Consider the following 111545-nt stretch of genomic DNA (forward strand, 5'->3'; position numbering starts at 1 on the left):
GGCGGGGCTGGCGCTGGGCTTCGAGCACGAGTTCGACATCGGCGTCGGCAACCAGCGCAAAGGCCTGTTGCCGTCCACGGAATGGAAGGCGCGAACCTTCCCGCGCGATCCGGTCTGGCATCCGGGGGAGACGACCTCTGTGGCTATCGGGCAGGGAGCGATCACGGTGAACGCCCTGCAGCTGGCGGTCATGACCTCGCGGTTGGCGAACGGGAAAAAGCAGCTTCAGCCGCGCCTGATCAAGTCCATCGGCGGCGTCGAACAGCCCAGCGGCGCCGAGGCCCCGGACCTACCGTTCGATCCGGCCCACGTCGAATATGTGCGCCAGGGCATGATCGCCGTGGCCAATGACCGATCCGGCACCGCCTATCGCCAGAGCCAGTTGGGCCTGGGCGACATACAGATGGCCGGCAAGACCGGCACAGCGCAAGTCCGGAACTATGGCTCCGGCTCGCGCAAGAGCAATATCTGGGCGCTGAAGGACCACAACCTGTTCGTGGCCTTCGCGCCGGTGGATGCGCCGCGATATGCGGTCGCCATCATCGTCGAACACGGGGGCAAGGGCGGGGCGACCGCCGGCGCGCCGCGTGCGCGTGAAGTGATGCGTACCGTTCTGCTCAAGGACCCGGACATGCGGGCCCGCATCGAACGGCCGCTGCCGCCCGAACCGACCGGCGACGCCATCGTCGAGGACGGCGTCGTCGGCGCCGCGCCCGAGCCCGATGTCGTGGCCCCGCCGCAACCGAGTCGCCCTGCGCCGGCTGCGACCAGCGGTCCGCGACCCTATCTGTCCGAGCCCGGCCGTTGACCGCGTCGGCCCTTTCACGTCCTGGCGAGCGCGAACGCGTCTCGACCAAGCTGGGCCAGATCGACTGGCGGCTGACGGCCTTGCTGTGCGTGGTGTCCGGCACCGGCGCCCTGATGCTGTATTCGGTGGCCGGCGGATCCTGGTCGCCCTGGGCGATGAAACATCTGATCCGGTTCGGCCTGTGTCTGGCGCTGATGCTGATGCTTTCGCTGATCAGCATCCGATATTGGTTCGCCCTGGCCTATCCCATCTATGGGATGGCGCTGTTCATGCTGGCGCTGGTGGAGACGCCGCTGGGCTATACAGCCTTGGGCGCCACCCGATGGCTGGACCTCGGCTTCACCCGCATCCAGCCGTCCGAGATCATGAAGATCGGTGTCGTGCTGGCCTTGGCGCGCTGGTATCACGGCGCCTCAGCCAAGGAGGCGAGCTTCCATTGGAAGCTGATCTTCCCGGTCGGGATCATCGGCTTGCCGTTCCTGCTGGTCGCGCACCAGCCGGACCTGGGATCGGCCATGCTGATCGGTTTGACGGGGGCGGCGATCATGTTCGTCGCCGGGCTGAGCTGGCGGATCATCCTGCCGCTGATCATCGCCGCCGCCGTGGTGGTGCCGCCCTATGTGATGTTCGGCATGCACGACTATCAGCGTCACCGGGTGCTCACCTTCCTGAACCCAGAGGCCGACATGTCGGACAAGGGCTATCAGATCGTGCAGTCCAAGATCGCCATGGGGTCGGGCGGACCGCTGGGGCGCGGGTTCGGCCTGGGCAGCCAGAGCCAGCTGGAGTTCCTGCCAGAACGCCAGACCGACTTCATCTTCGCCGCCTTCGCCGAGGAGTTCGGCTTTGTGGGCACCTTCACGCTTCTGGCCTCCTATGCCGCAATCATTCTGATCTCGCTGAGGATCGCGTCGCTGTCGCACAGTCACTTCGGGCGATTGGCGGCCTCGGGCGTGACGGCGACATTCGCGCTCTATGTACTGATCAACGGGGCGATGGTGATGGGGCTGGCGCCGGTCGTGGGCGTGCCGATGCCGCTCTTGTCCTACGGCGGCACCGTCATGCTGACCGTCATGATCGGCTTCGGTCTGGTGATGGCGACGCGGGTTCACCGCTATGCCGAACTGCCCAAGGGTCACGGCCTGATCTGACGTTACGTCAGCTAAGTGATCGGCATTCAGGTTTCGCTTTCTAAGGCGGGGATTTCCTGGATAAGGTCAGTCCCAACGATGTCTCGCATCGGCTTCGGCCGGTCAGCGACGCACGCTATGGGAGACGAGGAATGATCGATCTGGAGCAATTCCGCGCCGAGACGCGCGCCTGGCTGGAGGCGAACTGCCCGGCCGAGTGTCGCGGTCCGATGGCCGACGACGAGATGATCTGGGGCGGGCGAAACCCCACCTTCAAGACCCCTGCGCACAAGCTGTGGCTGGAGCGGATGGGCGCGCGGGGCTGGACGGCGCCGGAATGGCCGGCGGAATACGGCGGCGGCGGGCTGAACCGCGAGCAGGCCAAGGTGCTGGCCTCCGAACTGCGACGCATCAAGGCCCAGCCGGCCCTGGCCAGTTTCGGCGTCTGGATGCTGGGTCCGGCGCTGCTGACCTTTGGGACCGAGGAGCAGAAGAAGCGCTTTCTGCCGGAGATCGTGCGCGGCGAGATCCGCTGGTGCCAGGGCTATTCCGAGCCGGGCGCAGGGTCGGATCTGGCGTCCATTCAGACGCGGGCGGAAGATCGGGGCGACCACTGGATCGTCAACGGTCAGAAGATCTGGACCTCCTACGCCGACAAGGCCGACTGGATCTTCTGCCTCGTGCGCACAGACCCCGAGGCGCCCAAACATCTGGGCATCAGCTTCGTGCTGTTCGACATGAAGACACCGGGCGTGACGACGCGGCCGATCACCCTGATTTCAGGCAAGTCGCCCTTCTGCGAGACCTTCTTCGACGATGTCCGGGTGGAGAAGGAAAATCTGGTCGGGACGCTGAATCGAGGCTGGGACGTGGCCAAATATTTGTTGGCGCACGAGCGGACCATGATCGGCGCGATGGGCGAGGTCGGCGGCGGGCGGCCGGTGGGGCAGGTGGCGCTGGACGCCATCGGCGCCGACGAAGCTGGGCGTCTGGACGAGCCGATGCTGCGCGCCCGGATCGCGGACCTGGAGATCGACGCCGCCGCCTTCCGTCTGGCGATGGAGCGGGCCGGCGATCAGGTGAAGGCCAAACAGGCGCATCCGGCCATCGCCTCCATGCTGAAATACTATGGCTCCGAGCTGAACAAGCGGCGCCATGAACTGCTGATGGCGGCGGGCGGGGCCGATGCGCTGGAATGGGAGGGCGAGCGGTCGAACGACGGCAAGACCGCGCGCGACTGGCTGCGGACCAAGGCCAATTCCATCGAGGGTGGCACCAGCGAGGTTCAGCTGAACATCATCGCCAAACACCTGCTGCAACTGCCGGGAGCGTGAGACGATGCCGCTGATCCTGACCGAAGAACAGACGATGTTGCAGGACGCCGCCGACGGCTTCCTGAACGAACAGGCGCCCATCGCCCATCTGAGAAAGCTGCGGGACGAGCATGACGACGACGGGGTGTCGCGCGACCTGTGGCGGGCCTTTGGCGAGATGGGCTTCGCCGGCGTCATCATTCCCGAAGCGCTGGGCGGCATGGGGTTGGGCGCGGTCGAGGCCGGGGTGATCGCCGAGAGCTTGGGCCGCACCCTGACGCCGTCGCCGTATCTGGGATCGTCGATTCTGGCGGCCAAGGTGCTGATCGACGGCGGATCGCAGGCGCAGCAGGCCTGGCTGCCCAGGATCGCGGCTGGCGAGGCGATCCTTTCGCTGGCGGTGGACGAGGGCGCCAAGCATGCGCCTTCCCGGATCACCACGCGGGCCGAGCGCGCGGGCAACGGCTTCAAGCTGAACGGCGCCAAGGCCTTTGTGCTGGACGGCCATGTGGCGGACGCCCTGATCGTCGCAGCGACGACTGAGGAGGGCACGACGCTGTTCCTGGTCGATCCGGCGACGGCGGGCGTCGATATCGAGCGCACGGTGATGGTGGATGCGCATAATGCCGCGCGGATCACGCTGACTGATGTGGCGGTCGACGCCGATGCGGTGATCGGCGCGGTCGGGGGCGGGGAGGCGCTGCTGGACGGCGCGCTGAACCTGGGGCGGGCCTGTGCGGCTTCCAGCCTGACGGGGGCCGGCGATCAGGCGTTCAAGACGACGATGGACTATCTGCGGACCCGCAAACAGTTCGGCAAGCTGATCGGCGAGTTCCAGGCGCTGCAACACAGGGCCGCGCATCTGTTCTCGGAGCTGGAGTTGGCGCGGGCGGCGACGATCGGCGCCCAGATCGCCATCGACGAGGGGCGCGAGGATGCGTCGCTGGCGGCGTCCATCGCTAAGGCCAAGGCAGGGCGGGTCGCCGAGCTGGCGGTGCAGGAGGCGGTTCAGATGCATGGCGGCGTCGGCATGACCGATGAATTCGACGTCGGCCTGTTCATGAAGCGAGTGCGGGTGCTGAACGAACTGCTGGGCGACGCCAGTTTCCACGCCGAACGGGTGGCGCGGGCGCAAGGGTTCTAGGGTCGGGATTCTAGACCGCCTTTTCGCTCCACAAATCCAGATCCGCTTCGCGCCCGATCAGGGCCAAGCCGGCGGCGATGGATTCGAACTCGCCGCCCGTCTCGATCCGCTCGGCGCCGAAGCGGTGTTGGAACAGCGCCCGCACGGCCGGCACGAAGGAGGTGCCGCCGGTCAGGAAGACGCGGTCGATGGCGTCGGGCGCCAGGCCGCTGCGGGCCATCGCCTGATCCACCGCCCCTTCGATGGCGGTAAGTTCCGGCGCGATCCAGCGTTCGAAATCGGCGCGGGCGACCGGCTTTTCGATATGGACGCCGCCGGCCTGGAACAGGAAGGTCGCCTGGTCGTCGGCCGACAGGGCCATCTTCAGCGTGGAGACGGCGCGGTACAAGTCATGGCCGTGATTGTCGTCCAGCACCTCGATCAGGCGCTCGATCTTCTCCGGCTCCAGCGCGGTGCGGGCCAGGGCGCGGATGTCGCGCATGTCGCGTGATGCGCGCAGCAGGGCCAGCTGATCCCAGCGGGCGAAGGCGGAATAATACCGCTGGGGAATAGGCAGTTGTTTGCCGACCGAACTGTACAGCCCGCCCTTGCCGAGTTCGGGCGAGACCAGCTGGTCGATGATCCGGTAGTCGAAGGCGTCGCCCGCCACGCCGACGCCCGAGCGCGCCAGCGGCGTCGAACGCAGGCCGTCGGGCGTATGTTCGAACCGGATGATGGAGAAGTCGCTGGTGCCGCCGCCGAAGTCGGCGACCAGGACCGTCGCGTCCGCCTTCAGCTGGCGTGCGAAATAGAAGGCGGCGCCGACCGGCTCGTGCGCATATCGGATGTCGGTGAAACCCAGCCGCTGGAACGCCGTCTGATAGCGCGACAGGGCCAGGGTCTCATCCGGATTGCCGCCCGCAAAGGTGACGGGACGGCCGACGATGACGGCGGGCGGGGCATCCGTCAGAACGTCGCCGGCATGGTGGCGCAGGCGCAAGAGGAAGGCGGCCAGCAGATCCTCGAAGGCGTAGCGCTTGTTGTCGATCCGGGTCTCGGTGAAGGCGGCGCTGGCGGCGAAGGTCTTGAACGACTGGATGAAGCGGGTCTCCAGCGGGTCCTCGACATAGGCGGCGATGGCCCAAGGCCCGGCCTCGACCACGCGCTCGGGCGGCTGGCCGTCCACGCCCGGATGGGTCTGGAAACTGAGCGCCGAGCGGAAGGTGGTCGTCTGGCCCTCGACCGCGTCAAAGGTCACGAGATGGGCGAGGCCATCCGCATCGGTCAGGGCCACGACCGTATTGGTCGTGCCGAAATCGATCCCGATCGTCATCGGTTTCGTCGCCGTCATGGCAGGGCTCCAGGCAGGGGAGCCGGGTTCCTAACGGCAGACGGGGCAATAGCAAGGGCTAATGCGAGGCTAGAGCAGCAGCTTGCATGCCGGATCAAGGACGCTTGGGGCGTCGTTGTCGACTCGCATTTCTCGCGTAGGTCGCGCATCTTCGCGTCAGGGGGGGCGCTTTATGAAACGGAAATGCATCATCGCCGGCGCCGTTGTGGTCGCCGTCGGCTTCTTGGCGCTTTACGCTGCTTCACCCGTCTTGGCATTCCAAGGCCTTCGCTCGGCCGCAGAAAAGGGTGATCGCGATAAGCTGGAGAGGCTGGTGGATTTCCCGTCTGTTCGGGACAGCCTCAAGAGCCAGCTTACCGTAGCCATGAACATGCGTATGTCGGCTGATCCGGAAATGCAGAGCAATCCTTTCGCCGGGATCGCCTTGATGATGATCCCCGCGATGGTGAATACCGCGATCGACGCCTACGTCACCCCAGATGGTATGGCGAACATCGTGAAGGGACAGAAGCCAAAGGCCGCTACTGACCCCGCACCGCCTCCGCCGCCCGCTGAAAAGCCAAAGATGAGCTATGGCTACACGGACCTCGATACGTTCAAGGTCACGATCGACTCCGCCGATAGTGACCCCATGGATCTGATCATGCGCCGGCAGGGTTTCTTCACCTGGCAGATCAAGCGCATCGATCTACCCGCTGATCTCCTGAAGGATGACTAGGCTAGACAGCAGCCTCTTTCTGAATCTGAAAGCCTCTTTTTCCCCGATGTTTGCTCAAGACGAAATCCCGGATGATGATCCGCGGGCGGCGACCATCAAGGCCATGACCGCTGACTTGGGGGTGTGTCTGAGCGCCTACGGCAGGATCGAGTACTTATTTGGAGACATCATTTGGAATGCTTGGCTGCTGGAGGAATATGCGCATCTTGCCAAGCAGCATCCATCCGGTTTGGACAATCGGATCCGAGAGATGGAGCGAATATTTGCAGCGCCTGGCCGGTTAGAAAACTATGGACCAGATATCGCGCCGCTTTGGGAGCGGTTGAAGGAGTTGTCGGAGGGGCGACACTATTTTGCCCACGGCCATACGACATTCTTTCACACCCCAGGCGGAGATGCCGCGATGTTGTTTCGACGCTTCGTTCCACCGCCTAAAGGTGGGGTGGTCACCAAGAACGAGATATGGGTCAGACCTGCTAACTTAGCGCTTGCAGCGAGCGTATGGAGCCTATTTGCCGCCTCAGCTCAAAGGATCATCGCTACGATGTATAAGGAGCAGGGGTTTGAAGGACCCTCTGAAAAGCCCAATTAGGTTTGATCTCCCAAATTCGGTAGTATGTGCCGATTGATGTTTAGCGCCTCGACGAGGGCGATTTCGCCAACACAATCAAGCGCTGGCGGAAGCGGTGGGATTCGAACCCACGGACGGCTCTCACCGTCGCTGGTTTTCAAGACCAGTGCCTTAAACCACTCGGCCACACTTCCTTTCCGCCGCAGCGGAGGCGGACGCCATAGCAGGCGAACGGGTCATTAACCAAAGCGGAAATGTCTTGGGTCATCCTGTTTTCGTATTTTTTGCGAGGCGGGTCGATGACGTTTGGACAGGGAGTGCGCGGCGCGCTGATCCTGGGGCTGTTTTCGCTGCTGGCCGCCTGTTCCACCGTCGGCGGAGCGGGCGTGCGCGGGACGGTCGCCGGGCGCGGCGAGGACCATCCGCCCGTCGTCAAGGACCCTGCGCCGATCGTGTCGGGGACGATGCGGCCCTATCAGGTGCGCGGGCGCTGGTACACGCCCAAGGAACAGCCGGATTATGAGGAGGTCGGGATGGCGTCCTGGTACGGCGACGCCTTCAACGGCCGGCCGACCTCCACCGGCGAACGGTTCGACATGCATGCCTTGACGGCGGCGCACAAGACCCTGCCTCTGCCTGGTCTGGTCGAGGTGACGAACCTGGAGAACGGGCGGCGACTGGTGGTGCGGATCAACGACCGCGGGCCGTTCGTGGACAGCCGGATCATCGACCTGTCGCGCGAGGCGGCGAGCGAACTGGGGATGTTGTCGCAGGGCGTCGGTCGGGTGCGCGTGCGCTACCTCGGTCGGGCGCCGCAGCAGGGCGGGGGCACGCTGTTGCGGGCGTCAGCGCCGACGCCGCGAGGCGCGGTCTCTGCCAGCGCACTCGTCAGCGCGCCCGCTATTGCCCCAGCGCCGGTCGCGGTTGCGGAGGTAACGACCTTCTGGGTCCAGGCGGGCAGTTTCTCGGATCGGGTCGAGGCCGGGCGAATCGCCGACAGCCTGAGCGGCTGGGTGCGAGCCGATCGGGGCGCGGGGCGGTTCAACGTCGTGGTGGGGCCGTGGGACAGCGCCAATGCGGCCGAGGCGGCGCGTCAGTCGGTCGTGGCGCGGGGTTATGCGGGCGCCCTGTTGATATCCGGCAGCTGATCGCGCGGGCGGGCTTGCGCCGGGCGGCGTCGGCGCGCCATGAAGGCGCGTGACCAGTGGACAATTCATAAGCTTCGAAGGCGGCGAGGGCGCCGGCAAATCGACCCAGGTCGGGCGGCTTGTCGCGCGGCTGCAGGCGGTGCTGGGCGAGCGCAAGGTCGTGCGCACGCGTGAACCGGGCGGCTCCAAGGGCGCTGAGGTGATCCGCAATCTGGTGGTGGCCACGGACGCCGAGCCGTGGTCGGCCATGACCGAAACCCTGCTGATGTACGCCTCGCGCTCGGACCATCTGGAGCGGACCATCCGCCCGGCGCTGGCGGCCGGCGACTGGGTGGTGTGCGATCGGTTCGCCGATTCCAGCCGGGCCTATCAGGGCGCTGGCGGCGGCGTGGCGCAAAGCTTCATCGAACAGATTGACGCGGGCGTGGTCGGGGACGACCAGCCGGACCTGACGCTGGTGTTCGACCTACCGGTCGAGGTCGGGCTGGAGCGGGCGTTCGGGCGCGGCCTGTTCGAGACGCGGTTCGAATCCAAGGGTCTGGAGTTCCATCAGCGGCTGCGCGAGGGCTTCCTGCGCATCGTCGAGGCCAATCCGCAGCGTTGCGTGCTGATCGACGCGGTTGGATCGCTTGACGAGGTCGAGGCGCGGGTCTGGCAGGCGGTTCAGGACCGGCTGCTGTGAGCGATCACCCCCGTGACCGGTTCGACCTGATCCCAGATGCGGCGGCGGAGACGGCGTTTCTGGACGCCTGGGAACGGGGGCGATTGCATCATGCCTGGCTGCTGTGCGGGGTCGAGGGGACGGGCAAGGCGACTTTCGCCTATCGCGCGGCGCGGCGGCTGCTGGGCGCGGCGGCCGATCCGGCGTCCGGGCCGCTGGGCGCGCGGCGCGATGATCCGGTCAGCCGGCTGATCTCGGCCCAGTCGCATCCGGACCTGCTGGTGTTGGAACGGCTGGTTGAGGGGGGTAAGACGAAGAAGTCGATCTCGGTCGATCAGTCGCGCGAACTGCCGGAGTTCTTTTCAAAGAGCCCGTCGCAAGCCCAGTTTCGGGTGGCGATCATCGATGCGGCAGACGACCTTAATCTCAACGCCGCCAACGCCTTGCTGAAGGTTCTTGAGGAGCCGCCCGAACGTGGCGTGCTGTTTTTGGTCACCCATGCGCCGGGGCGGTTGCTGGCGACGATCCGGTCGCGGTGCCGGCGGCTGAGCTTTCCGATCTGGGCGCCGGATCGGCTGGAGACCCTGGTGCGCAACCGGACGGGCGCAGAGCGTGAGGACGCCGAACATGCGGCGATCATGGCGGGCGGATCGCCCGGCGCGGCCCTGGCCTTGGCTTCAGGCGCGACGTTCGAGATGGACCAAGTGGCGCGGCGATGGGTCGAGGGCGAAGTGGACCGGGCTGAAGCCCTGGCCAACGCCGACCGGTTCCGTGGGGCCGAGGGGCAGGAGCGGTTCGAGACCCTGATGGACCGGCTGATCGCGGCGGTGCGGATGCGCGCCTTGCAGAGCGCGCCGGGGGCCGGCAATCGCTGGGCCGAACTGTGGGAGCGGCTGCAGCCCCTGCCGGAGCGGGCGGCGGGATTGAACCTGGACAAGGCCGATGTGCTGGCCGGGGCGCTGGCGGACCTGAAGCGGGTTCAAGCCCAGCAGGAGCGGATGGGCTGATGCTGATCGACAGTCACGTGAACCTGCACGCGCCGCAGTTCGACGAGGACCGGGACGCCGTGATCGCGCGCGCGAGAGAGGCGGGCGTCGGGCTGATGGTGGAGATTTCCGACAAGCTGACGACCTTCGAGGCGACCCACGGGATCGCTATGGCGAACCCCGACATCTGGTGCACGGTCGGGGTCCATCCGCACGAGGCCAAGGATGCTGCGGACCTGACGGCGGCAACCCTGATCGAACTGGCCCAGCGGCCCAAGGTGGTCGGGATCGGCGAATGCGGTCTGGATTTCCATTACGACTTCAGCCCGCGCGAGATGCAGGCGGCGGTGTTCCGGCAACATGTGGCGGCGGCGCGCGAGACGGGATTGCCGCTGGTGATTCACACGCGTGAGGCGGACGACGTGATGACCGGGCTCCTGCGCGAGGAGCATGCTGCGGGACCGTTCAAGATGTTGATGCACTGCTATACGAGTGGTGCGGAACTGGCGAAAATCGCTGCTGAAATGGGCGCCTGGTTTTCGGTTTCCGGTATCGCGACCTTCAAGGCGGCCGAGGACGTGCGGGCGGTGATCCGCGACATGCCGGGCGACCGGATCATCGTCGAGACCGACTGCCCCTATCTGGCGCCCATTCCGCATCGCGGACGGCGCAACGAGCCGGCCTACATTCGTCATGTGCTGGACAAGCTGGGCGAAATCCGAGGCTGGAGCGCCGAGGAGGCGGACCGCATCACGACCGAGGCCTTCTTCGGCCTCTTTGACCGGATACCCAGGCCCGCATGAGTTTCGAAGTCGTCATTCTGGGCAGCGGATCGTCGGGCGGGGTGCCGCGCGGGGACGGCGACTGGGGCGCCTGCGACCCGACCGAGCCCAAGAACCGGCGAACGCGCTGTTCGATGCTGGCCAGGAAGACCGGCGCGGAGGGTGTGACCAATGTCCTGATCGACACCTCGCCAGACCTGCGCGAACAGATGCTGGCCAGCGGCACGAAGCATGTGGACGCGGTCCTCTACACCCACGATCACGCGGACCAGACCCACGGCATCGACGATCTGCGCACCTTCGCCGCGCGGGCGAGAAACCGCATTCCGGCGTGGATGGATGCGGCGACGCACGGCTCGCTGACGCATCGGTTCGACTACATCTTCGAGAGCAAGTTCGGTTATCCGCCGCTGCTGGACGGACGGATCATTCCGCCGCATGGCATGGCCTGGTCGGTCGAGGGCGCGGGCGGCTCGATCCCGGTCACGACCTTTGATCAGGCGCACGGGCCGATCCGCTCTGTCGGCTATCGGTTGGGCGACGTGGCCTATTCCAGCGATGTGTCCGATCTGGACGAGGCGGCCCTGGCGGCGGTGGCCGGCTGCAAGCTCTGGATCGTCGATGCGCTGCGTTATGCGCCGCATCCGACCCATGCCCATCTTGACCAGGCCCTGGCGTGGATCGCCGCCGCAGACGTAGAGCGTGCGGTGCTGACGAACCTGCACATCGATATGGATTACAAGGCGTTGTCGGCGCTTGTTCCCGAAAACGTAGAGGTCGGATTCGATGGCTGGAGCCGAGTGATCGGTTAGCTTGCGCCGGCCTTCTGATTTTTCCAGTCGAATAGTTCTTCCAGCACCTGCACCGCCCGACCGCGTTCCGACGTTAGATCCGGGTCGCGGTTCATGATCAGCCGCGCATCATCGGCGGCGGCCAGCATCAGGCTGCGGTGGCGGATCGGGTCGGCGAAGCGGTAGGCGGGAAAACCGCTCTGCTTCAGGCCCAGGGGATCGCCGCCGCCGCGCAGGCGGAAGTCTTCCTCGGCGATCTCGAATCCGTCCTCGGTGCGACGCAGGGTTTCCAGCCGCTCCTTGGCCGTCTCGCCCAAGGCGCCGTCCTGACCGCCGTACAGCAGGATGCAGGAACTGGCCTTGGCGCCGCGCCCGACGCGGCCGCGCAACTGGTGCAACGGGGCCAAACCGAAGCGGTCGGCGTGTTCGATCACCATGATCGAGGCGTTGGGCACGTCCACGCCGACTTCGACCACCGTGGTGGCGACGAGTACCGGCAGTCGGCCGTCGGCGAAGGCGGCCATGACGGCCTCGCGCTCGGCGCCCGGCATCTGGCCGTGGGCCAGGCCGACCTCCACGCCCAACAGGCGTCGCAGATCGTCGGCGCGATCGACGGCGGCCGCCAGGTCGATCGCTTCGGATTCCTCAACGAGAGGGCAGATCCAATAGGCCTGGGCGCCGCTCTCGACAGCGGTCTTCAGACGAGCGGCGACCTCGCCGATGCGGGCCAAAGGAAGGACGGCGGTCGTGACGGGCGTGCGGCCGGGCGGCTTTTCCATCAGGCGACTGACCTCCAGCTCGCCGTACTGCGTCAGTTCGAGCGTGCGGGGAATGGGGGTGGCCGACATGGTCAGCAGATGCACGGCGCCCAGGCGCGGGTCGCCCTTGGCTTGCAGTCGCTGACGTTCGTTGACGCCGAACCGGTGCTGTTCGTCAATGACCGCCAGGGCAAGGCGGTCGAAGCGGACGGCGTCTTGGAACAAGGCATGGGTGCCGATGGCGACCTGGGCGTGACCCGAGGCCAGGGCAGCCAATTTCTCGCGTCGTTGCGCCGGGGTGTCGCGGCCCGTGAGCAGGACGGCGGCGACGCCGGCTGCGTCCAGCATGGGGCCGAGCTTCTCGTAATGCTGGCGCGCCAGGATTTCGGTCGGAGCCATGAGCGCGGACTGGAAGCCGCTCGAAGCGGCGTCGGCCAGAGCGAGGGCGGCGACGGCGGTCTTGCCTGAGCCGACATCGCCTTGCAGCAATCGGCCCATCTGCTGGCCCGACGCCAGATCACGACGGATTTCGGCGACGGCCTGGGCCTGGGCGTTGGTCAGCTGGAAAGGCAGAGCTTGGAGAAGGTGTTCGGACGCTGCGCCGGGGGCGATGACGGGGGCGGGCCTGATCTCGCGGGCGCGGCGACGACGGGCCAGAGCTAACTGATGGGCCAGGAATTCGTCATAGGCCAGGCGTTGGCGGGTGGGGGCGTCGGGCGACAGGTCCAGCTCGGCCGTAGGGGCATGCAGGGCGTCCAGAGCGGCGCGCCAACCCAGCCAGTTCTGCTTCTTGAGCCAGGCGGGATCCTGCCACTCCGGCAGGTCGGGCGCGGCGGGCAGGGCGCCCTGAACCAGTTTACGCAACTGGCGAGAACTGAGCCCCTGCGTCGCCGGATAGACGGGTTCAGACGCCGGAATGTCGGCGGCCTTTTCGAGCGTCACGATGTCCGGATGGACGATCTGAACCTCGCCATTGAACCTTTCGACCTTGCCCGCGACCAACCGCGTCTCGCCGCGCGGCAACAGTCGGTCGATGTGCTGGGGCGAACCGCCGAACCAGACGAGATGCACGAAGCCGGTCGGATCGCTGGCCCGGACCTTCAGCGGCGCGCCGGGGCGGCTGGGCGTGAAGAGGCGATCGATGGTCACGGTGAAGACGCCGACCTCGCCATCGATGGCGCTGGCGGCCTCAGCAGGGCGGCGCACGATGACGCCGGACGGGCTGAGGAACAGCAGATCGCGAGCCAGCGGGCCCGCCACCTTTTGCACCAGAGGCAGGACGCGAGGGCCCACTCCCTTAAGGGTCGAGACCTCGGCGAACAGGGGGAAGAGAATCTGCGGACGCATCGCCGTGAACATAGCGTGACCATGACGGGTGGCGAAGTGCGTTCAGGAACGCTATCTGCGCTTCTTCCATTTGAAGACGCTAACGCTCTCCACGCGGTGGCTCGCTGCTTGAGCGTCTTCCCACTTTGCCGGGCAAGGATTCTTGTGGCCGAAATCGACGCGCGTTCCGAAAGCGAAATGATCCCTGAGCAGATGACGCCTGAGCGCAGGCAGCGGCTGGGACGCATTCAGTTCCGCGCCTGGCGGCGGGGCTTTCGCGAGGCCGACATGGTGCTGGGTCCGTTTTCCGATCAGGTTGCGCCGACCTTCACAGATGCGGAACTGGACCAGTTCGAGCGGCTTATCGACGAGGAAGATCAGTGGCTTTACGGCTGGATCATCGAGCGTGATCCGACGCCGCCCGAGTTTGAGACGCCGGTGATGGCCAAGGTGCGCGCCTTCATGCGCGCCCACGTCGCGGCCGAAGTCGGCAAGGGAATCGGCTGATGGACGCCAAGGTCGAACACCGGACCGACGCCGATCTGGGCGGCGCGCCCGAGGGGCTGGACGCGCTGATCGTCGCCGAACGGATCAAGGCCGGCGGCGGCGTCGGCCTGTTTGTCGCACGCGATTTTCAAAGGTCGGGCAGCTTCGTTCAGGCGTTTCAGTTCTTCTCAAAAGATATTGAAGTGCTGGATTATCCGGCGTGGGACTGTCTGCCCTATGACCGACTGAGCCCCACGGCAGGGATTGCGGCGCAGCGGATGGCGACGCTGACGCGGCTGGCGATGCGCAAGCCCGGCGATGCGCCGGTTCTGGTCGTGACGACGGTGTCGGCGGCCATGCAACGCACCCCGCCCAAGTCGGTCACGACACAGGCCGGGTTCGAGACCAAGGTCGGACGCGATCTCGATATCCAGGCGCTGGAGCGCTATTTCGCCGCCAACGGCTATGTCCGGGCCTCGACCGTGTCGGAGCGCGGCGAGTTCGCGGTGCGCGGCGGGGTCGTCGACGTCTATCCGCCTGGCTTCGAGGAGCCGGTCCGGCTGGACATGTTCGGATCCGAGCTGGAATCGATCCGCACCTTCGATCCCGAAACGCAGCGGTCGACCGGCCAGATGACGTCCGTGTCCCTCGCGCCGGTGTCGGAAGCGCTGCTGGATGCGGCCGCCATCTCGCGCTTTCGCACGGGTTATCTGAACTTGTTCGGCGCGCCGGGCGACGACCCGCTGTATGCGACGATCAGCGAGGGCGCGCGGCGTCAGGGCATGGAACAGTGGCTGCCGCTGTTTTATGAGACCTTGGACAGCCTGTTCGACTATCTGCCGGACGACGCGGCGATCTTCCTCGACAACCAGGTCGAGACGGCCCGCGCCGAGCGATGGGATCTGGTGGCGGACGCCTATGATGCGCGCGCCGAGGCGGCCAAGGCCAAAGGACAAGCCAGCGCCAATCGCGCCTTGCCGCCAAAGCGGCTCTATCTGGACGCCGGAGACTGGAACCAGGCGCTGGCGGGTCGCGCCGTGCGTCGTTTCACGCCCTTCTCCACGGGAGGCGAGGATGCCGGCGGACGGTTGGGCAGAACCTTCGCCGCCGAGCGGGCGCAGGACAGCGTCAATCTGTTCGAGGCGGTGGCGGCCCATGCGGCGGCGCTGAAGGCCGACGGCAAGCGGGTGTTGTTCGCCTCCTGGACCGAAGGATCGTCGGAGCGGCTGGCGACCATGCTGGCCGACCATGGGCTGGATCACATCGTCGCCGTGCGCGACTGGGCCGACGTTCAGGCGGCGCCGAAGGACCTCTATCTGCGCGGCGTCCTGCCGGTTGAGCATGGCTTCGTCACCGACGCCGTGGCGGTCATTTCCGAGACCGACATCCTGGGCGACCGTCTAGCGCGGCCCCGCAAGAAACGCCGCGCCTCGAACTTCCTGGCGGAGGCGTCGGCCCTGACGACGGGCGATCTGGTGGTTCACCTGGATCACGGGATCGGTCGCTATGAGGGGCTCAAGACGCTGGAGATCCAGCAGGCCCCGCACGACTGTCTGGAGCTGTTCTATGCCGGTGAGAGCAAACTTTATCTGCCGGTTGAAAACATTGACCTTCTGACCCGATACGGCTCGGACTCCGAGGGCGTCCAACTGGACAAGCTGGGCGGCGCAGGCTGGCAGGCCAGAAAAGCCAAGGCCAAGGAACGTCTGCGCGCCATGGCCGAGGGGCTGATCGCCCTGGCCGCCAAACGGGCGCTTCGCGAGACCGATGCGGTCACGCCGCCGCCGGGTCTGTTCGCCGAGTTCTGCGCGCGCTTCCCCTATGAGGAAACCGACGATCAGCTGAACGCCATTGGCGATGTGCTGGAGGATTTGGGCAAGGGCACGCCGATGGATCGCCTGATCTGCGGCGATGTCGGCTTCGGTAAGACCGAGGTGGCGCTGAGGGCCGCCTTCGTCGTGGCCATGACGGGGCAGCAGGTGGCGATCGTTGCGCCGACGACCCTGCTGGCGCGCCAGCACTACAAGACCTTCACCGAGCGTTTCGCGGGCTGGCCTGTGAAAGTGCGTCAGTTGTCGCGGATGGTGGGAGCCAAGGAGGCGGCGGAGACGCGGGCCGGGCTGAAGGACGGCTCGATCGAGATCGTTGTCGGCACCCATGCGGTGCTGAGCGAACAGGTCGGCTTCCGCGACCTAGGCCTGGTCATCGTCGATGAGGAACAGCACTTCGGCGTCAAGCACAAGGAGAAGCTGAAGACGCTGCGCGCCGACGTGCATCTCTTGACCCTGACCGCCACGCCGATACCGCGCACGCTTCAGATGGCGCTGTCGGGCATCCGCGAGATGTCGATCATCGCCACCCCGCCGGTCGATCGCCTGGCGGTGAGGACCTACGTCACGCCGTGGGATCCGGTGCTGGTGCGCGAGGCCCTGCTGCGCGAGAAATATCGCGGGGGTCAGGCCTACTACGTCGCGCCGCGTCTGAAGGACCTGCCCGCCATCGAGAAGTTCCTGCGCGAACAGGTCCCCGAAGTGAAGTTCGTCGTCGGTCACGGCCAGATGAGTGCGACCCAGCTGGAAGAGGTGATGAGCGCCTTCTACGACGGGGAATATGACGTCCTGGTCTCCACCACGATCGTCGAGAGCGGGTTGGACATTCCGACGGCGAATACGCTGATCGTGCACCGCGCCGACATGTTCGGCCTGGCGCAACTGTATCAGATCCGGGGTCGGGTCGGGCGGTCCAAGGCCCGCGCCTTCGCCTATTTGACCACCGATGCGGTCAAGCCGATGACCTTGTCAGCCGAGCGGCGGTTGCAGGTTCTGCAGTCGCTGGACAATCTGGGCGCCGGCTTCCAGCTGGCCAGCCACGATCTGGACCAGCGCGGCGGCGGGAATCTGCTGGGCGACGAACAGTCGGGCCACATCCGCGAGGTCGGCGTCGAACTGTACCAGCAGATGCTGGAAGACGCCGTGGCGGAGTTGCGCGAGAAGGGCGAGGGACAGGCCGTGGATCGTGGTTGGTCGCCGTCGATCAATGTCGGTGCTTCTGTCCTTATTCCAGAAGATTACGTGCCAGACCTGAACGTGCGTCTCAGCCTCTATCGTCGTCTTTCCGACGCCGAACAGGCCGAGGATCGCGAAGCCCTGGCCGCCGAACTGATCGACCGTTTCGGACCCTTGCCGGATGAGGCGCAGCAACTGCTGAAGATCGTCGGCATCAAGTCGAACTGCCGCAAGGCCTGCATCGAGAAGATCGACATCGGGCCGCGCGGCGCGGTGCTGACGTTGCGCGACAACAGCTTCCCCAATCCGGCGGGACTGGTCGGGCTGATCCAGAAGAACCACGCCTTCTGGAAGATTCGGCCGGATCAGAAGATCGTCGTTTCAGGCGATTGGCCGACGGCGGAAGAGCGCCTGAAGGTGGCCGATAGGATCACCGCCGATCTGGCGCGGGTGGCGGGGGCGTAAAGCCCCTCAGCGCGTCTTTTCGAACAGGTCGGCCGAAGCGCGCTCAAGCAGGGCGGCGGCGCTTTCGTCGGGACGCATCTCGGCGGCGCCGACGTCGAACTCGGCGACGAACGGCGACCGGTCCGGGCCGGCGTCGAAGGCGGTGCAGCCGATCACGGCCGCGATTCGTTCTGCGGCCAGACGCGCCGGTTCAGCGTGGGTCGCGGGCAGGGCCAGGGCGAAGACCTCCTTGGCCAGGCGGGCAGGGGTGTCCTCGACACGGACAAGGCGCGAAACCATGGCCCCGATCTGCGGCATGGCGCTATCCAGCCAACCACCCTGACGCGCCCAGGTGACGGATTCGGTTTCGCGCACCCGCAGGACGCAGACGGAAAGCGGGCGCTTGCGCGCGCGCGAGGCCTCGGCGACACGGCCCAGGTGGCTGGCGAAGAGTTCGGGCGTGAACAGGCCTGTTTCCGGGTCCATCACGTCCAGGCTGCGCACCGAGTCCAGCGTCTTGCGAATGCCCAGATGGATGCGGTGCGCGCCGGCCAGGGCCAGGATCCGCTCGGCCGTTTCGCCCTCGGGCGTGTCGGCGGAGGCGACGTCTGCGAAGCCGCGATTGAACAGCTCAGCCAGGCTGATCTCGTTCCTGCCGCGCAGATAAAGCATCAGCGGGATGTGATAGAGGCGCGTGTTGCGCTTCATGCCCGCCGCGATGGACAGGGCCGGCGCATGGTCTTCGGCGCCCCACAGAACGGCGGCGTCAAACGGGCTTTCGTGCAGGTAGTCGAAGGCGGTGTAGGGCGTCGGCGCCGCCACCACCTCGACCCCGGCCGCGGTCAGGGCGTTCGACAAGGCGAGAAAGCGCCTGTCCGCGACGCCGGCCGCCAGAACGCGCAAAGGACCATCGTCGTCTGTCCGCTTGTCCAGACCCACCCCGCGCGTGGCGAAGGTGGTGACGCGCAGCCGATATTCTTCCTCGGCGATCGCGGCCCGGCCCATCTGCTCCAGACGCAAGGCCGCCTGGGCCGGATGCGGCGGCGTGGACATGGTCAGATCCGCACCCTTCACCGAATCAGGGCGGGCGCCGATGACCACGATGGGCAGGCGGCGCGGCTCGGCGGCGGCGCGAAGGCGGGACGCCACGTCGGCGTCGAAGGTATTGATGTCGATGACGGCGGCTTCGAGCGGAAAGTCCTGAAGCGTCATCTCGGCGGAGACGACGTCGCGGGCGGTCACTGTCGTCCAGCCCAGCGCATCAAGACCCGCAGCGAGCGGCCCGATCCGGCCATCGTCAGCCGCCAGGATCAATACGCGCGCGTCGAAAGCCAAGCCAATCGTCTCCAAAAGTCGCCGCGCCAATAGTCGGCCGGAAACCCGCGGACCATAGCGACGAGGGTGTTAAGGATGCAATGTCGTCCGGCCGAAGGGATGCGGCCGGATCGCGAATGATCGTCCTCACGCTGATGAGACTTTCGTCACAGACGAATTCCGCTAGGTTCCGCCGCTTGTGCAACGGTTGTGGGGACCGATTTGAGTGAGCAATTGACACGGTCGGTCCTGAAAGCGCCCGGGTTCTGGGGCGGGCTGGCCGTGCGAGCGTTTACCCGCAGCTGGGGCCGCGACGTCATGCTCTACACGGGCGGCGTGTCCTTCTTCGCCCTGTTGGCCGTGTTTCCGGCGATCGCCATCCTGATCGGCTTTTACAAGTTGGGTCTGTCGATCAGCGAAGTCAGCGCCCAGGCGACCGCCTTGTCGGACCTGTTGCCCAAGGCGGCGCAGACCATTTTTCAGGGCGAGATCACACGTTTGAGCAATGCGTCGGCGCGGACAGTTTCCGCTCAAAGCGCCTTCGCCCTGTTCGTCGGCGCCTATGCCGCGCACCGGGGTTTCAAGGCCTTGTTGGCGGGATTGAACCTGATCCATGACGAGACAGAGCCGCACGGCTTCTTCAAGTTCAACTTGCTGGCCTTCTTCGTGGCCATCTTCGCCTTTGCGCTGTTCACTGTCGTGTCGGGCGCGGTCGTGACCGTGCGGATCATGGCGCATGCGTCGTCGTCGGCCGCCGGCCTGACCGGGCGCAGCGGCATGGCGCCGCTGGACGCTTTCCTGCCCGCCATTGGTTTGGTGATCGGGCTGACGCTGCTTTACCGCTACGCCATGAGCCACAGGACGCCGGTCGCCTGGCTGCCGGCGACGGTGGGCGGTCTGGTGGCGACATTGATGTCGGTCGTCTCGTCGTGGCTGTGCGCCATCTATGTCGAGCAGATCGCGCCGCTGGGGGCCACCTATGGATCGGTCGGCGCCGTGGTGGTGCTGCTGATCTGGCTGTCGTGGAACGTCAACGCCATCTTCTACGGCGGCGCCTTCGCCACCGAGATGGAACTGGCGGCCAAGGCGCGCGCGATCGCCGACACGCCGCCGGCCGATGTCGTCAATCTGTCGGAGCGTCGGGCCGGGCGCCGGTCTCGATCGTAAAGCGAAGAAGGCCGTCGCCGTCCTCGACTTCGATCACGCGGCCGCCTTTCTGTGACATCAGAAACGGCACATCGATCCGGGCCATCGGATCGGTGGCCAGCAGCACGATCCGCGCGCCGGGCGGGGCGGTTTCCATCGCCTTCATCAGCTTCAGGCTGGGAACAGGGCAGCGGTGACCCCTGGCGTCGATGACGACGGGGTCGCTCACGCGAGCCGATCCGCCAGCATTTCCAACGCCACACGAACGCTGGCTTGGCGAATGTCGTCGCGGCCGAGGTCGCCGAACTGCTCGACACGGTGAACGACGCCTTGTGGGCCTGACGCCGCGAAGTGGACCAGACCCACGGGCTTGTCGACCGATCCGCCGCCTGGTCCGGCCACGCCGGTCACGGACACCGACACGGAGGCGCGCGAGTGCGCCACGGCGCCCTCAGCCATGGCCAGAGCGACCGCTTGCGACACGGCGCCGTGGGCGGACAGGCTTTCCAGCGACACGCCCAGCATCTCGGCCTTGGCCTCGTTGCTGTAGGTGACGAAGCCGCGATCCAGGACCGCTGACGAACCGGGGACGGCCGTGATCGCAGCGGACACCAGCCCGCCCGTGCAGCTTTCGGCCGTCGCCAGCATCAGGCCGCGTTCGCTGGCTGTTGCGACAATCTGTTGCGCCAGGTGCGCGATATCTTGGGAAAACATGGTCTTTTCATAGGCCGCGAACCCCGCTCTAACCAGAGCCATGACCGAGGCTGTCGATCCGTTACGCCCCGCCGCCCCGACATTGGATCGCATCGCGCCGATCCTGTTCGCCGTCGCCATCTTCACATCGGCCTGTCTGGTCTTCGTCGTTCAACCGATGGCGGCCAAGCTGCTGTTGCCGACGCTGGGCGGATCGCCTTCGGTGTGGAACGCGTCGATGGTGTTTTTCCAGACCGCGCTGCTCGCCGGATATGGCTATGCGCACCTGCTGCAACGTTTGGCGAGGATGCGGGCGCAGGTCGGGGTCCACCTGGGTCTGCTGATCGTGGCGGCGTTTTTCCTGCCCTTGCAGATCAGCGGCCTGTTGGGGGATCCCGATCCGTCCCAACCGGCGATATGGCTGCTGGCGACGCTGGCGGTGTCGATCGGCGCGCCGTTCGCGGTGCTGTCGGCGACTGCGCCGCTGCTTCAGGCCTGGTATGCGCGTGTGCGGGCCGGACATGCAGACGGCCAGAACCCCTATGTTCTTTACGCCGCCTCGAACCTGGGCAGCTTTCTGGCCCTGCTGGCCTATCCGGTCGTGATCGAGCCGCTGGCCAGCCTGTCGGGTCAGCGTCTGGGCTGGAGCGTCGGCTATGGGCTGTTCGTGGTGATGGTCGTGGGGCTGGGCGTTCAGGTCTGGCGACGACGCGAGATCGGTAAGTCGGAGCTTGCGCCGCTTCAGGCCAGCCCGCCGATCGCTTGGCGCGAAAAGGGGATGCTGGTTCTGCTGGCCGCCGCGCCGTCCAGTCTGATGCTGGGGGTGACGGCGCATCTGACGACGGATGTGGCTTCGGCGCCCTTTCTGTGGGTCATACCGCTCGCGCTCTATCTGCTGACGTTTGTCATCGCTTTCCAGACCCGGCCGGCTGTTTCGCCAGCCATCGGCCTTGGTTTGCAGGCGGCGGCGGCAGCGGCCTGCGCCGCCCTGATTGCGTTCCGGACAGGCGAATGGCTGCTGGTATTCACCGTCAATCTGGCGGCCTTCTTCTTTACCGCGCTGATGTGTCACCAGAGGCTGGCGGCGCGGCGGCCGGCGCCGGATCGGCTGACCGAATTCTATTTGTTGCTGTCGCTAGGCGGCGTGGTCGGCGGACTGTTCAATGGCCTGATCGCGCCGGCCGTTTTTGACATGGTGTGGGAGTACCCGCTGGTGCTGGTGGCGGTCGGATTGCTGCGACCGTGGAGCCGACGCGAGATCAGGCCGTGGGCGATCATCTGCTGCGTCGCCGGCGTGGTCATCGCCCTGCTGGGGCCGCTGTCGATGGAGGCGGTCCGGTATGCGCCGGGCATCCGCGCGGCCATCCCCGACGCCGAACTGGTGCGGATCGCGCAAGCCATCCTGGGGATCGCGACCCTGTTCGCCTTCCTGGTGCGCGATCGGGCGGTGATGTTCACGATCGTTTTGGCCGCCATCGTCTGGTCCGGCTATCATCTGGCGCGCGGCTATGACTGGGCTCTCTCGGAACGCAGCTTCTTTGGCGTGATGCGAGTGGCCAAGATCGACGATCTGCTGATGGGCGGGCCGGTTCATGTGCTGATGCACGGCACGACCCTGCATGGCGCCCAGGCCCAGGCGCCGTCGAACCGTTGCCAGCCGACGCTCTATTATGCGACCTCGACGCCGCTGGGGCAGGCGATGCTGCAGATGCAGGCGCGTCGGTTGGATGGCGCGCGCGTCGGCGTGGTGGGGCAGGGCTCGGGCGCCATGGCCGCCTACAAGCGCGCCCAAGACCAACTGACCTTCTTCGAGATTGATCCGATGGTGGATCGGCTGTCGCGCGATCCGCAATGGTTTAGCTTCATCAATGGCTGCGCCGATGGGCCGGTGCGGACGGTTCTGGGGGATGCGCGCCTGACGATGGATCGCGAGCCGGCGGGATCCTACGACCTGCTGGTCATCGACGCCTTCTCGTCCGACGCCGTGCCGACGCATCTGCTGACGGTCGAGGCGATCCGCGGCTATCTGCGGCTGCTGGCGCCCGACGGCGTCGTGGTGCTGCATCTGTCGAACCGAAATCTGGAGATCACCCTGCCGGCCGAGGCGGCGGCGCAGGTGCTCAAGGTCCCGCACCTGCACCAGGTCTATATCGAGCAGTCGGGCCAGGGCGACATGGCCGAGGCCTCGACCGAGGCCCTGCTGATCGGCAGGAGCCCGGCGGCGCTGGAAGGCTTCAGAGACGATGCGCGCTGGCGCAAGCTGTCGCCGACGACGGTGCGTCCTTGGACGGACGACTACGTCAATCTGTTCGGATCGCTGGTGCGACAGATGCAGATGGCGGCGCGCTAGAGCGCCGGCGTTTCCACGGTCGCCACGGCCTGGGCGGCCAGACCTTCGCCGCGTCCGGTGAAGCCAAGCCCTTCGGTCGTGGTCGCCTTGACGCTGACCGCGTCGAGCGGAAGGTTCAGAAGTCCGGCGATCCGGTCGCGCATGGCCTGGCGGTGCGGCTTCACCTTGGGGCGTTCGCAGATCAGGGTGACGTCGACATTGACGATGCGGCCGCCCCGCGCCGCGACCAGTTCGGCGGCATGAATCAGGAACTGGTCCGAGGAGGCGCCTTTCCATTTCGGATCCGTCGGCGGGAAATGGTCGCCGATGTCGCCCGCCGCGATGGCGCCCAGGATGGCGTCGGTCAGGGCGTGGAGACCGGCGTCCGCGTCGGAGTGGCCGATCAGCGTCTGATCGTGCGGCACTTCGATCCCGCACAGCCAGACGGAGCCGCCCGGTCCCCAGCGATGCACGTCATAGCCGGAGCCGATACGGGTCTGATAACGCTGCGCTTGAGGCAGCAGAGCTTCGGCCATGGCGAAATCCTCGGGATAGGTCAGTTTCATCAGACGTGCATCGCCCTGAACCAGGGCCATCGCGCCGCCGTTGCGCTGGACGACGACGGCTTCGTCGGTCGGAGCCTCGGCGTCCGACCAGGCGGCATAGGCGGTCTCAATCATGCCCCGGCGGAAGGCTTGAGGCGTCTGGGCGCGCCACAGACCGTCGCGATCAACCACGTCGGTCATGATTTCCGCCTCGCCACGCCGAAGGCTGTCGGCGACAGGCAGGGCGGGCAGGGCGCCGTCCGAAGTTTCAAGGGCCGAAAGCAGACGGTCGATGACGGCGCGATCCAGCAGGGGGCGGGCGGCGTCATGGATCAGCACCGGCTGATCCGCTGGACAGGTTAGGGCCGCGAGACCGGCGCGGACCGAATCGGCGCGGGCGGCTCCACCGACGACGGCTTTCCAACGGGGCAGACCGGATAGCACATCCGCTGCTTGCTCAACGGCGTCAGAGGCGACCACGACGATCAGTTCGTCGGCGCCGGCGTTCAATAAGGCCTCGGCTGACCAGCGCAGCACGGGCTTTCCACGCAGGTCCCGCCACTGTTTGTCGCCGCCGGCGCGCGAGCCGGAACCGGCCGCGACGATGATGCCCGAGAATGTCATGGCGGCCTTGATAGTGCGCGCGGCGACGGGGCGAAACCATCAAAGCGCCGCGGTCGTGCTTGACGAGGGCGGCTGCGATGCGGCGAAAGACGGAAATGCCCAAGACCTTGCAAATCGGCGATGTCACTGTCCCCGGCCAGGTGCTGATGGCGCCGATGACCGGCGTGACCGATCTGCCGTTCCGCGTGCTCGCCTCTAGATTAGGCGCCGCCTATGTCGCCACGGAAATGGTGGCCGCCAAGGAATTGGCGCGGGCGCGGCCGGACGTCGTGCGGCGCGCCGCCGTGGGAGCCGGCCTGCCGCTGACCGTCATCCAGCTGGTCGGGCGCGATCCCGAACAGATGGGCGAGGGCGCACGCATGGCGCAAAAGGCCGGGGCGGACATCGTCGACCTGAACTTCGGTTGTCCGGCCAAGGAGGTCACGGGCTCGGCTGCCGGCTCGGCCCTGATGCGGACGCCCGATCTGGCGTGTCGGATCATGGAGGCCGCGGTCAAGGCGACCGATCGGCCGGTGACGGTCAAGATGCGGCTGGGCTGGGACGACGAGAGCCGAAACGCCGCGGAACTGGCTCGCCGCGCGGAAGCGATCGGCGTCAAGGCCGTCACGGTGCATGGCCGCACGCGAAAGCAGTTCTACACCGGGCAAGCGGATTGGGATGCAGTCGGGACGGTGAAGGCGGCGGTCGGCATCCCCGTCATCGTCAATGGCGACATCATCACCGCCGATGAAGCGCGCCAGGCCTTGGCGCAGTCCGGCGCGGACGGATTGATGCTGGGACGTGGCGTCTACGGCCGGCCATGGCTGGCGGCGCACCTTGAGCGGGCGTTGATCGACGGCGTGGCGCTGGAGGAACCCGGGCCTGAAGAGCGTCTGGCGATCGTGATCGAACATCTATGGGCGTCGGCCGAGTTCTACGGCCTGCCGCTGGGTTTGAAAATGTTCCGCAAACATCTGGGCTGGTACATCGAACAGGCGCCTTGGCCGGCCGATCCGCAACACCGTCGCGAGGCGAAGGCAAGAATTTGCCGCCTGGACGATCCGATGGCCGTCGAAGACGCCATGCACGAACTGTGGCGGCCGGATTTGCCTCGGTTGGGTAAGTCTGCTGTTGAAAATGGGCCACAGGTGTTGGAGACTGCTGTGGCATGACGGATACGCCTTCAGCACGCACCGCTTCGCCCGACCTCGCGTCGGACGACGGGTCGTTCTGGGGGTGGGTCGATAGCGAACGGGCGCGGACCGGCTTCGGACTGGCGTTCTTTCTGGCTGTCGCGATCACGGCGGCGGCCATCTGGCTGGTGGCGGTCGCGCCGGGCGCTACATCGGGGTCGGCGCGCGGATCGAGCAGCCAGATCGCCCTGATCGTGCTGGCGGCCAATCTGCTTCTGATTTCCGGCCTGGCCATCATTGTCGGCCGGCGCGTGCTGACTTTGGTGCGCAGCACCGACGAAGCCGGATCGCGCCTTCACCTGAGGTTCGTCGCCCTGTTCTCGATGGTGGCCTTGGTCCCGTCGGTGCTGATCGCCCTGGTGTTCGGCGTCCTGGTCAATCGAGGCGTAGACCAATGGTTCAGCGAGAACGTGAAATCGTCGGTCGACAACGGCGCGATCATCGGTCGCGCCTATGTCCGCGACGTGGCCAGTTCGATGGATGCGGATTTGGTCACGATCTCGGATCAGTTGGACAGCGCGAGAGGACTGTTTGACGACCGCATCCAGTTCAACGCCGCCTTGGCGCAGGTTGGCGACATTTTCCGATACCCGGCCATCTATATTGTCAACGGCAACGGCGAAGTTCTGGCGCGAGCCGAGCAACCCGGCGCGCCGCCTTATCTGGCGCCGCCGCGCAGCTATATCGAGGCCGCCGGGCAGGACGGCAAACCGCCTACTGACGTTACCCAGAATCCCGATACCGTACGCTCCATCATCGCTCTGCCGGCGTATGGAGACGCCTACCTCTATCTCGTCCGTCCCCTCCAAGAGGGACTGATCGCGCGGATGAACGCGTCGGATCAGTCGATCCAGGCCTATCGCGAGGCGGAGGAGAGCCGCGCTCGGATCCAGTCCGCCTTCATCCTCAGCTATCTCGAGACGGCGCTGCTGGTGCTGGTGGGCGCGGTGTGGCTGGGAATGTCGGCGGCCAGCAGCATCTCCGCGCCGATCGGTCGGTTGGTGAAGGCGGCAGGACAGGTCGCGGGCGGCGACTTCACCGCACGGGTCGACAGCGACGGCGCCCCGGCCGAAATCGCCACCCTGTCGGACGCTTTCAACCGCATGACCGGCGATCTGCAAGCGCAGCAGGCGGCGCTGAAGGCCGCGAGCGATGAGGCGCACGACCGCAGTCGGTTCATCGAGACGGTGCTCTCGGGCGTCAGCGCCGGGGTGATCGGCCTGGACAAGCGTGGGCGGGTGTCGGCGATCAACGACAGCGCCCTGCAACTGCTTCACATCGACGACGCCGAGGTTCTGGGCCAAGAACTCGCGGCCCTGTCGCCGGAACTGAGCGATCTGGTACGTCGCGCCGAGGCTCATATCGAGGAAGACATCGACGTCAGCCGGGGCGGGGACACGCGGCGGCTACGCGTTCGGATCGAGGGTGGTCTGGGCGGTGAGATGGTCCTGACCTTCGACGACATCACTCGCCTTGTGACGGCCCAGCGAAACGCCGCCTGGCGAGACGTGGCGCGTCGCATCGCCCATGAGATCAAGAACCCGTTGACACCGATCCAGTTGTCGGCAGAGCGGCTGAAACGGAAATACCGCGCGCGGATCGGCGAGGATGTCGAAATCTTCGATCGCTGCACCGACACCATCATCCGCCAGGTCGGAGACATCGGCCGCATGGTCGATGAGTTCTCTTCCTTTGCTCGCATGCCGGCGCCGCGCTTCGCGCCCGAGAATCCGGCTGAAATGCTGCGCGAGGCGGTGTTCGCTCAGCGGGTCGCCGCGCCGGACATCGTGGTCGACATCACCGAGCCCCTGCCCAAGGTGACGATGCAGGCCGACGGCCGCATGGTGGGGCAGGCGCTGATAAACATCCTCAAGAACGCGGGCGAGTCGGTTGCGGCGCAACGGCTTGCGGCAGGCGAAGCCGCGGCGTCGGATCGTGCGGGCGTGATCGCGTCGCTGACGATCGACGACGGCGTCGCGACCTTCGTGATCGAAGACGATGGCGTGGGTCTGCCGGCGCGCGACCGCGATCGCCTGACCGAACCCTATGTGACCACGCGCGAGAAGGGCACGGGCCTGGGCCTGGCCATCGTCAAACGCATTTGCGAGGACCACGGCGGCGAGCTGAAGCTGGCCGACGCCCAAACCCTGCGCGGCGCACGCGTGTGCATGATCTTCCCCCTGAAACCCCACGGTAAAGGCGGCGAGGGCGCGGAGCGCAAGCTCCAGACCCTGGCCGCCGAATAGCGAGGCAAGATGCGACCAACCGGTTCCGACATTCTCGTTGTCGACGACGAGGCCGACATCCGCGACCTGGTGTCCGGCCTGCTTGAGGACGAGGGCCATGCCGTGCGCGTGGCCGCCAACTCCGACGAGGCCCTGGCCGCGATCCGCGCTCGAAAGCCGTCGCTGGCGATCCTGGACATTTGGATGCAGGGCGGCGGGCTGGACGGGCTAGAGCTGCTCGAAGTGGTCAAGGAACTGGACCCTGACCTGCCGGTGGTGATGATTTCCGGTCACGGCAACATCGAGACGGCGGTGACGGCGCTGAAGCGCGGCGCCTATGACTTCATCGAAAAGCCGTTCAAGTCGGATCGGCTGGTTGTCGTGGTCGAACGCGCCATTGAGGCTGCGACGCTGAGGCGCGAGAACCGCCGCCTGCGCGCGGCGACCATGACGCCGTCGGGTCTGATCGGTCGATCACAGGCTGCGCAGGCCTTGCGCAGCACCATCGCCAAGGTGGCCCAGGCCAACAGTCGGGTCTTGATCGCCGGACCGGCCGGCTCCGGCAAGGAACTGGTGGCGCGTCAGATCCACGAAGCCAGCCCGCGCGCACGCGCCGAGTTCGTCGCGATTTCGGCCGCCGGCATGACGCCGGAACGTCTGGATGTCGAACTGTTCGGCGAGGAGGGCCAGGACGGCCGTCCGCGCAAGATCGGCGTGTTCGAACGCGCCCACAACGGCACGCTGTACCTGGACGAAATCAGCGACATGCCGCGGGAGAGCCAGAGCCGCATCCTGCGCGTTCTGGTGGACCAGCGGTTCCGACGTGTCGGCGGAGAGCAGGACGTTCAGGTCGATGTCCGCGTGGTGACCTCGACCTCGCGCGATCTGAAGGCCGAGATCGCAGAGGGACGTTTCCGCGAAGACCTGTTCCACCGTCTGAACGTGGTGCCGATCCGTGTCCCGCCGCTGTCGGAACGGCGCGAGGACATCGCCGAACTGGTCGAATATTTCGTCGACACGATTAGCGCTTCGCAAGGTCTGCCCAAACGCATCGTCGGGGACGATGCGGTGGCGGTGCTGCAAGTCCATCCTTGGCCCGGCAACATCCGCCAGCTGCGCAACAATATCGAGCGGCTGCTGATCCTGGCGACCGGCGATCCGGCCGAAACGATCACCGCCGACATGCTGCCGCAGGAGGTGGCGACCTCGAACGGCGGGACGGCGAACCTGGGCGGCGAGCGCACCATCGCCCTGCCGCTGCGGGAGGCGCGCGAGGTCTTCGAGCGGGAGTATCTGGCGGCGCAGATCATGCGGTTCGGCGGCAATATCTCGCGCACCGCGGCTTTCATCGGCATGGAGCGATCGGCCCTGCACAGGAAGCTGAAGTCGCTGGGCGTCTCGCCTGCGCGCGGCGGCGAAGAGGACGAGCCGGCCTGATGTCACGCGTCGCCTATGTGAATGGCGCATATGCCGCGCATGGCCAGGCCGTGGTCCATATCGAGGATCGCGGTTTCCAGTTCGCGGACGGGGTCTATGAGGTCTGGTCGGTCTTCGACGGACGGCTTGCCGATTTCGAAGGTCATATGAGCCGCCTGCACCGCAGTCTGAGCGAACTGAAGATCGACATTCCGATGAGCGTCGGCGCCTTGGGCGTTGTTCTGCGCGAGACCGTGCGGCGCAATCGCGTACGTCACGGCATGGTCTATCTGCAGATCACGCGCGGCACGGCGCCGCGCGATCATGGCTTTCCGGTCGATATCGCGCCCAGCGTGGTCGTGACCGCCAAGTCGATCGATCCGGCGCGAAATCAGCGACTGGCGAAAAACGGCGCAGCCGGCGTCACCCAACCCGATGTTCGTTGGGGGCGTTGCGACATCAAGACTGTCGGTCTCTTGCCGAACGTGCTGGCCAAACAGGCGGCGCGCGAGCGCGGGGCCTATGAGTGCCTGATGTACGACGACATGGGTCTGATCACCGAAGGCGCATCGACCAATGCGTGGATCGTGGATGAGGACGGCAGGCTGAGAACGCGGGACGTTCAGGCCAATATCCTGCGGGGCGTCACGCGAGCGGTGGTCCTCGAGCTCGCCGCCGCCGAAGGTGTCGAACTGGAAGAACGCGCCTTCTCGGTCGATGAAGCGAAACGCGCGCGAGAGGTGTTCGTGACCGCCGCCAGCGCCTTCGTCATGCCGCTGGTTTCGCTGGACGGCGTGAAGATTGGCGACGGCCAGCCCGGCCCGGTCGCGACCCGCCTGCGAGAACTCTACCTTGAACAGGCGCGTCGAGGGGCCATTTAGGGCGTTGCCCGAGCGGCCGGGCGGCGGTTAAGGTCGCGGTCGGCTGCATCGGCCCCGCCGCTCCCACGGCGACAAACAACGAAGAACAGGAAAAACCTGCCATGTCGCAAGACAAACGTCAGAACCTTCAGGACACCTTCCTCAACTCGGTCCGCAAGACCAAGACGCCGCTGACCATCTTCCTGGTCAATGGGGTCAAGTTGCAGGGCATCGTGACCTGGTTCGACAACTTCTGTGTTTTGCTGCGCCGCGATGGCCAGTCCCAGCTGGTGTACAAACACGCCATCTCAACCATCATGCCGTCCGCGCCCGTGCAGCTGTACGAGCCCGACGCCGAAGAAGACTGATTGACCCAAAAACTGATCGACCACACCGTCCCGCTGATCCGGGCGGTCGTCATTCACCCCGACCGACGCTCGGACAGTCCCCGGCTGGCGAGCGAACGGCTTGAGGAGGCGGCGGGCCTTGCCCGCGCGCTGGACCTCGACGTGCGCGCCGAAGAGATCGTGCGGCTGCGCAGCACCACGCCAGCGACCCTGTTCGGCACGGGCAAGGTCGAGGAACTGGCCGCGCTCGTGCGCGCCGCAGACGCCGAGGCTGTTATCATCGACGACGCCCTGACGCCGGTGCAGCAGCGCAATCTGGAAAAGGCGTGGGAGGTGAAGGTCATCGACCGCACCGGCCTGATCCTGGAAATCTTCGGCCGTCGCGCGCGGACCAAGGAGGGGCGGCTTCAGGTCGAACTGGCGCGACTGGATTATGAGCGGTCGCGGCTGGTGCGGACCTGGACCCACCTTGAGCGGCAACGGGGCGGCACCGGTTCGACCGGTGGGCCCGGCGAAACCCAGATCGAGCTGGACCGGCGTCTGATCGCCGACCGCATCGTCAGGCTGAAGTCCGAGTTGGAAGAGGTGCGACGCACGCGCGGCCTGCACCGCAAGCAGCGTCAGAAGGCGCCGTTCCCGACGATCGCCCTGGTCGGCTACACCAATGCCGGCAAGTCGACGCTGTTCAACCGACTGACGGGGTCGGAGGTCTTCGCCAAGGACCTGTTGTTCGCCACTCTGGACACGACTCAGCGCACCATCCGGCTGCCGCAAGGGCGACCGGCCATCGTGGCGGATACGGTCGGCTTCATCTCCGACCTGCCCCACGAACTGGTCGAGAGCTTCCGCGCGACCCTGGAGGAGGTCGGCGAGGCCGATCTGATCCTGCACGTCCGCGACATCGCCTCGCCCGACAGCGCGGCCCAGGCCAAGGACGTCGAGGCCGTGCTGAAACAGATCGAGACGCCAGAGGGCAAGACGCGCCGGGTGCTGGAGGTCTGGAACAAGATCGACCTGCTGGACGACGAGGCGCGCGAGACTGTGCTGGGTCAGGCCGAACGGTTGGCGAAGGACGGTGAGGCGGTCGCCGTCTCAGCCTGGACGGGGGAGGGGATCGAGCCTCTGCGCCAGATCATTGCCGGCCTGATCGACGACGATCCCGAGACTCAGCTGACGCTCGAACCGCATCAGGGCGAGGCCCTGGCGTGGCTGTACGAACATGGGCGGGTCACGTCGCGCGATGCGGACGAGCTTGGCCGTACTCACGTCACGGTCCGGCTGCACCCTGCGGCGCTCGGGCGATTCGAGCGCCTGTATCCCGACCTGACCGACTGAGTTTTCATGCATCTGATCGAAACCGTCCTGCTTCTGCTGTTGGCCGTGGTGGTGTCGGGTTCGATCGCGCGGATCACGCGCATCGCCTTGCCTTTGGTTCAGATCGGGCTGGGCGCCGCCATCGTGCTGATCACGGGCAAGACGGTCGATCTTGAGCCGGACATCTTCTTTCTGCTGTTCCTGCCGCCGCTGCTGTTTCTGGACGGCTGGAGAATTCCCAAGGAGGATCTGTTTCGCGACCGGGCGGTCATCCTTGAGCTGGCGCTGGGACTGGTGCTGTTCACCGTCGTCGGTCTGGGTTTCCTGATCTGGTGGATGATCCCGGAGATGCCGCTGCCGGTGGCTTTCGCCCTGGCCGCCATCCTGTCGCCGACCGATCCCATCGCGGTTCAGGCGATCGCGGCGCGAGCGCCGATCCCTAAGCGCCTGATGCACATTCTGGAAGGCGAGTCGCTGTTGAACGATGCGACGGGCCTGACCTGCATGCGGATCGCGGTCGCCGCCGCGACGACGGGGGCGTTTTCGATCGGCCACGCGGTGGGGACGTTCGCTTGGCTGGCTCTGGTCGGGGTCGCCGTCGGCGTTCTGGTCACTATGGCCATCAGCTACGCCAAGAGCTTCGTCAGCCGACGCTGGGGCGAGGACGTGGGCGCGCAGATTCTGGTCAGCCTGCTGATCCCGTTCGCGGCCTATCTGGTGGCGGAAGAGCTGCATGCGTCGGGCATCCTGGCGGCGGTCGCGGCCGGGGTGACGATGAGCTTCACCGAACGCGGAGGCATCGCCGGCCAGTCGATGGCGATGACGCGGATCCGGCGCAGCGTCGTGTGGGACACGGTTCAGTTCGTCGCCAACGGCATCATCTTCGTGATCTTGGGCGAACAGATGCCCTCGATCATGTCGCGCGCGGCCGAGGTGGTGGCGGGCACCAGCCGGCCCGAGGTCTGGTGGCTGGCGGTCTATGTGTTCGGCATCGTCGCCACCCTGGCGGCGCTGCGGTTCGTCTGGGTTTGGACCTCGCTGAAGCTGACCCTGTTTCGCCGCCGCCATCGCGGTCCGCCGGCCAAGGTCGGTCTGCGGCTGACCATGGTGATGTCTCTGGCGGGCGTGCGGGGGGCGATCACTCTGGCGGGTATTCTGACCCTGCCGTTCGCCTTGGGCGACGGATCGCCGATGCCGTCGCGGAACCTCGCGATCTTCCTGGCGGCGGGGGTGATCGTGGTGTCGCTGGTGCTGGCGACCTTCGCCTTGCCTAGACTCCTGAAGAACGTCGAACTGCCGCCGGAGCCGTCGCATGAGCAGGAAGAGGATCGGGGCCGGGTCGCCGCCGCCTCGGCCGCCTTGCGCGCCATTGAAGACGTCTCGCACGCCATGGCGGAGGGCAAACCCGACCCCGACCTCTATTCCGACATCGCCGGTCGGATCATGGAGACCTATCGCCAGCGGATCGAGACCCACACCCGCACGGACGAGGAAGACGCCGCCCTCACGCGAAAGATGGACGATATCGAGCGTCGTCTCTGGCTGGCCGGCTTGGCCGCCGAGCGCGAGGAACTGCGTCGATTGATGAGGGCGCGTCAGTTGGATGAGGTGACGGCCAAGAAACTGTTCCGTGACGTCGATCTTCAGGAACTGCGCTACCTCTGACGATCCATGAAAGCGGAGACGGCCGCATAGCTGTCGGCGATGCAGTGGGCGCCGCGGGCCGTCAGGCGCTCGGCATGGCCGTCGCGAACATGCCCGCCCGCCGTCAGCCCCACGACCGTCATACCGGCTGCGACCCCTGCGGTGACGCCCGCCTCGCTGTCTTCGATCACCAGGACGCGGGCCGGATCGACGCCCATGGCGTCGGCGGCGTGCAGGAAGATGTCGGGGTGGGGCTTGCCGCGCTCGACCACCAGGCCGGTGAAGACCGCGCCGTCGAAATGATCCGTCAGACCGAATATGTCCAGACCGACGCCGATCCAGTCGGGGCCGCTGGACGAGGCGATGCAGCGGGGCTCGGGTCGGGCGGCGACGAAGTCCAGCAGACCGGGCACGGGTTCAAGCTGCTGCGGCGCGCGCTGGCGACAGGTCGCAAACCATGTGGTGTGGAAGTCGTCAGGGCAGGCACGACCCAAAGCCGCCTCGACGACCGGCCGATTGTCGCGCCAGCGCTTGCCCGTATAGGCGGCCAGGACGTCGTCGAGCGAGGTCGGTAGGCCGATGGCGGTCAGCTGTTCGGCCATGACGGTGCTGTTCAGCACCTCGCTGTCGGCGACCACGCCGTCGTAGTCGAAGATGATCAGGTCGTAGGTCACGCGGGGGTCGCTCAGGTTTCAGGCGCGGCCTTTTCGGCGACCTTTGCGGCGTCCCAGAGGCGGTCCATCTCGGCCAGGTCCGATTGGTCGGGCGTACGGCCGTCCTTCGCCAGTTCCGCCTCGATGAAGCCGAAGCGACGCACGAACTTCGCGTTGGCCGCGCGCAGGGCGTCTTCGGGTTCGAAGTCCAGCTTGCGCGCCAGGTTGGCGACGACGAACAGAAGATCGCCCAGCTCTTCGCGCGCCTTGGCCTGGTCGCCGGCGGCGATCTCGACGCGCAATTCCTCGACCTCTTCGGCCAGCTTGTCGAACACCTCGTCGGTGGAAGGCCAGTCGAAGCCCACGCGGCCGGCGCGCTTGGTCAGCTTGGCGGCGCGGGTCAGGGCGGGCAGGCCGACCGGCACATCGTCCAGAACACCCGGCTTCTTGCGGTCCTTTCGCTCGGCGGCCTTTATGGCTTCCCAGGCGACGATCTGTTCCTTCGAGGAGCGCTTCGCCTCGTCACCGAAGACATGGGGGTGGCGGCGCTCCAGCTTGTCGGCGATGGCCGTGACCACGTCGTCGAAAGCGAACAGCCCCTGTTCCTCGGCCATGCGGGCGTGGAAGACCACCTGAAACAGCAGGTCGCCAAGCTCGCCCTTCAGCTCAACGAGATCGTTGCGCTCGATGGCGTCGGCGACCTCATAGGCCTCCTCGATCGTATAGGGGGCGATGGTGGCGAAGGTCTGCTCCACGTCCCAGGGGCAGCCGCCGTCCGGGTCTCTCAGCCGCTCCATGACGCCGAGCAGGCGGTCGATGGGTCTCAACGGCGGGCTCCGTCGCGGGCTTCCAGGGCGAGGCGGATTTCATCGTGCCGCTTCGGCGTCAGGGGATAGCCCTTCAGCACCCAGGCGGCGGCGGCCAGCAGCAGGCCGGGGACCAGAATGAACAGAATCTGGAGCGTCAGCAGGGAAAAGTCGCTGTTGCCCATCGGCCCCGGCACGGCCTTGAAGCCCACGACTTGCAGGATCAGGTACGGAATCAGCGCGACCACATGACCGATCTTGGTCGTCGCGGACAGGATGGAGAACATCAGTCCGGTGCGATCCACACCGGTCTCCAGCCGCACCTCGTCACCGGCGTCCGCCATCATGGCGCGCAACAGGAACAGGCCGGCCGCATAGGGCAGGCCGGCGACGAACATGGCGCCTGCCGTCAACATGAAGTTGCCGCCGGGAACCAGGGTGGCGGCGATATAGAGGGCCGCGAAGATCAGGCTGGCGACAGCCAGGGCCTTATCCTTGCCGATCCGCGTGGCCAGCCAGGCCCAGATCGGTGCGCCGCACAGGCCCGCGACGAAATAGAACAGCATGAACAGCCCGGCCTGGCTGTGGTCGTAACCCTTGATCTGTCCAAAGAAGAAGAACAGCAGCGAACCCGTGATGCCTGGCGCGACCCCCAGCAGCAGGTCGGCGATCAAGAGCTTCCGGACCGTGGGCATCTTCACCAGGGCCAAATAGGCGCTGGCGCCCCCATGCGGCTGGTCACCCGCGTTGAAGGGCTCCGGCACGGCGACCATGGCCAGGCCGATGGTGACGGGCAGGGCGATCAGGATGGCCCAGCCCATGATCCGCACGCCGTCGGCATAGTTCCCGATGCCCGTCTGAACCACCACGGTCGGCAGCACCAGGATCAGGATCACGCCGATGATGTTGAACACCTGCCACCAGCCATAGACCCGACTGCGCTGATCATACTGAGGCGCGAGCACGGCGGCCCAGCCGAGTTGGCCCAGTGTGCCGATGGAAAAGCCGAGATAGAGGACCAACAGCCAGCCAAAAAGATAGGCCGGTCCGGCGCCGGGCTGGACCACAACGAACATCATGAAGGCCGACAGCATCAGGATCGGCGTCGAGATCGCCATCCACGGGCGATAGCGGCCGAACCGCGTCCTGGTCTTGTCCATGCCCCAGCCGATGAAGGGGTCGAAGACGATGTCGATCAGACGCACGGCCATAAAGACCGCCGCCACGACCCCCAATTCCAAGCCAACATAGGTGGCGTAGAACTCCGGCAGGGTGACGGGCAGGGCGACGCCAAAGGCCGCCAACGGTAGGCAAGGGCCGGAAAAGGCCGCGAGCACGGCGTTGGAACGGCGGGGCGCGGTCGGCGCGGCGGTGGACATGCGTCGGTCCGAGAGGCGCGGCGCGAGTCGGCCGCGCGCCACCATGCCAGCGATCGGTGACGCATGCACTTGTGAGATCGACCGGCTTAAGGCTTCCTGTGGTCCATGTGGCGAAGCCTTTTTGCGTTCCTGTCCGTTTGCTTCGTTCTGACGTTTGCCGGCGGCGCGCGTGCGGCCGGACCCTGCCACACCAACGCCGACGGTTGGCAGGCGCAGGGACTGGCGAACGCTGCGTCGGCCTACGGCATGGAATGGGCGCCGTTCGGGGCGGCGGAGTGGGGGTGGCAGGCCTATCTGCCGCTGATCCAGCGCGAACTGCATACGGCCTGCGGGCCCGGCACGCCGATCTTCGCGTCGCAACTGGCGGGGTTCCAGCAGACGCACGGCCTGGCGCCCACCGGCCTGTTCGACGCAGCGACATTTCAGGTGTTCAGAGGGCTGTGGCAGGAGCGGCGGCCGTTCGTGATGGCGCGGGTCGGCGGCGCTTGTCCCGAGCCGCCGCCGATCAACCAACTGGGTTATCTGGTCACCGAGGAGGAACACGCCGACCGACTGACGCGGTTGCTGCGCCGCGATGTGCTGGACGCCTATCGCCGGCTGGTCGCCGCCGCGCGAGCGGAGGTTCCGGAGGTGGGGGCCGATCCCGAACTGCTGCAGATTTTCTCCGGCTTCCGCGATCCCGAGGCGGACGCGGCGCGCTGTGCGCAGCAGGGCAACTGCGACGGCCTGCGTCGTGCCGTCTGTTCGCCGCATCGGACGGGCACGGCGGTCGATCTTTACGTCGGCCAAGCGCCGGGTCTGGGTGTCGATTCCACCACCCCGGCCAGTCGCGAATATATGGCGCGGTCGGCGACCTATCGCTGGCTGGCGACGAACGCTGGGCGTTTCGGCTTTGTGCCCTATGTCTATGAGCCGTGGCACTGGGAGTATGTGAAGCCTTGGGATCCTTCGTTCGCGCCCTGACCGAAGCTGAGAAAGCGCTGGCGCGAGAGGCGTTCGGCGCCGCGATCGACTTGGCGCCCGTCCGTTTGATCGGTTGGCCGTTCCGCCGTGCCTTTGTGGCTGGACGCTGGTTCGGGCGAGACTGGATAGTGTGGCCGCAAGCGCAGCTCGTCTCAGACTTCGCGGCGGCACCTGTGCGGATGCAGGGCATCCTGATCCATGAACTGACGCACGTCTGGCAGGCCCAGCAGGGCGTCAATCTGCTGTTTGCTAAGCTGAAAGCTGGGGACACCTCCGCCTCATACGCCTACCGCGTGGAACCGACCTGCCGGTGGGACGCGTTGAACATCGAGCAGCAGGCGATGGTGATGGAGCACCGTTTCCATTGTCGCCGCGGTCGCCCCACGCCAGGCGACAGGACTTTTTACGACACTGTCTGTCCATTCGAGACGTGATTTGATGTCGGGGACTTGCGGAAGGACCGGCAGCGCGCCAAGTTAGCAACGGTCGTTGTTGCGAATGGCGACCCTTGTCATTCAACGGAGCCTCCCCGATGCCGAAAGTCCTCGTCCTCTATCACTCGACCTATGGTCACCTGGAAACCATGGCCGAGGCGGTCGCCGAAGGCGCGCGCGAGGTCGAAGGCGCTGTCGTGGACATCAAGCGCGTGCCGGAAACCGTGCCAGAAGAGCTGGCCAAGGCCTCGCACTACAAGCTGGATCAGAAGGCGCCGATCGCCAAGATCGACGATCTGAAGGACTACGACGCCATCATCATCGGCGCCGGCACCCGCTTCGGTTCGGCCGCGTCGCAGATGCGTGCCTTCCTGGATCAGGCCGGCGGCCTGTGGTTCTCGGGCGCCCTTATCGGCAAGGTTGGCGGGGCGTTTACCGCGACGGCGACACAGCACGGCGGTCAGGAGACGACCTTCCAGGGCCTGCACAACTTCTTCATGCACCACGGCATGCCGGTCGTGGGTTTGCCCTATTCCTTCCAGGGACAGATGACGCTGGACGCCATCCACGGCGGCTCGCCCTATGGCGCATCGACGATCACTGGCGGCGACGGCTCGCGTCAGCCTAGCGACGTCGAGCTGGACGGCGCCCGGTTCCAGGGCAAGCATATCGCCGAGCTGGCCAAGAAGCTGCACGGCTGATCCGATGCGCCAGCCCGCCGTCTTCTTCGGTCACGGTTCGCCTATGAACGCGCTCGGCGGTCCCTACGGGGCGGCCTGGCGCGCGCTGGGCGAAGCGATCGGTAAGCCCAAGGGTGCGGTGATGATCTCCGCCCACTGGGAGACACGCGGGCTGGGCGTCACCGCGCAGGAGAGGCCCGAGACCATCCATGACTTCGGCAACTTTCCGCGCGAACTTCATCAGATGCAGTATCCGGCGCCCGGGTCGCCCGCCTTGGCGGCGCGGGTGTCGGCGCTGACCGGGGCCGTCCAGACGCAAGGGTGGGGCCTGGATCACGGGACTTGGTCGGTGCTGTGCCATGTGTGGCCCGAGGCCGACGTGCCGGTCGTGCAACTGTCGCTGAACCGCGAGCTGACGGCGCGTCAGCATTACGATCTGGCCAAGGCGCTGAAGCCTCTGCGCGATGAAGGGATCGTCATCGCTGGCTCGGGCGACTTCGTCCACAATCTGCGGACCTGGAAACGCGAGGACGGCGCCGAACCCTACGCCTGGGCGACCGGCTTCAACGAGGCGGTGAAGACGGCGTTCGAACGGAGCGACCATGAGGCCCTGATCGATTGGGTGGGTCTGGCCGAGGACGCGCAGCTAAGCGTGCCGACCGACGAGCATTTCCTGCCGGTGCTTTATATCGCCGCCCAGCAGGAGCCGGGCGAGGCGGTCAGCTTCTTCAACGACCGTATCGACGGCGGCTCGATCTCGATGACAGGCGTCCGGATCGGCTGATCAAGCCGCCTTCTCGGCCTCAACCATCTTCTGAATGGACACATAGTCGGTCTTGCCGGTGCCCAGGACCGGCACTTCGGCGACCTTGACGATCTTTTTCGGCACGATCAGTTCGGGCGCGCCATTGGTTCGCGCCCATTCAGTCAGGGGCGCGACCTCGGCGTCTGCGTGGTCAGTGACGAGCACCAGTTTCTCGCCCTTGCGGCTGTCGGGGATGGACACGACGGCGTGGCGCTGATCCGGCCAGACGGCGCCGGCGATCCCTTCGACGGCGGTCAGTGAAACCATCTCGCCACCGATCTTGGCGAAGCGCTTGGCGCGGCCGCGGATGGTGACATAGCCGTCTTCGGTCACATCGACGATATCGCCGGTGTCCAGCCAGTCGTCGCCGATCGGATCCCACTGCAAGGGCTCGGCCGAGGTGACATAGCCGCTCATGACGTTGGGGCCGCGCAGCATCAGCCGTCCGCCCGCGTCGATGCCCTCGACCGGCTCAAGCTTCCAGTCGATACCGGGCAGGACCTGACCGACCGTGCCGGGCGCGTTTCGGTCAGGATGGTTGACGGCGATCACAGGCGAGGCCTCGGTAGCGCCATAGCCTTCCAGCAGTTCGACGCCGCCGAACTTGGTGTTGAACAGGGTACGGGTTTCCTCGCGCACCTTCTCGGCGCCCGCGACCACGAACTTCAGCGTCGAGAAGTCGTTCGGCTCGGCGACACGGCCATACTGGTTCAGGAAGGTGTCGGTCGCGAACAGGATCGAGGCGTTCACCTGGGGCAGCAGGTCGGTGATCTGTTTGGCGTGCAGCGGCGACGGATACTGGAAGGCCTTCAGCCCTTGCAGCAGCGGCAGGATGACCCCGCCGGTCAGGCCGAAACAGTGGAAGGTCGGCAGGGGATTGAACATCACCCATTCCGGCCGCAGGTCGATGTGGGCCGCCACCTGACGCGCATTGGCGACGAGGTTCTTCTGGCTCAGCACCACGCCCTTGGGCGTGCCGAAGCTGCCGGAGGTGAACAGGACAACGCCCGGCGCATCCGGATCCGTCTTCACGCGGAACCGCTTGGGCGCCGCGCCGGCGGCGAGGCCGTAGAGCTTGTCGGCCAAGCCGATGGTCTTGCGAACGTCGTCCAGCCAGACGACTTCGGCGACGGTCTTCAACTCGACGATCAGGTCGTCCAGCTTGGCCTGGTCGATGAAGCGTTTGGCGGTCAGGACCTTCTTGACGCCCGAGGCCAGGATGGCGGCCTTCAGATTGGCCTCGCCGGCGGTGAAGTTCAGCATGACCGGCACGCGGCCGTGGGCGTGCAAACCAAAGAAGGTGACGACGACGCCCATGGACGACGGCAGCAGGATGGCGACCCGCTCGCCCAGATCGGTCATGTGGGCGATCTTGCGGCCCAGCACGAAGGCGGCGCGGATCAGGCCGGTGTAGGTGAGGGGATGGCGATCCTGATCCTCCAGAATTTCCTTGTCGCCGAACCGCGCCCGCGCATCGATCAGGGCGTCGATCAGGGTCGAGTCGTAAAGCGAGGGATCCAGGGCCTGGCGCAAGCGCGTCTCCTACGGAGGACGCGGGCGGCCCTCTCTGTTGTTCGGGCGACTGTCATTAATGACGCCGCGTCATCTTGAAAAGATGCGTAACGTCGCGTGAGTTCCGATGCGCGATCACGCCTGCGGCAAGTCTGTTACCCGGTGTGCCTTGCCTAAACGGCCTCAAAGTCCGAAATACCGGCCATGGTCACCCTGATCGACACCCTTCAGCGTAAGCCGTCCGAGCTGCGCCACCCCGAAAAGCAGAACCGGCCCGAGTCGGTCGTTCTAAAAAAGCCTGACTGGCTGCGGGTCAAGGCGCCGGGCTCTGGTCAATACAACGCCACCAAGGAGATCGTTCGCTCCAAGGGGCTGGTGACGGTGTGTGAAGAGGCGGCCTGCCCGAACATCGGCGAGTGCTGGAGCCAGAAGCATGCCACCCTGATGATCATGGGCGACACCTGCACGCGGGCCTGCGCCTTCTGCAACGTCAAGACGGGCTTGCCTCAGCCGCTGGATCCGGAAGAGCCGGGCAAGGTGGGCCTGGCCGTCCAGCAAATGGGGCTGAACCACGTCGTCATCACCTCGGTCGATCGCGACGATGTGGCCGACGGCGGTGCGGCCCACTTCGCCGAAGTGGTGCGCCAAATCCGCATCCAGGCGCCGGACACCACCATCGAGATCCTGACGCCCGACTTCCTGAGGAAGGACGGCGCGGCGGCGGTGATGATCGACGCCAAGCCTGACGTCTTCAATCACAACCTCGAAACCGTGCCGCGCCTGTATCTGAAGATCCGGCCCGGTGCCCGCTACTTCCACAGCCTGCGCCTGTTGCAGATGGTCAAGGAGCGCGACCCGGAGCAGTTCACCAAGTCCGGCATCATGGTCGGCCTGGGCGAGACCAAGGAAGAGGTCATGCAGGTGATGGACGACATGCGGTCCGCCGGCGTCGATTTCATCACCATCGGCCAATATCTCCAGCCCACGCGCAAGCACGCCGCCATCGATCGGTTCGTCACGCCGGAAGAGTTCAAGGCCTATGAAGCGATCGCCCGGGCCAAGGGCTTCCTGATGGTGTCGTCCAGCCCGCTGACGCGTTCGTCGCACCACGCCGGCGACGACTTCGCCCGGCTGAAGGCGGCGCGCGAGGCGCAGCTGCGCCGTTAAGTCCCGCATGGCTGTCCACCGCGTCACGCGCATTCTTCCCTATGCGCCCAAACAGCTTGCCGATCTGGTCGCCGACGTGCGCGCTTATCCCGCCTTCGTGCCGTGGGTGACGTCGATGCGCGTCTGGAACGCGCGCGAGGAAGGCGAGGGCGTCGCCGTGCAGGACGCCGAGGCCAGTGTCGGGTTTTCCTTCCTAAAGGAGCGGTTCTCCACCTGGGTCCGGCATGATCGTAATGCGCCCAAGGTCGAGGTCGGCCTGCTGCGCGGGCCCTTTAAGCACCTGAAGAACCGTTGGGAGTTCTTTCCCCATCCGGACGGCACGCGGCTGGAGTTTATGATCGACTTCGCCTTCAAGTCCCGGATGCTGGACATGATGCTGTCTGCGAACTTCGACCGTGCGGTGGAAAAGCTGATCGGCTGTTTCGAGGCCGAGGCGAAACGGAGATACGGCGTCCGATGAGTTTCGATTTCGACGCGACCGTCGTGGGTGCCGGGGCTGTGGGCCTGGCCTGCGGTCGGGCGCTGTCGAAACGGGGCCTGACGGTGCTGGTGTTGGAGAAGGAAGCCCACATTGGTCAGGGCGTCTCCTCGCGCAATTCCGAGGTCATTCACGGCGGGCTCTATTATCCGACCGGTTCACTGAAGGCCCGCTTCTGCGTCGAGGGACGCCGTGCGCTCTACGACTTCCTGGCCATCCGCAAGATCGATCACTGGAAATGCGGCAAGCTGGTGGTGGCGACGCAGGAATCAGAGCTCGAGCGGATCGAGGCCATCTTCGAACAGGCGACGGCGAATGGCGTCGAAGGGCTGGCGCATCTGACCGGCGCACAGGCGCGGGCGCTGGAGCCGGAGTTGAACGCCCACGCCGCCATCCTGTCGCCCGAGAGCGGCCTGTTCGACAGCCACGGCTATATGCTGGCCCTGCAGGGCGAGATCGAGGATGCGGGCGGGTCGGTCGTGGTCTCAGCGCCGTTCGAGGGCGCAGAGGCGCTGACGGGCGGCGGCTTCACGATCCGTGTCGGCGGGGAGGGGGCGATGCAGGTCACCAGCCGCCATTTGGTCACCGCGCCCGGACTGTCGGCCCAGACTGTGGCGGCGTCGATCGAAGGCTATCCGTCCGGCGACATTCCGGCTGGGCATTTTGGCAAGGGCGTCTATTTCCGGCTGACGGGCAAGGCGCCGTTCGACCGCCTGATCTATCCGCCGCCCATCCCCGGCGCGCTGGGCACCCACTATCGCAAGGATCTGGGTGGTCAGGCCGTGTTCGGCCCCGATCTGGCCTATGTCGAAACCGAGGACTACTCGGTCGATCCTGCCAAGGCCGAAGAGTTCGCCACCTACATTCGCCGTTTCTGGCCGGGATTGCCCGACGGCGCCCTGACACCGGACTACGCCGGCATTCGGCCCAAACTGCATGGGCCGGGCGAGCCGCAACCGGACTTCCAACTTCATGGGCGCGAGCATCACGGTATCGACGGCCTGATGGCCCTGTTCGGCATCGAGAGCCCCGGCCTGACCAGCTCCCTGGCTATAGGCGAGGCTGTGGCTGACGCTCTGACGGAGGCCGCATGACCGAGCGCGAGAAGATGCTGGCGGGCTTGCCTTACGATCCGGGCGATTCCGATCTGCGCGACGGTCGCGCCCGCGCCGTGGCCCTGACCGTCGCCATCAACGCCGAGCCGGATCGCGACCGGCGCGGCGCCCTGGTCAACGAACTGGTCAATGCGGCCGACGGCAAGGCGATCATCATGCCGGGCTTCTTCTGCGACTACGGCGTCAACATCCACCTGGGCGCGCGGGCGTTTGCGAACGCCAACTGCGTGTTCCTGGACTGCGCCGAGATCCGTATCGGCGACAACTTCCAGGCCGGGCCGGGCGTGCAGCTTCTGACGCCCGAACATCCGCTGGACGCGGTCGCCCGCCGGGGCGAGGAGACGGCGCGGCCGATCGTCGTCGGGGACGACGTCTGGATCGGCGGCGGCGCGATCGTTCTGGCGGGCGTCACCATCGGCGATCGTTCGGTGATCGGCGCGGGATCGGTCGTGACGAAGGACGTGCCGTCCGACGTGGTGGTGGTCGGCAATCCTGCGAAGATCGTCCGGCGTCTGACGCCTGCTTAAACGCCTTGAAATCGTCGCGCGGTTCATGCATAAGCCGCGCCTCGCGTGGCGGTCCTGAGGGCCGCCGCTATTGTTTTCGCGCTAGACGGAGCTCGGCTCTGGGCGGCGCCCGACTTAGAAGATTGAGACGGACATGGCCGTTCCGAAGCGCAAAGTATCTCCCTCGCGTCGCAACATGCGCCGCGCCCACGACGCCCTGACCTCGAACGTCTACGTTGAGGACAAGGACACCGGCGAGCTGAAGCGCCCGCACCACATCGACCTGAAGACCGGCACCTATCGCGGTCGTCAGGTCATCACGCCGAAGGAAGACTAGTCTTTCAGGCGACCCCGACTTCGGTCGGATGACGATTTCGACGGCGCGCGGTGACCCGCGCGCCGTTTTCGTGCGTTCAATGCGGTGAAGCTTCCATTGGAGACGCCGCATGATGATTCGTTTCACCGCCGTCAGCGCCTGTGCGCTGCTGACCCTCGCCGCCTGCAATCGCGCAGAGGAGCGCGTCTCGGAGCCCGCCGCACCGCCCGTCGCATCCGCGAACGAGACGCCCGCTACGCCCTCCGCCGATCCGAACGCTTTGACGGCCGAAGGTCTGGGGCCGGTGCGAATCGGCATGACGCGCGCCGAACTGGTGAAGGTCTGGGGCGAGGACTCCCAACCGAACGCCGTCGGCGGCGCCGAGCCCGAAGTCTGTGACCAGTTCCATCCGGCAAACGCGCCAGCAGATGTGCAGGTGATGGTCCAGAACGGCGTGCTGACGCGAATCACCCTGGCGCGCGGTGCGACGACGAAGACCGATCGTGGATTCGGGGTGGGCGATACGGCCATGGCGATCAAGCAAGCCTATGGCGGCGCGGTCTTCGCCCAGCCGCACAAATACCAGGAGGCGCCGGCCGAGGATCTGTTCGTCTGGTCGAAGGGCGGATCGACGACCTATGTCACCGATCCGTCGGCGCGCGGCGTTCGATATGAGATCGGCAGCGACGGCAAGGTGATGATGGTTCATGCGGGCGATCCTTCGATCCAGCTCGTCGAGGGCTGTTCCTGACGCCTGGCGACGATGTCGGCATTGGCGTTTGGCGGGGAGGCGGCTAAACCGTCGGACCTCCCTTGCCCCTTGAGCCAAAGAGCCGAGCCATGACCGACATCGCCGACATCGTCGCCCGCCAGATCCTCGACAGCCGGGGCAATCCGACGGTCGAGGTCGATGTCACGCTGGAAGACGGTTCGTTCGGCCGCGCCGCCGTTCCGTCCGGCGCGTCTACGGGCGCGCACGAAGCGGTTGAGCTGCGTGACGGCGACAAGGACATGTGGGGCGGCAAGGGCGTCCAGAAGGCGGTCGACGCCGTCAACGGCGAGATATTCGACGCCCTGTCCGGCATGGACGCCGAGCAACAGCGCCGGATCGACGAGGCGATGATCGAACTGGACGGCACGCCCAACAAGGGCCGTTTGGGCGCCAATGCGATCCTGGGCGTGTCTCTGGCGGTCGCCAAGGCCAGCGCCTTGTCGGCCAATCAGGAACTTTATCGCTATCTGGGCGGCGTCTCGGCCCGCGTCCTGCCGACCCCGATGATGAACATCATCAACGGCGGCGCCCACGCCGACAATCCGATCGACATCCAGGAGTTCATGATCCTGCCCACCGGCGCAGAGACCTTTTCGGACGCCGTGCGTATGGGCGCCGAAATCTTCCACGCCCTGAAAAAGCAACTGAAGGACGCCGGGCACAACACGAACGTCGGCGACGAGGGCGGCTTTGCGCCCAATCTGGCCTCGGCCGATGAGGCGCTGAGCTTCATCACCAAGGCGGGCCAGGCGGCGGGCTACCTCGCGGGCGAGGATTTCCACCTGGGCCTCGACGTCGCCTCGACCGAATTCTTCAAGGACGGCAAATACGTCATGGCCGGAGAGGGCAAGACCGTCGATTCCGAAGGCATGGCCGCCTATCTGGTCGACCTGTGCGAACGCTTCCCGATCGTGTCGATCGAGGACGGCATGGCCGAGGATGACTTCGACGGCTGGCGCCTGCTGACCGAGCGCCTGGGCGACCGGGTCCAACTGGTCGGCGACGATCTGTTTGTCACCAATCCTGCGCGTCTGGCCGCCGGTATCGGCGAAGGTCTGGCCAACTCGATCCTGATCAAGGTCAACCAGATCGGCACCCTGTCGGAAACCTTGGACGCCGTCGATATGGCCCACCGCGCGGGCTATACCGCCGTGATGAGCCACCGGTCGGGCGAGACCGAGGACTACACCATCGCCGACCTGGCCGTGGCGACAAACTGCGGTCAGATCAAGACGGGCTCGTTGGCCCGCTCTGACCGCGTGGCGAAGTACAACCAGTTGCTCCGCATCGAGGAAATGCTGGGCGATCAGGGCGTCTATTTCGGCGACGGTATGCTACTCAAATAGAAATCGGAATTGTCGGCGGAGAATCAGCGTTTTCCGCCGACATTCTTACGGTCAAGCTACATTTCGTTAGGCATTTTCGGGCACGGTTTCTGAACTGTGTTTTTGCGCTCAGAAGGAGCGTCTCAAGTGCCCGAACGGATGAAACCTTACCGCCTGTCCCTCGCCCTGTTGCTGCTTCTGGCCTATCTCGGGGTGCAGGCGCTGACGGGCGAGCGCGGACTGCTGAGCGGATCATCTCGCGACGCCTTGCTGGGGCAGCGCGAGGACCAGCTGGCGCATCTGACCGAGCAGCGCCGCGACCTTGAGACACGGGTTCGCTATCTGCGCACCGACAGTCTGTCTCGCGACCTTCTGGAAGAGCGCGCGCGCGCCGTCCTGGGTTTCTCCGACCCGCGCGACTATGTGATCCGCGTCTCGGCCCCGGCCGCCCAAGGCTAAGCGACCTTCACCAATTGAACTATTGTTACAGGGCGACCCGCACCCCTTTGCGTTACCGGAAGGAAGGCTGCTAAAGCCCCTTTCCGTAACGATAAGAAGGCGTCGGTTCTCGGCGCCTAGCCGGGAGATACCGGATGGCGAAAGCCCCAGCCAAATCCGCTCAGACGACCACGCCTGACAAACTGCCCAACACGCCGACGGCGTCCAAGGAAGACCTTCTGCGCTTCTATCGCGAGATGGTTCTGATCCGCCGCTTCGAAGAGCGTGCAGGCCAGCTGTACGGCATGGGTCTGATCGGCGGCTTCTGCCACCTGTACATCGGCCAGGAGGCCGTGGCGGTCGGCGTTCAGGAGAGCGTCAAACAGGGCCACGACAAGATCATCACCGGCTATCGCGACCACGGCCACATGCTGGCCGCCGGCATGGATCCCAAAGAAGTCATGGCCGAGCTGACCGGCCGCAGCGGCGGTTCGTCCAAGGGCAAGGGCGGATCGATGCACATGTTCGACGTGCCGACCGGCTTCTATGGCGGTCACGGCATCGTCGGCGCCCAGGTGGCGCTGGGCACCGGTTTGGCCTTCGCCGGCAAGTATCGCGGCGACGATTCGGTGGCCTTCGTCTATTTCGGCGACGGCGCCTCGAACCAGGGGCAGGTGTACGAAAGCTTCAACATGGCGCAGCTGTGGAAGCTGCCGGCCATCTACATCATCGAGAACAACCAGTACGCCATGGGCACGAGCATCGAGCGCTCGTCGTCGACGACCGAACTGTATCAGCGCGGCGCCAGCTTCGGCATTCCGGGCGAGCAGGTGGACGGCATGGACGTACTGGCCGTGCGTGACGCGACGGCGCGTGCGGTGAAGCGCGCCCGCGAAGGCGGCGGTCCCTTCATCCTGGAAGTGAAGACCTATCGCTATCGCGGTCACTCGATGTCTGACCCGGCCAAATACCGGACCAAGGAAGAGGTCGATGAGGTCAAGAAGACCCGCGACCCGATCGATCACCTGAAAATGCTGCTGTCGGCCGCCAAGGCGACCGAGGACGAGCTCAAGGCCATCGATACCGAAATCAAGGCGATCGTCGCCGAAGCTGTTCAATTCGCCCAAGAGAGCCCGGAACCCGATCCGTCCGAGCTCTATACCGACGTCTACGTGGAGGCCTGATCCGTGACCGACATTCTGATGCCGGCGCTGTCCCCCACGATGGAAGAGGGCACGCTGACCAAGTGGCACATCAAGGCGGGCGACACCGTGTCGGCCGGCCAGGTGATCGCCGAGATCGAAACCGACAAGGCGACGATGGAAGTCGAGGCCGTGGACGAAGGCGAAGTGCTGGAAATCCTGGTCGCCGAAGGCTCCGAGAACGTGAAGGTCAACACGCCGATCGCGCGTCTGGCCGGCGAAGACGGCGCAGCGGCGCCTGCGCCCAAGGCTGAATCCGCAAAGGGCGAAGCTGAGGCGCCCAAGGCTGCGGCCGAGGGTAAGACTGGCGATCCCGAAAAGGCCCCGGCCCAGACCGCGACACCCAAGGTCGAACTGCGCGACCCGGAAATTCCGGCCGACGCCAAACTGGTCAAGACGACCGTGCGCGACGCCCTGCGTGACGCCATGGCCGAAGAGATGCGCCGCGATGACCGCGTCTTCCTGATCGGCGAGGAAGTCGCCCAGTACCAGGGCGCCTACAAGGTCAGCCGTGACCTGCTGCAGGAGTTCGGCGACCAGCGCGTCGTGGACACCCCGATCACCGAGCACGGCTTCGCCGGCCTGGGCGTCGGCGCCGCCATGTCGGGCCTGAAGCCGATCGTCGAGTTCATGACGTTCAACTTCGCCATGCAGGCGATCGATCACATCATCAACTCGGCCGCCAAGACGCTCTATATGTCGGGCGGTCAGATCCGCGCGCCTATCGTCTTCCGCGGTCCGAACGGCGCTGCTTCGCGCGTCGGCGCCCAGCACAGCCAGGACTACTCGGCCTGGTACGCTCAGGTGCCGGGTCTGAAGGTCATCGCGCCCTACGACGCGGCCGACGCCAAGGGTCTGCTCAAGGCCGCCATCCGTGACCCGAACCCGGTCGTCTTCCTCGAACACGAGATGATGTACGGCCTGGAGTTCGACGTGCCGGAGGTCGAGGACTATGTCCTGCCGATCGGCAAGGCCAAGGTCCGTCGCGAAGGCAAGGACGTCACCATCACCGCCCACAGCCGCATGGTCGGCTTCGCCCTGCAGGCCGCCGAGAAGCTGGCCGAGGAGAGTATTGAGGCTGAGGTGATCGACCTGCGCACTCTGCGCCCCCTGGATCACGAGACCATCGTCGAGAGCGTCAAGAAGACCAACCGTTTGGTCTCGGCCGAAGAGGGCTGGGGTCCGATGGGCGTAGGCGCCGAGGTCGTGGCCCGCGTCATTGAGCACGCCTTCGATTATCTGGATGCCCCGCCGCTGCGCGTGCACCAGGAAGACGTGCCGCTGCCCTATGCCGCCAATCTGGAAGTGCTGTCGCTGCCGGGCGTGGACAAGATCATCGCCGCCGTGAAACAGGTGATGGCATGACCGAGGCATCGGAGTTCATGCTGACGACGCCAGACAGCGTCGCTGCTGACCCCAAGGCCATCGAAGTCCTTCGGATGTGGTGGTCGAAGGACGAGCCGGTGATGTCTGTCAAACCGGCCTTCAACGATCCCATACAGTTCGGTCGGCTGCTGGCCTATGCGGCGCGACACATGGCGCACGGTTATGCCGTGCGTCATCAACACGATGAAACTGCGGCCTACCACCGCATCCTCGAAGGTCTCAGCGAAGTGGTGAAGGCGAATGACGTCCGCACTGTCGCCGAACCGATCGCGCCAACCGGGGGGAACGCCTGATGACCGACATCCTGATGCCGGCCCTGTCTCCGACGATGGAGGAGGGCGTTCTGGCCAAGTGGCACGTCAAGGTCGGAGACGTCGTGTCCGCCGGAGACGTGATCGCCGAGATCGAAACCGACAAGGCCACGATGGAAGTCGAGGCCGTGGATGAAGGCGAGATCACCGACATCCTGGTCGCTGAAGGCACGGAAGGCGTGAAGGTCAATACGCCCATCGCCCGCCTGAAGGACGAGGGCGGCGCGGCCGCACCCAAGCCGGCCGAAAAACCCGCCGCCAAGACGGAAGAAGCGCCCAAGGCCGAGGCCGCTCCGGCTACTGCCGAGGCGCCTAAGGCCGAGGCCGCTCCGGCTACTGCCGAGGCGCCTAAGGCCGCCACGGCTGCCGCTCCGGCGCCCGCCGCGCCGAAGTCGGACAGCGGAGATCGCATCTTCTCGTCGCCGCTCGCTCGACGCATCGCCGCGCAGAACGGCGTCGATCTGAAGTCGATCAAGGGTACCGGTCCGCATGGTCGCATCGTCAAGCGCGACGTCGAGGCCGCCGGCAAGGCCTCGGCTCAACCTGCGGCCGCACTGGCGTCGCCCGCCGCGACCGCAGCCGAGCCGCGCAAGGCGCAGTCGCTGGCGCAGATGGGCATTCCGGACGGCAGCTACGACCTGATCCCGCTGGACGGCATGAAGAAGGCGGTTGCGCGTCGCATGGTCGACAGCGTCCAGAACGTTCCGCACTTCCCGCTGTTCATCGACTGCGAGATCGACCAGCTAATGGCCGTGCGCGCCAAGGTCAACAAGATGCTGGAGCCGCAAGGGATCAAGGTCTCGGTCAACGACTTCGTCATCAAGGCCGCCGCCCTGGCCCTGAAGATGGTGCCGGAGGCCAACGCCTCCTACACGCCCGAAGGCATCGCCATGCACCATAACGCCGATGTCTCCATGGCGGTGGCGATCGACGGCGGCCTGATCACCCCGATCATCAAGAAGGCCGAAACCAAGGGTCTGGCGCAGATCGCGACCGAGTCCAAGGACTTGGCCAAGCGCGCCCGCGACCGCAAGCTGAAGCCGGAAGAGTTCCAGGGCGGCACCTTCTCGGTGTCCAACCTGGGCATGTTCGGCATCAAGCAGTTCACCTCGATCATCAATGAGCCGCAGGGCTGCATCATGAGCGTGGGCGCGGGCGAGCAGCGCGCGGTCGTCAAGAACGGCCAGGTCGTGCCGGCCACGGTCATGACCGTGACCCTAACCTGCGATCACCGCGTGGTGGACGGCGCGACCGGCGCCCGCTTCCTGCAGGCGTTCAAGCCGCTGATCGAAGATCCCGTCGCGATGCTGGCCTAAGGGAGGGTGAGGTCATGACCTCGGTCTATGACTTCTCCGCCCGCGCCATCGACGGCACGGACGTTTCGCTCGATCGCTTTCGCGGTCAGGCGTTGCTGATCGTGAATACGGCGTCCAAGTGCGGCTTTACGGGGCAGTACGACGGCCTGGAAAAGCTGCACCGGACGTTCGCCGATCAGCCGTTCGAGGTGCTGGGCTTTCCCTGCAACCAGTTCGGCGAGCAGGAGCCGGGCAAGGCGGCGGAAATCGCCGCCTTCTGCGCCACCAGTTTCGACGTGACCTTTCCCCTGTTCGACAAGGTGGAAGTCAACGGTCCGAACCGGCACCCGCTTTACGCCTGGCTGACCGAACAGAAGCGCGGCTTCCTGGGCTCCAAAGCCATCAAGTGGAACTTCACCAAGTTCCTGACCGACCGCGAGGGCAGGGTGGTCGCCCGCTACGCCCCGCAGACTGAACCCGAGGCCATCAAGGCCGACATCGAGAAGTTGATCTAATGGCTGCTGAATTCGATCTCGTCGTCATCGGCTCGGGCCCCGGCGGTTACGTCGCGGCCATTCGCGCCAGCCAGTTGGGCCTGAAGGTCGCCATCGTCGAGCGCGAGAACCTGGGCGGCATCTGCCTGAACTGGGGCTGCATCCCGACCAAGGCCCTGCTGAAGTCGGGCGAAAAGTTCGAGAGCCTGAGCCATTTGAAGGAGTACGGCCTGTCGGCGTCCGGCGCGTCGTTCGATTTCGACGCCATCATCCAGCGCTCGCGTGGCGTGGCCAAACAGCTGAATCAGGGCGTCGGCTTCCTGATGAAGAAAAACAAGATCGAGGTGATCGAGGGTACGGCCAAGCTGAAAAAGGGCGTCGCCGCGCCCAAGGTCGTCGTTGCCCTGAAAGCGGGCGGATCGCGCGCGCTCGAGGCCAAGTCGGTCATGCTGGCCGTCGGCGCCCGTGCGCGCGCCCTGCCGCAGATCGGGCTTGAAGCCGACGGCGATCGCATCTGGGCCTATCGCGAGGCCATGGCGCCGAAATTCATGCCCAAGTCGATCGTCGTGATCGGTTCGGGCGCCATCGGCATCGAGTTCGGCAGCTTCTATCGCGCCCTGGGCTGTGACGTGACCGTGGTCGAGGCTGTGGATCGCATCATGCCGGTCGAGGACGAAGAGGTCTCCAAGGCCGCTCAGAAGTCGTTCGAAAAGCGCGGCATGAAGTTCAAGCTGGGCGCCAAGGTCACCAAGGTGAGCAAGGACGCCAAGGGCGTGAAGGTCTCCGTGGAGATCGGCGGCAAGGCCGAGACGCTGGAGGCCGAGGTCTGCATCTCGGCCGTCGGCATCACCGCCAACACCGACGGCATCGGCCTGGAAGAACTGGGTCTGGAAATGGACCGCGGCCACGTCAAGATCGACGGCCACTGCCAGACCAACGTCAAGGGTCTGTACGCCATCGGCGACTGCGCCGGCGCGCCCTGGCTGGCGCACAAGGCGTCGCACGAAGGCATCCACGCCGCTGAACGTATCGCCGGCTACAAGACACCCAACGTCTATTCGCCCATCGCCGGCTGCACCTATGCCCAGCCGCAAGTGGCCTCGGTCGGCGTCACCGAACAGGCTGCGCGCGCCGAAAAGCGCGACGTGAAAATCGGCCGCTTCCCGTTCCGCGTGAACGGCAAGGCGATCGCCTCGGGCGACACCGACGGCTTCGTCAAGGTGATCTTCGACGCCAAGACCGGCGCCCTGATCGGGGCGCACATGATCGGTCATGAAGTGACCGAGATGATCCAGGGCTATGTCACCGCCATCACCATGGAGGCGACGGAGGAAGATATCCACGGGATCGTATATCCGCACCCGACCATGTCGGAGGCCATGCACGAGGCGGCGCTGGACGCCTATGGGCGTGTGATCCACATCTAGGCCAGAAACCGAAACGGCCCCGCAGTGCTCCGGGGCCGTTTCTCGTTTTAGGTAGGCGGCGTCAGCGCTTCTTGCCCAATTCCGCCGCGATATCCTTGGTCATGCGACCGACTTTGCGGTGGGCGGCGGTGATCTGGTCCTTCGTCACACCCCAGCGCTTCATCCAGTATTCGACCGATTGACGCTCGGTCAGGTCGATCCGGTCCTTGTCAATGAAGCCGCGCTTGTCCTTGAGGCCCGCCATGGTCGGCTCCGTTCGTTGGGTCAGAAGGCCGGGTTAGGCCTTCTCGACAAAGCTGTCGATGACGCGCTTTTCCCCGGCCTTTTCGAATTCGACCAGCAGTTTGTTGCCTTCAATGACGCGTACGTTTCCGTAGCCGAACTTCTGGTGGAAAACGCGTTCGCCCTTTTTCCAGCTTGAGCTGGATTTGGGATCGGCGGTGGCGATCAATCGGCCGTCGCCCTCGATGACGGCCTTGCGCGCCGGAATCTTGGCCGGGGTCTGGGCGGCGGTGAAGGATTGGGCGCGTTTCCAGCCGGGGGAGGAATAGCCGCTGCCAAACGATGGCGCGTCGTCCCAGCGGCTCTTGGCCTCCTTCATCCCGGTCGACGCGCCGTAATAGCCGGTGTCGGATTGGGGATCGACGTGGGCGATGGGCAGTTCGTCGACGAAGCGGCTGGGCAGTTGCGAAGTCCAGCGTCCATAGACCAAACGATTGGCGGCGAAGGAGATACGCGCGTCCTGCTTGGCGCGTGTGACGCCGACGTAGGCCAGGCGGCGTTCCTCCTCGAGGCCTTTTTCGCCCTTCTCATCAATGCTGCGCTGGCTGGGGAAGACGCCTTCCTCCCAACCCGGCAGGAAGACCAGCGGGAACTCCAGCCCCTTGGCGCCGTGCAGGGTCATGATCTGCACCGCCCCGTCGCCATTGGGGTCGTCGCTGGTCGCGCGCTCCAGATCCATGACCAGGGAGACGTGCTCCAGATAGGCCTGCAGCGTCTCGAACTGCTGCATCGACTGGGTCAGTTCCTTCAGGTTCTCCAGCCGGGTCTGGCCGCTGGTGCGGTCGGCCTTCTGCATGTCGGTATAGCCGCTCTCCTCCAGCACCGTCTCCATGACCTGCCAATGGGGCGTGGTCTCGGACAGTTGGCGCCAGCGGTCGATGTCGCGCACGAAGTTGGACAGGGCGGTGCGCGTACGGGCCTGAAGCTCGTCGGTATTGATCAGGCCCCGCACGGCGGTCAGGGCCGACAGGTCGTGTTGGCGGGCCAGTTGCAGGATTTTCTGCACGCTGGTGTCGCCGATGCCGCGTTTGGGCACATTGACGATCCTTTCGAAGGCGAGGTCGTCGTCTTCCGACAGGATCAGGCGCAGATAGGCGTGGGCGTCGCGAATCTCGGCGCGCTCGAAGAAGCGCGGCCCGCCGATGACGGTGTAGGGGATGGCCAGCATGACCAGGCGTTCTTCAAAGGCCCGCATCTGGAACGAGGCGCGAACCAGAATAGCCATGTCCTTGTATTTCAGGCCCGGCTCGCCGGCATGGGGACGGCGGGCGGTCTCGATCTCGTCGGCGATCAGCCGGGCCTCGGCCTCGCCGTCCCACACGCCGCGCACCCGCACCTTGTCGCCGCTGTCGTCTTCGGTCCACAGGGTCTTGCCCAGCCGGTCGCGGTTGGCGGCGATGAGGCCGGACGCCGCGCCCAAAATATGACTGGTCGAGCGATAGTTCCGCTCCAGCTTGACGATCTTGGCGCCGGGGAAGTCCCGCTCAAAGCGGAGGATGTTGTCCACCTCGGCCCCGCGCCAGCCGTAGATCGATTGATCGTCGTCGCCGACGCAGCAGACATTGCCGGTCGAGGCCGTCAGCAGCCGCAGCCACAGATACTGGGCGACGTTGGTGTCCTGATATTCGTCCACCAGGATGTAGCGGAAGCGGCGGCGATACTCCTCAGCCAGGTCCGCATGCTGCGACAGGATGGTGATGTTGTGCAGCAGCAGATCGCCGAAGTCGCAGGCGTTCAGGCTGCGCAAGCGCGCCTGATAGGCGGCGTACAGGCCCTGACCTTTGCCGTTGGCGAAGTCCTCGCCCGGCGGCAGCTTGTCCGGCGTCCAGCCGCGGTTCTTCCAGTGATCGATCAGGCCGGAGAGCGACTTGGGCGTCCAGCGTTTGGTGTCGATGTTGGCCGCTTCCAGCAGCTGCTTCAGCACCCGTTCCTGGTCGTCGGTGTCCAGGATGGTGAAGCTGGATTTCAGACCGACCAGTTCGGCGTGGCGACGCAGGATTTGGGCGGCGATGGAGTGGAAGGTGCCAAGCCAGCGGAGGCCTTCGGCGGAGGGGCCGATCAGATGCGTGATGCGCTCGCGCATTTCGCGCGCGGCCTTGTTGGTGAAGGTGACGGCCAGCAGCTCCCACGGCTTGGCCCGGCCTGTCGCCAGAATGTGCGCCAGTCGTGTCGTCAGGACGCGGGTCTTGCCCGTGCCCGCGCCAGCAAGCACCAGCACGGGGCCCTCGGTCGTCTCGACCGCCTCGCGCTGCTCCGGGTTCAGCCCCTTCAGATAATCGCGCGGCGCCTCGCCCTCGGGCGCACGGGCGCGCGCGAGGTCGGAAATGCGGGGGGCGGGAAGATCAGTCACAGGCGCAAAAATATCCGTCAGTCAGAATCGAACCGGAACATAAGGGGACCGCGCGGCAATGTCAGGGCCGCGCATGACGAATGCACGGAACCGTGCGGGCGAGGGTCGGTTCCTAGCTGCAATGCAGCACGACGATCACCAGCCAAGGCAGACGCGCCGCAAGCCGAACGGGCGGGCGGGCTGGATCGCCTTTGCCTTGGGCATGACCTCGATGTTCGCCATCATGGCGATCTGGGTGGCGGTCGTCGAAATGGGCGACGCCCCTTCAGATGAGGTGCAGTTGATCAGTCGATCGGAAGCGATAGACGACCATGGCAGGCACGGCGGCAGCGACTAGCCGATTCTCCAGGGGGCGTTCACGTTTGACGTCCATGATCCGCCACCCAGTCCAGCGCCAGCAGGCGACAGGCGGAGGCGAGAGGGCGTCGGCCGCGACCGGCGTCGATTTCAGCCAGAAGCTGCGCCTTGCTAAGGCTGCGGGCTGCTGCGATCCGGTCCAGCACGGTCCAGAACTCCGGCTCCAGCGCCACCGACGTGGCATGGCCGGCGAGGGCGACCGAACGTTTGCTGAGGCTGCTCAACGCGCGGACTTCAGCACGATCTCGGCCGAGGCCGGCGCGCCGTTCGTCAGGATCGCGTGGCGGGTGTCCGTAACGAAGACCAGAGCGCCGGCCGCGTCTCGGATCTCGGCGCGCGCGGCATAGGTGTGGCGCTGATCGATCTGAGATGTGGGAAAGCCAAGGGTGACGCGATAGGGCGGGGCGCCGGTCAGCGGCTCGCTGGTCTCGGCGAGAACCTTGGCGGGCGCGTCGGCCAGACTGACGTCCTCAACCCTGACGGTCAGGACATGGCCGGGCGGCAGCATGATCCGTTCGCGATAGGTGGAGGTCACGTTTACGACCGTCGTTCCGGTCGTCATGTCCGGCGTAGCGGCGCAGGCAGCCAAGACCAGGGCTGCGGGCAGGATCAGGGGGGCGTTTCGCATGGCGATCTCCTTCGAGGCGCCCAGTGTGTCACACTCAGGCGCAAGACGTGAGGGCGCGTGGCGTTAGGGCGTGTTATGCGGGCCGTCCACCGCCGGAGATCAACCTTTGAGCCGCCCCTTTGCGATCGCTGCGATCGCCATCTGCGCCCTGATCTGGGGCACGACCTGGTACGCGATCACCCTGCAGTTGGGGCCGGTTGATTCTATCGTCTCCATCGTCTGGCGGTTTGGTCTGGCGTCGGCGGTGCTGTTCGCCTTCTGCGCCGTGACGCGACGGCCGCTGCGTCTGACGCGCAGCCAGCATCTGGCCGCCATCGGCCAGGGCGCCTTCGTCTTCGCGGTCAGCTATGGCTTCGTCTATGCCGCAGAAGGGCAGGTGGCGTCGGCTGTGGTTGCGGTGATCTTCGCCGCCCTGGCATTTGTAAATCTGATCCTGTTTCGGCTGCTGGGCGGACAGAGGGCGGCGCCAGCGGCGTGGATCGGCGCAGTACTGGGCGTCATGGGCGTCGGGGTCTTGTCCTACGGCCAGATCACGGCGGCCGGCGCTGGGCTCAATCCGGGGCTGGGCGTCCTCTTCGCGCTAACCGCTGTACTGGCTTCGGCGCTCGGCAACTGGTTCGCCTGGAAGGGACAGCAGGCGGGCGCGCCCGTCATGGCCGCCACGTCCTGGGCGATGGCTTATGGCACAGCCATGTTGGCGCTGTACGGCATGGCGACCGGCGTGACGTGGCGGATCGAGCCGACGCCGCATTATGTCCTGTCGCTGCTCTATCTGTCGCTGTTCGGGTCGGTGATCGCGTTCGGGCTATATTTCACAATCGCGCGTCAACGCGGCTATGCCCTGGCCAGCTACATCTCGGCTTTGACGCCGCCCATCGCCATGCTGGTGTCGGTGCTGTTCGAGGGCGCGCGTTTCGGCTGGAGCGCCCTGATCGGGCTGGCGCTTGTGCTGGCGGGGCAGGTCATGCTGATCCGCGCGCCCAAGGCCTGAGCCGTCAGTCGTCGGATTTCGGCTCCAGCTTCTGACCGTCCAACTGCTTTTCGGCGCGATGACGCTCAACAGCAGACAGGGTCTTCTCGGCCTTGGAGCGTCCGTGCGCCATGCGGTTGGCGGCAGCCAGCGCCTTGTCTTCGGCCTTGGCGCGGGCCTTTCGCGCCCGGTTCAGATTGATGATCTCGCCCATGACTACGCCTTGGGCTTTTCGGCGGGGGGCGCATCGGCCGGCGGCTCGGCCGAGGGCTCGGGCGTCAGCACAGCCGGCACTTCAGACTCCGAAATCGTCGTCTGGGGGATGAAGGGCTGGTCCGCCGGGCGCTCGCCCAGCCGGGTCCAGGCATCGGCGCCGCGTCCGCGCTGGCGACCCAGTTCGAACATGGCCGTCATGGTCTCCTGATCGAACTTCAGGCTGGAGGCGGCGACATTGTCTGGAATGGCCGACAGCGCCATGTCCAGCCCATTGCGTCGTGCAAACGCCGCCGTCACCGCCAAATGGATGCGCAGCGACGATTTGCTCATGCTGTCATAGGTCCGCGCCAGGATCGCCGACAGCCGGCCGGGCGTAACGCCGTCATTGCGGCCGACCTGGCCGTTGACGATGACATAGAGGGCGCCGACGCGGCCTTCGTCCTTTGGGCGGGTCCAGAGCATCAGGTCTTCAGGGATGGCCAGGAACGGCGTGTTGACGCCGCCGTCGACGTGCATTTCCAGAACCACCTTGTCGTCGTCCTGAAGCCCGGCGATCAAAACCGGGGGAAAGACGCCGGGAATGCTGGCTGAGGCGACCAGCACCTCTTTGAACAGCTCGCGGGCGTTCTCGTCGCCTTGGGTCGCCAAAAGACCCATGTCCCAGATGACGGTTTCCTCGCTGTCCAGATCGGTCGTCGCCACCAGCAGGCGTCGGCCCTTGGCGTGCTCGCGCGCGACGGCCTGCATCAGTTCAGGGGTGACGTTCTCGTCCACCAGATTGCGCAGGACCTGTGACGAGAACAGGCTCGGGTTCAGGAAGGCGGCGAAACTGCGCCAGCTCAGCAAATTGCTGGCGGCGCCGCTGGTATAGGCGTGCTGAAGTTCGTCGTCCCAATCCGATCCAAGAAAGGCGAACGGAGCGGCAAGCGCCCCCGTGCTGACGCCGGTGACGACATCGAACGCGGGGCGATCGCCCTGTTCGGTCCAACCGACCAGAAGCCCGGCGCCGTAGGCCCCGTTTGCGCCGCCGCCAGACAGCGCCAGGATCGAGGTTGGTTTGTCGGGCCGAAGTCGCTGACCGATTTCCTGAGTGAAGGCCTGCAGACGCGCGCTGTCGCTGGCGCGGATGCGAGGGTCTTCGGCCTTGACGAGCGTGCCGTCGGTGATCCTGAGAGGGCCGGTGGGGCGATCCAGCGTTCCACACGCCGACAGGGCCAAGGCCATGAGGACGCCGAACAGGCCTGATCCAATCCGCCGCATATCTTGAGTTCCGGTTCCGTGTGAACGCCGGCTTTTACCGCGTCCCAGCCGATCCTGTCATCAAGGCGATGAACAAGCGTCGCCGTTTGAAACCGTCGCAGGCCGGGTGTGTTCTCATCGGCAGGACAAACCAAACTCGTGGAGATACACATGGTTGACGTTTCGCTCATCAAGGAACACCTCGAAGTCGTAGGCTCGGACGGCGGTCACGTGGGCCGGGTCGATCACGTCCTGGGAGACCAGATCGAACTGGCGAAGCTGGATTTCGCCGGCGGCTTCAAGCACCACATGATCCCGGTCAGCTGGGTCGAACGGGTTGACGACAAGCACGTCCATCTGAGCCTGACCCAAGACGACGCCAAGGCGCGCTGGACCGAGAAGCCGCACTAAGGCCGATCTGACGCCGATTTAACAAAGGCCCCGCTGCATAAGCGGGGCCTTTTGCTTATCTGAGATACGTCGCATTGGGCGACATTGGAGCCTGTCTTGATGCGCCTGATCCTGAATATCCTCTGGCTCATCTTCGGCGGCTGGATTTCCGGCCTTCTGTGGCTGCTGGGCGGCGCGATCCTGGCGCTGACCGTCGTCGGCCTGCCGTGGACGTTCGCGGCGTGGCGTATCGCCAGCTATTCCTTCTGGCCCTTCGGCCGCGAGATCATGTGGCAGGACACGCATCCCGTCGCTGGCTGTGTCGGCGTCGTGTTGAACGTCGTCTGGTTCGTCGTGGCCGGCTGGTACATCGCCCTGACGCATTTGATCATCGCCGTGGCGGAGTTCGTCTCCATCATCGGCATTCCGTTCGCGCTGAAGGATCTCGAACTGGCCAAGCTGGCGCTGGCGCCGGTCGGACGCACCATCCGCGACAAGACCTGACCCAAACGAAAACGCCGACGTCAGACGACGTCGGCGTTCTAAAAATCTCGTCCTGAGATAGGATCAGCCCGGCGAGATCATCTTCTCCGGTCGCACAGCTTCATCGAACTCCGCGTCTGTCAGATAGCCGCCGCCGACAGCCTCTTCGCGCAACGTGGTGCCGTTCTTGTGCGCGGTCTTGGCGATCTTGGCGCACAGATCATAGCCCAGCTTGCCGTTCAGAGCGGTGACCAGCATCAGCGAGTTGTTCAGGCCGCGCGCAATATTGCCCTCGCGCGCCTCGATGCCGACCACGCAGTTGTCAGTGAAGCTGATCGCCGCGTCGGCGACCAAGCGCACCGACTGCAGGAAGTTGTAGGCCATCACGGGGTTGTAGACGTTCAGCTCAAAATGGCCTTGCGACCCGGCGAAGGTGAGGGCGGCGTTGTTGCCGAACACCTGGACGCAGACCTGGGTCAGGGCTTCGCATTGCGTCGGATTGACCTTGCCCGGCATGATCGACGAGCCCGGCTCGTTTTCCGGCAGCGCCAGTTCGCCCAGACCCGAACGCGGGCCGGAACCCAGGAAGCGGATGTCGTTGGCGATCTTGAACAGGCTGGCGGCGACTGTGTTGATGGCGCCGTGGCTGAAGACCATGGCGTCGTGGGCGGCCAGGGCCTCGAACTTGTTCGGGGCCGTGGTGAAGGGCAGGCCGGTGATCTCGGCGATCTGGGCCGCAACCTTCTCGGCGAAGCCGATGGGCGCGTTCAGACCGGTGCCGACGGCGGTGCCGCCCTGCGCCAATTCCATCAGGGCCGGCAGCGTCTGCTCGATGCGCTTGATGCCGTTCTCGACCTGCTGGGCGTAGCCGCCGAACTCCTGGCCCAGGGTCAGGGGGGTGGCGTCCTGGGTATGGGTGCGGCCGATCTTGATGATGTGGCCCCAGGCCTTGGCCTTGGCGTCCAGCGCGGCGTGCAGATGCTTCAGCGCCGGGATCAGGTCGTTGACCACCTGTTCAGCGCAGGCGACGTGCATGGCCGTGGGATAGGTGTCGTTGGACGACTGGCTCATATTGACGTGGTCGTTGGGGTGGACCGGCTTTTTGGAGCCCATCTCGCCACCCAGAATCTCGATCGCGCGATTCGAGATCACCTCATTGGCGTTCATGTTCGACTGAGTGCCCGAACCCGTCTGCCAGACCACCAGCGGGAAGTGGTCGTTCAGCTTGCCTTCGATGACCTCATTGGCGGCCTTGATGATGGCGTCGGCCAGGGCCGGGTCCAGCTTGCCCAGGTCGCGATTGGTCTCGGCGGCCGCCCGCTTGACGATGCCCAGGGCGCGCACGACCGGCAGGGGCTGTTTCTCCCAACCGATCTTGAAGTTGCCCAGCGACCGCTGGGCCTGAGCGCCCCAGTAGCGATCGGCGGCGACTTCGATCGGGCCGAAGGTGTCGGTCTCTGTGCGGACGTTGCTCATGCGCGTAAATCTCGTCTCTCAGGCGTGGCGATGGGTTGCGCGGCGGTGTAGCACGAGAGCCATGCAGGGCAAGAAGAGCGCGGATATGAGACGAGGGTTGATCGCCGTGGCGGCGCTGTCGGCGCTGGCGGGCTGCGCGACCGTTGAGGCTGAACCCACAATGCCCCGCGTGGCGCTCGATACAACAGCCGGCACGATCGTATTGGCGCTGAATGCGGCCGTCGCGCCGATCACGACATGCAATTTCATCGGCTACGTTGTTACCGGTGATTATGATGCGGGCACGTTCTTCAGGACCGTCAGCCGCGAAACCAATACCGCCAGCCGCTATCCCATCGACGTGATCCAGGCGGCGACGCCACGCGGCAGCGACAACGCCTCGCGACCACCGATCACTCTTGAACGGACACGAGACACTGGCCTGCGCCATACGGCCGGCGCGGTGTCCATGGCGCGGGACGGACCGGACAGCGCGACCTCCAGCTTCTTTATCGTCACCGAGGATACGCCCAGCCTGGACTTTGGCGGAGGGCGGAATCCTGACGGTCAGGGCTTCGCCGCATTCGGCGCTGTGGTCGAAGGGCTGGATGTCGCGCGCAGAATCCAGCGGATGCCCGCGAATTCTGAGGAGCAGCTTACGCCGCCCGTAACGATCCGCTCTGCGCGCTTGCTGGATGCGGCGCCCGCCGTCTGCATAAAGTCGATGCGACCGTGACCGCCGGCTGGACCGGGACCGGCAAGGTCAGGGCGCGCGAGGATGGCGATGCGGTCGAGCTCGTTATCGACGGCCTGACGACCCAGGCCAAATACTACAAGCCGCTGGTCTATGAGTTCATGCGCAAGGAATGGCGCGGAGCCAGGCCGTCATGGGGCGATCATGTCGTCGAAATCCGCATGGAACATGTCGGCGAGCCGCCGTGGATGGACCTCGACAACCTGGCCAAGGCCTTGCTCGACTCCATCAAGGGCTACCTTTTCCACGACGACGCTCAGGTCGCGCGGCTGCTGGTCGAAAGACGCGAAGGCGAAAGAGAGCGGATCCTGATCCGCTCCTATCCACGCAAGGACTGACGGCGGCTATTTCTTGCGGAACTGATCCAGCGAAACGACCTTGGGGCCGTCCGAAATCGGCGGCATGTCCTGGGGCGGGGTCGGCTCGTCTTCGACCTCGTCCAGAAGCTGCGGGTCTTCGAACTGCAGCAGGAATTGGACGCTGGGATCGTAGAAGCGCGTGATCGCGGAATAGGGGATGACCAGGCTCTTGGGCATGCCGCCGAAGCGCAGCTTGACCGAGAAACGCTCAGGCTCCACGCGCAGGTCGTCATACTGGTGCTGCAGAACGACCGTCATCTCTTCCGGATATTTCGCCAGAATGTCAGGGGCCACGCTGACGCCGACGGCACGTGTCTTGAAGGTGATATAGAAGTGGTGGGCGCCGGGCAGGCCCTCGGCCAGCACGCGTTCCAGTGCGGCGCGCATGACGCCGCGCAGGGCTTCCTGCGCCAGCTGTTCGTACCGCATCTCATCGACCGGAGGGGCCTGGTCGCTCATCGTCACCTCACATCAGAGCGCGACTGATAGCGGCGCAGGGCCGTAGGCGAAAGGTGTCATGAAGGTAAAGCGCCGGGATTCTGGCGCCAAGCTCCCGATCATCTTTTGGAAAGTGCCGGGGGTTCTGTTGCCAGGCCCCCCGACGGGCCCCGCCCAAGGATCTGAACCCCTAGGACTTAAGATTCGAAATCACTCGAACCGCATTACGCGGCGAGAGCGACTTCTCCAGCGAAGTTATCGTTCGCAGTTAGAAAATGGCCCGATACGGTGGGCCAGGACGAGCGAAAGCAATCCTCTTTACACGTCCGTCGATGCTAGTCGGCCCCATGCTGCCTCCGCCGATAACGCGGGGAGAAAGTTGGTGGAGCCGCCGGGAATCGCACCCGGGTCCGGTCCGCTTATTACAAGCGCGTTTATCGCTATAGTCCGGCCGAAACCGGACCAGACGAATATAGGCGCAGCCGTGAGGCATTCCAAGCGCCGGATTGCACTCAGGCGCGGCGCCACTCCGGCGTCTGGTTTCGGAACCACGTCGACTGACGTTTGGCGTAGTTGCGGGTGGCTTGTTTAAGGGCGGCGATCGCGTCGTCGCGGGCCAGATCGCCGGACAGGTAGGCGGCCAGTTCTCTGACCCCGACCGCCTTCATGGCGGGCAGGGCGGGGTTCAAGCCACGGTCCAAGAGGGCTTGGACTTCGTATATCGCTCCCTGATCAATCATCAGGTCCACGCGCTGGTCGCAGTTTGCGTAGAGTTGCTGACGCTCGGGCTCCCTGACCCATCCGGTCCATGAATCCGGCGCCAACAAGGGCTGGGTGTCGGCCCTCCAGACGCTTAACGCGCGGCCGCTGGCGATGAAGACGCTCATGGCCCGCACCAGTCGCTGGCGGTCTCCCTGTTCGATGGCTTGCGCCGCCTCGGGATCGATCTGGGCCAGGCGCCGGCGGAAACCTGACTCGCCGAGCGCCGTGTAGTCGGCATCCATCTGATCGCGCACCGCGCTCGGCACCGCAGGAATATCGGCCAGGCCGCGTGTCAGGCTGGTGAAATAAAGGCCGGTCCCCCCCACCAAAATGGCCGGCCGGCCTTGATCGCGGAGTTCGTCGAGCAACGCCATTACCGCGCGGCTCCAGCGTCCGACCGACCAGGCGTCGGCGGCGTCGGCGACGCCATACAGTCGATGGTCGGCCTGGGCTTCATCCTGCGCCGAAGGGCGGGCTGTCAGCGTGCGCAGGTCGGCGTAGAGCTGCTGGCTGTCGGCGTTGATGATCACCGCGCCTGTTTCGCGCGCCATTTTCAGCGCCAGCGCCGACTTGCCAGAGGCGGTCGGGCCAGCGATCAGGGTGATTGAGGGTGGTCGGGACAAATCGTGGCTCGCGGGACGGGTTCGAGGGCGATAGAACGCGCGCATCATCGCCTGCAAGTCTTCTGGAGACCGCCTTGGTCGAACGCACCGCCGTCATCGCCGCCCTCGACGCCATCATCGATCCGGTTTCCGGCCACGGGCTGGTCGCCGCCGGTCTGGTTCAGGGTCTGGTCGTGGCTGAGGATCGCGCGGGGTTTGCTCTGGAAGTCGATCACACCCAAGCGGCCGACTACGCACCGGTTCGTGACGCGGCGGAGGCTGCACTGAAGGCCATTCCCGGCATGGCGCGCGTCTCGGTCATTCTGACCGCCGAGACCAAGCCTGCTGCGCCGCGCACGGCGGGCCTGTCAAAGGCGGCGGTCGATCAGGGCCGCGCCAAGGCGCCCGTCCCGACCGAGCGCCCGGCTCATGTCCGCCGCGTGCTGGCCGTCGCCAGCGGCAAGGGCGGTGTCGGCAAGTCCACCGTCGCGGTGAATTTGGCCGCTGCGCTTTCGGCGCGCGGGCTTTCGGTCGGCATTCTTGACGCCGATGTGTATGGGCCGTCGCTGCCGACCATGCTGGGCATTAGTGGTCAGCCCGCCTACGAGGACGGCGCCATCGTGCCGCACGTCGCCCACGGGCTGAAGGCTATGTCGGTCGGCCTTTTGACCAAGATGGACGACGCCATGATCTGGCGTGGACCGATGGCGTCGCAGGCCATCACGCAGATGCTGACCCAGACGCGTTGGGGGACGGCTGATGCGCCGCTGGACGTGCTGGTGGTCGATCTGCCGCCGGGCACGGGCGACGTCCAACTGACCCTAATCCAGAAGACGCCGCTGGATGGGGCGGTGATCGTGTCGACGCCGCAGGAAGTCGCTCTGGCCGATGCGCGTCGCGCCCACACCTTGTTCCAGCGCGTCAATGTCCCGACGTTGGGCCTGATCGAGAATATGAGCGGTCCGGTCTTTGGTGAAGGCGGGGGGAGGGCCGAGGCCGAGCGCCTATCCATCCCGTTTTTGGGCGCCTTGCCGCTGGACGCCGCCTTGCGAGAGGGCGGCGATGCCGGACGACCGCCTGTCGCAACCGATCCGAAGGGCGATATCGCCGGTCGCTTCGCCGAAATCGCCGCGCGCGTCTCGGCGGCGCTGGGGATTTAGAAAAAGCCGAGGCAGGGGGTTTTCAAACGCAACCCTGTTCGCCACCTTGGGTGCTACAGATACCCAAGGAGATACGATGAGCCTCGACGCCTTGTTTAGCCCCTTCACGATCAAGGGGCTGACCCTGCCCAACCGCATCGTCATGGCGCCCATGACCCGGTCCTTCTCGCCGAACGGCATCCCGACCTCAGACGTCGCCGCCTATTATCGCCGTCGCGCCGAGGGCGGGGTGGGCCTGATCGTGACCGAAGGCACGGTCGTCGAGCGTCCGGCGGCGCGCAACGACGCCAACGTTCCGGTCTTCCACGGCGAAGCGCTGCCGGAATGGAAGTCCGTGGTTGAAGAGGTTCATGCCGCCGGCGGTCTTATAGCGCCGCAGATCTGGCACGTGGGCTCTGCGCGCGGACGCGGCGATGACTGGGCGCCGCTGGGCAAGGTGGACAGCCCGTCGGGCATGACCATGCCGGGCAAGACCAAGCTGGAGCCCATGACGGAGGAAGATGTCGCCGACACCATCTCCGCTTTCGGCCGGTCGGCCCGCGCGGCTCGTGACCTTGGCTTCGACGCCGTCGAAATCCACGGCGCCCACGGCTATCTGATCGACCAGTTCTTCTGGGGCGGCCTGAATGCGCGCGAGGACCGCTGGGGCGGACCGACCATCGCCGACCGCGCCCGCTTCGGCGCCGAGGTCGTGAAAGCGGTGCGTGAAGGCGTCGGCGACGACATCCCCGTTATCCTGCGCCTGTCGCAGTGGAAGCTTCAGGATTACACGGCCCGCATCGCCGAGACGCCGGAACAGATGGTCGAGTGGCTGACCCCGCTGTCGGACGCCGGCGTCGATGTCTTCCACTGCTCGCAGCGCCGCTTCTGGGAACCGGAGTTCGAAGGCTCGGACCTGAACTTCGCCGGCTGGACCAAGAAGCTGATGGGCAAGCCCACGATCACCGTCGGGTCCGTCGGCCTGGACGGCGAGTTCATCGCGGCCTTCGGCGGCGAGGGTTCAAAGCCCGCCTCGCTGGACGGTCTGCTGCGCCGTCTGGAGAACGAGGAGTTCGACCTGGTCGCCGTCGGCCGCGCGCTGCTGGCCGATCCTCAGTGGGTCGCCAAGATCCGCGAGGGTCGTGCAGACGAGCTGCGCAACTTCGAGCGTTCGGACCTGATGACCCTGTCCTGATCGGGAAACGTCGAGCCGGTCATGCCGGCTCGACGATCACGCCCGTGCCGTAGCACAGCACCTCGGTCACGCCCGGCATGATCTCCGTCGCGTCATAGCGGACGGCCAGGATGGCGTTGGCGCCGTGGGCTTGGGCGTGTTTGACCAGTTCGTCATAGGCTTCCTGACGCCCGGCCTCAGCCAGCTTCACATAGGCGCCGACGCGGCCGCCCAGCATGGACTGGACCCCGCCGATGGCGTCGGAGATGGCGTTGCGCGAGCGCACCGTGACACCGCGCACCAGGCCGATGTGGCGCGTGACGCGAAAGCCGGGCAGGTCGTTGGTCGTGGTGACGTACATCTGTTTCTCCTAACGGCGTTCCAGCACGCGGAAGATGAAGGCGTGATCGTCCTTCTCACCCGCCGGGTGCGATTCTGACGATACCTCGACCCAGGCTGTTTCGTCGAATGCCGGAAAGACGGCGTCGCCTTCGGGCGAGGCCTCGACCTCGGTGATGTACAGGCGCCTGGCGCGGGGCAGGGACGCCTCGAACAGGGCGGTACCGCCGATGATGCAGATCTCATCGACGCCATCGTCCTCGGCTGTCTCGCGTCCAATCTCGATGGCTTCGTCCAGGGTGGCGCAGACCAGCGCGCCTTTGGACATGCCGTCGGTTTCGTAGGATTCATCACGCGTCAGCACGATGTTCAGCCGACCGGGCAAGGGCTTGAGCGGCAGGCTCTCCCAGGTCTTGCGGCCCATCAGGCAGGGCTTGCCCACAGTTATGGCCTTGAAGCGCTGCAGATCGCTGCGCAGCCGCCAGGGCAGGTCGCCGTTTCGGCCGATGACGCCGTTGCGTCCACGCGCAACGACCAGGGAAATTAGGGGCTGGGGCAAGAACCTTGACCGTATCGATGCGTTGAGGTGGCTCATCCAATGAACGCGAGCCCCGTTGTGAGCAAGTATCTCCCCGCCATCGTGGTCGGTTTCCTAGTCGCGTTCGTCATCAGCGGTGGGCTGGCGTTCTTGTTCTCATCCGCCGGAGCCGACGCCGGCTATCTGCCGATGATGGTCGGTGCTTTCTTGGGCGTGTTCACCATTTACATCATGGCCAATCTGGCGGGCACAAAGCTGGGCAAGGCGGCGACGGCGGAGCAGAAACAGGCCGCAATGGCGTTTCGCCCTCAGTTTCACGATCAGGCTTTGCTGATCGTCTATCGCGAAGGCTTCGTGGGCAAGGCCGCTGGCATGGACCTGTCGGTGGACGACAAGTTCGTGGCCCAACTGAAGAGCCCGCGCTTCACCGCCATTTCGGTCTCGCCGGGCGGCCACCAGCTGTCCATGGCGTTCGGCGGTCTGGCGGGCAAACAGAGCAAGCCGACGGTCGAAGGCTTCATCGCCGCGCCGGGCGACGCGATTGCCTTTCGCGCCACCATGCAGATGGGCATGATGAAGAACAGCATCGTGGTCGAACGCATTACTACGGATCAGGACCTGGTTCGGCGCCTGACGATGATGATCATGATTGCGCCCGAAGCCTAAGCTTCAGTCTTATGGTCCAGCCACTTCAGCCATTTGCGTTGCATGGCCTGATCCAGATCGACACCCGCCCGCGCGCAGTAGATCAGCAGCATCCCCAGCACATCCGCCGCCTCGTCGCCCAGCGCCCGGCTGTCGGGCGCGCCTCGTGCGCGGCCGGTCAGCCGCAGGTGCTCGGCGGTCAGTTCGCTCAGCTCTTCCTGAAGCTTCAGCAGCGCCCAGTCGCGGTCACGGTCGATGTCGTGTTCGGCGGCGTAGATGTCGGAGATGCGCAGGACGTCGGCCTGCAGGTCCTTGAGGTTCATCAGACCGCGACTGCCGCCTTGATATGCGGCCAGGCCTCGTAGCCTTCGAGTGTGATGTCCGAGAGGTCGAAGGCGAACAGGTCGGTCTTGGGCGCGATCTGCATGACGGGCAGGGGCAGGGGCTCGCGAGTCAGCTGAAGCTCGGCCTGTTCGAGATGGTTCAGATAAAGGTGGGCGTCGCCGAAGGTGTGGACGAAATCGCCCGGCTCCAGCCCCACCACCTGGGCCAGCATCATCGTCAGCAGGGCGTAAGAGGCGATGTTGAACGGCACGCCCAGGAAGACGTCGGCACTACGCTGATACAGCTGGCAGCTGAGCTTTCCGTCGGCGACGAAGAACTGGAAAAGGCAGTGGCAGGGCGGCAGGGCCATGTCGTCGACATCGGCCGGGTTCCAGGCGGTGACGATGTGGCGACGGCTGTTGGGATTGGTCTTCAGCCCATGAACCAGCTTCTCGATCTGGTCGATGACGCGGCCGTCCGGCGCAGTCCAGGACCGCCATTGCTTGCCATAGACCGGACCCAACTCGCCCTCGGCGTCGGCCCATTCGTCCCAGATGCGAACGCCATTGTCCTTCAGATAGGCGATGTTGGTCTCGCCACGCAGGAACCACAGCAGTTCGACGATGATCGACCGCAGATGCAGCTTCTTGGTCGTCAGGACCGGGAAACCCTTGGACAGATCGAACCGCATCTGGCGACCGAAGACGCCCAAGGTGCCGGTGCCGGTGCGGTCGTCGCGACGGACGCCATTGTCGAGGATGTCGCGCAGCAGGTTCAGATACTGCCATTCCGGATGATCGACGGGCGCGGCGCCGGCGCGCGACTGAACATCGGCAAGGATCATCTGGATGGTCATGAGGCGCAGGTTGCCTCAGAAAACCGATTCGTGTTTCGAGAAATCGCGGCCGTCTGACGAGAGTCCACAGGAATCGAATCAGCCGCCAAAACCGCCGTCTTCGAGGAAGGCCTGTTCTTCAGGCGTTGTGTGGCGGCCCAGCGCGGCGTTGCGGTGCGGGAAGCGGCCGAAGCGGACGATGATGTCGCGGTGAAGCTTGCCCCATTTCTCCAACTCCGCGTCGCCGGCGACCAAGGCCATGTAGCGGTCCTGATCCTCGATCCGTTCGGAATGTTCGAACGGCAGAAGCAGGAAGTTCTTCAAAGCCGATTCGACCGCCAGATGCAGATCGCGCGCTACCACCTGATTGGCGAACATCAGGGCCAGCGGGTCTGTGGCGAACTGATGCGCCGTACCGCGAAAACTGTTTCGGGGATACTGGTCCAGCAGGATCAGCATCGCCAAGGCGCCCTCGGCCGTGTCCATCCAGCCGTCCAGTTCGCGGCGCGCGGCGGCCCAATGCAGGGCGTGGCCTCGATCGCGGAAGTCGGCGTCGAACGCCTCGTCCTTGGCGAACCACTTTTCGGGCCCAGCCCATTTCCAGAAGGCGACGACGTCGGATGGGGTTATGAAGGCGGTCATGACCCAGACCCTACCCAATCCGCTGCCTGTCTTCCACGACCGCGACTGCGACCTTTCGATCATTCGCGGCAAGCGCGTGGCCATGATCGGTTACGGCAGCCAGGGCCGCACCCATGCGCTGAACCTGCGCGATTCGGGCGTGGTCGATATCGTGGTGGGTCTGAAGTCCGGCTCCAAGACGCGAGACCTGGCGCGCGCCGACGGGTTCGAGGTGATGACGGCCGCGCAGGCCGCGTCGGGCGCCGACGTGGTCGCCGTCATGACGTCAGACGAGGCGCACCGCGATCTGTGGCGCGACGAACTGGAGCCGAACGTGCGGCCGGGCGCGGCCCTGGTCTTCGCCCACGGCCTGTCGGTGCGATTCGGCCTGGTCGAACCGCGCGCGGATCTGGACGTCATCCTGGCCTCGCCCAAGGGGATCGGGCCGCGCATCCGCGATCTGTACGAAGCCGGGGAGGGGGTCTTCTGCCTGTTTGGCGTGCAGCAGGACGCGACGGGCAGCGCGCATGCCCTGGGCCTGTCCTATGCGGCGGCGCTGGGCTGCGGGCGCAAGGGCATTCTGGAAACGACGATGCGCGACGAGTGCGAGAGCGACCTGTTCGGCGAACAGGTCGTACTGTGCGGCGGCATCGCCGAACTGATCGACGCGGCCTTCTTGAAGCTGGTCAACGCCGGCTATCCGCCCGAAGTGGCGTGGTTCGAATGTTTCTATGAAAGCAAGCTGGTGACCGACCTGATGTACGAACGCGGCATCGCCGGCGCCTTCGCCAAGATTTCGAATACGGCGGAATACGGCGCCTATCTGACCGGACCGCGCGTCATCGGAGCCGAGTCTCGCCGGGCGATGGATCAGGTGTTGGCTGAGGTTCAAGGCGGGGCGTTCGTGCGGCGGCTGATGGCCGACTATGACGCCGGATCGCCCGATCTGACCGCGCGCCGAAAGGCGCTGGGCTCAAGGTCTATCGAGTCGGTTGGCGCGCATCTGAATGCGGTGGCGCGCCGGGCGATGGAGAGCGCGGCGAACGACGACTGACGCGGCTCTGACAGCGGGCGAAGATCTGCTGTCGCATCGTCGATTTTTCTGAGGAGAAGATGGTCGGAGTGAGAGGATTCGAACCTCCGACCCCTGCGTCCCGAACGCAGTGCTCTACCAGGCTGAGCCACACTCCGACCGTGGGGGCTGGCCTGGCGGCGTCGCCCCGAAGTGAGGACGCGGCTTATAGCCATGGGTTCGATAGGCCGCAAGCGCCCATTTCGACCCATCTTCACGGTAAGCGAAAATAGTCCTGAAAGAGGGTGTTGCATCCCAAAACGGCTTGGCGTATCTGACCGCCTCCGCCGCACAGAGTGCTTCGGAAACGCCGGTCCTGCTGGGGAATGGTGTAATGGTAACACTACGGTTTTTGGTACCGTCATTCTAGGTTCGAGTCCTAGTTCCCCAGCCATCCGCCGACAAAGGTCGGCGCCGCCGAACCACTTTACAGCTTCAGCATTATCATCTGCGAAAGGGCTTCCGTTCGGATGCCCGGCTACCTAGCTTGACCGCAGACTACTGCTGAGGAGAACGATGATGGTCACCGCCAAAGAAAAGCGCCTGGCGCCCCTGAAGACGCCAACGAGCCTGTCGGAGGAGGCGACCCAGAGCATTTCCGCCGCTCTGACCGGGCTGCTGGCCGATACGTTCGCCCTCTACATCAAGACCAAGAACTTCCACTGGCACGTCTCGGGCCCGCATTTCCGGGACTATCATTTGATGCTGGACGAGCAGTCGGCGGAAATCCTGGCCATGACCGATCCGATGGCCGAGCGGGCGCGCAAGATCGGCGGGACCACGCTGCGCTCTATCGGTCAGATCGCCAAGGAATCACGCATCGCCGACAATGACGCCGACTATGTCGATCCGCTGGATATGCTGGCCGAGCTTCGCGACGACAACGGTGAACTGATCGGCCGGATGCGCGAGGTGCATGACTTGTGCGACGAGCATAACGACGTCGCGACCGCCAGCTTGCTGGAGAACTGGATCGACGAGAGCGAGAAGCGCGTCTGGTTCCTGTTCGAATCGGGTCGTCGCGGTAACGGCTGAGGAACCGCAGCGCTTGCGCCGTCTTATGTATCGTCGATAGTCGATTATGGATGGCGCAGGAGGGGCGTGTGAAGCAGGGTGCGGTGATCTGCGGCTTGGCTATTGTCGGTGTGCTGGCGGCATCGCCTGCCTCAGCCGATATGTCCAAGGCGTTCGGCAATACGATCGTGTCCCATTATCCGAACGGACAGTGGGTCAGGCACTATTTCGAGCCAGATGGGCGCTACACCTCGCAGTTTTCGGACGGACGACGTGTGGCGGCCCGCTGGTCGGCCGAGGGTGAAAAGATTTGTCTGACTGGTTTCAGCCCGCGCCAGATCCTGCCGCGGTTCTGCAGCCGAATGGTCGAGGCCGATGTCGGCGACACCTGGCGCGCCCGCGATCCCTTGGGACGCTCCATTCGCAACGAACTGGTCGCTGGCCGTCGCTGAGGTCTTGCCCTGAGCGGCGTCACCCTCTAGAGGCGACCGCCTACCCGATGCGGATGTGGCGGAACTGGTAGACGCACTGGATTTAGGTTCCAGCGCCGAGAGGCGTGGAGGTTCGAGTCCTCTCATCCGCACCAGACAAAAAAGGCCCCGGAGCGATCCGGGGCCTTTCTTTATTCTTGGCCTATCGCCCTTGCGAGCTACTTGAGGCCGATAGATGGGCCTGCCGCGATTGGTGCGACAGGCCCGGTTTGGTATTAGCTGATTGGCGGCACGGGCGGCGGCGGGACGTCGCGGTCCGTTTCGTGAACCTCGACCAGACCGCGACCCAGGTGGCTCTTGCGATAGCCATACAGGAAGTAGATCACCAGGCCGATGCCGCCCCAGATCGGCAGCACCATCTTGGCGTCGTGCGGCAGGTTCCAGAACAGGAAGGCGCAGCCGAACGCCGACAGGGGCGCGAACACCCAGATCAGCGGCGTACGGAACGGACGGCGACGGTTCGGATCCTTGACCCGCAGCACCAGCACCGCGATCGACACCATGAAGAAGGCGAACAGGGTGCCCGAGTTCGAGATGTCGGCCAGCTGACCGACCGGGAACAGGGCGCCGGCGATGGCGACCGCGATGCCTGTGGCGGCGGTCACGATATAGGGCGTCTTCCACTTGGGGTGGATTTTGGTCAGGCCTTCCGGCAGCAGACCATCGCGCGCCATCACGAAGAAGATGCGGGTCTGACCGAAGATCATCATCAGGATGACCGACGGCAAGGCCAGCAGGGCGGCAGTGCCAAGGGCGTTGCCGATCTGGGGGTGACCAACGACGCGCAGAACGTGAGCCAGGGCCTCGTTAGAGCAGACCAGCATTTCGGCGTTGGAAGGCAGGGCGCAGGCGGCGACGAAGGCGGGCGAGCCCGGCTGAACAGCTTCACCGGCGGCGCCCAGAACTGGCTGAGCGCCGATGGCGCCGGCAGCGCCGAGCGCGACCAGCAGATAGAAGACCGTACAGATGGCCAAAGAGCCGATCAGGCCGATGGGCACGTTGCGCTGTGGGTTCTTGGTCTCTTCGGCCGCCGTCGAAACGGCGTCGAAGCCGACATAGGCGAAGAAGATCGAGGCCGCGGCGCCGACGATGCCCATCCCCGAGTATTGGCCGAAGAGGCCATTGGGAGCGAACGGCGACAGGTTGGCCGACTTAATGACAGGCAGGGTAATGACGATGAAGACCGTCAGGGCGACGACCTTGATCGCCACCAGGATCGCATTGACCCGGGCCGATTCCGTGGTGCCGACCATCAGCAGAGCCGTCACCAGCAGGGCCACGACGATGGCGGGGATGTTGACGATCCCGGCCGAAAAGTCAGGCGTCGGGATGAAGCCGTTCATCGACCAGGTCGGCCCGGCGGATAGGAGGTCGGGGAAATCGAATCCGAGCCCCTGTTCTATCAGCCCCAGCACATAACCCGACCAACCGACCGACACGGCCGAGGCCGCCACGGCGTATTCTAGGATCAGCGCCCAACCGACCGTCCAGGCCAGCAGTTCGCCCATCACGGCGTAGGTGTAGGTGTAGGCTGAACCCGAAACCGGGGCCATCGACGCCAGTTCGGAGTAGCAGAGCGCTGCGACCGCGCAGACGGCGCCGGCGATGACGAAGCTGATCATCATGCCCGGTCCGGCCTTTTGGGCGGCCGAAGCGGTCAGGACGAAGATTCCGGTGCCGATGATGGCCCCGATCCCCAGAAGCGTTAGTTGAATAGGACCAAGCGACCGGTGAAGCGACTTCTTCTCGGCCGTGGCAAGGATCGCATCGAGCGACTTAACGCGCCACATAAAATACCCCCACGTTTTGATGCAGCCCCTCGGCTGCTTGGGGCGGACGCTAGCGACGGATGAGGCGGCGCGCAACGCGCATGACGGGGTGGTTAAGGCGCGACGACGCTTTCGTGATCGCCTGTCGGCAGGCTAGAGGCGACGCATGCTGCCCATCCACGCCGTTCTGGAACCGCTTAAAGTCGCCCTGAGCGCGGGCAATACGGCCGTACTGGCGGCGCCGCCGGGGGCAGGCAAGACGACGGTCGTGCCGCTGGCCCTGCTGGATCAGCCCTGGCTGGACGGCAAGGTGCTGGTGCTGGAACCGCGACGCCTGGCCGCACGGGCGGCCGCCGACCGGATGGCTACGACTCTGGGCGAACAGCCCGGCGGGACGGTGGGCTATCGCACCCGCCTGCAGAGCAGGATCGGCCCGAACACACGCATCGAGGTGATCACCGAGGGCGTCTTCACGCGCATGATTCTGGATGACCCAGGTCTGGAGGGCGTGGGCGCGGTCCTGTTCGACGAGTTCCATGAACGCAGCTTGGACGCCGACCTCGGGCTGGCGTTGGCGAGAGACACTCAAAAGCTGCTGCGTGAGGATCTGCGGCTGCTGGTCATGTCCGCGACGCTGGATGTGGTCGGGGTCTCGCGCCTGCTCGACGGCGCGCCGGTGATCGAGGCCGAGGGAAGGGTCTGGCCGGTCGAGACCCGGTATCTGGGCCGCAATCCGTCTGAACGGTTCGAAGAGGCTGTGGCGCGCGCCTGCCTGACAGCGCTGGGCGAGGAGACGGGGTCGGTGCTGGTCTTCCTGCCAGGGCAGGGTGAAATCCATCGGGTCGCTCGGCTTGTGAACGAGCGGCTGCGGCTACCGAACATCGATGTCGTGCCCCTGTACGGCGGACTGGACCGGGCCGAACAGGACCGGGCTATCGAACCGGCGGCTGTGGGGCGGCGCAAGCTGGTGCTGGCGACCTCGGTCGCGGAAACCAGTCTGACCATCGGAGGCGTGCGGGTCGTGATAGACGGCGGCCTGTCGCGCGTGCCGCGATTCGAACCCTCCAGCGGTTTGACCCGGCTGGCGACGGTCAAGGTCAGCCGATCCTCCGCGGAACAGAGGCGCGGCCGGGCCGGGCGCACCGAGCCGGGCGTTTGCTACCGCCTGTGGGATGAGGAACAGACGCGCGGGTTGGTCCCGCATCAACGGCCGGAAATCCAGGAGGCGGACCTGACCGGGCTGGCCCTGGACCTGGCCCGGTGGGGCGCACGCTCGGCGGAGGGGCTGGCCCTGCTCGACCCGCCGCCGGCTGGAGCCTTGGCCGAGGCGCGCAAGGTGCTGACACGGTTGGGTGCGCTGGATGCCGATGGCGGACTGTCGAAACACGGGCTGCGCCTGACGAAGATCCCGCTGTCGCCGCGGCTGGCCCATTTGGTGGCCGTGGCGTCCGACGCCGGCGACGCGATGACGGGCGCACGGATCGCGGCGGTGTTGAGCGAGCCGGGTCTGGGCGGATCGAGCGTCGATCTGGCGGATCGCCTGATCGGGCTGGAGCGCGATCGGACGCAGAGAGCGCGCGATTCGATCAAGCTGGCGCAGCGCTGGGCGCGCGCGGCGGGCGGCGGATCGGGTCGGACGATCGATTCTGGACTGCTGCTGGCCGAGGCCTTTCCCGAGCGGATCGCAAAGGCGCGGGGCAAGGCGGGTGAATATCTTCTCGCCAGCGGGAGAGGAGCCGTGCTGGAGGCGACTGACCATCTGGCGCGTGAGCCTTGGTTGGCGATCGCCGAACTTGGCGGCGGTGACACGCGCGACCGGGTACGACTGGCGGCGGCGCTGGAGGCGGACCGGATCGACAGCGATCTGGCGCGCCTGATCTCGACGGAGGACCGGCTGGCGCGCGAACCGTCGGGGCGGTCGGTGATCCGGCGCTCGCGACGCATCGGGGCCATCGTGCTGGACGAAAAGATCGTCGGCGCGCCGGATGCGAAGACCTTGACCGCCGCCCTTCGGGCCGAGATCGAGGCGGATGGGCTGGGCGCGCTGAAATGGGGCGAGCAGGCGTCGGGACTGCGCGCCCGGCTGGCCTTCCTGCACGCGCGCGACCCAGCTTGGCCTGATGTGTCGGATAACGCCCTGCTGGCGGCGCGTGAGGACTGGCTGTGGCCTCTCCTGGAGGGGGCAAAATCGCTTGATGGGATAGCTGACGGTCGTCTGGCCGAGGCCCTGCGCGGACTGATCCCTTGGGACCTACAGCGGCGGCTGGACGAGCTGGCGCCCCCGCGTCTGGTCACGCCGTTGGGCTCAGCGAACATCGACTATGCCGCCGAGGGCGGACCGCGCGTGGATATTCGGGTGCAGGAACTGTTCGGCGTGACGACACATCCGACCGTCGGCGGCGTGCCATTGACCCTCGCCCTATTGTCGCCGGCGCGACGGCCGGTGCAAGTCACCAAGGACTTGCCGCGCTTCTGGTCTGGCTCATGGGCGGCGGTGCGCGCGGAGATGCGCGGCCGCTATCCCCGTCATCCGTGGCCGGAAAACCCTGCCGAGGCGCAGGCGACGAACCGGGTCAAGCCGCGAGGTACCTGATCGCCTTGACGCGGCGGGAGGGAAACGGGCATCGCTGGGACAACCGGGAGAAGAAGATGTCCGACGTCCTGCCGAAGAACTCTACCGGCCGCGTGCTGTTCGCCAGCCTGATCGGCACGACGATCGAGTTTTTCGACTTCTACATCTACGCCACAGCGGCCGTCCTGGTGTTTCCGACGCTGTTCTTTCCCGGCGAGGATCCAGGGACGGCTCTGCTGTCCTCTTTCGCGACCTTTTCCATCGCCTTCTTCGCGCGGCCCATCGGCGCCCTGGCCTTCGGACATTTTGGGGACCGGGTGGGACGCAAGGCGACGCTGGTCGCGGCGCTGATGACCATGGGCCTGTCGACGGTGGCCATCGGCCTGTTGCCGACGCACCAGCAGGTCGGCCTGCTGGCCCCCCTGCTGCTGGCCCTGTGCCGGTTCGGTCAGGGGCTGGGCCTGGGCGGCGAGTGGGGCGGGGCGGTGTTGCTGGCGACAGAGAACGCGCCGCCCGGAAAGAAGGCCTGGTTCGGCATGTTCCCCCAACTGGGCGCGCCCATCGGCTTCATCCTGTCCACCACATCCTTCATCGTTCTGACGTCGACGATGAGCGAGACCGCGTTCGAGGGCTGGGGCTGGCGAATTCCGTTCCTGGCCAGCGCCATCCTGGTGTTCGTCGGCCTGTGGGTGCGGCTGAAGATCACCGAGACGCCCGAGTTCCAGAAGGCGGTGGACCGTGACGAGCGCGTGAAGGCGCCCGCCGTGACCCTGTTTGCCCATCACAAGGCGGCGCTGGTTCTGGGGACGTTCAGCGGCGTGACGACCTTCACCCTGTTCTATCTGATGACCGTCTTCGCCCTGGGGTGGGCGACGACAGGGATGGGATTGGCCCGGGCCGACGTGCTGCCTATCCAGTTGATCGGCGTACTGTTCTTCGCCGCCTTCATCCCCGTGACAGCCTTGCTGGCGGATCGATACGGGCAGGTCAGGGTGCTGATCGCCTCGTCCGTGGGGATCGGCCTGTTCGGCTTTCTGTTCGCGCCGCTGTTTGGGGGCGGCCTCAGCGGCCTGCTGATCTTCTTTGCGCTGGGGTTCGCCCTGATGGGCTGCACCTATGGCCCCATCGGCGCAGCCATGGCGCGGCCGTTCCCGACGGCGGTGCGCTACACCGGCGCGTCGATGGCCTTTAATCTGGCGGGCATCCTGGGCGCATCGCTTGCGCCCTATGTCGCGCTGAAGCTGGCAGAGCGGTTCGGGCCGGGAGCCGTCGGCGGCTATCTGGCGATTTCGGCCCTGGTTACCATCGCCGCGCTTTGGGGCATGGGGCGGGTGGCGCCGGAGGAGAAGCGCTAGGGTTCGTCCGTCGCGGCATAGACCATGATGCCGGTGGCTATGGCCAGGTTCAGGCTGTCGGCGCGGCCGCGCATCGGAATCTTGACGTTGACGTCGCAGGCGGCGGCCAAATCGTCGGTGAGGCCGGCCTGTTCATTGCCCATCAGGATCAGCGACGGCTGTTGCATGACGGCCGAGCGGTGACTGACCTTGGCGTCCAGCCGGGTGCCGACGACGCTGCCGGGCCAGTTCTTGCGCCAGGTCAGGAAAGCCTCAGGCGTCGTTCTGGTAATCGAGACGGCGAAGACCGAGCCCATGGTCGCGCGCACGGCCTCCACCGAATAGGGATCGACGCAATCGCCGATCAGGATGACCCCGCCGCAACCGGCCGCGTCCGCCGTGCGGATGATGGTGCCCAGATTGCCGGGATCGCGCACCTGCTCCAGCGCGACCCAGCAGGGGGCCGAAGCGGGGTTCAGGTTGTCGAGAGGCGCATAGGCCTGTTCGAACACGCCGAGCACGGTCTGCGGATTGTCGCGGCGGCTGATCTTTTCGAGGATGGCGTGGGTGACGACGATGATATCGCCGCCGGCCTTGAGCGTGGCCGCCTTGGCGCGGTCCAGCAGCGGATGAGGACGCGCGTCCTCGCCGACCAGCAGCATCCGGGGCGCGCGCCCTTGGTCCAGCGCCTCGCCGATGAACTTCAGCCCTTCTGCGAGGAAGGTCCCGGTCAGGTCGCGTTCCTTGCGCATATGCAGGGCGCGGACGCCCTTGACCGTGTCGTTGGTCAGGGAGGTGATGACGCGTTCGGTCATTGGCTCCACCGCGCGAAGAAGGACAGGCCGATGGCGCGGGCGTCCGGACCGTCTTCGGACAGGGCCAGTTCGCCCCAGTCGATCCGGCCGCCGCGATCCTGCGTCGCCTCGCCCATCAGATGCGCCAGGGACAGGCCGGACACGCGAGCCGCATAGGCGTTCAGCAGCAGGAAATCGGCATCGTCAGCCAGCAGGGCGGCGCAGTCCTTGAGCAGACCAGGCATGTCCTCGAACAGGCGCCAGACTTCGCCCGTAGGGCCGCGCCCATATTTGGGCGGATCCAGAATGACGCCATCGTATTTCGAGCCGCGACGGACCTCGCGGGCGACATACTTGCGCGCGTCCTCGACGATCCACCGGATCGGATGCTGGGCCAGGCCCGATTGTTCGGCGTTCTCGCGCGCGTAGGCGACCGACTTCTTGGAGGCGTCGACGTGAGTGACCTCTGCGCCCGCGGCGGCTGCAGCCAGGCTGGCGACGCCGGTATAGCCGAACAGGTTCAGGATCTTCGGAGCACGGCCGCTCGAACGTGAGAAGTCTCGCACCCGTCCGTCCAGCCATTCCCAGTTGGCCGCCTGTTCAGGGAAGAAGGCGAGGTGGCGGAAGGGGGTGAACCTGCCGGTGAACTTCACATCGCGCCATTTCAAAGGGAAGGCGTCTATGGGGCCGTGCTTGTCGAACCGCCAGCGACCGCTGTCTTCCTCTTCCTGCTGCGGATCGAACGTCGCTGTCGCGTTTTCGAAGGCTTTCGGATCGCGGGGCGACCAGAAACACTGCGGTTCGGGCCGAACCACGGTGTAGCGGCCGTACCGCTCCAGCTTCTTGCCGTCGCCGCTGTCCAGCAGGGCATAGTCGGACCAGCCGGAGGTCACGAGCATTTCGGGAGTTTTGGAAAGGACGGGCGCCATCGTCGGGCTGATAGGCGCTCAGGCCGCCTCGCGTCCAGCGTCCAGCGCCACGACGGTCAATTCCGGCATCTGATCGTCGCGATCGTGCGGGGTCTTGTCCCAGACGTGCGGTTCGACCGCCAGCCGCCAGGCTGCATGGACGAAGGCCAGGCTGAGCAGCGCCCAGTACGCCGGCGCAGCCAGCACATCGCCCAGCCGATAATCGAGCCCTGCCCGCCGTGCTCCCACCGCACAGCTCATCCAGGCGGCGATGACGCCCAACGCCAGCACGCCTAGTGAGCCTCCGGGCAGGGGCGGCAAGACGCCGGAAAGCGCCCAGACGGCGACGGCTAGAACGAGGCAGGCCAGCGTTGGCGCATGGGCGGCCGCCGAAAGGATCGCCGCGCCCAAGGTCATGACCAGCGACAAGATTCCGCGCCGGCCCAAGGCGTTGGGACGCCGCGTATGCACGCCCCAGGTCTGCATATAACCCTTCAGCCACCGGGTGCGCTGGGGCAGCCACCGGTCCATCGCGCCCGGCGGCGTCTCCCACGTCGGACTGTCGATGACGCCGAGCTTCCAGCCCATCGACCACAGGCGAAAGCCCAGGTCGGCGTCCTCGGTGACATTGTGCGCATCCCAGCCGCCTGCGCCACGCAGCGCCGTCATGCGGATATGATTGCTGGTGCCGCCAAGCGGGAAAGGCAGCCCCAGCCGCGCCATGCCCGGCAGAGTCACTTCGAACAGGGCCGCATATTCAAAGGCGAACTGCCGATCCAGAAACCAGGAGCCAGGCTTGCCGGATCCACGGATGCGAAGTGGCGCCTGAAGACAACCCAGCCGGGGCTGGGCGACGAAACGCGCCGCCGCCTGGCGGAGCTGTTGCGGATGCGGTCGGTCCTCTGCGTCATAGATGGTGACCAGATCGCCCCGCGCGTGACCCAAGGCGTAGTTCAAAGCACGCGGCTTGGTCTGGGGGCTGCCCGGAGGGGCGATCAGGATTTTCAGCCACGGCGGTTTGGCTGTCGCCTGGGCTGCGGCCAGTGTGACCTCATCATGCGCCTCCAACACGATGAAGACCTCCAATCTGTGCGCCGGATAGTCGATCCGGCTGAGGTTGGCGATCAACTGCGGCGCCACGGCCGCCTCGTCATAAAGCGCCGCCAGAATGGTGTAGCGCGGCCATTCGATCGGACGAGCAGCGGGCGCAGGGCGTCGCAGGCTGGCGATGCCGATGACGGCCTTCCACAAAGCGCAGATCACGAATGCGGCCTGAAACAGAACCAGCCCCAAGTCGATCGCGACGGCAGGCCAGTGGATCAGCGCTGCGACGGATGTCAGGATAAGCAGGATCAAGGTCGTGATCTGGAAACCGCTGGGCGTGCGTCGTGAGGCGCCGTTTCGGCGGGGCCTGATCCCTGGATGCGCCCAATCCTTCACCGCATCCGCCCCCAAAGCGCCACAACCCCTAATCACTATTTGAAACAACCTTGTTCTGCAAGTCGGTTGGCGTCCGGGATGGATTTTCGCTATTCAGGGCGCCTCACCCGGAGCAACGGCTTGTCTGAACTTTCGAACGCCTCGCGCACGACCCGAAAGCCCAAGGGCGAAGGCCATTCGCGGCGGGGCGAAATCCTGGCGGCGGCCGAGCGCATCTTCGTCGAGCACGGCTATGAAGGCGCGACGATTCGCAAGATTGCGGATGAGGTCGGGCTATCGTCCACGGCGCTCTATATGCATTTCCCGGATAAGGGCGCGATCTTGCAGGAAATCTGTCGTGACGCCTTTGCGCGGCTGATCGCATCCAATGCCGCCGTCGCCGATGAGGCCGCGCCGCCCGAGCAGCGGCTGCGGCGGATGATCGAGGGCTATATCGACTTCGGTTTCGCCCATCCCAACGCCTATCGCCTGATCTATCTGACGCGACCGGTGGAGGCGCGAGACGGCGCTCAGGACGCGGCGCGCGAGCTCGGCTCCAGCCTGTTCACGACATTGGAAGCGACCGTCGGCGACGCCGTGACGGCCGGACGCATGAAAGGCGATCCCGCCACGATCGCCCAGGCGATCTGGGCTGCGGCGCATGGGATCGTGTCTCTCATGATCACAAAGCCCTACTTCCCGTGGTCTGATCGGCAGGCGCTGGTTCGCACGACTTTGGACGCCCTATTCGCCGGTCTGATCGAAGGATGAAGCGTATCTGCGTCGCCTTGGTGGCTCTGGCTTTCAGCAGCAGCAGCGTGGCTGAGGCGCGGCCCTTGCGGATCATGGCGCTGGATCAATGCGCGGATCAATATGTGCTGGCCTTGGCGCCGGACGCGGACCTCGCGCTGTCGCCCCGCGCCGACGATCCGGACGCCTGGCTGCGTCGGCAGGCGGTCGGTGACAAGCGTTTGCGTCCGACACTTGAGGCCGCCGTGGGTTTTCAGCCTGACGTCGTGGTGCGCTACTGGGGTGGCGAGCCGCGCCTACTGTCCGCGCTGACGCAGCGCGGCGTCAAGGTGGTCACAATCGATGATGCGATTGATCTGGAGGGCGTACGACGGAATATCCGGACTGTGGCGCGGGATTTGGGACAGGCTGAGCGCGGACAGGCGTTAGAGCGACAGATGGACGGGAAGTTGGCCAAAGCGGCGCCGGTGAAGCGCGCGGCTGAGGCGCCGGGGGCAGTCTATCTGACCTCGGGGGGCTTCACCGCAGGGCCAGGCACGCTGATCGATGCAATGATGCGGGCGGCCGGATTTTTAAATCTGTCGGCCGCGCCCGGTTTTGGCGCACTCAGCGTCGAGCGGATCGCGATGAATCCGCCGGTGCGATTTGTGCTCGGCTTCTTCGATCAGCTGCGCGCCGACCTGCGCGGACCGGGGCGGCATCCGGTTGTCGCGCGAGCGGCCGAGGGTCGAACGGCGGCGCGCCTGCCTGCCGCGACCTTGACCTGCCCCGCGTGGTTCGCCGCCGATGCGGTTGAGATGATGGCCAAGGGGCGGCCGTGAACAGAACGGTTCGGCTGTGCCTGGTTCTGATCGGCTTGATCGTCGCGGCGCTGGCCCTGGCGGTGCTGGCCGGCGAGACGGCGTTCAGCGTCGATCAGTACGCGGCTGCCTTCAGCGATCCGACATCCGGTCCAGCCGAGGTGTTGTGGCGGGTGCGGGCGCCGCGCGCGGTCTGCGCCCTAGTCGTCGGCGCGGCTCTGGGGTTGGCAGGCGCGGTGATGCAGGGGCTGTTGCGCAATCCGCTAGCCGATCCCGGCGTACTGGGCGTGTCGGCGACGGCAGCCCTGGGCGCGGCGCTGGCGATCGTCCTTGGCGCTGCGGCTGTGCCGGGAATGGTCGAGCTTTCGGCATTGGCGGGCGCGGCGTTGGCGGGCGGACTGTTGATCGCGGCGTCCAGAGCCATGCGGGCCCCGGAGGCCCTGATCCTGTTCGGGGTGGCGGTGTCCAGTTTCGCAGGCGCGGGGACAGCCTTGATCTTCAACCTGTCGCCATCGCCGATCGCCTCGGCCGAGGTCATGTCCTGGCTGCTGGGATCGGTGCAGAATCGAAGCTGGGTCGATGTGGCCTGGGTGACGCCGGCCGTTGTCGTCGCGGGGGGCTTTGCTGCCTTGTCGGGCACAGGTCTGCGGATGCTGACCCTGGGCGACGAGGGTGCGGCGGCGTCGGGCTTGAATATGGGACGGTTGCGGGCCTTCGCCCTGATCGCGGCGGCCCTGGCAACAGGGGCGGCGGTGGCGGTGGCGGGCGTCATCGGGTTCGTGGGCCTGGCGGCGCCGCATCTGGTCCGCGCGGCGGTGCGCGGCGATGCGAAGCGAATCTTGGCGCCCTCGGCGCTGGCGGGCGGGCTGATGCTGATCGTCGCGGATCTGCTGGCGCGACTGACGCCGACGGATCAGGAACTGAAGCTGGGCGTGTTCACCGCCCTGATCGGCGCGCCGCTGTTCGCCCTGATCGCCTGGCGGGCGGCGCGGGAGTGGCGGCTGTGAGCCTGTTGTCGCTGGAGACGGTTCAGGCGCGGCTGGGCAAGGCCGTTGTGCTGGAGGGGGTGAGTCTGTCGGTCGCGGCGGGCGAGGTCGTGGCTCTTTGCGGGCCGAACGGGGCGGGCAAAAGCAGCGCCATTCGCGCGGCGGTCGGCCTGCTGACGGTCACCGGCGGTCAGGTCCGGCTGGGCGGGACGCAGATCACAGACCTGTCCCATCGTCAGCGCGCGGAACGGGCGGCCTATCTGCCGCAGGAGCGACGCATCGCCTGGAACCTGCCGGCCATCGAGGTCACGGCCCTGGGGGCGCCCTTCCTGTCGGGGGCCGAGGCCTTGGGGCGGGCCAGGGCGGCGCTGAATGAGATGGGCGCCGGTCATCTGGCGGATCGCGGCGTGGCGGAGATGTCGGGGGGAGAGCGGGCGCGGGTTCTGCTGGCGCGGGCCCTGGTGGTCTATGCCCCGCTGCTGCTGGCCGATGAACCGATTGCGGGGCTGGACCCGGATGCGCAGCGGCTTGTGCTCGAACGGTTGAGGGCGAGGGCCGACGGTGGGGCGGGGGTGTTGGTCAGCCTACATGACCTGACCTTGGCTGCCGCCGTGGCGGATCGCGTCGTGGTTCTGGATCAGGGCTGCGTAGTCGCTGACGCCGCGCCGATGGAGGCGCTGGCGCCCGCCGTCCTGCGCGAGGTCTTCGGGCTGGACGGCGAGTGGATCGAGGGGCCGAGCGGGCCGCTGCTGGCGGCCCGCCGCGCTCAGTAGGCGATGTAGGGCCGCGCGCCGGCCGCCGATCCGCGCGAGATGTCGGCCGAGGGCGTCAGCGGCGCCGTGCCGCCGTTCAGGCGCGCCTTGTAGACCGCCATGTTTTCCATCACCCGCATCATGTAGTTGCGCGTCTCGGTGAAGGGCGCGCACTCGATGAAGTCGATCGTCCTGATCGCATCGCCGCGCGGGTCGCCGCAACGGGCGATCCACTGGTTGGGGCGTGCCGGTCCGGCGTTGTAGCCGACCGTCGCCAGCAGCATGGAGCCGTTGTTCGCGGCCATCAGCTCGCCCAGGTGATAGCTGCCCAGGGTCATGTTGTAGTCGGGATCCCACAACTGCTCGGCGGAATAGCTCATGCCCAGACGGCGGGCGACGCCGGAGGCGGTGGACGGCAGGAACTGCATCATGCCGCGCGCGTCGGCGCCGGAGCGGGCGCGGGGATCGAAGCTGGATTCCTGGCGCGTGATCGCCTGGGTGAATTCCAGCGGTGCGGCGCCGGCGACCTGGGGCGGGACGCGGACCGGATACATCCGCTCGGGCATGACGAAGCCCCGCTGGCTGGCGGCGCGCCCAACCATCATGGCGGTGAAACCCTCGCCATACCCGCGCGACAGGTCCATCAGCAGGGCCAGGTCGTTGATGGTCGGCAGGTCATTGTCCAGCTGATAGGCGAACACGCGCAGCAAGCTCATCTCGCCGGTCTCGCCCAAAATCCGCGTGGCGCGGACGATCTCATTGCCTTCGAATCGGGCGATGTCCGCCTGTGAAGGCACAGGTTCCCCCGGCAGCTGAAGGGTCGTCATCCCCGCCTTCTCGGCCGCCAACTGACCATAGAAGGTCTGCCAGTGCTGGGCGCCGTTGCGATAATAGGCGAGGGCGGCGTCGCGTTCGCCGCGCGCCTCGGCGGCGCGACCCAGCCAGTAGAAGGCGCGGCCCTGAGTGATCGGCGTGGATGATGCGGTGCGCAGGGCTTCAAAATGGCGGGCGGCGACTTCGGGCTGGTTCAGCTTGGTCAGGGCGACCCAACCGGCGAAGAACTCGGCGTCCACCATCCGGTCGCCCGAGGTGAAGCCGTGGCCGTTCATGGCGTCATAGGCCGCGCGCCAGTTGCCCTGTTGCAGGGCGTCGAGGAAGTAGTTGCGGCGCTCGCTCCACAGGGTGTTGTCGCCGGTCGTGTGGCCCGGCGCCGGCGGAAGATTGGCCAGCAGCGCAAAGCCTTCGGATTGCCGGTTTTGCGATCGCAGTAGGCGAACGCGCTCCAGCACGACCGCCGGATCGGCGGCCTGGGCGGGCGTCAGATTGGCCATGACGGCGTCGGGGCTGTAGGCCGACCGAAGGGTCATGACCGTGTTCGCGATGGCGGCGCGATCGGGCGAGACCAGATTGATCATGCTGCGCGTCGCCGGTCCGTGCGGACCGAGCAGCAGCATATTCAGCCGCGCCTCGTGATCGGCGGGCGTCAGCCAGGAACCCCATTGGCCGAGGATACGCGACTGCGGCGCGTCATCGAACGACCGGGTGCGCCACCAGTCGCGGACGAGGGCGCGGGCCTCATCCTGGCGGCTGCGCTGCTGCAGCGCGGAGGCGTAGGCGATAGCCCCCTCGACCGTCGTCGGCTTGCCGTCAGACATCAGGGCTAGGGCGGCGTCCGCGCCTATGCCGGAGCGGTCCAGCACCTTTTCGGCGGCGGCGCGTCGCGATTCGCCGCGCGGCCATCCCGCCAGATCGGACTGACCGCGCGCGAGGTCCGAGTAGGACAGTTGCTCGCCCGAGGTGTCGATCAGCGCCCATTCGACTAGTTTCCGAGCCGAGGCGTCCCTGATCTGCGACATGGCGGACTGGGCGCCGAACACATCGCGCGCACGGGCCGCCGCCAGCCCCTGACGAAACAGCGCCGTGTCCTGATCGCTCAGCACGCGGCCCTGATAGGTCGCCGAATAGCCGGGCACGGACGAAGACGCCGAGGCATAGGGCACAGGCTGGGTGGGCAGGACGTCCTGCGGGTTCGGCGCAAGGACGGCGAGGGCCGCCGCCAGACTGGTCGCGATCATGATCTGTCCTGTTCCCATTCAATCCCGGTTGCGGCGGAGCCGCTGGCGACCTAACGTCCCGCGCTCATTGCAAAGGCGATGAACATCCGTCCATCGTCACTCCCCACGCAGGCCAGCTTAGTCTCATGAACGCCCCCTTGTTCAAGGGCGTGATCACCGCCCTGATCACACCACTTCGTGACGGAAACGTGGACGAAGCCGCATTCGCCAAACTGCTCGAGCGTCAGATCGCCGCAGGGGTTCACGGCGTCGTCCCGATGGGCACGACGGGCGAGGGCGCCAGCATGGACCTGGATGAGCACAAGCACGTCATCGAGCTGTGCGTGCGTCTGACGGCCGGGCGCGTCGCCGTCATTGCGGGCACCGGATCGCCCTATACCAAGGAAGCCATCGACCTGACCCGCCACGCCAAGACGGTGGGCGCGGATGGGGCTTTGATCGTCACGCCTTATTACATTCGCCCGTCCCAGGCTGGCATGGCGGCGCATTTCGAAGCGGTGGCCGACGCCGTGCAGTTGCCGATCCTGCTGTACAATGTGCCGGGCCGGACGGGGTCCGATCTGTCCAATGAGACGGTGGCGCGGCTGGCGGCCCACCCCAACATCGTCGGCATCAAGGACGCCACGGGCGACATGAGCCGCGTCAGCTGGATGCGAGCGAACATCGATGGCCAGTTCGACCTCATCTCGGGCGACGACCCCAGCTATCTCGGCTACCACGCCCATGGCGGCGTCGGCCTAATCTCGGTGGCGTCCAATGTCGCGCCGGAGGCCATGGTCGCCTTGCACAATGCGATGACTGCCGGAGATTATGCGACAGCACGCGACTGGCAGGACCGACTGATTAGTTTGTGCAAGGCGCTGTTCCTGGACAACTCGCCCGCGCCGACGAAATACGCCCTGGCCAAGCTCGGCTTATGCAACGAGGAGGCGCGCCTGCCGCTGTCGCCGACCTCCGATGCGGTCAAACCCTTTATCGACCGCGCCATGGCGGCGGCGGGCGTCATCTGATGGCGCCCAAGCCGCAATCGAAGTCCAAGGTCATCGCCGAAAACCGACGCGCGCGGTTCGACTATTTCCTGGAAGACAATATCGAGGCCGGGATTCAGCTGTTGGGCACCGAGATCAAGGCGCTGCGCGACGGCCGGGCCAATATCGCCGAAAGCTATGCGGCGGTGGAGGGGCGCGAGATTGTGCTGATCAACGCCGATATTCCGCCATACAAACAGGCAAACCGCTTCAACCACGAACCGCGCCGGCCGCGTAAGCTGCTGCTCCACAGAAAGCAGATCGACAAGCTGATGGGGGCGGTCCAGCGCGACGGCCAGACGATCATTCCGCTGAAGCTCTATCTGAACGATGCAGGCAAGGCGAAGCTGGAGATCGCGCTGGCCAAGGGCAAGAAGCTGCACGACAAGCGCGAGGCTTCGGCCGAACGCGACTGGCAGCGCGACAAGGCCCGCCTGATGCGCGACAAGGGCTGAGGCTCAGGCCTCGATCAGGGTTCGGGCGCGCGCGAAGATGTCCTCGAACATCTGCGGCGTCAGGCGACCGGTGTTCGTGTTCAACCGGGAGCAGTGATAGCTGTTCAGAATGACGTATCCGCCGGCTTCGCCCTGCGCCCCGTGACCCGCCGGCATCGCTGACGCAGGCCGCCCGAAGGCTTTCAGGATATTGCGGCGCGAGACGTCGCCCAGGGTCACGATCACCTTCAGATTCGGCAGCAGTTTGAGCCGGTCGATCAGGAAGGGACGGCAGGTCGTCTCCTCGATCGGCAGAGGCTTGTTCCCGGGCGGGGCGCATCGGACCGCATTGGTGATCATGCAGTCCGTCAGCGTCAGGTCATCGTCGCCGTTGGGATCGTAATGGCCGTGCGCAAAGCCGGCCTTCTTCAGGGTGTCGTACAGCAGCCAGCCGGCGTGATCGCCGGTGAAGGGACGTCCCGTCCGGTTGGCGCCGGTACGGCCGGGCGCGAGACCGGCGATCAGCAGGCGTGCGTTCGGATCACCGAACGAGGCGGCGGGACCGTTCCACCAGTCTGGATTCTGACGCGCATTCTCTTGACGATAGGCGACCAGGCGCGGGCACAGGGGACAGTCGCGGGGCGGTTCGGGCGTAACTGTCATTGGGCGGCCTTCGGTCGGCCGAAGTCGGCCAGCAGATCGTTCAGGTCCAGGAAGGCGTCGGCCTGACGACGCAGCTCGTCAGCGATATGCGGCGGCTGGGTCTTCTGGGTCGAAATGACCGTGACTCTCACGCCCCTGGCCTGGATCGCCTGAACCACTCGCCGGAAATCGCCATCGCCGGAGAACAGCACCGCATGGTCGATGTGCGGAGCCAGCTCCAGCATGTCCACCGCGATCTCGATGTCCATGTTGCCCTTGATCCGGCTGTGGCCGCTATTGTCCGTGAACCGCTTCACCGGCTTGGTGACGACCGAAAAGCCGTTGTAGTCGAGCCAGTCCACCAACGGCTTCACCGGCGAGAATTCTTCGCCCTCGACCACGGCCGTATAGTAGTATGCGCGGGTCAGGATGGACCTCTCGCGGAACCAGTCCAGCATCCGCCGGAAGTCCATGTCGTGCTGCAGGGCGCGGGCGGCGGAGTAGAGGTTCGAGCCGTCGATAAAGATCGCCAACCGGTCGGTGGGATGAAACATGGTCGAAGCCGTCGAAAGAGATGAAAAATCGGATCGCGCGGTCGCCGTCGGAATCGATGACGGGTTCGACCTGAATGATGCAGTCATCGTGGCCCTGGGCTGCAATGACAAGGGGGCATGGTCGTCCTGCACCGAAGCGCTGGAGGCGGCGCTCGCGCGTTTTCGTAGCGAAGGGATCGATGTCGTCGCACGCTCGTCGTGGTGGTCTTCCCAGGCCTGGCCTGATCCGCACGATCCAGCCTTCCTGAATGGCGTGGTCATCGTCCGCACAGAACAAAATCCGCATGCCCTGATGGCGGCGCTCGGCCGGATCGAGGACGCGTTCGGCCGCGAACGATCGGTCCGCAATGCGCCGCGGACGCTGGATCTGGACCTGATCGCCTACGGACGACTGAGTGGCGATCTAGAGGGGCTGATCCTGCCCCATCCTCGCGCGGCCGAGCGGCGGTTCGTCATGGGCCCCATCGCCGAGATCGCGCCGAGTTGGGTGCATCCGCATGGCGGGGCTGCGAGCGATCTGGCTGCTTCCGCCCCCATCGGCGCCGACGCCCGCCCGACCTGACGCCCAACTTCCGCCCCTGTGGCGTTGCAAAAAGCCGTCCTCATCTGTATTTGACGCGGTTCTCCCCCGCGTTCGAGGAATTTCATGGCCCGCGTCACCGTCGAAGACTGCATCGAGAAGGTTCCGAACCGCTTTGGCCTGGTGCTGATGGCTGGCCACCGCGCCCGCAGCATCGCCAACGGCGCCGCCCTGACGATCGACCGCGACAACGACAAGAACCCCGTCGTCGCCCTACGCGAAATCGCCGACGACACTGTCGTGCCGGACGAACTGCGCGAGACCATCATCACCACGCTGCAACGCGTCGATGAGCGAACGGAAGCCGAGGATGAGGCCGAAACGGTCGCTCTGCTGGCCTCGCCGCAGCACATGAACATGGCCGAGGCGGAACTGATCCGCGCCCTGCAAAGCGACCGCGACGGCGGTCAGGAGGAGCGGTACTGACGCCCGAGGGAGCCCCTGGCGTCACTATCCTGCCGGCGCGGACCGAAATGGTTCCGCCGGCGCCTCAAGCTGCAAACAAAAACGACCCTCAGACGGCGCTCGCCGATCCGGCGCCGCAGCCCAAGCGTGCGCCGATCCTGCGCCAGTTCGAGCTGATCGAGGCGGTCAAGGCCTACGACCCTACCGCCGACGAAGCGCTTCTTAACCGCGCCTACGTCTATGCGATGAAGATGCACGGTTCGCAGTTGCGAGCCTCGGGCGATCCCTATTTCGCCCACCCGATTCAGGTCGCGGGCATACTGACCGACTACAAGCTCGACACCGCCACCATCGTCACCGCCCTGTTGCATGACGTGGTCGAGGACACTTCGGCGACGCGCGACGACATCGCCGGCATGTTCGGTGAAGAGGTCGCGGTCCTGGTCGAGGGCGTGACCAAGCTGTCGCGGCTGGAGCTTCAGGCCGAACACACGCGCCAGGCCGAGAACCTGCGCAAGTTCATCCTGGCCATCAGCCGTGACGTGCGGGTGTTGCTGGTCAAGCTGGCCGACCGTCTGCACAACATGCGGACGCTCCAGTTCGTGAAGCCTGAGAAGCGCGAGCGGATCAGCCGCGAAACGTTGGAAGTCTATGCGCCCCTGGGCCGGTCGATTGGCATCCACTCGATCGCGTCCGAGCTGGAAGAACTGGCTTTCACCCATCTGAATCCAACGGCCAAGACCGCCATCGAGCGGCGGCTGGAGGCGTTGAAGCTGGAGCATGGTCGCGCCATCGACGGCGTGGCGAGCGAGGTCGAGCGGGTCCTATCCGAGGCGGGTCTGAAGGCCAATGTCTATGGCCGACAGAAGACGCCCTATTCGATCTGGCGCAAACTTCAGCGCAAGTCGGTCGGCTTTTCGTCCCTGTCGGACATTTACGGCTTCCGCGTCATCGTCGAGGCGGAGGACGACTGCTATCGCGCGCTGGGTGTGATCCACCGCGAATGGCCGATGGTGCCCGAGCGGTTCAAGGATTTCATCTCGACGCCTAAGTCGAACAACTATCGCTCGTTGCACACGACCGTCGTCGGCCCCCGGGGCCTGCGGATCGAGATGCAAATCCGCACCGAGGACATGGACCGGATCGCCGAGGACGGGGTCGCCGCCCACTGGCGTTACAAGAACCATTCCTACGGCTTCGACCGCGAGGCGATGGAACAGGGCGGCGGGCGTGACCCGCTTCAGAACCTGCGACACTTGGTTCAGGTGATCGAGCACGGCGAGGGCGGCGAGGACTGGGTCGAGCACGCCAAGCTGGAAATGTATCTGGACCAGGTTTTCGTCTTCACGCCGAAGGGGCAACTGGTCACCCTGCCGCGCGGGGGAATGCCTCTGGACTTCGCCTATGCCGTCCACACCGAGGTCGGAGACACCGCCGTTGGGGTCAAGGTCAATGGCGAGTTGAAGCCCATGCGCACGCCGCTCCAGAACGGCGACGTGGTCGAGATCATTCGCGGCTCTAAGCGCGAAGTGCCTGCCGACTGGCGCAGCCTGACGGTCACAGGCCGCGCGCGCTCGGCCATTCGCCGCCATATCCGCACCTCCGAGCGCGAAGAGTTCATCAAGCTGGGCCGCGTCGCGCTGGATCAAACCCTGGGCCGGGTCGACAAGAGCCTGACCGACGTGTCGTTGAAGCCGGTTCTGGAGCTGCTGGCGGTCGCGAGCGACGACGATCTGTTCGAAGGCCTGGGACGCGGGCGGTTGTCGCCGACGACGGCGGCCGAAATCCTGTTCCCCGCGTTGAAGGGACGGCTGAAGGCCGGGCCCGAGAAGCAGCGCATCGAGGGCGAGAAGGCGCGGCTGTTCGTGCGCGGCGGGGGGCTGACGCCGGGCGTGTCGGTTCATTTCGGCCAATGCTGCACGCCCGTTCCGGGCGACCGGATCGTCGGCATTCTGGAGCCCGAATCTGGCCTGACCGTCCACACCATTGATTGCCAGACCCTGGCCGCCTTCGCCGATGACGACTCGGTCTGGCATGACCTGCAATGGACGCCTCAGGCCGAGACGGACGCGGTCGCCGCCGCCCGTATTCGCGCGACGATCCGAAATGCGCCAGGCGTGCTGGGTCAGGTCACGACCCTGATCGGCGAGGCTGGCGGCAACATCATCAACCTGTCGATGGCCCACCGTCAGCAGGACTTCTTCGACGTGGACGTGGATGTCGAGGTCGAAGACGCCAAGCATGCGACAATGATCATGGCGGCGCTGAGGGCCAATCCGTCGGTCGATTCCGTCGAGCGCGCGCGCGGCGAATGAGCGATCCGATAAAGCTGAACGCGGCGCAGATGGCCTCGCCGTCCTATCGCATGGCGGCGATGGATCAGGACTTCCTGCTGGGCGATTCGATGCGCGGTGTGCGATTCCTGATGGAATACGCCAAGCCCGAGGAGGCGTTGAGGGCCTGGGGCGTGCGCTCGACCCTCGTCGTCTTCGGCAGCGCGCGCATCCGCGAAGGGCATCGTTGGTATGAAGAGGCCCGCGCCTTTGGTCGATTGGCGTCCGAGCGCGGCGGAGCATTGCGAGGTCGCGTCGGCGAACCCCGGGACAATGTCATCGCCACCGGCGGCGGCCCGGGCATCATGGAAGCGGCCAACCGCGGCGCCGTGGACGCAGGCGCGCCATCCGTCGGGTTCAACATCACCCTGCCGCATGAGCAGGAGCCGAACGCCTATTCGACCCCGGAGTTGACGTTCCGCTTCCACTATTTCGCGATGCGGAAGATGCATCTGGCGATGCGGGCCAATGCGTTGGTGGTGTTTCCCGGCGGCTTCGGCACCTTCGACGAGATGTTCGAGATGCTGACGCTGCGCCAGACGAAGAAGGCGCCGCCGGTTCCGGTCGTTCTGGTGGACAAGGCCTACTGGACCTCGGTGATCGGTTTCGACGCCTTGGTCGAATATGGAATGATCGCGGCCTCCGACCTGGACCTGATCGGTTTCGCCGAGGACGCGGAGGGCGTCTGGGCCGAACTGCTCGCGCGCGGGCTGCGGCCGAACGAAAACATCGAATGAAGCGTCGCCGCAGGGTTCATCCGCGCGCGATCCGGGTCTAGAACCCTGTCATGAACACTGAAGACGTCCTCAACGAGTTTCGCGACGCCGGCGCCCTGCGCGAAGGCCATTTCGTCCTGTCGTCGGGTCTGCACAGCCCGGTCTTCCTTCAGAAGAATCTTGTCTTCATGGACGGGGCGCGCTGCGAGCGGCTGTGCAAGGCGCTGGCGGACAAGATCACTGCTGCGGTCGGCCCGGTCGATGTCGCGATCTCACCGGCCGTGGGCGGCATCATCCCGGGTTACGAGACGGCCAAACACCTGAAGGTCCGTTCGATGTATGTCGAGCGCGAGGGTGGTGCGTTCAAACTGCGTCGCGGGTTCTCGGTCGAGCCCGGCGAGAAGGTCGTCATGGTCGAGGACATCGTCACGACCGGCCTGTCGTCGCGCGAATGCATCGCCGCCATCCAGGCCGCCGGGGGCGAGGTGATCGCCGCCGCCTGTATCGTCGATCGCTCGGGCGGCAAGGCGGATGTGGGTGTGCCGCTGGTCGCTCTGGCGTCGCTGGACGTGCCCGCCTATCCGGCCGACGCTCTTCCGCCTGAATTGGCCGCGCTTCCGGTGGAAGATCCCGGCAGCCGCAGATTGTCGAAGTAGAGCCATGCGCGAACGGGTCAGGCTGGGCGTCAACATCGACCACGTCGCCACGGTGCGAAATGCGCGGGGAGGGACGCATCCCGATCCGGCGCGCGCGGCCGAGGCGGCGCTGGCGGCTGGGGCCGACGGCATCACCGCCCACCTGCGCGAAGACCGCCGCCACATCACCGACGCTGACATCGATGTGTTGAGCGCCCTGTGCGCTCGCGCCGGCAAGCCGCTGAACCTGGAAATGGCGGTGACGGACGAGATGCTGGCCATCGCTTTGCGCCACCGGCCCCACGCCGCCTGTCTGGTGCCCGAGCGGCGCGAGGAGGTCACGACTGAAGGCGGTTTGGCTGTCGCCGGTCACGAAGGACGGATTGCGCCCGTGGTCAAGGCGCTGGCGGACGCCGGCATCCGGGTGTCTCTGTTCATCGAACCGTCCGAAGCGCAGGTCGAGGCCGCCGCCGCCGTCGGCGCCAAGGTGGTCGAGTTCCACACCGGCCGCTACTGCCACCTGACCGATCCGGCAGAGCGAGAGGTCGAGTTCGAACGCCTGGCCGCCGCCGCCCACCAGGCCGACATCCTGGGGCTTGAGGTCCATGCAGGTCACGGTCTGGATTACGACACGGCCCCGCGCATGCTGGCGATTCCCGAAATTCGCGAGCTGAACATCGGCCATTTCCTGATCGGCGACTCGATCTTCATCGGCCTGGACGGGGCGATCCGCCGGATGCGAGCGGCGATGGATGCAGCCAAATGATCATCGGCGTCGGCGCAGATTTGTCTGACATCCGACGTATCCAGGCGTCTCTTGATCGGTTCGGGGATCGCTTCAAGACCCGCTGCTTCACTGAACTGGAACGCGCCCGATCGGATCGGAAGCCGGACCAGGCCTGGAGCTACGCCAAACGCTTCGCCGCCAAGGAGGCCTGCGCCAAGGCGCTGGGCACGGGAATGCGGGCCGATGTCTATTGGCGCGACATGGGGGTGGTGAACCTGCGTTCGGGCCAGCCGACGATGGCGCTCACCGGCCACGCAGCCGAGCATCTGGCGCGTCTGACGCCGCCCGGACACGAGGCGAAAATCCACCTGACGCTGAGCGACGAACATCCCTATGCGCTCGCCTTCGTGGTGATCGAAGCCTTGCCGCAGTCGTAATCAGGTTATAGGCGTGCGCGATGACCGCGCGGACGCGGCGAGGATGCCTGATCGCATGAGCGAAGACCAAAAGCCCGACGACGCCAATCGCGACGCCACGCCCGAAGAACGATTTGCGGCCTCGGAAGCGGACGCTCCGATCAAGTCGGTGCAGGAGCCCACGACGGCGAACCAGAAGGTCTACGCCAAGACGCCCAAGGGCGGCGACAAGGCGACCTCGGCGGCCAGTGAAACCGGCGAAATCTTCAAGACCATCGTCTTCGCCCTGCTGATCGCGATGGTGCTGCGGATATTCCTGTTCCAGCCCTTCACCATTCCGTCGGCGTCGATGGAGCCGAACCTGTATGAAGGCGACTATATCGTCGTCTCGAAGTGGTCTTATGGCTTCTCCAAACACTCGATTCCGTTCAGCCCGCCGCTGTTCGACGGGCGGATCATGGGCTCGGCGCCCAAGCGCGGCGACATCGTCGTGTTCAAGCTGCCGCGCGACAGCAAGACCGACTTCATCAAGCGCGTGATCGGCCTGCCCGGCGACCGCATTCAGATGACCGCCAACAAGCTGTATATCAACGACAAGCCGGTGCAGGACGTCGTGGTCAGCGAGCAGGAGATCAACGACATCTTCGGCCCGCGCCCGGTGACGGAGGTCCGCGAGACCCTGCCGGAAGGCAAGAGCTTCATGACCCAGGACTTCGGTCCCGGAAACGACCTGGACGACACCCCCGTCTATGAGGTCCCGGCCGGTCACTACTTCATGATGGGCGACAACCGCGACAACTCGATCGACAGCCGTGTCGAGCAGTCCAGCGGCGTGGGCATGGTCCCGGCCGAGAACCTGGTCGGCAAGGCGCAGATCATCCTGTTCTCGTGGAAGCCCGGTTCGTCGCTGTGGAACCCGGTCAGCTGGTTCAACGTGCGGCTCGACCGGTTCTTCAACGTTCTGCACTGATGGCCAATCTGAGAGCCGAAGCGGTCGCGGCGCTGGAAACTCGCCTGGGACACAGGTTCAACGACAAGGCCCTGCTGGAGCGCGCCCTGACACACGCCAGCGTGGGCGAGGGGGCGCCGGTCGGCATCCACGGTCCACGCGACAACGAGCGGCTGGAGTTTCTGGGCGACCGGGTGCTGGGTTTGCTGGTCGCCGAGCGCCTGTCGGCTCAGTTTCCGACGGCGGACGAGGGCCAGCTGTCGTCCAGCCTGCACGCCCTGGTCGACAAGGGCGCCTGCGCCCGCGTCGGTGAGGCGCTGGGCGTGGGGCCCGCGCTGCGGCTATCGCCCGGCGAGACCAAGACCGGCGGGCGCCGCAAGGCCGGCGTCATCGCCGATGCGGTCGAGGCCGTATTGGCGGCGGTCTATCTGGACGGCGGGCTGGATGCCGCCAAGGCCGTTTTCGAACGGGCCTGGTCCGACGAACTGTCGGCGCCGCCATCCCGCACCGTGACCAATCCGAAATCGGCGCTTCAGGAATGGGCGCAAGGGTTGGGGCGGCCGCTGCCGACCTATCGCGTCGCCGATCGGACGGGTTCGGACCATGCGCCGACATTCACCGTCGAAGTGTCCGTGCAGGACGTGCAGCCCTTGACCGCGCAAGGGCGTTCGCGTCAGGAGGCGGAGAAGGCGGCCGCAACGGCTCTCCTCAAACGTGAAGGCGTCATTTGACCGATATCGAAAACCAGCGCGCAGGCTTTGCCGCCATCATCGGCGCACCCAACGCCGGCAAGTCCACGCTGGTGAACCGGCTGACCGGATCCAAGGTCTCGATCGTCACGCAAAAGGTGCAGACGACGCGCTTCCCCGTGCGCGGCATCGCTATGGAAGGCGACGCCCAGATCGTGCTGGTCGACACGCCCGGCATCTTCACCCCGCGCCGTCGCCTGGACCGGGCCATGGTCGCCTCAGCCTGGGGCGGCGCGGAAGATGCGGACATCGTCGTTCACCTGATCGACGCCCAGTCGCACATCAACGCCGAAGGCCGGGAGGGCACGGCGGCCGATCGTCGCTCGGCCGAGGACACCGAGACCATTATCGCCAACCTGCAGGCCAGCGGGACCAAGGTTGTTTTGGCGCTGAACAAGATCGACGGCATGCGCCGCGACACCCTCTTGGCCCTGTCGCAGAAGCTGTTCGAAAGCGGCGTCTATTCCGAGGTGTATATGATCTCGGCCGCCAACGGCGACGGCGTCGAGGACCTGAAGCAGCGTCTGGCCCTGTCCATGCCCAACGGGCCGTGGCTGTATCCCGAGGATCAGGCCGCTGATGTGCCGGTGCGGGTTCTTGCGGCGGAGATCACGCGCGAGAAGGTCTATCTGCGCGTCCATGAGGAGCTGCCTTATTCGGCGGCGGTGGAGACGACCAGTTTCGAGGATCGCGCCGACGGCTCGGCCCGGATCGAACAGACCATCTATGTCGAGCGCGAGAGCCAGCGGCCCATCGTTCTCGGGAAGGGCGGCCAGACCCTGAAATGGATCGGCCAGAAGGCGCGCGAGGAGCTTAACGAAATCCTCGGCCGTCAGGTGCACCTGTTCCTGACCGTCAAGGTCGATCCGAAATGGCAGGACAGCCGCGCCCTCTATGCCCAGTTCGGTCTGGATTTCGACATCTGAGTTCCTGTGTTTGATGTGCCGCGTACCGCCGGGGGGCATCCCCGGCTCGTTCTGGGCGTCCTCGGGGCGCTGATCCTTGGCGGCGCGGTCTGGGGCGGCATCGCCACGGCCGTGGCGCCCAAGACCGATGTGGAACTGGCGACCGAGCGCGCCGATGCGCCGCCGCGACCACCCGTGGTCGTAGTGCAGGACTTACCGCAGCTCGCGGCGCGCCTGGATCGCGAAGCTGCTTCAGGACGCTTCATGGGCGCGGTTCTGGTGGCCAAGGGCGACCGGGTGTTGTTCCGCCAGGTCTATGGCAAGGCGAACTATGAGCAGAATCAGCCGCTGGCGCTGGGCTCGCGCTTCCGCCTGGCCTCGATTTCCAAACAGTTCACGGCGACGGCGATCCTGAAGCTTCAGGACGAGGGCAAGCTGAACGTCTCCGATCCGGTCTGCAAATGGATCCAGCCCTGTCCGCAGGCTTGGGGGCCGATCCGCATCAGCCATCTTCTGTCGCATACTTCGGGCATTCCCGACCTGATGGCGCGGCCCGGTTGGGGCATGCGCCGCACGACGCCGGCGACGCTGGACGACCTGACCGAGGATTCGAAACGGTTCGGTCTTCGGTTTGAGCCGGGAGCCAAGGTTCAGTACGACAACGCCGGTTTCAATCTGGCCGCCGCCATCGTCGAAAAGGCCAGCGGCAAGCCCTTCCAGACCTATATGCGCGAGACCTTCTTCAAGCCTCTCGGCATGAAGGATAGCGGGCTTGATCTCGATGGCGGCGATCACCGCGTCATCATGGGCTACGCCAACTTCCCCGGCGGTCTGGCGGCCCAGCCGAACGCCAACACCTCTATCGTGGCGGGCGCCGGCGCGGTCTATTCGACGCTGGACGATCTGCTGGTCTGGCAAAGGGCGCTGCACCGCGGCGGCCTGCTGACCCCCGCTAGCTATCAGCAGATGCTGGCTGACCACGCGCCGGCCGACACGAAGCCGAACGAACGCAGCCATCCGCGTCGGGATTGGGGTTTCGGCATCTTCGCCAACCGTCTTGGCGATCAAGTGCGGCCCAGCTTCCAGGACCGCCAGATCTACCACACCGGCAGCTGGGGCGGATTCCGCAACCTGATGCTCTATCAGCCGGACGCCGACGTGACGGTGATCGTCCTGTCCAACAACTATCACCTGCGTGACCAGGTCTTCTTGATCAGCCAGCAGGCGATGGCCGAGGCCCTGGGCCACGAGTTTCCGACGACACTGGCGCGCTGAGGCGCCCGACTGTTTCCCGGCGAGGAGAACAGGAGTAGAACGGGACCATGATCGCTCTTCTTGTCTCTCTTGTCCTTTCCGCTTCATCGACGCAGGCTGCGGGCGATCCCGTCGTCGAGGCTGGCGCCGTTCTCGACCGAATGCACGCGGCGGCGTCGCGTGCGGACGGCGACGCCTATTTCGATCTATTCACGCCCGACGCCCGGTTCATCGGCACGGATGCGAGCGAGCGCTGGTCGCTGGCTGAGTTTCGCGCCTACGCCACGCCCTATTTCTCGCAAGGGAAAGGCTGGACCTATCGCCCGCATGACCGGGTGGCGACCCTGGCGCCGGGCGATTGCCGCTGCATCGTCTGGTTCGATGAGTTGCTGGACCACGACGCCTACGGCCTGACGCGAGGCTCAGGCGTGCTGCGCCTGACCGACCATGGCTGGAAGATTGAGCAATATGTGCTCAGTTTCACCGTACCGAACGACAAGGCCAAGAGCGTGGTTGGGTTGATCACTCAGGATCCGGCGGACTGATGGACTTCCACGAAGAGGCGTTCGTCCTGTCGGCGCGCAGCCACGGCGATACGGGCGCCGTGGTCGATCTGCTGACCGAGAACCACGGCAGGCGCTCTGCTTATGTAGCCGGCGGCGCGTCACGCAAGATGAAGCCGTTCCTACAGGCGGGCGCGCGGGTCATGGCCGATTACCGCGCCCGCACCTCGGATCACCTCGGCGCCGTGCGGCTGGAGCCGGTAGGCGAGGGGCCGAGCGCCCTGTTCGACGACGCCCTGGCCCTGACGGGACTGGCGGCGGCGGCGGGCGTGACCCAAGGCGCGTTGCCGGAGCGTGAGCCGCATCCCGGCGTCTTTTTGGCGTTTGAAGCGCTGATGGGGGCGTTCGAGATGCCGGCGGTCTGGCCTGCAATCTTCGTGCGGTTCGAGGCGGGGCTGCTGGAAGATCTGGGCTTTGGCCTAGACCTTTCGAAATGCGCCGCGACCGGCACGGCCGACGACTTGATCTACGTCAGTCCTCGCACCGGCAGGGCGGTCAGCCGCGACGCCGGCGCACCCTATGCCGACAAGATGCTGACCCTGCCGCCCTTCATGCTGGGCGCCCAATCCGGTCTGATCGAGGGCGACGTCCGGGCCGGGTTCGACCTGACGGGGCATTTCCTGGAGCAGTTCGTCTTCCACCCGCAGAACAAGCCCCTGCCGCCTGCGCGCGTGTGGATGCTGGACAAGCTGGCCGACGCCGGCCGCCTCTAACCGAAGGTGAAGGCGAAGACCTGAACGCCGGGATCTAGGAACTCGATCTCGAACGTCCGTTCGCGCACCGCGCCCGTCTGACGTACCAGTTGGTACAGGCGCTCGCCGTCGACCCGGCCAAGGCCTTGGGCGTCGATGTCGCTGCCGGCGTTGGCGCCCGGCGCCGCGCCATCGATCCGGACGCGGAATCGGACGGGTGCGCCCGGCTTGCTGGGCCCCATGACCAGATGGAGATCGCGCGCCTTGAAGCGGAAGGCGATACGGCCGCCAGCGGTCTGCAGGTCGGCATGCTCACGCGTCACGCGCCAGCGGCCCGACAGGCTCCAATCGTTCAGTTTCAGCGGCGCGGCGACATAGTCCTTGATTACGTCGTTGGCCAGGCCGCCGGGAGAGCGGAAGTTCTCGGCGCGGCCATAGCCGACGTACGTCTCCGGCGATTCGACCTGGGCCATGTCGGCGGCGGCCTCTGCGCCCTCAGCCTCAACTGAGACGACGTTGCTGGCGACGTTCGCTGCGCCCGCTTCCTTCAGAAGCTGCTGTATCACGCGTTCGGAGCCCGCATAGTCGCCTTCGCCGAAGTGGTGATGACGGATCTGCCCTTTGGCGTCGATGAAGTAGTGGGCCGGCCAGTACTGGTTCTTGAACGCCCGCCAGATGGCGAATTCATTGTCCATGGCGACCGGATAGGTAATGCCCAGCCGCTGGATGTTCTGGCGGACGTTGGCCTCGGATTTCTCGAAGGCGAACTCGGGCGTGTGCACGCCGATCACCACCAGACCTTGATCCTTGTACTTCTCAGCCCAGGCGCGGACGTAGGGGATGGAGCGGATGCAGTTGATGCAGGAGTAGGTCCAGAAATCGACAACAACCACCTTGCCCCTCAGCTGCTCGGTCGTGAGCGGCGGGGTATTGATCCAGGTCGTCGCCCCGGTCAGCGGCGGCATCACCCCTTCGACGGGCAGATTTGCCAGATCGGCCGGGGCCTGGTTCCTCGGCATGCCGCGCCCGATCCCGCCCAGCAGCGCCTGTTCGATCCGGCCCGTGCTGGCGGCCGAGATCCGGGTCAACAGTCCCGTGTCCGCACCCAAGCCAATCACGACCACGCCGATCAGCACCAAAACGCCCAGGCCGCGCCGCACCCATTCGCCGACGCCCAACGCGCCCTTCATGGCCTTGAACACGCGACCGCCCACCAGCAGGGCTAGGCCGAGCGATGTCGCTGCGCCTGCTGCATAGGCCAGCAGCAGAACCGTCGTTCCGACGCCGGCGCCCTGAAGCGCTGCGCCCGTTAGGATCACGCCCAGAATGGGTCCGGCGCACGGCGCCCAGAGCAGCCCTGTTGCGACGCCGAGCAGCAGGGACGAGCGCACGTCGCCCTGATCGCCGCCCTGGCGCTCGGCGCGATCGGTCAGCCAGGACCCCGCCGCCACAAACGGCCGCATCAGGCGATCGCCCACGGCCGGAAACAGCAGGCTGACCCCTAGCACCGCCATGACGGCCAGGGCGATCCAGCGCCCGACCTCATTGGCCCGCACCGCCCAGCCGCCGCCCAGCGCCGCCAGCGTCGCCACGCCCGCAAAGGTCACGGCCATCCCGACCAACAATGGCAAACCGTTGCGGATGAACGGCCGATCCGCCCGCGCGAAGACGAAGGGCAGAACCGGCAGGATGCACGGACTGACGATGGTCAGAACGCCAGCGAGATAGGACAGTAGGAATAAGATCATGGCGCGGCCTGACGAGGGTGTGTCTCTCACATACGCACGGCAGAGCGGTTTGGTGACTCCCCGGCGCGCTTATCCCCCAATCTGGCATCTTACGGGCTAGACTTCCCGCTTCCCATCCCCGATTCGCAGAGCCATGACGATCCACGCCCCGCCGCCGGAAGGCGGCCGCATCATCGACGAGCCGATGGAGACGGCGCTCAGCCGCCGCTATCTGGCCTACGCCCTGTCGACCATCACCAACCGCGCGCTGCCGGACGTGCGTGACGGGTTCAAGCCCGTGCACCGGCGCATCCTCTACGCCATGCATCAGATGCGGCTGAACCCGCAGGCGGCGGCGCGCAAATGCGCCAAGGTCGTCGGCGAGGTGATGGGCGGATACCACCCCCACGGCGATGCCTCGATCTATGAAGCCCTGGTGCGCCTGGCTCAGGACTTCGCACAGCGTTATCCGCTGGTCGATGGTCAGGGAAACTTCGGCAACATCGACGGCGATAGCGCCGCGGCCATGCGCTACACCGAGTGCAAGCTGACGCCGGCCGCGGTCCTGCTGCTGGACGGCATCGATCAGGACGCCGTCGATTTCCGGCCTACATACGACGATCAGGACGAGGAGCCGATCGTCCTGCCGGCCGGCTTCCCGAATCTTCTGGCCAATGGATCGTCCGGCATCGCGGTCGGCATGGCCACCTCAATCCCGCCGCACAATGTCGGCGAACTGATCGACGCCTGCCAACTGCTGCTGGAGCGACCGGACGCGACGACCGAGGACTTGGTGCAGCATGTGCCCGGCCCCGACTTCCCGACCGGGGGCGTTGCGGTTGAAGGTCATGCCTCCATCCTGGACGCCTATGAGACGGGTCGGGGCGGGGTGCGCCTGCGCGCGCGCTGGGAAACTGAGGATCTGGGGCGCGGCGTGTGGCGGATCATCGTCACCGAAATGCCCTATCAGGTGCAGAAGTCGCGTCTGATCGAGGCGCTGGCGGACCTGATCGAGCAAAAGAAGGCGCCTCTGCTGGGCGATGTGCGCGACGAATCGGCCGAGGACATCCGCCTCATCCTGGAGCCGAAGAACCGCACCATCGAGCCTGAAATGCTGATGGAAAGCCTGTTCAAGCTTTCCGATCTGGAAGTCCGCTTCCCGATCAACATGAACGTGCTGGACGCCAGCGGCACGCCGCGCGTCATGGGTCTGAAAGACTGCCTGCGCGCCTTCCTGGATCACCGGCGCGAGGTGCTGAACCGCCGTTCCCAATGGCGGATCGAGCGGGTCGAGAAGCGTCTGCATCTGCTGGAAGGCCTGCGCATCGTCTTCCTCAACCTGGACGAGGTGATCCGCATCGTCCGTGAGGAGGATCAGCCCAAGGCCGTCCTGATTGCACGGTTCGGCCTGACGGAGGTTCAGGCCGACTTCATCCTCGACACCCGACTGCGTCAGTTGGCGCGTCTGGAAGAGATGATGATCGAGAAGGAATTCAACGCCCTGTCCGAAGAACTTGCCAACCTGAAGGCGCTGACGTCGTCTGAAGGCAAGCAGTGGAAGGCGATCTCCAAGGAGCTGGAGGCCGTGCGCAAGGCGCTGATCTCTCCGCGCCGGACCACGATCGCCGAGGCGGTGGATACGTCCGCCTTTGTCACGCCTGAGGCCTTCATTCCGCGCGAGGCGATCACCGTCATCCTGTCGGAACGCGGTTGGATCCGCGCCGCCAAGGGCAAGGTCGAGGATCCGTCGGAGCTGAAGTTCAAGGAAGGCGACCAGCTCGCCTACCTCGTGCCCGCCTATACGACCGACAAGCTGCTGGTGGCGGCGTCGGACGGGCGCATCTTCACCATCGGCGCGGACAAACTGGCCTCCGGACGCGGCCATGGCGAGCCGCTGCGCCTGATGATCGATCTGGACGAGAAGGCCGAAATCATCAACGTGCTGGCGCATCAGCCGGGCGGCAAACTGCTGATCGCATCGAAGGCCGGATACGGCTTCATTGCGCCGGAAGACGATACCCTGGCCCAGAAGCGCGGCGGCAAGCAGGTGCTTAACGGCGAAATGCTGGCGGTGCTGCGGGTGACCGGAGATCACGTTGCGACCATCGGCGAGAACATCAAGACGCTGATCTTCCCTCTCGCTGAATTGCCCGAAATGGGACGTGGCAAGGGTGTAAAGCTGCAAAGCTTCAAACAGGGCGGCCTAGCCGACATCACCGTCTTCAACGCCGAGACGGGACCGGAATGGGCCGACGGCGGCGGACGTCGTCGCAACTGGCCCGACTGGAAAGACTGGCTGGGCAAACGCGCCGGCGCCGGCCGCCAGGGACCGCGAGGGTTGCGGAAGTTCAGATAAGCGGCCCGCCCGTCGGTTCTAGAAAAGGACCGACGGGTTCATGATCCGTTTCGGATCAATGGCGCGGCGGATGGCGGCCATGGTTTCGATCTCGAGCGGGGACTTGTAGCGCTTGACCTCTTCGGTCTTCAGCCGGCCCAACCCGTGTTCGGCGGAGATGGAGCCGTCGTAGGTTCCGACAACGTCGTGAACCACTTGCGAGCCTTCCTTCCAGCGGCCGATGAAGGCGGGGATGTCCTGACCGGCGCCCGGCAGAATGTCGTAGTGCAGATTGCCGTCACCGACATGGCCGAAGACCGAGATGCGGGCGCCGGGATGGAAGCGTTCGACGGCGGCCGAGGCTTCGTCGATGAAATCGGCGATGCGGCTGATGGGGACGGAGACGTCGTGTTTCCAGCCGCCGCCCTCGGGCTTCAGAGCCGCCGAATGTTCTTCACGCAGACGCCAGAAGGCGGCGCGCTGTGCGTCGTTCTGGGCGATGGCGGCGTCGGTGATCAGGCCTTCCTCGAAGGCAACCTCGAGCAACGCCTCCATCTGGGCCTCGGCGCCGCCGGGCGTGCCGGAGGCGATCTCGATCAGGACATACCACTCGGGCGTCGAGTCCAGCGGCTCGCGGGTGTCGGGGATGTTCTTGAAGACCAGTTCCATCCCGAGGCGCTTCATCAGTTCGAAGGCCTCCACCCCGCCGCCCGTCTCGGCCTTAGCGCGGGCGAGCAGTTCGACGGAGGCGGCGGCTGTCTCCAGCCCGACGACAGCGACGGCGCGCGAGCGCATGATGGGGAAGAGTTTCAGGGTGGCGGCGGTGACGACGCCCAATGTGCCCTCGGCGCCGATCAGCAGCTGTTTCAGGTCGTAGCCGGTGTTGTCCTTGCGCAGACGCTTCAGGCCCCGAAAGATTTCGCCGTTGGGCATGACCGCCTCAAGGCCCAGCACCAGATCGCGCATCATGCCGTAGCGAAGAACCTGGGTGCCCCCGGCGTTGGTGGAGATGACGCCGCCAATGGTGGCTGAGCCCTCGGCTGCAAGACTGAGCGGGAAATAGCGGCCGGCCGCTGTCGCCGCCTGCTGCGCCTCCAACAGGGTCAGGCCGGCTTCGATCGTCATGGCGTCGTCAAGCGGAGTCACATCGCGGACGGCGCGCATCTTGCGGGTCGACAGCAGGACCTCGCCGAACGGGATCTGGCCGCCGACCAAGCCGGTACCGCCGCCTTGGGGCGTGATGGCGACGCCCTCTCGAGCGCAGATCGTCACAGCGCGCGCAACCTCTTCCGTCGAACGCGGGGTCAACAGGATCGCCGTATTGCCCGTCCAGCGATTGCGCCATTCGGTCAGATGCGGCGCGATGACATCAGGATCCTGGGTCCAGCCGCCCGGACCGAGCGCGGCCCTCAGTTCGTCAAGCACGGCGGGGGAGGGGGCGGGCGTCTGCATGTCCCCTTTTGTCAGGGGTCGCCTTGCGTTGGAAGGGCGGCGAGGCCCCTAAACGTCGAGTTCTTCTTTCACAAACTGAGCGTTTTCCTGAATGAACTGGAAGCGCGCATCGGCGCGCTTGCCCATCAGGCGTTCGACTAGGTCCTCGATGCTGGCCTCGGCGTCGGGCACCGTAATGCGGGCCAGGGTGCGCTTCTTCGGATCCATGGTGGTCTCCTTCAGCTGGGAGGCCATCATTTCGCCCAGGCCCTTGAACCGGCCGATCTCGGTTTTCTTGCCCTTGAACACGGTCGCCAACAGTTCGTCGCGGTGGGCGTCGTCGCGGGCGTATTCGCTCAAGGGACCGGCCGAAATTCGATAGAGCGGCGGAAGAGCCATGAACACCCGGCCCTGACGGATCGTCTCGGGCATGACGCGGTAGAAGAAGGTGATCAGCAGCGCCGCGATGTGGGCGCCATCCACGTCGGCGTCGGTCATGATGACGATCCGCTCGTAGCGCAGGTCGTCGATGTTGAAGCGATTGCCAGGCTGGACGCCCAAGGCCAGGGCCAGATCGGACAGTTCGACGTTGGCGCGCAGCTTGTCAGCGGTGGCGGACGCAACGTTCAAAATCTTGCCGCGCAGGGGCAGGATGGCCTGGGTCGTGCGGTCGCGCGCCTGTTTGGCCGAGCCGCCGGCCGAATCGCCTTCGACGATGAAGAGTTCGGTGCCTTGAGCCGACTGACGGCTGCAGTCCGACAGCTTGCCGGGCAGGCGCAGCTTGCGGGTGGCGGCGGCGCGCTGGACTTCCTTGTCCTTGCGGCGACGTAGCCGATCCTCGGCGCGATCGACGACGAAGCCCAGCAGGGCGTTGGCCTGTTTGGGGCTCTCGGTCAGCCAGTGGTCCAGCGGGTCGCGGAGCAGCTGCTCCACGATGCGCGCACCCTCGGGCGACGACAGACGGTCCTTGGTCTGGCCCTGGAATTCGGGATTGCGGATGAAGACGCTGATCAGGGCGCCGGCATTGGCGATGACGTCCTCGGCCGTGATGATCGCGGCGCGTTTCTCGTTGGTCAGTTCGCCATAGGATTTCAGACCCTTGACGAGAGCGGCGCGGAAGCCGGCCTCGTGCGTGCCCCCGTCGGGCGTCGAGACGGTGTTGCAGTAGGACTGGATGAAGCCGTCCGATTCACCAAAGCCGATCGGCGACCAGGTGACGGCCCATTCGAAGGCGCCCGCTTCGCCTTGGCGCTCGGCGCGGCCGGCGAAGGTCGGGGTGACGGTTTCCAACTGACCGATACGGTCGATCAGGGCGTCGGCGAGGCCGCCGGGGAAGTGCAGACTGGCCTGCGCCGGTGTGGCGTCGGTGATCCGCTCTGGCGCGCAAGTCCAGCGAATCTCAACGCCGCGGAACAGATAGGCCTTTGACCGCGCCATGCGGAATAGACGAGCGGGCTTGAAGGCCGCGCCCATGCCGAAGATTTCTTCGTCGGGCTTGAAGCGGATCAGGGTGCCACGCTTCTTGGATGGGCCGATCTGCTGGATCGGGGCCAGGACGTGGCCGCGGCTGAAGGCCTGTTTCCATTCGAAACCATCGCGCCAGACCGTGACCTCGACGCTTTCGCTCAGGGCGTTGACGACCGAGACGCCGACGCCGTGCAAACCGCCAGAAGTTTCATAGGCTTTGCCGGAAAACTTGCCGCCGGAGTGCAGGACCGTCATGACGACTTCCAGCGCCGACTTGCCGGGATGTTTCGGATGCGGATCGACCGGGATGCCGCGTCCGTCGTCGCGCACCGACAGATAGCCGCCGGCGTCCAGATCGACGGTGATCAGCTTGGCGTGTTTGGCCACCGCCTCGTCCATGGCGTTATCCAGGACTTCGGCGAACAGGTGGTGCAGGGCGCGCTCGTCGGTGCCGCCGATATACATGCCGGGGCGTTTGCGAACGGGTTCAAGCCCTTCCAGCACCTCGATGGATGAGGCGGAATAGCCGGTGGCGGCCGCCGTCGTCGCTGTGGCCTGAACAGGTGGCGGCGCGGGGGTTGGGGCGATAATGGGCCCAGCCGCAGGCGGGGTCACCGCAACAGGCTTGGGCGGCTCGGGTTTGCGAGCTTCGGGTTCGTCGTCAAAAGCGAAGAGGTCGGCGGCCATTCACATAGTCTGAGGCGATTCGTGACCGGGTCTGGTAGGCCCGTGAGGCCGGTCGAGCAAGCGGCGCACGAACAGGGGCCGGATCGAAGGTCACGGCGCGGGCCATAATCGCCAGCATAAGAATCCACGGCAGGTTCGCGTGGGTCAGCAGGACGCTCTCTGACAGGCTCAAAGCGGTAAAGGCGGACAGATAGGCGATGCTCCAATAGCCTTCGCGCGCTCCGAGCCCGTTCGTGCGCGCGATGACGAAGATCGCAGAAATCGCCATGATGGCACCCACAGCCACCGCACCGGGCCAGCCCAGCTGCACGAGAAGATCGATCCAGCCGTTGTGGGCGGAGGGGACGGGCCATTGGGTCTCGATGCGGATTTCGCGCGCGGGGATCGAGTCCACGCCCCAGAAGGCGCTGAAGCCATATCCGGTCCAGGGGCGCTCAGCGACCTTTCGCATCAAAGCCTCCCAGATCAGGGTGCGGCCTGTCAGCGACGGGTCCTTGCCCAGCGCTTCCAGGATTGCGGCGGAGTCGGAGTTCCACAGCCAGGTTGCGCCCGCCGCAATGATGACGGCAAGCCAGATTCCGATGACCGTGATGACCGCGCCGCCCTGTTTCAACGCCCACCACCCCCCGATCATGCCCAGGCCCAAGCCCCAGCACAGAAGCGATGTCTTGGATTGGGTGGCGAGCACCAGGAGTGTGGTCAAGCCCAATGTCAGCAGGCAGATCCAGATCCGGTGGCTGCGTCCGGCGATATGGTCGGCGGCCAGGGTCGCTGCGGCGGAGACGGCGCCCACCACCATGACCAGCCCCATCTGGTTCTTCTCGTACCAGAGGCCACGCCACAGGCCGGCGTTGTCGAACTGGTGCACCCCGACCTTCGGATAGCCGAAAACCATGATCAGGCTGCCGACCGCCATCACCAGACAGGTGTACATCAGGACGCGCGGCAGGGCGTCATCACGGAAGCGGGCGCCCATATAGATGGCGAAGGCGCTGTTGATCGCCATGGCGATGACGCGGCGCTCCGTGACCTCGGGGTCGATGGACCAGTATTTCGAGACGAAACACAGGGCGACGAGGGCGAACATCATCAGCCATGCCGGCCAGGCGCGGATGACCTTGTCGAAGCGAAAGACGAACAGGCCGGCGATGACGGCATAGACCGGCAACCAGATGAACCGCAGGATCGGCGTCTCGACCTGGGTCGGAGCGATGACGGGTGCGATCAGGGCGCCGGTCAGCATGAAGACGACGAAGCCGGCCGCCCACTGTTCCCACAGCGGCGGAGAATCATCTGGGGTCTGAGCGGGCGGTTCGCGCACGGGCGCACAGTCCTTTGCGGCGCTTAAGGAAACGTGACCGCAGCGGTGAAGGCGGCGAGGCCCTGCTCCAGATCGGCGACAAGATCCGCAGGATCTTCAAGACCGACATGCAGTCGGATCAGTTCGCCCTCAAGCACGGGCGGATGGCAGCGGTAGTCCATCTGATGGGTCTCGTGGGTGATCAGGCTTTCGAACCCGCCCCAGGAATAACCGAGGCCGAACAGTGTCAGGGCGTTCAGGCACGCCTCGCCCGCCGCCTTGTCGCCGCCCTTCATAACCACGCCCATCAGGGACGCCGCGCCGGTGAAATCTCGCCGCCACACGTCATGGCCGATCGAGCCGGGCAGGGGTGGATAAAAGACGCGGGACACCTCGGGTCGAGCGTGCAGCCACTCCGCGATGATCAAAGCCGACCGCGCCTGTTCGGCATAGCGCAGCGGCAGGGTCCGCAGGCCGCGCAGCGCAAGCCAGGCGTCATCGGGCGACACATGCCAGCCGAGATCCTCGATGGTGTCGCCGATCGCGCGCAGGCAGGCGGGATTGTTCGACGCAATACAGCCCATCAGCACGTCCGAATGACCGCCGACATATTTGGTGACGGCCTGAACGCTGACATCCACGCCATGGGCCAGCGGACGATAGGCCAGGCCGGCGGCCCAGGTATTATCGACCACCGTCAGGACGCCTCGTGTGCGGCAGGCCTGGGCCACGGCGGCGACATCGACCATTTCGAATGTGAGAGAGGCTGGCGACTCCATCAGCACCAACCGCGTGCGTTCGCCGATGGCGGCCAGAACAGCCTGCGCGTCTGCGTCTGCGGGCAAAAAGCGGGTCGTGACGCCGCGGGTCGATTGATACCGGCTCAGGAACCGGCGCGTCGGACCATAGACGGCGTCTGTCGTGATCACCTCGTCGCCCGGTCTCAAAAGCGCCAGCAGCGAAACCGTGACGGCCGCAAGACCCGACGGAACCAGAAAGGCGTCCTCTGACCCCTCCAGGTCGGCCAGGGCGCGGCGGAGATCGCGGGCGGCGCTGGTCCCGCTGAGGCCATAGGTCGGCCCGTCCGTCTCGTCGCCCATGACGGCCGCGCTGTCGCTCAACATCGTCGAGGCGCGTTCGATCGGTGGATTGACGCCGCGCCGACCCTGGCCGCGTCGCGTGGCAGCGGCGATCAGGCGGGTGCGGTCCGAAAGCGGCGACATGGCCCCTCCGATGGGTTGCGGATCGGCCCCTAAAGGCCTCTAAAGCCAGCGGGGCGCAAGCGGCGAGGGATAGGAACGCGATGCGGTGCTGGACGATCGGAGCGATGGCCGTTGTGCTGATGACGACGGCTTGCGGGCGCAAGGACGCCAGCCCTGCGCCGGAAACCAGCCCCGCCACGCCCGCGCAAGCGTCTTCGACTGCGGTCGTAAAAAGCCCGACGCTGGCCGCCATCAAACGCCGCGGTCGCCTGAATTGCGGTGTGCATCAGGGGTTGGTCGGCTTTGCCTACACCGACAATCGCGGTCAGTGGCGCGGCTTCGACGTGGACTTCTGTCGCGCGACGGCGGCGGCGGTGCTGGGCGATGCCGATGCGGTGCGGTTCGTGCCTCTGTCGGCATCGGATCGTTTCACGGCGCTGAACGACGGCCGCATCGATGTGCTTTGGCGCAACTCGTCCTGGACCATGAGCCGCGACGCGGGCGAGGGGTTCGTCTTCGCCGGCGTCAACTATTACGACGGCCAGGGCTTTCTGGTTCGGCGTTCGCTGAACCTGAACAGCGCGACTGAACTGACGGGCGCGCGGGTTTGCGTTCAATCGGGTTCGACGTCCCAGGCCAACGCTGCCGATTATTTCCGGTCTCGAGGCATCGAATATCGACCTGTCGTGTTCGAGACGGAGGAGGCGGCGCGCGACGCCTATGGTCGCGAGGATTGCGACGCGTTCAGCGCCGACATCTCCGCGCTAGCCGCCGCGCGGACTGTGCTGACCAATCCCAACGAGCATGTGATCCTGTCCGATGTGGCGTCCAAGGAGCCGCTGGGGCCGGTAGTCAAGGCGGGCGACGAACGCTGGGCCTCGACCGTCCGCTGGACCCTAAACGCCCTAATGCTGGCCGAAGAACTCGGGGTCACCAAGGCCAATGCCGAAGATCAGTTCAAGACGACGACGGACCCACGCGTGCGACGTCTTTTGGGCGCCGAGGGCGAGTTCGGACCCATGCTGGGGCTGTCGAACGCCTGGGCCAAGGACGCCGTGGGTGCGGTCGGAAACTATGGCGAAATCTTCGAGCGGAATTTGGGATCGCAATCGGCGCTCGACCTGGCGCGCGGTTTGAACGCACAATGGAACGCGCGCCCGGCCGGCTTGATCTATGGCCTGCCGATCCGATAAGCGCCGACGCTTGCATCGCTTCCTGGGGGACAGATGACCGAGACGAAACGCGGCGGCCTTGCGCTGCACTGGCTGATGTTGATCGGTTTCGCGGTCGGTCTGATCGGAGGATTGCTGGTCAATCTGACGCTGGGAGCGGATACGGCCTGGGTGGTCTGGCTGACAGACAACGTCACCGGACCGCTGGGCCAGATCTTCCTGCGCCTGCTGTTCATGATGGTGATCCCGCTGCTGTTCTCGGCCCTGGTGGTCGGGGTGGCCGAGATGGGCGATCTGAGCTCGCTTGGACGGGCGGGAATTAAGACTCTGTTGTTGACCATTCTGGTGTCCAGCATCGCTGTGGTTATCGGCCTGGTGATGGTCAATGTGTTCCAGCCCGGAAGGGGCGTGGACCCGGTCCTCGCGCAGCAACTGCTGGACCAGGGACGTGACGGCGCGGCCGGCATCGTCAGCGGCGCGCCTGAAACCATCCAGTTGGGTGATTTCTTCCT

At 65.8% G+C, this 111545-nt stretch carries 112 protein-coding genes, 4 tRNA genes and 1 other RNA gene (2 of these 117 only partly in view); 78 read left to right on the top strand and 39 right to left on the bottom strand.

What is annotated here, in order from left to right:
* The 4 genes from mrdA to QRN13_RS07190 all read left to right on the top strand — a co-directional run.
* Positions 1–808, top strand: partial view of a penicillin-binding protein 2 gene (gene mrdA / locus QRN13_RS07175; protein ID WP_284877386.1) — the 3' portion only. Its footprint begins 1223 nt before the window's first position; the window shows 808 of its 2031 coding nt (coding positions 1224–2031); its start codon lies off the left edge, out of view; its stop codon occupies positions 806–808.
* Positions 805–1959, top strand: a complete 1155-nt coding sequence (rodA, locus tag QRN13_RS07180; RefSeq protein WP_284877388.1) for a rod shape-determining protein RodA — start codon at positions 805–807, stop codon at positions 1957–1959. Before mrdA ends, rodA begins: the two co-directional genes overlap by 4 nt.
* Positions 1960–2090: 131 nt before the next feature.
* Positions 2091–3272 (top strand): acyl-CoA dehydrogenase family protein, encoded by a 1182-nt coding sequence (locus QRN13_RS07185; RefSeq protein ID WP_284877389.1) that lies wholly within the window; start codon positions 2091–2093, stop codon positions 3270–3272.
* A 4-nt stretch (positions 3273–3276) separates the two neighbouring features.
* Entirely contained in the window at positions 3277–4395 is a 1119-nt protein-coding gene (locus QRN13_RS07190; RefSeq protein ID WP_284877390.1) for an acyl-CoA dehydrogenase family protein, read from the top strand.
* Positions 4396–4405: 10 nt separating this feature from the next.
* Here the strand turns inward: QRN13_RS07190 and QRN13_RS07195 are convergent, their stop codons facing one another.
* A complete protein-coding gene (locus QRN13_RS07195; RefSeq protein WP_284877391.1) occupies positions 4406–5725 on the bottom strand; it encodes an Hsp70 family protein in 1320 nt (439 codons plus the stop codon).
* A 172-nt stretch (positions 5726–5897) separates the two neighbouring features.
* On the opposite strand from QRN13_RS07195, the gene QRN13_RS07200 reads away from it, so the two are divergent.
* Positions 5898–6443, top strand: coding sequence for a DUF2939 domain-containing protein (locus QRN13_RS07200; protein ID WP_284877392.1), 546 nt, complete (start codon positions 5898–5900; stop codon positions 6441–6443).
* Positions 6444–6489: 46 nt separating this feature from the next.
* Positions 6490–7035, top strand: coding sequence for a hypothetical protein (locus QRN13_RS07205; RefSeq protein WP_284877393.1), 546 nt, complete (start codon positions 6490–6492; stop codon positions 7033–7035).
* An 83-nt stretch (positions 7036–7118) separates the two neighbouring features.
* On the opposite strand, the gene QRN13_RS07210 is transcribed toward QRN13_RS07205, so the two are convergent.
* Positions 7119–7208: transfer RNA gene (locus QRN13_RS07210), tRNA-Ser, on the bottom strand.
* Positions 7209–7313: 105 nt separating this feature from the next.
* Here QRN13_RS07210 and QRN13_RS07215 point away from each other — a divergent pair.
* From QRN13_RS07215 to QRN13_RS07235, 5 genes are read left to right on the top strand one after another with little or no spacing between them, the layout of a single operon-like run.
* A complete protein-coding gene (locus QRN13_RS07215; RefSeq protein ID WP_284877394.1) occupies positions 7314–8162 on the top strand; it encodes a septal ring lytic transglycosylase RlpA family protein in 849 nt (282 codons plus the stop codon).
* Between the two features lie 49 nt (positions 8163–8211).
* The gene (gene tmk / locus QRN13_RS07220; RefSeq protein ID WP_284877395.1) at positions 8212–8844 is read left to right on the top strand and encodes a dTMP kinase; all 633 of its coding nucleotides are present in this window, start codon (positions 8212–8214) and stop codon (positions 8842–8844) included.
* Positions 8841–9830, top strand: a complete 990-nt coding sequence (locus tag QRN13_RS07225; RefSeq protein ID WP_284877396.1) for a DNA polymerase III subunit delta' — start codon at positions 8841–8843, stop codon at positions 9828–9830. Before tmk ends, QRN13_RS07225 begins: the two co-directional genes overlap by 4 nt.
* Positions 9830–10612, top strand: coding sequence for a TatD family hydrolase (locus QRN13_RS07230; RefSeq protein ID WP_284877397.1), 783 nt, complete (start codon positions 9830–9832; stop codon positions 10610–10612). The genes QRN13_RS07225 and QRN13_RS07230 overlap by 1 nt, the downstream gene beginning before the upstream one ends.
* Entirely contained in the window at positions 10609–11403 is a 795-nt protein-coding gene (locus tag QRN13_RS07235) for an MBL fold metallo-hydrolase (RefSeq protein ID WP_284877398.1), read from the top strand. Before QRN13_RS07230 ends, QRN13_RS07235 begins: the two co-directional genes overlap by 4 nt.
* On the opposite strand, the gene recG is transcribed toward QRN13_RS07235, so the two are convergent.
* Positions 11400–13487: an ATP-dependent DNA helicase RecG gene (gene recG / locus QRN13_RS07240; RefSeq protein ID WP_284877399.1), complete on the bottom strand. Its 2088-nt coding sequence runs from the start codon at positions 13485–13487 to the stop codon at positions 11400–11402. The genes QRN13_RS07235 and recG overlap by 4 nt on opposite strands.
* Before the next feature lie 144 nt (positions 13488–13631).
* Between recG and QRN13_RS07245 the strand changes: the two genes are divergently transcribed.
* Positions 13632–13973 (top strand): FAD assembly factor SdhE, encoded by a 342-nt coding sequence (locus tag QRN13_RS07245; RefSeq protein ID WP_284877400.1) that lies wholly within the window; start codon positions 13632–13634, stop codon positions 13971–13973.
* Entirely contained in the window at positions 13973–17422 is a 3450-nt protein-coding gene (gene mfd, locus QRN13_RS07250) for a transcription-repair coupling factor (RefSeq protein WP_284877401.1), read from the top strand. The genes QRN13_RS07245 and mfd overlap by 1 nt, the downstream gene beginning before the upstream one ends.
* Positions 17423–17428: 6 nt before the next feature.
* Here mfd and QRN13_RS07255 read toward each other — a convergent pair whose 3' ends face one another.
* The gene (locus tag QRN13_RS07255) at positions 17429–18736 is read right to left on the bottom strand and encodes a diguanylate cyclase domain-containing protein (protein ID WP_284877402.1); all 1308 of its coding nucleotides are present in this window, start codon (positions 18734–18736) and stop codon (positions 17429–17431) included.
* Positions 18737–18949: 213 nt separating this feature from the next.
* Between QRN13_RS07255 and QRN13_RS07260 the strand changes: the two genes are divergently transcribed.
* The gene (locus QRN13_RS07260) at positions 18950–19882 is read left to right on the top strand and encodes a YihY/virulence factor BrkB family protein (RefSeq protein ID WP_284877403.1); all 933 of its coding nucleotides are present in this window, start codon (positions 18950–18952) and stop codon (positions 19880–19882) included.
* Here the strand turns inward: QRN13_RS07260 and QRN13_RS07265 are convergent.
* Both QRN13_RS07265 and QRN13_RS07270 read right to left on the bottom strand, forming a co-directional pair.
* Positions 19839–20090: a sulfurtransferase TusA family protein gene (locus QRN13_RS07265; protein ID WP_284877404.1), complete on the bottom strand. Its 252-nt coding sequence runs from the start codon at positions 20088–20090 to the stop codon at positions 19839–19841. The genes QRN13_RS07260 and QRN13_RS07265 overlap by 44 nt on opposite strands.
* Positions 20087–20575, bottom strand: coding sequence for a CinA family protein (locus QRN13_RS07270; protein WP_284877405.1), 489 nt, complete (start codon positions 20573–20575; stop codon positions 20087–20089). The genes QRN13_RS07265 and QRN13_RS07270 overlap by 4 nt, the downstream gene beginning before the upstream one ends.
* Before the next feature lie 40 nt (positions 20576–20615).
* On the opposite strand from QRN13_RS07270, the gene QRN13_RS07275 reads away from it, so the two are divergent.
* Complete coding sequence (locus tag QRN13_RS07275) at positions 20616–22904, top strand: spermidine synthase (RefSeq protein ID WP_284877406.1); 2289 nt, start codon at positions 20616–20618, stop codon at positions 22902–22904.
* On the opposite strand, the gene QRN13_RS07280 is transcribed toward QRN13_RS07275, so the two are convergent.
* A complete protein-coding gene (locus tag QRN13_RS07280) occupies positions 22901–24052 on the bottom strand; it encodes a bifunctional 2-C-methyl-D-erythritol 4-phosphate cytidylyltransferase/2-C-methyl-D-erythritol 2,4-cyclodiphosphate synthase (protein WP_284877407.1) in 1152 nt (383 codons plus the stop codon). The two genes, QRN13_RS07275 and QRN13_RS07280, sit on opposite strands and share 4 nt — an antisense overlap.
* A gap of 95 nt (positions 24053–24147) precedes the next feature.
* Here QRN13_RS07280 and dusB point away from each other — a divergent pair, with 95 nt between their 5' ends.
* The 7 genes from dusB (at position 24148) to QRN13_RS07315 (ending at position 33051) form a co-directional block, all read left to right on the top strand.
* Positions 24148–25203, top strand: coding sequence for a tRNA dihydrouridine synthase DusB (dusB, locus tag QRN13_RS07285; RefSeq protein ID WP_284877408.1), 1056 nt, complete (start codon positions 24148–24150; stop codon positions 25201–25203).
* Positions 25200–27470: a sensor histidine kinase NtrY-like gene (locus QRN13_RS07290; RefSeq protein ID WP_284877409.1), complete on the top strand. Its 2271-nt coding sequence runs from the start codon at positions 25200–25202 to the stop codon at positions 27468–27470. The genes dusB and QRN13_RS07290 overlap by 4 nt, the downstream gene beginning before the upstream one ends.
* Positions 27471–27479: 9 nt before the next feature.
* Entirely contained in the window at positions 27480–28886 is a 1407-nt protein-coding gene (ntrX, locus tag QRN13_RS07295; RefSeq protein ID WP_284877410.1) for a nitrogen assimilation response regulator NtrX, read from the top strand.
* Positions 28886–29746: a D-amino-acid transaminase gene (locus QRN13_RS07300; RefSeq protein ID WP_284877411.1), complete on the top strand. Its 861-nt coding sequence runs from the start codon at positions 28886–28888 to the stop codon at positions 29744–29746. The genes ntrX and QRN13_RS07300 overlap by 1 nt, the downstream gene beginning before the upstream one ends.
* Positions 29747–29847: 101 nt before the next feature.
* Positions 29848–30093, top strand: coding sequence for an RNA chaperone Hfq (hfq, locus tag QRN13_RS07305; protein WP_003164861.1), 246 nt, complete (start codon positions 29848–29850; stop codon positions 30091–30093).
* On the top strand, positions 30094–31407 hold the full coding sequence (gene hflX, locus QRN13_RS07310; RefSeq protein ID WP_055753767.1) for a GTPase HflX: 1314 nt from the start codon (positions 30094–30096) through the stop codon (positions 31405–31407).
* A gap of 6 nt (positions 31408–31413) precedes the next feature.
* Positions 31414–33051 carry a Na+/H+ antiporter gene (locus QRN13_RS07315; RefSeq protein ID WP_284877412.1) on the top strand — a complete coding sequence of 546 codons (1638 nt, stop codon included), beginning with the start codon at positions 31414–31416 and terminating at the stop codon, positions 33049–33051.
* Here QRN13_RS07315 and QRN13_RS07320 read toward each other — a convergent pair.
* Genes QRN13_RS07320 through QRN13_RS07330 form a run of 3 tightly spaced genes read right to left on the bottom strand, consistent with a single transcriptional unit; the run spans position 33042 to position 35868 of the window.
* A complete protein-coding gene (locus QRN13_RS07320; RefSeq protein WP_284877413.1) occupies positions 33042–33704 on the bottom strand; it encodes an HAD family hydrolase in 663 nt (220 codons plus the stop codon). The two genes, QRN13_RS07315 and QRN13_RS07320, sit on opposite strands and share 10 nt — an antisense overlap.
* Positions 33705–33715: 11 nt before the next feature.
* The gene (gene mazG / locus QRN13_RS07325) at positions 33716–34510 is read right to left on the bottom strand and encodes a nucleoside triphosphate pyrophosphohydrolase (RefSeq protein WP_284877414.1); all 795 of its coding nucleotides are present in this window, start codon (positions 34508–34510) and stop codon (positions 33716–33718) included.
* Positions 34507–35868: an MFS transporter gene (locus QRN13_RS07330; protein WP_284877415.1), complete on the bottom strand. Its 1362-nt coding sequence runs from the start codon at positions 35866–35868 to the stop codon at positions 34507–34509. The genes mazG and QRN13_RS07330 overlap by 4 nt, the downstream gene beginning before the upstream one ends.
* 105 nt (positions 35869–35973) lie before the next feature.
* Between QRN13_RS07330 and QRN13_RS07335 the strand changes: the two genes are divergently transcribed.
* From QRN13_RS07335 to ygiD, 4 genes are all read left to right on the top strand, one after another.
* Positions 35974–36831: a D-alanyl-D-alanine carboxypeptidase family protein gene (locus tag QRN13_RS07335; protein ID WP_284877416.1), complete on the top strand. Its 858-nt coding sequence runs from the start codon at positions 35974–35976 to the stop codon at positions 36829–36831.
* Positions 36807–37265, top strand: coding sequence for a hypothetical protein (locus tag QRN13_RS07340; protein ID WP_174085046.1), 459 nt, complete (start codon positions 36807–36809; stop codon positions 37263–37265). Before QRN13_RS07335 ends, QRN13_RS07340 begins: the two co-directional genes overlap by 25 nt.
* A gap of 98 nt (positions 37266–37363) precedes the next feature.
* On the top strand, positions 37364–37966 hold the full coding sequence (gene wrbA, locus QRN13_RS07345) for an NAD(P)H:quinone oxidoreductase (protein WP_055805062.1): 603 nt from the start codon (positions 37364–37366) through the stop codon (positions 37964–37966).
* A 4-nt stretch (positions 37967–37970) separates the two neighbouring features.
* Positions 37971–38729 carry a 4,5-DOPA-extradiol-dioxygenase gene (gene ygiD, locus QRN13_RS07350; RefSeq protein ID WP_174085047.1) on the top strand — a complete coding sequence of 253 codons (759 nt, stop codon included), beginning with the start codon at positions 37971–37973 and terminating at the stop codon, positions 38727–38729.
* On the opposite strand, the gene QRN13_RS07355 is transcribed toward ygiD, so the two are convergent.
* The gene (locus tag QRN13_RS07355) at positions 38730–40283 is read right to left on the bottom strand and encodes an AMP-binding protein (protein WP_284877417.1); all 1554 of its coding nucleotides are present in this window, start codon (positions 40281–40283) and stop codon (positions 38730–38732) included.
* Between the two features lie 183 nt (positions 40284–40466).
* Here QRN13_RS07355 and lipA point away from each other — a divergent pair, with 183 nt between their 5' ends.
* The 14 genes from lipA to lpdA all read left to right on the top strand — a co-directional run bounded on the left by lipA (position 40467) and on the right by lpdA (position 52494).
* Positions 40467–41429 carry a lipoyl synthase gene (gene lipA / locus QRN13_RS07360; protein ID WP_284877418.1) on the top strand — a complete coding sequence of 321 codons (963 nt, stop codon included), beginning with the start codon at positions 40467–40469 and terminating at the stop codon, positions 41427–41429.
* 7 nt (positions 41430–41436) lie between these two features.
* Positions 41437–41889 (top strand): type II toxin-antitoxin system RatA family toxin, encoded by a 453-nt coding sequence (locus QRN13_RS07365; RefSeq protein WP_284877419.1) that lies wholly within the window; start codon positions 41437–41439, stop codon positions 41887–41889.
* Positions 41886–43001, top strand: a complete 1116-nt coding sequence (locus QRN13_RS07370; RefSeq protein ID WP_284877420.1) for an NAD(P)/FAD-dependent oxidoreductase — start codon at positions 41886–41888, stop codon at positions 42999–43001. Before QRN13_RS07365 ends, QRN13_RS07370 begins: the two co-directional genes overlap by 4 nt.
* Positions 42998–43549, top strand: coding sequence for a sugar O-acetyltransferase (locus tag QRN13_RS07375; protein ID WP_284877421.1), 552 nt, complete (start codon positions 42998–43000; stop codon positions 43547–43549). Before QRN13_RS07370 ends, QRN13_RS07375 begins: the two co-directional genes overlap by 4 nt.
* A gap of 133 nt (positions 43550–43682) precedes the next feature.
* On the top strand, positions 43683–43865 hold the full coding sequence (gene rpmF / locus QRN13_RS07380) for a 50S ribosomal protein L32 (RefSeq protein ID WP_026108365.1): 183 nt from the start codon (positions 43683–43685) through the stop codon (positions 43863–43865).
* 109 nt (positions 43866–43974) lie between these two features.
* A complete protein-coding gene (locus tag QRN13_RS07385) occupies positions 43975–44595 on the top strand; it encodes a hypothetical protein (protein ID WP_284877422.1) in 621 nt (206 codons plus the stop codon).
* 89 nt (positions 44596–44684) lie between these two features.
* On the top strand, positions 44685–45962 hold the full coding sequence (gene eno, locus QRN13_RS07390; protein WP_039243670.1) for a phosphopyruvate hydratase: 1278 nt from the start codon (positions 44685–44687) through the stop codon (positions 45960–45962).
* Positions 45963–46100: 138 nt separating this feature from the next.
* On the top strand, positions 46101–46400 hold the full coding sequence (locus QRN13_RS07395; protein ID WP_017504845.1) for an FtsB family cell division protein: 300 nt from the start codon (positions 46101–46103) through the stop codon (positions 46398–46400).
* A 134-nt stretch (positions 46401–46534) separates the two neighbouring features.
* Positions 46535–47563: a pyruvate dehydrogenase (acetyl-transferring) E1 component subunit alpha gene (gene pdhA / locus QRN13_RS07400; RefSeq protein ID WP_091746646.1), complete on the top strand. Its 1029-nt coding sequence runs from the start codon at positions 46535–46537 to the stop codon at positions 47561–47563.
* Positions 47564–47566: 3 nt separating this feature from the next.
* Entirely contained in the window at positions 47567–48946 is a 1380-nt protein-coding gene (locus tag QRN13_RS07405; RefSeq protein ID WP_284877423.1) for a pyruvate dehydrogenase complex E1 component subunit beta, read from the top strand.
* Entirely contained in the window at positions 48943–49260 is a 318-nt protein-coding gene (locus QRN13_RS07410; protein WP_091746652.1) for a DUF5076 domain-containing protein, read from the top strand. The genes QRN13_RS07405 and QRN13_RS07410 overlap by 4 nt, the downstream gene beginning before the upstream one ends.
* Positions 49260–50594 carry a pyruvate dehydrogenase complex dihydrolipoamide acetyltransferase gene (locus tag QRN13_RS07415; RefSeq protein ID WP_284877424.1) on the top strand — a complete coding sequence of 445 codons (1335 nt, stop codon included), beginning with the start codon at positions 49260–49262 and terminating at the stop codon, positions 50592–50594. The genes QRN13_RS07410 and QRN13_RS07415 overlap by 1 nt, the downstream gene beginning before the upstream one ends.
* Positions 50595–50608: 14 nt before the next feature.
* Entirely contained in the window at positions 50609–51088 is a 480-nt protein-coding gene (locus QRN13_RS07420; protein WP_161639237.1) for a glutathione peroxidase, read from the top strand.
* Positions 51088–52494, top strand: coding sequence for a dihydrolipoyl dehydrogenase (gene lpdA / locus QRN13_RS07425; protein WP_284877425.1), 1407 nt, complete (start codon positions 51088–51090; stop codon positions 52492–52494). Before QRN13_RS07420 ends, lpdA begins: the two co-directional genes overlap by 1 nt.
* 61 nt (positions 52495–52555) lie before the next feature.
* Here the strand turns inward: lpdA and QRN13_RS07430 are convergent, their stop codons facing one another.
* The gene (locus tag QRN13_RS07430; protein ID WP_026108366.1) at positions 52556–52738 is read right to left on the bottom strand and encodes a DUF3606 domain-containing protein; all 183 of its coding nucleotides are present in this window, start codon (positions 52736–52738) and stop codon (positions 52556–52558) included.
* A 33-nt stretch (positions 52739–52771) separates the two neighbouring features.
* Positions 52772–55147 (bottom strand): ATP-dependent helicase, encoded by a 2376-nt coding sequence (locus QRN13_RS07435; protein ID WP_284877740.1) that lies wholly within the window; start codon positions 55145–55147, stop codon positions 52772–52774.
* 52 nt (positions 55148–55199) lie between these two features.
* Between QRN13_RS07435 and QRN13_RS07440 the strand changes: the two genes are divergently transcribed.
* Positions 55200–55463: a hypothetical protein gene (locus tag QRN13_RS07440; RefSeq protein WP_284877426.1), complete on the top strand. Its 264-nt coding sequence runs from the start codon at positions 55200–55202 to the stop codon at positions 55461–55463.
* A 19-nt stretch (positions 55464–55482) separates the two neighbouring features.
* On the opposite strand, the gene QRN13_RS07445 is transcribed toward QRN13_RS07440, so the two are convergent.
* Positions 55483–55707: a ribbon-helix-helix domain-containing protein gene (locus QRN13_RS07445; protein ID WP_284877427.1), complete on the bottom strand. Its 225-nt coding sequence runs from the start codon at positions 55705–55707 to the stop codon at positions 55483–55485.
* Positions 55704–56111 (bottom strand): YbaY family lipoprotein, encoded by a 408-nt coding sequence (locus tag QRN13_RS07450; protein WP_284877428.1) that lies wholly within the window; start codon positions 56109–56111, stop codon positions 55704–55706. The genes QRN13_RS07445 and QRN13_RS07450 overlap by 4 nt, the downstream gene beginning before the upstream one ends.
* Positions 56112–56217: 106 nt before the next feature.
* Here QRN13_RS07450 and QRN13_RS07455 point away from each other — a divergent pair, with 106 nt between their 5' ends.
* On the top strand, positions 56218–57102 hold the full coding sequence (locus QRN13_RS07455; RefSeq protein ID WP_284877429.1) for a DMT family transporter: 885 nt from the start codon (positions 56218–56220) through the stop codon (positions 57100–57102).
* Positions 57103–57106: 4 nt separating this feature from the next.
* Here QRN13_RS07455 and QRN13_RS07460 read toward each other — a convergent pair whose 3' ends face one another.
* On the bottom strand, positions 57107–57295 hold the full coding sequence (locus QRN13_RS07460; protein ID WP_284877430.1) for a DUF4169 family protein: 189 nt from the start codon (positions 57293–57295) through the stop codon (positions 57107–57109).
* 2 nt (positions 57296–57297) lie between these two features.
* Positions 57298–58557 (bottom strand): patatin-like phospholipase family protein, encoded by a 1260-nt coding sequence (locus QRN13_RS07465; protein ID WP_284877431.1) that lies wholly within the window; start codon positions 58555–58557, stop codon positions 57298–57300.
* Between the two features lie 150 nt (positions 58558–58707).
* On the opposite strand from QRN13_RS07465, the gene QRN13_RS07470 reads away from it, so the two are divergent.
* On the top strand, positions 58708–58947 hold the full coding sequence (locus tag QRN13_RS07470; protein WP_039243689.1) for a DUF2171 domain-containing protein: 240 nt from the start codon (positions 58708–58710) through the stop codon (positions 58945–58947).
* 96 nt (positions 58948–59043) lie between these two features.
* A complete protein-coding gene (locus QRN13_RS07475) occupies positions 59044–59430 on the top strand; it encodes a YccF domain-containing protein (protein WP_284877432.1) in 387 nt (128 codons plus the stop codon).
* A gap of 63 nt (positions 59431–59493) precedes the next feature.
* Here QRN13_RS07475 and fumC read toward each other — a convergent pair whose 3' ends face one another.
* Entirely contained in the window at positions 59494–60885 is a 1392-nt protein-coding gene (gene fumC / locus QRN13_RS07480) for a class II fumarate hydratase (RefSeq protein WP_284877433.1), read from the bottom strand.
* A 61-nt stretch (positions 60886–60946) separates the two neighbouring features.
* Here fumC and QRN13_RS07485 point away from each other — a divergent pair, with 61 nt between their 5' ends.
* The gene (locus QRN13_RS07485) at positions 60947–61600 is read left to right on the top strand and encodes a peptidylprolyl isomerase (protein WP_284877434.1); all 654 of its coding nucleotides are present in this window, start codon (positions 60947–60949) and stop codon (positions 61598–61600) included.
* Positions 61576–61956, top strand: coding sequence for a RusA family crossover junction endodeoxyribonuclease (locus QRN13_RS07490; protein ID WP_217431584.1), 381 nt, complete (start codon positions 61576–61578; stop codon positions 61954–61956). The genes QRN13_RS07485 and QRN13_RS07490 overlap by 25 nt, the downstream gene beginning before the upstream one ends.
* Before the next feature lie 6 nt (positions 61957–61962).
* On the opposite strand, the gene QRN13_RS07495 is transcribed toward QRN13_RS07490, so the two are convergent.
* The 3 genes from QRN13_RS07495 to miaA form a co-directional block, all read right to left on the bottom strand.
* The gene (locus QRN13_RS07495) at positions 61963–62436 is read right to left on the bottom strand and encodes an SspB family protein (RefSeq protein ID WP_017504863.1); all 474 of its coding nucleotides are present in this window, start codon (positions 62434–62436) and stop codon (positions 61963–61965) included.
* 111 nt (positions 62437–62547) lie between these two features.
* Positions 62548–62917, bottom strand: a transfer-messenger RNA (tmRNA) gene (ssrA, locus tag QRN13_RS07500).
* Between the two features lie 10 nt (positions 62918–62927).
* Complete coding sequence (gene miaA / locus QRN13_RS07505; RefSeq protein WP_284877741.1) at positions 62928–63848, bottom strand: tRNA (adenosine(37)-N6)-dimethylallyltransferase MiaA; 921 nt, start codon at positions 63846–63848, stop codon at positions 62928–62930.
* 26 nt (positions 63849–63874) lie between these two features.
* Between miaA and QRN13_RS07510 the strand changes: the two genes are divergently transcribed.
* Positions 63875–64939 carry an Mrp/NBP35 family ATP-binding protein gene (locus tag QRN13_RS07510; protein ID WP_284877435.1) on the top strand — a complete coding sequence of 355 codons (1065 nt, stop codon included), beginning with the start codon at positions 63875–63877 and terminating at the stop codon, positions 64937–64939.
* Positions 64940–65015: 76 nt separating this feature from the next.
* Positions 65016–66113 carry an NADH:flavin oxidoreductase gene (locus QRN13_RS07515; RefSeq protein ID WP_284877436.1) on the top strand — a complete coding sequence of 366 codons (1098 nt, stop codon included), beginning with the start codon at positions 65016–65018 and terminating at the stop codon, positions 66111–66113.
* 19 nt (positions 66114–66132) lie between these two features.
* On the opposite strand, the gene QRN13_RS07520 is transcribed toward QRN13_RS07515, so the two are convergent.
* Positions 66133–66453 carry a YbjQ family protein gene (locus tag QRN13_RS07520; protein WP_039243695.1) on the bottom strand — a complete coding sequence of 107 codons (321 nt, stop codon included), beginning with the start codon at positions 66451–66453 and terminating at the stop codon, positions 66133–66135.
* Positions 66454–66462: 9 nt separating this feature from the next.
* The gene (locus QRN13_RS07525; RefSeq protein ID WP_284877437.1) at positions 66463–66990 is read right to left on the bottom strand and encodes a dihydrofolate reductase; all 528 of its coding nucleotides are present in this window, start codon (positions 66988–66990) and stop codon (positions 66463–66465) included.
* A gap of 57 nt (positions 66991–67047) precedes the next feature.
* Here QRN13_RS07525 and QRN13_RS07530 point away from each other — a divergent pair, with 57 nt between their 5' ends.
* The gene (locus QRN13_RS07530; RefSeq protein WP_284877438.1) at positions 67048–67635 is read left to right on the top strand and encodes a hypothetical protein; all 588 of its coding nucleotides are present in this window, start codon (positions 67048–67050) and stop codon (positions 67633–67635) included.
* Here QRN13_RS07530 and QRN13_RS07535 read toward each other — a convergent pair.
* The 3 genes from QRN13_RS07535 to QRN13_RS07545 all read right to left on the bottom strand — a co-directional run bounded on the left by QRN13_RS07535 (position 67632) and on the right by QRN13_RS07545 (position 69415).
* On the bottom strand, positions 67632–67937 hold the full coding sequence (locus QRN13_RS07535) for a nucleoside triphosphate pyrophosphohydrolase family protein (protein WP_284877439.1): 306 nt from the start codon (positions 67935–67937) through the stop codon (positions 67632–67634). The two genes, QRN13_RS07530 and QRN13_RS07535, sit on opposite strands and share 4 nt — an antisense overlap.
* Entirely contained in the window at positions 67937–68782 is an 846-nt protein-coding gene (locus QRN13_RS07540) for a thymidylate synthase (RefSeq protein WP_284877440.1), read from the bottom strand. Before QRN13_RS07540 ends, QRN13_RS07535 begins: the two co-directional genes overlap by 1 nt.
* Positions 68783–68872: 90 nt before the next feature.
* Complete coding sequence (locus QRN13_RS07545; protein WP_284877441.1) at positions 68873–69415, bottom strand: DUF924 family protein; 543 nt, start codon at positions 69413–69415, stop codon at positions 68873–68875.
* Between QRN13_RS07545 and ilvC the strand changes: the two genes are divergently transcribed.
* Positions 69414–70448, top strand: coding sequence for a ketol-acid reductoisomerase (ilvC, locus tag QRN13_RS07550; protein ID WP_284877442.1), 1035 nt, complete (start codon positions 69414–69416; stop codon positions 70446–70448). The genes QRN13_RS07545 and ilvC overlap by 2 nt on opposite strands.
* Positions 70449–70508: 60 nt before the next feature.
* On the opposite strand, the gene QRN13_RS07555 is transcribed toward ilvC, so the two are convergent.
* Positions 70509–70585, bottom strand: a tRNA-Pro gene (locus QRN13_RS07555).
* Between the two features lie 201 nt (positions 70586–70786).
* On the opposite strand from QRN13_RS07555, the gene QRN13_RS07560 reads away from it, so the two are divergent.
* The 4 genes from QRN13_RS07560 (at position 70787) to QRN13_RS07575 (ending at position 72066) form a co-directional block, all read left to right on the top strand.
* A tRNA-Gln gene (locus QRN13_RS07560) sits at positions 70787–70860 on the top strand.
* Between the two features lie 125 nt (positions 70861–70985).
* Positions 70986–71501, top strand: coding sequence for a Dps family protein (locus QRN13_RS07565; RefSeq protein WP_045810805.1), 516 nt, complete (start codon positions 70986–70988; stop codon positions 71499–71501).
* 68 nt (positions 71502–71569) lie between these two features.
* Entirely contained in the window at positions 71570–71932 is a 363-nt protein-coding gene (locus QRN13_RS07570; protein WP_284877443.1) for a hypothetical protein, read from the top strand.
* Positions 71933–71981: 49 nt separating this feature from the next.
* Positions 71982–72066, top strand: a tRNA-Leu gene (locus QRN13_RS07575).
* A gap of 120 nt (positions 72067–72186) precedes the next feature.
* On the opposite strand, the gene QRN13_RS07580 is transcribed toward QRN13_RS07575, so the two are convergent.
* A complete protein-coding gene (locus QRN13_RS07580) occupies positions 72187–73761 on the bottom strand; it encodes an amino acid permease (protein ID WP_284877444.1) in 1575 nt (524 codons plus the stop codon).
* A 145-nt stretch (positions 73762–73906) separates the two neighbouring features.
* Here QRN13_RS07580 and hrpB point away from each other — a divergent pair, with 145 nt between their 5' ends.
* On the top strand, positions 73907–76333 hold the full coding sequence (gene hrpB / locus QRN13_RS07585; RefSeq protein ID WP_284877445.1) for an ATP-dependent helicase HrpB: 2427 nt from the start codon (positions 73907–73909) through the stop codon (positions 76331–76333).
* A gap of 56 nt (positions 76334–76389) precedes the next feature.
* Entirely contained in the window at positions 76390–77667 is a 1278-nt protein-coding gene (locus tag QRN13_RS07590) for an MFS transporter (RefSeq protein ID WP_184278177.1), read from the top strand.
* Here the strand turns inward: QRN13_RS07590 and QRN13_RS07595 are convergent.
* From QRN13_RS07595 to QRN13_RS07605, 3 genes are read right to left on the bottom strand one after another with little or no spacing between them, the layout of a single operon-like run.
* Positions 77664–78461 carry a TrmH family RNA methyltransferase gene (locus QRN13_RS07595; RefSeq protein WP_284877446.1) on the bottom strand — a complete coding sequence of 266 codons (798 nt, stop codon included), beginning with the start codon at positions 78459–78461 and terminating at the stop codon, positions 77664–77666. The two genes, QRN13_RS07590 and QRN13_RS07595, sit on opposite strands and share 4 nt — an antisense overlap.
* A complete protein-coding gene (locus tag QRN13_RS07600; protein ID WP_284877447.1) occupies positions 78458–79369 on the bottom strand; it encodes an RsmD family RNA methyltransferase in 912 nt (303 codons plus the stop codon). Before QRN13_RS07600 ends, QRN13_RS07595 begins: the two co-directional genes overlap by 4 nt.
* An 18-nt stretch (positions 79370–79387) precedes the next feature.
* Positions 79388–80704 carry a glycosyltransferase family 2 protein gene (locus QRN13_RS07605; protein WP_284877448.1) on the bottom strand — a complete coding sequence of 439 codons (1317 nt, stop codon included), beginning with the start codon at positions 80702–80704 and terminating at the stop codon, positions 79388–79390.
* 204 nt (positions 80705–80908) lie between these two features.
* On the opposite strand from QRN13_RS07605, the gene QRN13_RS07610 reads away from it, so the two are divergent.
* The 4 genes from QRN13_RS07610 (at position 80909) to QRN13_RS07625 (ending at position 84076) form a co-directional block, all read left to right on the top strand.
* The gene (locus QRN13_RS07610) at positions 80909–81538 is read left to right on the top strand and encodes a TetR/AcrR family transcriptional regulator (RefSeq protein ID WP_165116822.1); all 630 of its coding nucleotides are present in this window, start codon (positions 80909–80911) and stop codon (positions 81536–81538) included.
* Positions 81539–81612: 74 nt separating this feature from the next.
* Positions 81613–82338 (top strand): ABC transporter substrate-binding protein, encoded by a 726-nt coding sequence (locus tag QRN13_RS07615; RefSeq protein WP_284877742.1) that lies wholly within the window; start codon positions 81613–81615, stop codon positions 82336–82338.
* The gene (locus QRN13_RS07620) at positions 82335–83324 is read left to right on the top strand and encodes a FecCD family ABC transporter permease (protein WP_284877449.1); all 990 of its coding nucleotides are present in this window, start codon (positions 82335–82337) and stop codon (positions 83322–83324) included. Before QRN13_RS07615 ends, QRN13_RS07620 begins: the two co-directional genes overlap by 4 nt.
* Positions 83321–84076 carry an ABC transporter ATP-binding protein gene (locus tag QRN13_RS07625; protein ID WP_284877450.1) on the top strand — a complete coding sequence of 252 codons (756 nt, stop codon included), beginning with the start codon at positions 83321–83323 and terminating at the stop codon, positions 84074–84076. The genes QRN13_RS07620 and QRN13_RS07625 overlap by 4 nt, the downstream gene beginning before the upstream one ends.
* Here the strand turns inward: QRN13_RS07625 and QRN13_RS07630 are convergent.
* Complete coding sequence (locus tag QRN13_RS07630) at positions 84070–86130, bottom strand: lytic transglycosylase domain-containing protein (protein WP_284877451.1); 2061 nt, start codon at positions 86128–86130, stop codon at positions 84070–84072. The genes QRN13_RS07625 and QRN13_RS07630 overlap by 7 nt on opposite strands.
* A gap of 125 nt (positions 86131–86255) precedes the next feature.
* Here QRN13_RS07630 and dapA point away from each other — a divergent pair, with 125 nt between their 5' ends.
* Positions 86256–87140, top strand: a complete 885-nt coding sequence (gene dapA / locus QRN13_RS07635; RefSeq protein WP_161639163.1) for a 4-hydroxy-tetrahydrodipicolinate synthase — start codon at positions 86256–86258, stop codon at positions 87138–87140.
* Positions 87140–87613, top strand: coding sequence for an SsrA-binding protein SmpB (gene smpB / locus QRN13_RS07640; RefSeq protein WP_055809902.1), 474 nt, complete (start codon positions 87140–87142; stop codon positions 87611–87613). The genes dapA and smpB overlap by 1 nt, the downstream gene beginning before the upstream one ends.
* A gap of 3 nt (positions 87614–87616) precedes the next feature.
* Here the strand turns inward: smpB and QRN13_RS07645 are convergent, their stop codons facing one another.
* Both QRN13_RS07645 and QRN13_RS07650 read right to left on the bottom strand, forming a co-directional pair.
* Positions 87617–88255: a uracil-DNA glycosylase gene (locus QRN13_RS07645; protein ID WP_284877452.1), complete on the bottom strand. Its 639-nt coding sequence runs from the start codon at positions 88253–88255 to the stop codon at positions 87617–87619.
* Positions 88252–88788: a LabA-like NYN domain-containing protein gene (locus QRN13_RS07650; RefSeq protein ID WP_284877453.1), complete on the bottom strand. Its 537-nt coding sequence runs from the start codon at positions 88786–88788 to the stop codon at positions 88252–88254. The genes QRN13_RS07645 and QRN13_RS07650 overlap by 4 nt, the downstream gene beginning before the upstream one ends.
* On the opposite strand from QRN13_RS07650, the gene folK reads away from it, so the two are divergent.
* The 13 genes from folK (at position 88787) to recO (ending at position 99733) form a co-directional block, all read left to right on the top strand.
* Positions 88787–89350, top strand: a complete 564-nt coding sequence (gene folK, locus QRN13_RS07655) for a 2-amino-4-hydroxy-6-hydroxymethyldihydropteridine diphosphokinase (protein WP_284877454.1) — start codon at positions 88787–88789, stop codon at positions 89348–89350. The two genes, QRN13_RS07650 and folK, sit on opposite strands and share 2 nt — an antisense overlap.
* A gap of 84 nt (positions 89351–89434) precedes the next feature.
* Complete coding sequence (gene rpoZ / locus QRN13_RS07660) at positions 89435–89794, top strand: DNA-directed RNA polymerase subunit omega (protein WP_017504892.1); 360 nt, start codon at positions 89435–89437, stop codon at positions 89792–89794.
* Positions 89795–89841: 47 nt separating this feature from the next.
* Positions 89842–92088 carry a RelA/SpoT family protein gene (locus tag QRN13_RS07665; protein WP_284877455.1) on the top strand — a complete coding sequence of 749 codons (2247 nt, stop codon included), beginning with the start codon at positions 89842–89844 and terminating at the stop codon, positions 92086–92088.
* Positions 92085–92843, top strand: a complete 759-nt coding sequence (locus tag QRN13_RS07670; protein ID WP_284877456.1) for an LOG family protein — start codon at positions 92085–92087, stop codon at positions 92841–92843. Before QRN13_RS07665 ends, QRN13_RS07670 begins: the two co-directional genes overlap by 4 nt.
* Before the next feature lie 50 nt (positions 92844–92893).
* Positions 92894–93478, top strand: coding sequence for an orotate phosphoribosyltransferase (gene pyrE, locus QRN13_RS07675; RefSeq protein ID WP_284877457.1), 585 nt, complete (start codon positions 92894–92896; stop codon positions 93476–93478).
* A gap of 4 nt (positions 93479–93482) precedes the next feature.
* Positions 93483–94223, top strand: a complete 741-nt coding sequence (locus QRN13_RS07680) for a pyridoxine 5'-phosphate synthase (RefSeq protein WP_284877458.1) — start codon at positions 93483–93485, stop codon at positions 94221–94223.
* Positions 94220–94621 carry a holo-ACP synthase gene (gene acpS, locus QRN13_RS07685; protein ID WP_284877459.1) on the top strand — a complete coding sequence of 134 codons (402 nt, stop codon included), beginning with the start codon at positions 94220–94222 and terminating at the stop codon, positions 94619–94621. The genes QRN13_RS07680 and acpS overlap by 4 nt, the downstream gene beginning before the upstream one ends.
* Before the next feature lie 55 nt (positions 94622–94676).
* Positions 94677–95570, top strand: a complete 894-nt coding sequence (gene lepB / locus QRN13_RS07690; protein WP_284877460.1) for a signal peptidase I — start codon at positions 94677–94679, stop codon at positions 95568–95570.
* The gene (rnc, locus tag QRN13_RS07695) at positions 95570–96280 is read left to right on the top strand and encodes a ribonuclease III (RefSeq protein ID WP_284877461.1); all 711 of its coding nucleotides are present in this window, start codon (positions 95570–95572) and stop codon (positions 96278–96280) included. Before lepB ends, rnc begins: the two co-directional genes overlap by 1 nt.
* On the top strand, positions 96277–97224 hold the full coding sequence (era, locus tag QRN13_RS07700) for a GTPase Era (RefSeq protein WP_284877462.1): 948 nt from the start codon (positions 96277–96279) through the stop codon (positions 97222–97224). Before rnc ends, era begins: the two co-directional genes overlap by 4 nt.
* Before the next feature lie 15 nt (positions 97225–97239).
* Positions 97240–98478 (top strand): serine hydrolase domain-containing protein, encoded by a 1239-nt coding sequence (locus QRN13_RS07705; protein WP_284877463.1) that lies wholly within the window; start codon positions 97240–97242, stop codon positions 98476–98478.
* A 47-nt stretch (positions 98479–98525) separates the two neighbouring features.
* The gene (locus tag QRN13_RS07710) at positions 98526–99002 is read left to right on the top strand and encodes a nuclear transport factor 2 family protein (RefSeq protein ID WP_284877464.1); all 477 of its coding nucleotides are present in this window, start codon (positions 98526–98528) and stop codon (positions 99000–99002) included.
* On the top strand, positions 99002–99733 hold the full coding sequence (gene recO / locus QRN13_RS07715) for a DNA repair protein RecO (protein WP_284877465.1): 732 nt from the start codon (positions 99002–99004) through the stop codon (positions 99731–99733). The genes QRN13_RS07710 and recO overlap by 1 nt, the downstream gene beginning before the upstream one ends.
* Here the strand turns inward: recO and QRN13_RS07720 are convergent.
* Entirely contained in the window at positions 99730–101460 is a 1731-nt protein-coding gene (locus QRN13_RS07720; protein ID WP_284877466.1) for a cytochrome c biogenesis protein DipZ, read from the bottom strand. The two genes, recO and QRN13_RS07720, sit on opposite strands and share 4 nt — an antisense overlap.
* A 133-nt stretch (positions 101461–101593) precedes the next feature.
* Between QRN13_RS07720 and parC the strand changes: the two genes are divergently transcribed.
* Positions 101594–103795, top strand: a complete 2202-nt coding sequence (gene parC, locus QRN13_RS07725; RefSeq protein WP_284877467.1) for a DNA topoisomerase IV subunit A — start codon at positions 101594–101596, stop codon at positions 103793–103795.
* An 18-nt stretch (positions 103796–103813) separates the two neighbouring features.
* Here the strand turns inward: parC and QRN13_RS07730 are convergent, their stop codons facing one another.
* Genes QRN13_RS07730 through metC form a run of 4 tightly spaced genes read right to left on the bottom strand, consistent with a single transcriptional unit; the run spans position 103814 to position 109882 of the window.
* Positions 103814–105226 carry an FAD-binding oxidoreductase gene (locus QRN13_RS07730; protein ID WP_284877468.1) on the bottom strand — a complete coding sequence of 471 codons (1413 nt, stop codon included), beginning with the start codon at positions 105224–105226 and terminating at the stop codon, positions 103814–103816.
* A gap of 48 nt (positions 105227–105274) precedes the next feature.
* A complete protein-coding gene (locus QRN13_RS07735) occupies positions 105275–107359 on the bottom strand; it encodes a DNA topoisomerase IV subunit B (RefSeq protein ID WP_284877469.1) in 2085 nt (694 codons plus the stop codon).
* Positions 107334–108680, bottom strand: a complete 1347-nt coding sequence (locus tag QRN13_RS07740; protein ID WP_284877470.1) for an O-antigen ligase family protein — start codon at positions 108678–108680, stop codon at positions 107334–107336. The genes QRN13_RS07735 and QRN13_RS07740 overlap by 26 nt, the downstream gene beginning before the upstream one ends.
* Positions 108681–108703: 23 nt before the next feature.
* Positions 108704–109882, bottom strand: coding sequence for a cystathionine beta-lyase (metC, locus tag QRN13_RS07745; RefSeq protein ID WP_284877471.1), 1179 nt, complete (start codon positions 109880–109882; stop codon positions 108704–108706).
* A gap of 104 nt (positions 109883–109986) precedes the next feature.
* Here metC and QRN13_RS07750 point away from each other — a divergent pair, with 104 nt between their 5' ends.
* The gene (locus tag QRN13_RS07750; RefSeq protein WP_284877472.1) at positions 109987–111054 is read left to right on the top strand and encodes an amino acid ABC transporter substrate-binding protein; all 1068 of its coding nucleotides are present in this window, start codon (positions 109987–109989) and stop codon (positions 111052–111054) included.
* Between the two features lie 33 nt (positions 111055–111087).
* Positions 111088–111545, top strand: partial view of a dicarboxylate/amino acid:cation symporter gene (locus tag QRN13_RS07755; protein WP_284877473.1) — the 5' portion only. 865 nt of this gene lie beyond the right edge of the window; 458 of the gene's 1323 nt are visible here — the first part of the coding sequence; its start codon is at positions 111088–111090; its stop codon lies off the right edge, out of view.

This window comes from Brevundimonas sp. MEB006b (assembly GCF_030209705.1).
Classification (GTDB): Bacteria; Pseudomonadota; Alphaproteobacteria; order Caulobacterales; family Caulobacteraceae; genus Brevundimonas.

What these genes read in the sequence shown, in the direction of transcription:
- QRN13_RS07185 (WP_284877389.1), top strand. Translation starts at nt 2,091, where the DNA reads ATGATCGATCTGGAGCAATTCCGCGCCGAGACGCGCGCCTGGCTGGAG.
- QRN13_RS07190 (WP_284877390.1), top strand. Translation starts at nt 3,277, where the DNA reads ATGCCGCTGATCCTGACCGAAGAACAGACGATGTTGCAGGACGCCGCC.
- QRN13_RS07195 (WP_284877391.1), bottom strand. Translation starts at nt 5,725, where the DNA reads ATGACGGCGACGAAACCGATGACGATCGGGATCGATTTCGGCACGACC.
- QRN13_RS07200 (WP_284877392.1), top strand. Translation starts at nt 5,898, where the DNA reads ATGAAACGGAAATGCATCATCGCCGGCGCCGTTGTGGTCGCCGTCGGC.
- QRN13_RS07205 (WP_284877393.1), top strand. Translation starts at nt 6,490, where the DNA reads ATGTTTGCTCAAGACGAAATCCCGGATGATGATCCGCGGGCGGCGACC.
- QRN13_RS07215 (WP_284877394.1), top strand. Translation starts at nt 7,314, where the DNA reads ATGACGTTTGGACAGGGAGTGCGCGGCGCGCTGATCCTGGGGCTGTTT.
- QRN13_RS07230 (WP_284877397.1), top strand. Translation starts at nt 9,830, where the DNA reads ATGCTGATCGACAGTCACGTGAACCTGCACGCGCCGCAGTTCGACGAG.
- QRN13_RS07235 (WP_284877398.1), top strand. Translation starts at nt 10,609, where the DNA reads ATGAGTTTCGAAGTCGTCATTCTGGGCAGCGGATCGTCGGGCGGGGTG.
- recG (WP_284877399.1), bottom strand. Translation starts at nt 13,487, where the DNA reads ATGCGTCCGCAGATTCTCTTCCCCCTGTTCGCCGAGGTCTCGACCCTT.
- mfd (WP_284877401.1), top strand. Translation starts at nt 13,973, where the DNA reads ATGGACGCCAAGGTCGAACACCGGACCGACGCCGATCTGGGCGGCGCG.
- QRN13_RS07270 (WP_284877405.1), bottom strand. Translation starts at nt 20,575, where the DNA reads ATGTTTTCCCAAGATATCGCGCACCTGGCGCAACAGATTGTCGCAACA.
- QRN13_RS07275 (WP_284877406.1), top strand. Translation starts at nt 20,616, where the DNA reads ATGACCGAGGCTGTCGATCCGTTACGCCCCGCCGCCCCGACATTGGAT.
- QRN13_RS07280 (WP_284877407.1), bottom strand. Translation starts at nt 24,052, where the DNA reads ATGACATTCTCGGGCATCATCGTCGCGGCCGGTTCCGGCTCGCGCGCC.
- dusB (WP_284877408.1), top strand. Translation starts at nt 24,148, where the DNA reads ATGCCCAAGACCTTGCAAATCGGCGATGTCACTGTCCCCGGCCAGGTG.
- QRN13_RS07290 (WP_284877409.1), top strand. Translation starts at nt 25,200, where the DNA reads ATGACGGATACGCCTTCAGCACGCACCGCTTCGCCCGACCTCGCGTCG.
- ntrX (WP_284877410.1), top strand. Translation starts at nt 27,480, where the DNA reads ATGCGACCAACCGGTTCCGACATTCTCGTTGTCGACGACGAGGCCGAC.
- QRN13_RS07300 (WP_284877411.1), top strand. Translation starts at nt 28,886, where the DNA reads ATGTCACGCGTCGCCTATGTGAATGGCGCATATGCCGCGCATGGCCAG.
- hfq (WP_003164861.1), top strand. Translation starts at nt 29,848, where the DNA reads ATGTCGCAAGACAAACGTCAGAACCTTCAGGACACCTTCCTCAACTCG.
- QRN13_RS07315 (WP_284877412.1), top strand. Translation starts at nt 31,414, where the DNA reads ATGCATCTGATCGAAACCGTCCTGCTTCTGCTGTTGGCCGTGGTGGTG.
- QRN13_RS07330 (WP_284877415.1), bottom strand. Translation starts at nt 35,868, where the DNA reads ATGTCCACCGCCGCGCCGACCGCGCCCCGCCGTTCCAACGCCGTGCTC.
- QRN13_RS07335 (WP_284877416.1), top strand. Translation starts at nt 35,974, where the DNA reads ATGTGGCGAAGCCTTTTTGCGTTCCTGTCCGTTTGCTTCGTTCTGACG.
- wrbA (WP_055805062.1), top strand. Translation starts at nt 37,364, where the DNA reads ATGCCGAAAGTCCTCGTCCTCTATCACTCGACCTATGGTCACCTGGAA.
- ygiD (WP_174085047.1), top strand. Translation starts at nt 37,971, where the DNA reads ATGCGCCAGCCCGCCGTCTTCTTCGGTCACGGTTCGCCTATGAACGCG.
- lipA (WP_284877418.1), top strand. Translation starts at nt 40,467, where the DNA reads ATGGTCACCCTGATCGACACCCTTCAGCGTAAGCCGTCCGAGCTGCGC.
- QRN13_RS07365 (WP_284877419.1), top strand. Translation starts at nt 41,437, where the DNA reads ATGGCTGTCCACCGCGTCACGCGCATTCTTCCCTATGCGCCCAAACAG.
- QRN13_RS07370 (WP_284877420.1), top strand. Translation starts at nt 41,886, where the DNA reads ATGAGTTTCGATTTCGACGCGACCGTCGTGGGTGCCGGGGCTGTGGGC.
- QRN13_RS07375 (WP_284877421.1), top strand. Translation starts at nt 42,998, where the DNA reads ATGACCGAGCGCGAGAAGATGCTGGCGGGCTTGCCTTACGATCCGGGC.
- rpmF (WP_026108365.1), top strand. Translation starts at nt 43,683, where the DNA reads ATGGCCGTTCCGAAGCGCAAAGTATCTCCCTCGCGTCGCAACATGCGC.
- QRN13_RS07385 (WP_284877422.1), top strand. Translation starts at nt 43,975, where the DNA reads ATGATGATTCGTTTCACCGCCGTCAGCGCCTGTGCGCTGCTGACCCTC.
- eno (WP_039243670.1), top strand. Translation starts at nt 44,685, where the DNA reads ATGACCGACATCGCCGACATCGTCGCCCGCCAGATCCTCGACAGCCGG.
- QRN13_RS07395 (WP_017504845.1), top strand. Translation starts at nt 46,101, where the DNA reads ATGAAACCTTACCGCCTGTCCCTCGCCCTGTTGCTGCTTCTGGCCTAT.
- pdhA (WP_091746646.1), top strand. Translation starts at nt 46,535, where the DNA reads ATGGCGAAAGCCCCAGCCAAATCCGCTCAGACGACCACGCCTGACAAA.
- QRN13_RS07410 (WP_091746652.1), top strand. Translation starts at nt 48,943, where the DNA reads ATGACCGAGGCATCGGAGTTCATGCTGACGACGCCAGACAGCGTCGCT.
- QRN13_RS07415 (WP_284877424.1), top strand. Translation starts at nt 49,260, where the DNA reads ATGACCGACATCCTGATGCCGGCCCTGTCTCCGACGATGGAGGAGGGC.
- QRN13_RS07420 (WP_161639237.1), top strand. Translation starts at nt 50,609, where the DNA reads ATGACCTCGGTCTATGACTTCTCCGCCCGCGCCATCGACGGCACGGAC.
- lpdA (WP_284877425.1), top strand. Translation starts at nt 51,088, where the DNA reads ATGGCTGCTGAATTCGATCTCGTCGTCATCGGCTCGGGCCCCGGCGGT.
- QRN13_RS07430 (WP_026108366.1), bottom strand. Translation starts at nt 52,738, where the DNA reads ATGGCGGGCCTCAAGGACAAGCGCGGCTTCATTGACAAGGACCGGATC.
- QRN13_RS07440 (WP_284877426.1), top strand. Translation starts at nt 55,200, where the DNA reads ATGACGAATGCACGGAACCGTGCGGGCGAGGGTCGGTTCCTAGCTGCA.
- QRN13_RS07450 (WP_284877428.1), bottom strand. Translation starts at nt 56,111, where the DNA reads ATGCGAAACGCCCCCCTGATCCTGCCCGCAGCCCTGGTCTTGGCTGCC.
- QRN13_RS07460 (WP_284877430.1), bottom strand. Translation starts at nt 57,295, where the DNA reads ATGGGCGAGATCATCAATCTGAACCGGGCGCGAAAGGCCCGCGCCAAG.
- QRN13_RS07465 (WP_284877431.1), bottom strand. Translation starts at nt 58,557, where the DNA reads ATGCGGCGGATTGGATCAGGCCTGTTCGGCGTCCTCATGGCCTTGGCC.
- QRN13_RS07470 (WP_039243689.1), top strand. Translation starts at nt 58,708, where the DNA reads ATGGTTGACGTTTCGCTCATCAAGGAACACCTCGAAGTCGTAGGCTCG.
- fumC (WP_284877433.1), bottom strand. Translation starts at nt 60,885, where the DNA reads ATGAGCAACGTCCGCACAGAGACCGACACCTTCGGCCCGATCGAAGTC.
- QRN13_RS07485 (WP_284877434.1), top strand. Translation starts at nt 60,947, where the DNA reads ATGCAGGGCAAGAAGAGCGCGGATATGAGACGAGGGTTGATCGCCGTG.
- QRN13_RS07495 (WP_017504863.1), bottom strand. Translation starts at nt 62,436, where the DNA reads ATGAGCGACCAGGCCCCTCCGGTCGATGAGATGCGGTACGAACAGCTG.
- miaA (WP_284877741.1), bottom strand. Translation starts at nt 63,848, where the DNA reads ATGATGCGCGCGTTCTATCGCCCTCGAACCCGTCCCGCGAGCCACGAT.
- QRN13_RS07515 (WP_284877436.1), top strand. Translation starts at nt 65,016, where the DNA reads ATGAGCCTCGACGCCTTGTTTAGCCCCTTCACGATCAAGGGGCTGACC.
- QRN13_RS07520 (WP_039243695.1), bottom strand. Translation starts at nt 66,453, where the DNA reads ATGTACGTCACCACGACCAACGACCTGCCCGGCTTTCGCGTCACGCGC.
- QRN13_RS07535 (WP_284877439.1), bottom strand. Translation starts at nt 67,937, where the DNA reads ATGAACCTCAAGGACCTGCAGGCCGACGTCCTGCGCATCTCCGACATC.
- QRN13_RS07540 (WP_284877440.1), bottom strand. Translation starts at nt 68,782, where the DNA reads ATGATCCTTGCCGATGTTCAGTCGCGCGCCGGCGCCGCGCCCGTCGAT.
- ilvC (WP_284877442.1), top strand. Translation starts at nt 69,414, where the DNA reads ATGACCCAGACCCTACCCAATCCGCTGCCTGTCTTCCACGACCGCGAC.
- QRN13_RS07545 (WP_284877441.1), bottom strand. Translation starts at nt 69,415, where the DNA reads ATGACCGCCTTCATAACCCCATCCGACGTCGTCGCCTTCTGGAAATGG.
- QRN13_RS07565 (WP_045810805.1), top strand. Translation starts at nt 70,986, where the DNA reads ATGGTCACCGCCAAAGAAAAGCGCCTGGCGCCCCTGAAGACGCCAACG.
- QRN13_RS07580 (WP_284877444.1), bottom strand. Translation starts at nt 73,761, where the DNA reads ATGTGGCGCGTTAAGTCGCTCGATGCGATCCTTGCCACGGCCGAGAAG.
- hrpB (WP_284877445.1), top strand. Translation starts at nt 73,907, where the DNA reads ATGCTGCCCATCCACGCCGTTCTGGAACCGCTTAAAGTCGCCCTGAGC.
- QRN13_RS07590 (WP_184278177.1), top strand. Translation starts at nt 76,390, where the DNA reads ATGTCCGACGTCCTGCCGAAGAACTCTACCGGCCGCGTGCTGTTCGCC.
- QRN13_RS07595 (WP_284877446.1), bottom strand. Translation starts at nt 78,461, where the DNA reads ATGACCGAACGCGTCATCACCTCCCTGACCAACGACACGGTCAAGGGC.
- QRN13_RS07600 (WP_284877447.1), bottom strand. Translation starts at nt 79,369, where the DNA reads ATGGCGCCCGTCCTTTCCAAAACTCCCGAAATGCTCGTGACCTCCGGC.
- QRN13_RS07615 (WP_284877742.1), top strand. Translation starts at nt 81,613, where the DNA reads ATGGCGCTGGATCAATGCGCGGATCAATATGTGCTGGCCTTGGCGCCG.
- QRN13_RS07630 (WP_284877451.1), bottom strand. Translation starts at nt 86,130, where the DNA reads ATGATCGCGACCAGTCTGGCGGCGGCCCTCGCCGTCCTTGCGCCGAAC.
- dapA (WP_161639163.1), top strand. Translation starts at nt 86,256, where the DNA reads ATGAACGCCCCCTTGTTCAAGGGCGTGATCACCGCCCTGATCACACCA.
- smpB (WP_055809902.1), top strand. Translation starts at nt 87,140, where the DNA reads ATGGCGCCCAAGCCGCAATCGAAGTCCAAGGTCATCGCCGAAAACCGA.
- QRN13_RS07645 (WP_284877452.1), bottom strand. Translation starts at nt 88,255, where the DNA reads ATGACAGTTACGCCCGAACCGCCCCGCGACTGTCCCCTGTGCCCGCGC.
- folK (WP_284877454.1), top strand. Translation starts at nt 88,787, where the DNA reads ATGGTCGAAGCCGTCGAAAGAGATGAAAAATCGGATCGCGCGGTCGCC.
- QRN13_RS07650 (WP_284877453.1), bottom strand. Translation starts at nt 88,788, where the DNA reads ATGTTTCATCCCACCGACCGGTTGGCGATCTTTATCGACGGCTCGAAC.
- rpoZ (WP_017504892.1), top strand. Translation starts at nt 89,435, where the DNA reads ATGGCCCGCGTCACCGTCGAAGACTGCATCGAGAAGGTTCCGAACCGC.
- QRN13_RS07665 (WP_284877455.1), top strand. Translation starts at nt 89,842, where the DNA reads ATGGTTCCGCCGGCGCCTCAAGCTGCAAACAAAAACGACCCTCAGACG.
- QRN13_RS07670 (WP_284877456.1), top strand. Translation starts at nt 92,085, where the DNA reads ATGAGCGATCCGATAAAGCTGAACGCGGCGCAGATGGCCTCGCCGTCC.
- pyrE (WP_284877457.1), top strand. Translation starts at nt 92,894, where the DNA reads ATGAACACTGAAGACGTCCTCAACGAGTTTCGCGACGCCGGCGCCCTG.
- QRN13_RS07680 (WP_284877458.1), top strand. Translation starts at nt 93,483, where the DNA reads ATGCGCGAACGGGTCAGGCTGGGCGTCAACATCGACCACGTCGCCACG.
- acpS (WP_284877459.1), top strand. Translation starts at nt 94,220, where the DNA reads ATGATCATCGGCGTCGGCGCAGATTTGTCTGACATCCGACGTATCCAG.
- lepB (WP_284877460.1), top strand. Translation starts at nt 94,677, where the DNA reads ATGAGCGAAGACCAAAAGCCCGACGACGCCAATCGCGACGCCACGCCC.
- rnc (WP_284877461.1), top strand. Translation starts at nt 95,570, where the DNA reads ATGGCCAATCTGAGAGCCGAAGCGGTCGCGGCGCTGGAAACTCGCCTG.
- QRN13_RS07710 (WP_284877464.1), top strand. Translation starts at nt 98,526, where the DNA reads ATGATCGCTCTTCTTGTCTCTCTTGTCCTTTCCGCTTCATCGACGCAG.
- recO (WP_284877465.1), top strand. Translation starts at nt 99,002, where the DNA reads ATGGACTTCCACGAAGAGGCGTTCGTCCTGTCGGCGCGCAGCCACGGC.
- QRN13_RS07720 (WP_284877466.1), bottom strand. Translation starts at nt 101,460, where the DNA reads ATGATCTTATTCCTACTGTCCTATCTCGCTGGCGTTCTGACCATCGTC.
- parC (WP_284877467.1), top strand. Translation starts at nt 101,594, where the DNA reads ATGACGATCCACGCCCCGCCGCCGGAAGGCGGCCGCATCATCGACGAG.
- QRN13_RS07730 (WP_284877468.1), bottom strand. Translation starts at nt 105,226, where the DNA reads ATGCAGACGCCCGCCCCCTCCCCCGCCGTGCTTGACGAACTGAGGGCC.
- QRN13_RS07735 (WP_284877469.1), bottom strand. Translation starts at nt 107,359, where the DNA reads ATGGCCGCCGACCTCTTCGCTTTTGACGACGAACCCGAAGCTCGCAAA.
- metC (WP_284877471.1), bottom strand. Translation starts at nt 109,882, where the DNA reads ATGTCGCCGCTTTCGGACCGCACCCGCCTGATCGCCGCTGCCACGCGA.
- QRN13_RS07750 (WP_284877472.1), top strand. Translation starts at nt 109,987, where the DNA reads ATGGCCGTTGTGCTGATGACGACGGCTTGCGGGCGCAAGGACGCCAGC.